Annotated in this window: 133 protein-coding genes, 3 tRNA genes and 1 pseudogene (1 of these 137 running past the window's edge); 59 read left to right on the forward strand and 78 right to left on the reverse strand. The window is 70.5% G+C overall.

Annotated features, from left to right (window positions below; translation table 11 throughout):
* Positions 1 to 73: 73 nt before the first annotated feature.
* A complete protein-coding gene (locus ABZW17_RS06180) occupies positions 74 to 667 on the reverse strand; it encodes a PaaI family thioesterase (protein WP_354810195.1) in 594 nt (197 codons plus the stop codon).
* Between the two features lie 225 nt (positions 668 to 892).
* Between ABZW17_RS06180 and ABZW17_RS06185 the strand changes: the two genes are divergently transcribed.
* Entirely contained in the window at positions 893 to 2,227 is a 1,335-nt protein-coding gene (locus ABZW17_RS06185) for an MFS transporter (protein ID WP_354810543.1), read from the forward strand.
* A gap of 107 nt (positions 2,228 to 2,334) precedes the next feature.
* Here ABZW17_RS06185 and ABZW17_RS06190 read toward each other — a convergent pair whose 3' ends face one another.
* From ABZW17_RS06190 to ABZW17_RS06205, 4 genes are all read right to left on the reverse strand, one after another.
* Positions 2,335 to 2,802, reverse strand: a complete 468-nt coding sequence (locus tag ABZW17_RS06190) for a hypothetical protein (protein WP_354810197.1) — start codon at positions 2,800 to 2,802, stop codon at positions 2,335 to 2,337.
* A gap of 5 nt (positions 2,803 to 2,807) precedes the next feature.
* Entirely contained in the window at positions 2,808 to 3,362 is a 555-nt protein-coding gene (locus ABZW17_RS06195; protein ID WP_354810199.1) for a SigE family RNA polymerase sigma factor, read from the reverse strand.
* A 4-nt stretch (positions 3,363 to 3,366) separates the two neighbouring features.
* Positions 3,367 to 3,678 carry a hypothetical protein gene (locus tag ABZW17_RS06200; protein ID WP_354810201.1) on the reverse strand — a complete coding sequence of 104 codons (312 nt, stop codon included), beginning with the start codon at positions 3,676 to 3,678 and terminating at the stop codon, positions 3,367 to 3,369.
* 168 nt (positions 3,679 to 3,846) lie between these two features.
* Positions 3,847 to 5,058, reverse strand: coding sequence for an Ig-like domain-containing protein (locus ABZW17_RS06205; protein WP_354810203.1), 1,212 nt, complete (start codon positions 5,056 to 5,058; stop codon positions 3,847 to 3,849).
* 456 nt (positions 5,059 to 5,514) lie between these two features.
* On the opposite strand from ABZW17_RS06205, the gene ABZW17_RS06210 reads away from it, so the two are divergent.
* On the forward strand, positions 5,515 to 5,718 hold the full coding sequence (locus ABZW17_RS06210) for a cold-shock protein (RefSeq protein ID WP_003097368.1): 204 nt from the start codon (positions 5,515 to 5,517) through the stop codon (positions 5,716 to 5,718).
* Between the two features lie 80 nt (positions 5,719 to 5,798).
* Here the strand turns inward: ABZW17_RS06210 and ABZW17_RS06215 are convergent, their stop codons facing one another.
* Positions 5,799 to 6,236, reverse strand: a complete 438-nt coding sequence (locus ABZW17_RS06215; RefSeq protein ID WP_354810205.1) for a hypothetical protein — start codon at positions 6,234 to 6,236, stop codon at positions 5,799 to 5,801.
* Positions 6,237 to 7,126: 890 nt separating this feature from the next.
* Between ABZW17_RS06215 and ABZW17_RS06220 the strand changes: the two genes are divergently transcribed.
* The 8 genes from ABZW17_RS06220 to ABZW17_RS06255 all read left to right on the forward strand — a co-directional run bounded on the left by ABZW17_RS06220 (position 7,127) and on the right by ABZW17_RS06255 (position 10,630).
* Positions 7,127 to 7,381, forward strand: coding sequence for a hypothetical protein (locus tag ABZW17_RS06220; protein WP_310968009.1), 255 nt, complete (start codon positions 7,127 to 7,129; stop codon positions 7,379 to 7,381).
* 149 nt (positions 7,382 to 7,530) lie between these two features.
* Entirely contained in the window at positions 7,531 to 8,325 is a 795-nt protein-coding gene (locus tag ABZW17_RS06225; RefSeq protein WP_354810207.1) for a hypothetical protein, read from the forward strand.
* A 99-nt stretch (positions 8,326 to 8,424) separates the two neighbouring features.
* Positions 8,425 to 8,497 (forward strand) — tRNA-Glu (locus ABZW17_RS06230).
* Between the two features lie 37 nt (positions 8,498 to 8,534).
* Positions 8,535 to 8,608 (forward strand) — tRNA-Asp (locus ABZW17_RS06235).
* Between the two features lie 31 nt (positions 8,609 to 8,639).
* A tRNA-Phe gene (locus tag ABZW17_RS06240) sits at positions 8,640 to 8,713 on the forward strand.
* Positions 8,714 to 8,804: 91 nt separating this feature from the next.
* Positions 8,805 to 9,722, forward strand: a complete 918-nt coding sequence (locus tag ABZW17_RS06245; RefSeq protein ID WP_354810209.1) for a tyrosine-type recombinase/integrase — start codon at positions 8,805 to 8,807, stop codon at positions 9,720 to 9,722.
* A gap of 29 nt (positions 9,723 to 9,751) precedes the next feature.
* Complete coding sequence (locus tag ABZW17_RS06250) at positions 9,752 to 10,027, forward strand: hypothetical protein (RefSeq protein WP_354810211.1); 276 nt, start codon at positions 9,752 to 9,754, stop codon at positions 10,025 to 10,027.
* A 45-nt stretch (positions 10,028 to 10,072) separates the two neighbouring features.
* The gene (locus ABZW17_RS06255; RefSeq protein WP_354810213.1) at positions 10,073 to 10,630 is read left to right on the forward strand and encodes an NUDIX hydrolase; all 558 of its coding nucleotides are present in this window, start codon (positions 10,073 to 10,075) and stop codon (positions 10,628 to 10,630) included.
* A 3-nt stretch (positions 10,631 to 10,633) separates the two neighbouring features.
* Here ABZW17_RS06255 and ABZW17_RS06260 read toward each other — a convergent pair whose 3' ends face one another.
* Positions 10,634 to 11,974, reverse strand: coding sequence for an XRE family transcriptional regulator (locus ABZW17_RS06260; RefSeq protein ID WP_354810215.1), 1,341 nt, complete (start codon positions 11,972 to 11,974; stop codon positions 10,634 to 10,636).
* A gap of 342 nt (positions 11,975 to 12,316) precedes the next feature.
* On the opposite strand from ABZW17_RS06260, the gene ABZW17_RS06265 reads away from it, so the two are divergent.
* From ABZW17_RS06265 to ABZW17_RS06295, 7 genes are all read left to right on the forward strand, one after another.
* Positions 12,317 to 12,931 (forward strand): hypothetical protein, encoded by a 615-nt coding sequence (locus tag ABZW17_RS06265; protein WP_354810217.1) that lies wholly within the window; start codon positions 12,317 to 12,319, stop codon positions 12,929 to 12,931.
* A complete protein-coding gene (locus ABZW17_RS06270) occupies positions 12,918 to 13,286 on the forward strand; it encodes a hypothetical protein (protein WP_354810219.1) in 369 nt (122 codons plus the stop codon). Before ABZW17_RS06265 ends, ABZW17_RS06270 begins: the two co-directional genes overlap by 14 nt.
* A 30-nt stretch (positions 13,287 to 13,316) precedes the next feature.
* Positions 13,317 to 13,712 (forward strand): hypothetical protein, encoded by a 396-nt coding sequence (locus ABZW17_RS06275; RefSeq protein WP_354810221.1) that lies wholly within the window; start codon positions 13,317 to 13,319, stop codon positions 13,710 to 13,712.
* Between the two features lie 83 nt (positions 13,713 to 13,795).
* A complete protein-coding gene (locus ABZW17_RS06280) occupies positions 13,796 to 14,599 on the forward strand; it encodes a hypothetical protein (RefSeq protein ID WP_354810545.1) in 804 nt (267 codons plus the stop codon).
* Complete coding sequence (locus ABZW17_RS06285; RefSeq protein ID WP_354810223.1) at positions 14,577 to 16,040, forward strand: radical SAM protein; 1,464 nt, start codon at positions 14,577 to 14,579, stop codon at positions 16,038 to 16,040. The genes ABZW17_RS06280 and ABZW17_RS06285 overlap by 23 nt, the downstream gene beginning before the upstream one ends.
* Positions 16,037 to 16,678, forward strand: a complete 642-nt coding sequence (gene tmk, locus ABZW17_RS06290) for a dTMP kinase (RefSeq protein WP_354810225.1) — start codon at positions 16,037 to 16,039, stop codon at positions 16,676 to 16,678. The genes ABZW17_RS06285 and tmk overlap by 4 nt, the downstream gene beginning before the upstream one ends.
* Before the next feature lie 101 nt (positions 16,679 to 16,779).
* The gene (locus tag ABZW17_RS06295; RefSeq protein ID WP_354810227.1) at positions 16,780 to 17,211 is read left to right on the forward strand and encodes an NUDIX domain-containing protein; all 432 of its coding nucleotides are present in this window, start codon (positions 16,780 to 16,782) and stop codon (positions 17,209 to 17,211) included.
* Here the strand turns inward: ABZW17_RS06295 and ABZW17_RS06300 are convergent, their stop codons facing one another.
* The 17 genes from ABZW17_RS06300 to ABZW17_RS06380 form a co-directional block, all read right to left on the reverse strand.
* Positions 17,212 to 17,829: a hypothetical protein gene (locus ABZW17_RS06300; protein WP_354810229.1), complete on the reverse strand. Its 618-nt coding sequence runs from the start codon at positions 17,827 to 17,829 to the stop codon at positions 17,212 to 17,214.
* Positions 17,829 to 18,872: a hypothetical protein gene (locus ABZW17_RS06305; RefSeq protein ID WP_354810231.1), complete on the reverse strand. Its 1,044-nt coding sequence runs from the start codon at positions 18,870 to 18,872 to the stop codon at positions 17,829 to 17,831. The genes ABZW17_RS06300 and ABZW17_RS06305 overlap by 1 nt, the downstream gene beginning before the upstream one ends.
* Before the next feature lie 12 nt (positions 18,873 to 18,884).
* A complete protein-coding gene (locus ABZW17_RS06310) occupies positions 18,885 to 19,187 on the reverse strand; it encodes a hypothetical protein (RefSeq protein WP_354810233.1) in 303 nt (100 codons plus the stop codon).
* A complete protein-coding gene (locus ABZW17_RS06315) occupies positions 19,174 to 19,524 on the reverse strand; it encodes a hypothetical protein (protein WP_354810235.1) in 351 nt (116 codons plus the stop codon). Before ABZW17_RS06315 ends, ABZW17_RS06310 begins: the two co-directional genes overlap by 14 nt.
* Before the next feature lie 3 nt (positions 19,525 to 19,527).
* The gene (locus ABZW17_RS06320) at positions 19,528 to 19,836 is read right to left on the reverse strand and encodes a hypothetical protein (protein WP_354810237.1); all 309 of its coding nucleotides are present in this window, start codon (positions 19,834 to 19,836) and stop codon (positions 19,528 to 19,530) included.
* A gap of 2 nt (positions 19,837 to 19,838) precedes the next feature.
* Entirely contained in the window at positions 19,839 to 20,678 is an 840-nt protein-coding gene (locus tag ABZW17_RS06325) for a M15 family metallopeptidase (protein ID WP_354810239.1), read from the reverse strand.
* Positions 20,679 to 20,681: 3 nt separating this feature from the next.
* Positions 20,682 to 21,077, reverse strand: coding sequence for a hypothetical protein (locus tag ABZW17_RS06330; protein ID WP_354810241.1), 396 nt, complete (start codon positions 21,075 to 21,077; stop codon positions 20,682 to 20,684).
* A 67-nt stretch (positions 21,078 to 21,144) separates the two neighbouring features.
* Positions 21,145 to 21,891 (reverse strand): hypothetical protein, encoded by a 747-nt coding sequence (locus ABZW17_RS06335; protein ID WP_354810243.1) that lies wholly within the window; start codon positions 21,889 to 21,891, stop codon positions 21,145 to 21,147.
* Entirely contained in the window at positions 21,891 to 23,021 is a 1,131-nt protein-coding gene (locus ABZW17_RS06340; protein ID WP_354810245.1) for a hypothetical protein, read from the reverse strand. Before ABZW17_RS06340 ends, ABZW17_RS06335 begins: the two co-directional genes overlap by 1 nt.
* On the reverse strand, positions 23,021 to 24,220 hold the full coding sequence (locus ABZW17_RS06345) for a hypothetical protein (protein WP_354810247.1): 1,200 nt from the start codon (positions 24,218 to 24,220) through the stop codon (positions 23,021 to 23,023). The genes ABZW17_RS06340 and ABZW17_RS06345 overlap by 1 nt, the downstream gene beginning before the upstream one ends.
* A gap of 15 nt (positions 24,221 to 24,235) precedes the next feature.
* Positions 24,236 to 25,003: a hypothetical protein gene (locus ABZW17_RS06350; protein ID WP_354810249.1), complete on the reverse strand. Its 768-nt coding sequence runs from the start codon at positions 25,001 to 25,003 to the stop codon at positions 24,236 to 24,238.
* 116 nt (positions 25,004 to 25,119) lie between these two features.
* Positions 25,120 to 27,516, reverse strand: a complete 2,397-nt coding sequence (locus ABZW17_RS06355; protein WP_354810251.1) for a hypothetical protein — start codon at positions 27,514 to 27,516, stop codon at positions 25,120 to 25,122.
* Between the two features lie 184 nt (positions 27,517 to 27,700).
* Entirely contained in the window at positions 27,701 to 28,246 is a 546-nt protein-coding gene (locus ABZW17_RS06360) for a hypothetical protein (protein ID WP_354810253.1), read from the reverse strand.
* Positions 28,246 to 28,755: a hypothetical protein gene (locus ABZW17_RS06365; RefSeq protein WP_354810255.1), complete on the reverse strand. Its 510-nt coding sequence runs from the start codon at positions 28,753 to 28,755 to the stop codon at positions 28,246 to 28,248. The genes ABZW17_RS06360 and ABZW17_RS06365 overlap by 1 nt, the downstream gene beginning before the upstream one ends.
* Positions 28,742 to 29,341 carry a hypothetical protein gene (locus tag ABZW17_RS06370; RefSeq protein WP_354810257.1) on the reverse strand — a complete coding sequence of 200 codons (600 nt, stop codon included), beginning with the start codon at positions 29,339 to 29,341 and terminating at the stop codon, positions 28,742 to 28,744. The genes ABZW17_RS06365 and ABZW17_RS06370 overlap by 14 nt, the downstream gene beginning before the upstream one ends.
* 28 nt (positions 29,342 to 29,369) lie before the next feature.
* Positions 29,370 to 29,798 (reverse strand): minor capsid protein, encoded by a 429-nt coding sequence (locus ABZW17_RS06375; protein ID WP_354810259.1) that lies wholly within the window; start codon positions 29,796 to 29,798, stop codon positions 29,370 to 29,372.
* The gene (locus ABZW17_RS06380) at positions 29,795 to 30,139 is read right to left on the reverse strand and encodes a hypothetical protein (RefSeq protein ID WP_354810261.1); all 345 of its coding nucleotides are present in this window, start codon (positions 30,137 to 30,139) and stop codon (positions 29,795 to 29,797) included. Before ABZW17_RS06380 ends, ABZW17_RS06375 begins: the two co-directional genes overlap by 4 nt.
* 56 nt (positions 30,140 to 30,195) lie before the next feature.
* Between ABZW17_RS06380 and ABZW17_RS06385 the strand changes: the two genes are divergently transcribed.
* Positions 30,196 to 30,501, forward strand: coding sequence for a hypothetical protein (locus tag ABZW17_RS06385; protein ID WP_354810263.1), 306 nt, complete (start codon positions 30,196 to 30,198; stop codon positions 30,499 to 30,501).
* On the opposite strand, the gene ABZW17_RS06390 is transcribed toward ABZW17_RS06385, so the two are convergent.
* From ABZW17_RS06390 to ABZW17_RS06410, 5 genes are all read right to left on the reverse strand, one after another.
* Complete coding sequence (locus ABZW17_RS06390; protein WP_354810265.1) at positions 30,494 to 30,823, reverse strand: hypothetical protein; 330 nt, start codon at positions 30,821 to 30,823, stop codon at positions 30,494 to 30,496. The genes ABZW17_RS06385 and ABZW17_RS06390 overlap by 8 nt on opposite strands.
* Positions 30,814 to 31,239, reverse strand: coding sequence for a hypothetical protein (locus ABZW17_RS06395; protein ID WP_354810267.1), 426 nt, complete (start codon positions 31,237 to 31,239; stop codon positions 30,814 to 30,816). The genes ABZW17_RS06390 and ABZW17_RS06395 overlap by 10 nt, the downstream gene beginning before the upstream one ends.
* Positions 31,240 to 31,310: 71 nt before the next feature.
* A complete protein-coding gene (locus ABZW17_RS06400) occupies positions 31,311 to 31,595 on the reverse strand; it encodes a hypothetical protein (protein WP_354810269.1) in 285 nt (94 codons plus the stop codon).
* The gene (locus tag ABZW17_RS06405) at positions 31,595 to 32,599 is read right to left on the reverse strand and encodes a major capsid protein (RefSeq protein ID WP_354810271.1); all 1,005 of its coding nucleotides are present in this window, start codon (positions 32,597 to 32,599) and stop codon (positions 31,595 to 31,597) included. Before ABZW17_RS06405 ends, ABZW17_RS06400 begins: the two co-directional genes overlap by 1 nt.
* Positions 32,600 to 32,617: 18 nt before the next feature.
* Complete coding sequence (locus tag ABZW17_RS06410; protein ID WP_354810273.1) at positions 32,618 to 33,289, reverse strand: hypothetical protein; 672 nt, start codon at positions 33,287 to 33,289, stop codon at positions 32,618 to 32,620.
* A gap of 132 nt (positions 33,290 to 33,421) precedes the next feature.
* Here ABZW17_RS06410 and ABZW17_RS06415 point away from each other — a divergent pair, with 132 nt between their 5' ends.
* Positions 33,422 to 33,643 carry a hypothetical protein gene (locus ABZW17_RS06415; RefSeq protein ID WP_354810275.1) on the forward strand — a complete coding sequence of 74 codons (222 nt, stop codon included), beginning with the start codon at positions 33,422 to 33,424 and terminating at the stop codon, positions 33,641 to 33,643.
* Positions 33,640 to 34,299: a hypothetical protein gene (locus ABZW17_RS06420; protein ID WP_354810277.1), complete on the forward strand. Its 660-nt coding sequence runs from the start codon at positions 33,640 to 33,642 to the stop codon at positions 34,297 to 34,299. Before ABZW17_RS06415 ends, ABZW17_RS06420 begins: the two co-directional genes overlap by 4 nt.
* A 465-nt stretch (positions 34,300 to 34,764) precedes the next feature.
* Here ABZW17_RS06420 and ABZW17_RS06425 read toward each other — a convergent pair whose 3' ends face one another.
* The 4 genes from ABZW17_RS06425 to ABZW17_RS06440 all read right to left on the reverse strand — a co-directional run bounded on the left by ABZW17_RS06425 (position 34,765) and on the right by ABZW17_RS06440 (position 39,828).
* On the reverse strand, positions 34,765 to 35,847 hold the full coding sequence (locus tag ABZW17_RS06425) for a hypothetical protein (protein ID WP_354810279.1): 1,083 nt from the start codon (positions 35,845 to 35,847) through the stop codon (positions 34,765 to 34,767).
* Between the two features lie 93 nt (positions 35,848 to 35,940).
* Entirely contained in the window at positions 35,941 to 36,201 is a 261-nt protein-coding gene (locus tag ABZW17_RS06430; protein WP_354810281.1) for a hypothetical protein, read from the reverse strand.
* On the reverse strand, positions 36,189 to 38,258 hold the full coding sequence (locus tag ABZW17_RS06435) for a phage minor capsid protein (RefSeq protein ID WP_354810283.1): 2,070 nt from the start codon (positions 38,256 to 38,258) through the stop codon (positions 36,189 to 36,191). Before ABZW17_RS06435 ends, ABZW17_RS06430 begins: the two co-directional genes overlap by 13 nt.
* A complete protein-coding gene (locus tag ABZW17_RS06440; RefSeq protein WP_354810285.1) occupies positions 38,230 to 39,828 on the reverse strand; it encodes a phage portal protein in 1,599 nt (532 codons plus the stop codon). Before ABZW17_RS06440 ends, ABZW17_RS06435 begins: the two co-directional genes overlap by 29 nt.
* Positions 39,829 to 39,861: 33 nt before the next feature.
* Here ABZW17_RS06440 and ABZW17_RS06445 point away from each other — a divergent pair, with 33 nt between their 5' ends.
* Positions 39,862 to 40,143 (forward strand): hypothetical protein, encoded by a 282-nt coding sequence (locus ABZW17_RS06445; RefSeq protein WP_354810287.1) that lies wholly within the window; start codon positions 39,862 to 39,864, stop codon positions 40,141 to 40,143.
* Here the strand turns inward: ABZW17_RS06445 and ABZW17_RS06450 are convergent.
* The 15 genes from ABZW17_RS06450 to ABZW17_RS06520 form a co-directional block, all read right to left on the reverse strand.
* Entirely contained in the window at positions 40,100 to 41,365 is a 1,266-nt protein-coding gene (locus ABZW17_RS06450; protein WP_354810288.1) for a PBSX family phage terminase large subunit, read from the reverse strand. The two genes, ABZW17_RS06445 and ABZW17_RS06450, sit on opposite strands and share 44 nt — an antisense overlap.
* Positions 41,358 to 41,852, reverse strand: a complete 495-nt coding sequence (locus tag ABZW17_RS06455) for a helix-turn-helix domain-containing protein (protein ID WP_354810289.1) — start codon at positions 41,850 to 41,852, stop codon at positions 41,358 to 41,360. The genes ABZW17_RS06450 and ABZW17_RS06455 overlap by 8 nt, the downstream gene beginning before the upstream one ends.
* Before the next feature lie 167 nt (positions 41,853 to 42,019).
* A complete protein-coding gene (locus ABZW17_RS06460; protein ID WP_354810290.1) occupies positions 42,020 to 42,550 on the reverse strand; it encodes a hypothetical protein in 531 nt (176 codons plus the stop codon).
* A gap of 39 nt (positions 42,551 to 42,589) precedes the next feature.
* Positions 42,590 to 43,444, reverse strand: a complete 855-nt coding sequence (locus ABZW17_RS06465) for a hypothetical protein (protein WP_354810291.1) — start codon at positions 43,442 to 43,444, stop codon at positions 42,590 to 42,592.
* Positions 43,445 to 43,489: 45 nt separating this feature from the next.
* Positions 43,490 to 43,765 carry a hypothetical protein gene (locus ABZW17_RS06470; RefSeq protein ID WP_354810292.1) on the reverse strand — a complete coding sequence of 92 codons (276 nt, stop codon included), beginning with the start codon at positions 43,763 to 43,765 and terminating at the stop codon, positions 43,490 to 43,492.
* A 47-nt stretch (positions 43,766 to 43,812) separates the two neighbouring features.
* Positions 43,813 to 44,322 (reverse strand): WhiB family transcriptional regulator, encoded by a 510-nt coding sequence (locus ABZW17_RS06475; protein WP_354810294.1) that lies wholly within the window; start codon positions 44,320 to 44,322, stop codon positions 43,813 to 43,815.
* Positions 44,319 to 44,648, reverse strand: a complete 330-nt coding sequence (locus tag ABZW17_RS06480) for a hypothetical protein (protein ID WP_354810296.1) — start codon at positions 44,646 to 44,648, stop codon at positions 44,319 to 44,321. Before ABZW17_RS06480 ends, ABZW17_RS06475 begins: the two co-directional genes overlap by 4 nt.
* A 16-nt stretch (positions 44,649 to 44,664) precedes the next feature.
* Positions 44,665 to 45,180, reverse strand: coding sequence for a hypothetical protein (locus ABZW17_RS06485; RefSeq protein WP_354810298.1), 516 nt, complete (start codon positions 45,178 to 45,180; stop codon positions 44,665 to 44,667).
* Positions 45,177 to 46,166: a hypothetical protein gene (locus tag ABZW17_RS06490; protein WP_354810300.1), complete on the reverse strand. Its 990-nt coding sequence runs from the start codon at positions 46,164 to 46,166 to the stop codon at positions 45,177 to 45,179. Before ABZW17_RS06490 ends, ABZW17_RS06485 begins: the two co-directional genes overlap by 4 nt.
* A complete protein-coding gene (locus ABZW17_RS06495; protein ID WP_354810302.1) occupies positions 46,163 to 46,405 on the reverse strand; it encodes a hypothetical protein in 243 nt (80 codons plus the stop codon). Before ABZW17_RS06495 ends, ABZW17_RS06490 begins: the two co-directional genes overlap by 4 nt.
* Positions 46,406 to 46,567: 162 nt before the next feature.
* On the reverse strand, positions 46,568 to 46,912 hold the full coding sequence (locus ABZW17_RS06500) for a hypothetical protein (protein WP_354810304.1): 345 nt from the start codon (positions 46,910 to 46,912) through the stop codon (positions 46,568 to 46,570).
* A gap of 241 nt (positions 46,913 to 47,153) precedes the next feature.
* The gene (locus tag ABZW17_RS06505) at positions 47,154 to 47,522 is read right to left on the reverse strand and encodes a hypothetical protein (protein WP_354810306.1); all 369 of its coding nucleotides are present in this window, start codon (positions 47,520 to 47,522) and stop codon (positions 47,154 to 47,156) included.
* Complete coding sequence (locus ABZW17_RS06510) at positions 47,519 to 48,328, reverse strand: recombinase RecT (RefSeq protein ID WP_354810308.1); 810 nt, start codon at positions 48,326 to 48,328, stop codon at positions 47,519 to 47,521. The genes ABZW17_RS06505 and ABZW17_RS06510 overlap by 4 nt, the downstream gene beginning before the upstream one ends.
* A gap of 10 nt (positions 48,329 to 48,338) precedes the next feature.
* The gene (locus ABZW17_RS06515) at positions 48,339 to 49,229 is read right to left on the reverse strand and encodes a lambda-exonuclease family protein (RefSeq protein ID WP_354810310.1); all 891 of its coding nucleotides are present in this window, start codon (positions 49,227 to 49,229) and stop codon (positions 48,339 to 48,341) included.
* Positions 49,226 to 49,366: a hypothetical protein gene (locus ABZW17_RS06520; protein ID WP_354810312.1), complete on the reverse strand. Its 141-nt coding sequence runs from the start codon at positions 49,364 to 49,366 to the stop codon at positions 49,226 to 49,228. Before ABZW17_RS06520 ends, ABZW17_RS06515 begins: the two co-directional genes overlap by 4 nt.
* Before the next feature lie 290 nt (positions 49,367 to 49,656).
* On the opposite strand from ABZW17_RS06520, the gene ABZW17_RS06525 reads away from it, so the two are divergent.
* From ABZW17_RS06525 to ABZW17_RS06550, 6 genes are all read left to right on the forward strand, one after another.
* Entirely contained in the window at positions 49,657 to 50,124 is a 468-nt protein-coding gene (locus ABZW17_RS06525) for a helix-turn-helix transcriptional regulator (RefSeq protein ID WP_354810314.1), read from the forward strand.
* A gap of 34 nt (positions 50,125 to 50,158) precedes the next feature.
* On the forward strand, positions 50,159 to 50,656 hold the full coding sequence (locus ABZW17_RS06530) for a hypothetical protein (RefSeq protein ID WP_354810316.1): 498 nt from the start codon (positions 50,159 to 50,161) through the stop codon (positions 50,654 to 50,656).
* 335 nt (positions 50,657 to 50,991) lie between these two features.
* Positions 50,992 to 51,570: a class I SAM-dependent methyltransferase gene (locus ABZW17_RS06535; protein WP_354810318.1), complete on the forward strand. Its 579-nt coding sequence runs from the start codon at positions 50,992 to 50,994 to the stop codon at positions 51,568 to 51,570.
* 14 nt (positions 51,571 to 51,584) lie between these two features.
* Positions 51,585 to 51,860: a hypothetical protein gene (locus ABZW17_RS06540; RefSeq protein ID WP_354810319.1), complete on the forward strand. Its 276-nt coding sequence runs from the start codon at positions 51,585 to 51,587 to the stop codon at positions 51,858 to 51,860.
* A gap of 94 nt (positions 51,861 to 51,954) precedes the next feature.
* Positions 51,955 to 52,305 carry a YciI family protein gene (locus tag ABZW17_RS06545; protein WP_354810321.1) on the forward strand — a complete coding sequence of 117 codons (351 nt, stop codon included), beginning with the start codon at positions 51,955 to 51,957 and terminating at the stop codon, positions 52,303 to 52,305.
* A gap of 34 nt (positions 52,306 to 52,339) precedes the next feature.
* A complete protein-coding gene (locus tag ABZW17_RS06550; RefSeq protein WP_354810323.1) occupies positions 52,340 to 53,131 on the forward strand; it encodes an arylamine N-acetyltransferase in 792 nt (263 codons plus the stop codon).
* Here the strand turns inward: ABZW17_RS06550 and ABZW17_RS06555 are convergent.
* A complete protein-coding gene (locus tag ABZW17_RS06555; protein ID WP_354810325.1) occupies positions 53,125 to 55,449 on the reverse strand; it encodes an EAL domain-containing protein in 2,325 nt (774 codons plus the stop codon). The genes ABZW17_RS06550 and ABZW17_RS06555 overlap by 7 nt on opposite strands.
* Before the next feature lie 40 nt (positions 55,450 to 55,489).
* Positions 55,490 to 56,236, reverse strand: a complete 747-nt coding sequence (locus ABZW17_RS06560) for a rhomboid-like protein (RefSeq protein ID WP_354810327.1) — start codon at positions 56,234 to 56,236, stop codon at positions 55,490 to 55,492.
* 170 nt (positions 56,237 to 56,406) lie between these two features.
* Between ABZW17_RS06560 and ABZW17_RS06565 the strand changes: the two genes are divergently transcribed.
* Positions 56,407 to 56,949, forward strand: a complete 543-nt coding sequence (locus ABZW17_RS06565) for a hypothetical protein (protein WP_354810329.1) — start codon at positions 56,407 to 56,409, stop codon at positions 56,947 to 56,949.
* On the opposite strand, the gene ABZW17_RS06570 is transcribed toward ABZW17_RS06565, so the two are convergent.
* A complete protein-coding gene (locus tag ABZW17_RS06570; protein WP_354810331.1) occupies positions 56,936 to 57,388 on the reverse strand; it encodes a pyridoxamine 5'-phosphate oxidase family protein in 453 nt (150 codons plus the stop codon). The genes ABZW17_RS06565 and ABZW17_RS06570 overlap by 14 nt on opposite strands.
* An 87-nt stretch (positions 57,389 to 57,475) precedes the next feature.
* On the opposite strand from ABZW17_RS06570, the gene ABZW17_RS06575 reads away from it, so the two are divergent.
* Positions 57,476 to 58,033, forward strand: a complete 558-nt coding sequence (locus ABZW17_RS06575) for a TetR/AcrR family transcriptional regulator C-terminal ligand-binding domain-containing protein (RefSeq protein WP_354810333.1) — start codon at positions 57,476 to 57,478, stop codon at positions 58,031 to 58,033.
* On the opposite strand, the gene ABZW17_RS06580 is transcribed toward ABZW17_RS06575, so the two are convergent.
* Complete coding sequence (locus ABZW17_RS06580) at positions 58,002 to 59,315, reverse strand: nucleobase:cation symporter-2 family protein (protein ID WP_354810335.1); 1,314 nt, start codon at positions 59,313 to 59,315, stop codon at positions 58,002 to 58,004. The genes ABZW17_RS06575 and ABZW17_RS06580 overlap by 32 nt on opposite strands.
* Positions 59,316 to 59,397: 82 nt before the next feature.
* Here ABZW17_RS06580 and ABZW17_RS06585 point away from each other — a divergent pair, with 82 nt between their 5' ends.
* From ABZW17_RS06585 to ABZW17_RS06605, 5 genes are read left to right on the forward strand one after another with little or no spacing between them, the layout of a single operon-like run.
* On the forward strand, positions 59,398 to 60,537 hold the full coding sequence (locus ABZW17_RS06585) for a 5-methyltetrahydropteroyltriglutamate--homocysteine S-methyltransferase (RefSeq protein ID WP_354810337.1): 1,140 nt from the start codon (positions 59,398 to 59,400) through the stop codon (positions 60,535 to 60,537).
* Complete coding sequence (locus ABZW17_RS06590; RefSeq protein WP_354810339.1) at positions 60,537 to 60,854, forward strand: NIPSNAP family protein; 318 nt, start codon at positions 60,537 to 60,539, stop codon at positions 60,852 to 60,854. The genes ABZW17_RS06585 and ABZW17_RS06590 overlap by 1 nt, the downstream gene beginning before the upstream one ends.
* Before the next feature lies 1 nt (position 60,855).
* Positions 60,856 to 61,638, forward strand: coding sequence for an IclR family transcriptional regulator (locus ABZW17_RS06595; protein ID WP_354810341.1), 783 nt, complete (start codon positions 60,856 to 60,858; stop codon positions 61,636 to 61,638).
* Between the two features lie 24 nt (positions 61,639 to 61,662).
* Positions 61,663 to 62,892, forward strand: a complete 1,230-nt coding sequence (locus ABZW17_RS06600) for an FAD-dependent oxidoreductase (RefSeq protein ID WP_354810343.1) — start codon at positions 61,663 to 61,665, stop codon at positions 62,890 to 62,892.
* A gap of 32 nt (positions 62,893 to 62,924) precedes the next feature.
* Positions 62,925 to 63,662, forward strand: coding sequence for a Clp protease N-terminal domain-containing protein (locus ABZW17_RS06605; protein WP_354810345.1), 738 nt, complete (start codon positions 62,925 to 62,927; stop codon positions 63,660 to 63,662).
* Between the two features lie 96 nt (positions 63,663 to 63,758).
* Here ABZW17_RS06605 and gndA read toward each other — a convergent pair whose 3' ends face one another.
* Both gndA and ABZW17_RS06615 read right to left on the reverse strand, forming a co-directional pair.
* Positions 63,759 to 65,198, reverse strand: a complete 1,440-nt coding sequence (gene gndA, locus ABZW17_RS06610) for an NADP-dependent phosphogluconate dehydrogenase (RefSeq protein ID WP_354810347.1) — start codon at positions 65,196 to 65,198, stop codon at positions 63,759 to 63,761.
* A gap of 86 nt (positions 65,199 to 65,284) precedes the next feature.
* Positions 65,285 to 66,205, reverse strand: a complete 921-nt coding sequence (locus ABZW17_RS06615; protein ID WP_354810349.1) for an MBL fold metallo-hydrolase — start codon at positions 66,203 to 66,205, stop codon at positions 65,285 to 65,287.
* A 235-nt stretch (positions 66,206 to 66,440) separates the two neighbouring features.
* Between ABZW17_RS06615 and ABZW17_RS06620 the strand changes: the two genes are divergently transcribed.
* From ABZW17_RS06620 to ABZW17_RS06635, 4 genes are all read left to right on the forward strand, one after another.
* Positions 66,441 to 67,304, forward strand: a complete 864-nt coding sequence (locus ABZW17_RS06620; protein ID WP_103354905.1) for a helix-turn-helix transcriptional regulator — start codon at positions 66,441 to 66,443, stop codon at positions 67,302 to 67,304.
* Between the two features lie 101 nt (positions 67,305 to 67,405).
* On the forward strand, positions 67,406 to 68,233 hold the full coding sequence (locus ABZW17_RS06625; RefSeq protein ID WP_354810351.1) for an SAM-dependent methyltransferase: 828 nt from the start codon (positions 67,406 to 67,408) through the stop codon (positions 68,231 to 68,233).
* Positions 68,230 to 69,078, forward strand: a complete 849-nt coding sequence (locus ABZW17_RS06630; protein ID WP_354810353.1) for an SAM-dependent methyltransferase — start codon at positions 68,230 to 68,232, stop codon at positions 69,076 to 69,078. The genes ABZW17_RS06625 and ABZW17_RS06630 overlap by 4 nt, the downstream gene beginning before the upstream one ends.
* On the forward strand, positions 69,075 to 69,683 hold the full coding sequence (locus ABZW17_RS06635) for a class I SAM-dependent methyltransferase (RefSeq protein ID WP_354810355.1): 609 nt from the start codon (positions 69,075 to 69,077) through the stop codon (positions 69,681 to 69,683). Before ABZW17_RS06630 ends, ABZW17_RS06635 begins: the two co-directional genes overlap by 4 nt.
* A gap of 97 nt (positions 69,684 to 69,780) precedes the next feature.
* On the opposite strand, the gene ABZW17_RS06640 is transcribed toward ABZW17_RS06635, so the two are convergent.
* A complete protein-coding gene (locus ABZW17_RS06640) occupies positions 69,781 to 70,035 on the reverse strand; it encodes a hypothetical protein (protein ID WP_354810357.1) in 255 nt (84 codons plus the stop codon).
* A 3-nt stretch (positions 70,036 to 70,038) separates the two neighbouring features.
* The gene (locus tag ABZW17_RS06645; RefSeq protein ID WP_354810359.1) at positions 70,039 to 70,161 is read right to left on the reverse strand and encodes a hypothetical protein; all 123 of its coding nucleotides are present in this window, start codon (positions 70,159 to 70,161) and stop codon (positions 70,039 to 70,041) included.
* A 295-nt stretch (positions 70,162 to 70,456) separates the two neighbouring features.
* On the opposite strand from ABZW17_RS06645, the gene ABZW17_RS06650 reads away from it, so the two are divergent.
* A complete protein-coding gene (locus tag ABZW17_RS06650; protein WP_354810361.1) occupies positions 70,457 to 70,711 on the forward strand; it encodes a DUF397 domain-containing protein in 255 nt (84 codons plus the stop codon).
* A gap of 111 nt (positions 70,712 to 70,822) precedes the next feature.
* Here the strand turns inward: ABZW17_RS06650 and ABZW17_RS06655 are convergent, their stop codons facing one another.
* The 5 genes from ABZW17_RS06655 to ABZW17_RS06675 form a co-directional block, all read right to left on the reverse strand.
* Positions 70,823 to 71,368 (reverse strand): hypothetical protein, encoded by a 546-nt coding sequence (locus ABZW17_RS06655; protein WP_354810363.1) that lies wholly within the window; start codon positions 71,366 to 71,368, stop codon positions 70,823 to 70,825.
* Positions 71,361 to 72,503 carry a hypothetical protein gene (locus tag ABZW17_RS06660; protein ID WP_354810365.1) on the reverse strand — a complete coding sequence of 381 codons (1,143 nt, stop codon included), beginning with the start codon at positions 72,501 to 72,503 and terminating at the stop codon, positions 71,361 to 71,363. Before ABZW17_RS06660 ends, ABZW17_RS06655 begins: the two co-directional genes overlap by 8 nt.
* A gap of 10 nt (positions 72,504 to 72,513) precedes the next feature.
* Positions 72,514 to 72,906: a FixH family protein gene (locus tag ABZW17_RS06665; protein ID WP_354810367.1), complete on the reverse strand. Its 393-nt coding sequence runs from the start codon at positions 72,904 to 72,906 to the stop codon at positions 72,514 to 72,516.
* Positions 72,903 to 74,300 (reverse strand): hypothetical protein, encoded by a 1,398-nt coding sequence (locus ABZW17_RS06670; protein ID WP_354810369.1) that lies wholly within the window; start codon positions 74,298 to 74,300, stop codon positions 72,903 to 72,905. The genes ABZW17_RS06665 and ABZW17_RS06670 overlap by 4 nt, the downstream gene beginning before the upstream one ends.
* A 95-nt stretch (positions 74,301 to 74,395) precedes the next feature.
* Complete coding sequence (locus ABZW17_RS06675; RefSeq protein WP_354810371.1) at positions 74,396 to 75,250, reverse strand: alpha/beta hydrolase; 855 nt, start codon at positions 75,248 to 75,250, stop codon at positions 74,396 to 74,398.
* Positions 75,251 to 75,304: 54 nt separating this feature from the next.
* On the opposite strand from ABZW17_RS06675, the gene ABZW17_RS06680 reads away from it, so the two are divergent.
* The gene (locus ABZW17_RS06680) at positions 75,305 to 75,856 is read left to right on the forward strand and encodes a CGNR zinc finger domain-containing protein (RefSeq protein WP_354810373.1); all 552 of its coding nucleotides are present in this window, start codon (positions 75,305 to 75,307) and stop codon (positions 75,854 to 75,856) included.
* 96 nt (positions 75,857 to 75,952) lie between these two features.
* On the opposite strand, the gene ABZW17_RS06685 is transcribed toward ABZW17_RS06680, so the two are convergent.
* Genes ABZW17_RS06685 through ABZW17_RS06695 form a run of 3 tightly spaced genes read right to left on the reverse strand, consistent with a single transcriptional unit; the run spans position 75,953 to position 78,737 of the window.
* Complete coding sequence (locus ABZW17_RS06685; protein WP_354810375.1) at positions 75,953 to 76,819, reverse strand: oxygenase MpaB family protein; 867 nt, start codon at positions 76,817 to 76,819, stop codon at positions 75,953 to 75,955.
* Complete coding sequence (locus ABZW17_RS06690) at positions 76,819 to 77,394, reverse strand: TetR family transcriptional regulator (protein WP_354810377.1); 576 nt, start codon at positions 77,392 to 77,394, stop codon at positions 76,819 to 76,821. The genes ABZW17_RS06685 and ABZW17_RS06690 overlap by 1 nt, the downstream gene beginning before the upstream one ends.
* Positions 77,361 to 78,737, reverse strand: coding sequence for an amidase (locus tag ABZW17_RS06695; RefSeq protein ID WP_354810379.1), 1,377 nt, complete (start codon positions 78,735 to 78,737; stop codon positions 77,361 to 77,363). Before ABZW17_RS06695 ends, ABZW17_RS06690 begins: the two co-directional genes overlap by 34 nt.
* 86 nt (positions 78,738 to 78,823) lie before the next feature.
* Between ABZW17_RS06695 and ABZW17_RS06700 the strand changes: the two genes are divergently transcribed.
* Entirely contained in the window at positions 78,824 to 79,852 is a 1,029-nt protein-coding gene (locus tag ABZW17_RS06700) for a D-cysteine desulfhydrase family protein (RefSeq protein WP_354810381.1), read from the forward strand.
* Positions 79,853 to 79,930: 78 nt separating this feature from the next.
* On the opposite strand, the pseudogene ABZW17_RS06705 reads toward ABZW17_RS06700, so the two are convergent.
* Positions 79,931 to 80,497 (reverse strand): annotated as a pseudogene (locus ABZW17_RS06705) (DUF998 domain-containing protein); the annotation flags it as partial.
* A 36-nt stretch (positions 80,498 to 80,533) separates the two neighbouring features.
* Entirely contained in the window at positions 80,534 to 81,319 is a 786-nt protein-coding gene (locus ABZW17_RS06710; protein WP_354810383.1) for a protein phosphatase 2C domain-containing protein, read from the reverse strand.
* A gap of 91 nt (positions 81,320 to 81,410) precedes the next feature.
* Here ABZW17_RS06710 and ABZW17_RS06715 point away from each other — a divergent pair, with 91 nt between their 5' ends.
* A complete protein-coding gene (locus ABZW17_RS06715) occupies positions 81,411 to 81,620 on the forward strand; it encodes a sigma factor-like helix-turn-helix DNA-binding protein (protein WP_004559389.1) in 210 nt (69 codons plus the stop codon).
* On the forward strand, positions 81,620 to 82,147 hold the full coding sequence (locus tag ABZW17_RS06720) for a Clp protease N-terminal domain-containing protein (RefSeq protein WP_354810385.1): 528 nt from the start codon (positions 81,620 to 81,622) through the stop codon (positions 82,145 to 82,147). The genes ABZW17_RS06715 and ABZW17_RS06720 overlap by 1 nt, the downstream gene beginning before the upstream one ends.
* On the opposite strand, the gene ABZW17_RS06725 is transcribed toward ABZW17_RS06720, so the two are convergent.
* Positions 82,126 to 82,764, reverse strand: a complete 639-nt coding sequence (locus tag ABZW17_RS06725; RefSeq protein WP_354810387.1) for a hypothetical protein — start codon at positions 82,762 to 82,764, stop codon at positions 82,126 to 82,128. The genes ABZW17_RS06720 and ABZW17_RS06725 overlap by 22 nt on opposite strands.
* A gap of 61 nt (positions 82,765 to 82,825) precedes the next feature.
* Between ABZW17_RS06725 and ABZW17_RS06730 the strand changes: the two genes are divergently transcribed.
* Positions 82,826 to 84,280, forward strand: a complete 1,455-nt coding sequence (locus ABZW17_RS06730; protein WP_354810389.1) for a PLP-dependent aminotransferase family protein — start codon at positions 82,826 to 82,828, stop codon at positions 84,278 to 84,280.
* Positions 84,281 to 84,775: 495 nt separating this feature from the next.
* Here the strand turns inward: ABZW17_RS06730 and ABZW17_RS06735 are convergent, their stop codons facing one another.
* Together ABZW17_RS06735 and ABZW17_RS06740 are read right to left on the reverse strand one after the other, a co-directional pair.
* On the reverse strand, positions 84,776 to 85,918 hold the full coding sequence (locus tag ABZW17_RS06735) for a hypothetical protein (protein WP_354810391.1): 1,143 nt from the start codon (positions 85,916 to 85,918) through the stop codon (positions 84,776 to 84,778).
* Between the two features lie 826 nt (positions 85,919 to 86,744).
* On the reverse strand, positions 86,745 to 87,911 hold the full coding sequence (locus ABZW17_RS06740; protein WP_354810393.1) for a pyridoxal phosphate-dependent aminotransferase: 1,167 nt from the start codon (positions 87,909 to 87,911) through the stop codon (positions 86,745 to 86,747).
* Positions 87,912 to 87,940: 29 nt separating this feature from the next.
* Here ABZW17_RS06740 and ABZW17_RS06745 point away from each other — a divergent pair, with 29 nt between their 5' ends.
* Positions 87,941 to 89,239: a DUF445 domain-containing protein gene (locus ABZW17_RS06745; RefSeq protein ID WP_354810395.1), complete on the forward strand. Its 1,299-nt coding sequence runs from the start codon at positions 87,941 to 87,943 to the stop codon at positions 89,237 to 89,239.
* 211 nt (positions 89,240 to 89,450) lie between these two features.
* Here ABZW17_RS06745 and ABZW17_RS06750 read toward each other — a convergent pair whose 3' ends face one another.
* A complete protein-coding gene (locus tag ABZW17_RS06750; protein ID WP_354810397.1) occupies positions 89,451 to 89,921 on the reverse strand; it encodes a CGNR zinc finger domain-containing protein in 471 nt (156 codons plus the stop codon).
* A gap of 92 nt (positions 89,922 to 90,013) precedes the next feature.
* On the opposite strand from ABZW17_RS06750, the gene ABZW17_RS06755 reads away from it, so the two are divergent.
* Genes ABZW17_RS06755 through ABZW17_RS06765 form a run of 3 tightly spaced genes read left to right on the forward strand, consistent with a single transcriptional unit; the run spans position 90,014 to position 91,362 of the window.
* Positions 90,014 to 90,382, forward strand: coding sequence for a VOC family protein (locus tag ABZW17_RS06755; protein ID WP_354810399.1), 369 nt, complete (start codon positions 90,014 to 90,016; stop codon positions 90,380 to 90,382).
* A gap of 7 nt (positions 90,383 to 90,389) precedes the next feature.
* Positions 90,390 to 90,746 carry a zf-TFIIB domain-containing protein gene (locus ABZW17_RS06760; RefSeq protein WP_354810401.1) on the forward strand — a complete coding sequence of 119 codons (357 nt, stop codon included), beginning with the start codon at positions 90,390 to 90,392 and terminating at the stop codon, positions 90,744 to 90,746.
* A gap of 1 nt (position 90,747) precedes the next feature.
* On the forward strand, positions 90,748 to 91,362 hold the full coding sequence (locus tag ABZW17_RS06765) for a nucleoside kinase (RefSeq protein WP_354810403.1): 615 nt from the start codon (positions 90,748 to 90,750) through the stop codon (positions 91,360 to 91,362).
* Here the strand turns inward: ABZW17_RS06765 and ABZW17_RS06770 are convergent.
* The gene (locus tag ABZW17_RS06770; protein ID WP_354810405.1) at positions 91,355 to 92,503 is read right to left on the reverse strand and encodes a methyltransferase domain-containing protein; all 1,149 of its coding nucleotides are present in this window, start codon (positions 92,501 to 92,503) and stop codon (positions 91,355 to 91,357) included. The two genes, ABZW17_RS06765 and ABZW17_RS06770, sit on opposite strands and share 8 nt — an antisense overlap.
* A 144-nt stretch (positions 92,504 to 92,647) precedes the next feature.
* Here ABZW17_RS06770 and ABZW17_RS06775 point away from each other — a divergent pair, with 144 nt between their 5' ends.
* From ABZW17_RS06775 to ABZW17_RS06805, 7 genes are all read left to right on the forward strand, one after another.
* Complete coding sequence (locus tag ABZW17_RS06775; protein ID WP_354810407.1) at positions 92,648 to 93,052, forward strand: helix-turn-helix transcriptional regulator; 405 nt, start codon at positions 92,648 to 92,650, stop codon at positions 93,050 to 93,052.
* A complete protein-coding gene (locus ABZW17_RS06780) occupies positions 93,049 to 93,738 on the forward strand; it encodes a hypothetical protein (protein ID WP_354810409.1) in 690 nt (229 codons plus the stop codon). The genes ABZW17_RS06775 and ABZW17_RS06780 overlap by 4 nt, the downstream gene beginning before the upstream one ends.
* A gap of 84 nt (positions 93,739 to 93,822) precedes the next feature.
* Positions 93,823 to 94,116, forward strand: a complete 294-nt coding sequence (locus ABZW17_RS06785) for a DUF2516 family protein (RefSeq protein WP_354810411.1) — start codon at positions 93,823 to 93,825, stop codon at positions 94,114 to 94,116.
* Between the two features lie 167 nt (positions 94,117 to 94,283).
* Positions 94,284 to 94,826: a YbaK/EbsC family protein gene (locus ABZW17_RS06790; protein WP_354810413.1), complete on the forward strand. Its 543-nt coding sequence runs from the start codon at positions 94,284 to 94,286 to the stop codon at positions 94,824 to 94,826.
* On the forward strand, positions 94,823 to 95,830 hold the full coding sequence (locus ABZW17_RS06795) for an ornithine cyclodeaminase family protein (protein ID WP_354810415.1): 1,008 nt from the start codon (positions 94,823 to 94,825) through the stop codon (positions 95,828 to 95,830). Before ABZW17_RS06790 ends, ABZW17_RS06795 begins: the two co-directional genes overlap by 4 nt.
* Positions 95,827 to 97,275 carry an aromatic amino acid lyase gene (locus tag ABZW17_RS06800; protein WP_354810417.1) on the forward strand — a complete coding sequence of 483 codons (1,449 nt, stop codon included), beginning with the start codon at positions 95,827 to 95,829 and terminating at the stop codon, positions 97,273 to 97,275. The genes ABZW17_RS06795 and ABZW17_RS06800 overlap by 4 nt, the downstream gene beginning before the upstream one ends.
* A 29-nt stretch (positions 97,276 to 97,304) precedes the next feature.
* Complete coding sequence (locus tag ABZW17_RS06805) at positions 97,305 to 97,868, forward strand: cadmium resistance transporter (RefSeq protein WP_354810419.1); 564 nt, start codon at positions 97,305 to 97,307, stop codon at positions 97,866 to 97,868.
* Here the strand turns inward: ABZW17_RS06805 and ABZW17_RS06810 are convergent.
* Positions 97,865 to 98,578 (reverse strand): ABC transporter permease, encoded by a 714-nt coding sequence (locus ABZW17_RS06810; RefSeq protein ID WP_354810421.1) that lies wholly within the window; start codon positions 98,576 to 98,578, stop codon positions 97,865 to 97,867. The genes ABZW17_RS06805 and ABZW17_RS06810 overlap by 4 nt on opposite strands.
* A complete protein-coding gene (locus ABZW17_RS06815) occupies positions 98,575 to 99,267 on the reverse strand; it encodes an ABC transporter permease (RefSeq protein WP_354810423.1) in 693 nt (230 codons plus the stop codon). Before ABZW17_RS06815 ends, ABZW17_RS06810 begins: the two co-directional genes overlap by 4 nt.
* Positions 99,268 to 99,405: 138 nt before the next feature.
* Here ABZW17_RS06815 and ABZW17_RS06820 point away from each other — a divergent pair, with 138 nt between their 5' ends.
* Complete coding sequence (locus tag ABZW17_RS06820; protein WP_354810425.1) at positions 99,406 to 100,326, forward strand: ABC transporter substrate-binding protein; 921 nt, start codon at positions 99,406 to 99,408, stop codon at positions 100,324 to 100,326.
* 1 nt (position 100,327) lies between these two features.
* Here the strand turns inward: ABZW17_RS06820 and ABZW17_RS06825 are convergent, their stop codons facing one another.
* Both ABZW17_RS06825 and ABZW17_RS06830 read right to left on the reverse strand, forming a co-directional pair.
* The gene (locus ABZW17_RS06825; RefSeq protein WP_354810427.1) at positions 100,328 to 101,104 is read right to left on the reverse strand and encodes a methyltransferase domain-containing protein; all 777 of its coding nucleotides are present in this window, start codon (positions 101,102 to 101,104) and stop codon (positions 100,328 to 100,330) included.
* Between the two features lie 29 nt (positions 101,105 to 101,133).
* Complete coding sequence (locus tag ABZW17_RS06830; RefSeq protein ID WP_354810429.1) at positions 101,134 to 101,604, reverse strand: MarR family transcriptional regulator; 471 nt, start codon at positions 101,602 to 101,604, stop codon at positions 101,134 to 101,136.
* 99 nt (positions 101,605 to 101,703) lie between these two features.
* On the opposite strand from ABZW17_RS06830, the gene ABZW17_RS06835 reads away from it, so the two are divergent.
* Positions 101,704 to 102,138, forward strand: a complete 435-nt coding sequence (locus tag ABZW17_RS06835) for an SRPBCC family protein (protein ID WP_354810431.1) — start codon at positions 101,704 to 101,706, stop codon at positions 102,136 to 102,138.
* A gap of 96 nt (positions 102,139 to 102,234) precedes the next feature.
* Positions 102,235 to 103,242 (forward strand): NADP-dependent oxidoreductase, encoded by a 1,008-nt coding sequence (locus ABZW17_RS06840; protein ID WP_354810433.1) that lies wholly within the window; start codon positions 102,235 to 102,237, stop codon positions 103,240 to 103,242.
* Here ABZW17_RS06840 and ABZW17_RS06845 read toward each other — a convergent pair.
* Both ABZW17_RS06845 and ABZW17_RS06850 read right to left on the reverse strand, forming a co-directional pair.
* The gene (locus tag ABZW17_RS06845) at positions 103,239 to 103,862 is read right to left on the reverse strand and encodes an HAD family hydrolase (RefSeq protein ID WP_354810435.1); all 624 of its coding nucleotides are present in this window, start codon (positions 103,860 to 103,862) and stop codon (positions 103,239 to 103,241) included. The genes ABZW17_RS06840 and ABZW17_RS06845 overlap by 4 nt on opposite strands.
* 19 nt (positions 103,863 to 103,881) lie before the next feature.
* Positions 103,882 to 104,475, reverse strand: a complete 594-nt coding sequence (locus ABZW17_RS06850) for a TetR/AcrR family transcriptional regulator (protein ID WP_354810437.1) — start codon at positions 104,473 to 104,475, stop codon at positions 103,882 to 103,884.
* A 97-nt stretch (positions 104,476 to 104,572) separates the two neighbouring features.
* Between ABZW17_RS06850 and ABZW17_RS06855 the strand changes: the two genes are divergently transcribed.
* Positions 104,573 to 105,622 carry an NAD(P)-dependent alcohol dehydrogenase gene (locus ABZW17_RS06855; RefSeq protein ID WP_354810439.1) on the forward strand — a complete coding sequence of 350 codons (1,050 nt, stop codon included), beginning with the start codon at positions 104,573 to 104,575 and terminating at the stop codon, positions 105,620 to 105,622.
* Between the two features lie 53 nt (positions 105,623 to 105,675).
* Here the strand turns inward: ABZW17_RS06855 and purU are convergent, their stop codons facing one another.
* Positions 105,676 to 106,112, reverse strand: the final stretch of a protein-coding gene (gene purU, locus ABZW17_RS06860) for a formyltetrahydrofolate deformylase (protein ID WP_354810441.1). 439 nt of this gene lie beyond the right edge of the window; the window shows 437 of its 876 coding nt (coding positions 440-876); the start codon falls outside the window, past its right edge; its stop codon occupies positions 105,676 to 105,678.

A 106,112-nucleotide genomic window follows, 5' to 3' on the forward strand; every position in this document is an offset into this window, starting at 1 on the left:
CTCCCCGCCCGCGCTTTTCCACATAGACGTACCCTACCCCAAAACCCCCCCCCCCCCCCGGCGGGGGAGCGGGTCAGGGGTTGATGTCCCAGTCGCGCTCGCCGCGCTCTCGCTGGTTCTTCTCGTGCTGTGCGGCGAGCTTGTTCAGCGCCTCCGGGTCGCCGTGGGTGCTGAAGTGCTCGAAGCCCACCACGACGAACAACGCCCGGGCGCTCACCGCGATCGGGCCGTCCTCGGCGTCGAGGCGGCCGTTTGCGCTCACGTAGATCTTGCGGCCCGCGATGCCGTCGAGGCGGGCCTCGATGAACAGCGTCGAACCGACCGGGACCGGCCGCCGGAAGTCCGTCTCCAGCTTGCCGGTCACCGCCGGGCGGCGCATCAGGTTGCCCACCGTCGAGCCGAGGGCCTCGTCGAACGCGCAGGCCAGCAGGCCGCCGTGGGCGAGGCCGGGCGCGCCCTGGTGGGCCGCGGTGACGGTGAACCGCGAGTGCACGACCTGGCCCTCGCCGACCGTCGAGCGCAGGTGCAGCCCGGCGTCGGCCTCGTCGCCGCAGCCGAAGCACTCGGCGAAGTGCACGCCGAGCTCCGTGCCCGGTGCCGGGGCCTTCGGGTGCGGGAGCGCCGGCTCCACGGCCACCGGCGGCCAGGGTTGAGAAACACGACTCATGCGCTGACGTTAACCGGCGGGTAGCCGGCCGCCACGCCCGGCCTGGGTGCCCTGATCTCTCAGTAGCCGGAAAGTTCCCCACCGTAGACAATTCCCGGTTCAGGCTGCCGACCTGCAGGAGCCGGTCAAGACTGGGCTGATGAGCTCGAACAGCCCCATGGGCACTGCACGGGAGGAGTCGTCGCCGGCATGAGCGAACCAGCAGCAACGACGGGCAAACCGTCAGTGGACGAGAGAACCGTCAAGCGCGCGGTGTGGGCGTCGGCCATGGGCAACGCCACCGAGTGGTACGACTACGGCGTCTTCACCTCGGGCGCCATCGCCACCAGCATCGGCACGCTGTTCTTCCCCGGCGAAGGCAACGCGGTCCTGAAGTCGCTGGCGCTGCTCGCGGTCGGGTTCATCGTGCGGCCGTTCGGCGGGGCGTTCTTCGGCCCGCTCGGCGACAAGATCGGCCGCAAGCGGGTGCTCGCGATCACCATCCTGCTGATGTCCGGCTGCACGTTCCTGGTCGGCGTCCTGCCGACGTACGCCGGCGGCTACAGCATGGGCATCGCGGCGCCGATCGCGATCCTGCTGCTCCGGATCATCCAGGGCTTCTCCACCGGCGGCGAATACGGCGGCGCGGCGACGTTCATCGCCGAGTACTCGCCGACGAAACGCCGTGGCTTCTTCGGCAGTTTCCTCGAGCTCGGCACGCTCGGCGGCTACGTCCTAGGCAACCTCGTCGTGCTGTCGGTGACGCTGTCCCTGTCGCCCGAGCAGGTCGACGCCTGGGGCTGGCGGATCCCGTTCTTCGTCGCGCTGCCGCTCGGCCTGATCGGCCTCTACCTGCGGAACAAGCTCGAGGACACCCCCGAGTTCCGCCGGATGGAAGCCGCGGGCGAGGCCCCGAAGAAGGCGCCGCTCAAGGAGATCTTCGTCCGCAACTGGCGGATGATCCTCAACCTGATCGGCATCGTCCTGCTGCTGAACGTCGCGGACTACCTGCTGCTCACGACGATGCCGACGTACTTCACCGACACGCTGAAGATCAACGACAACACGTCGACGCTGATCATCATCGCGGTCGAAGTCATCCAGATGGCGATCATCATCCCGCTCGGCGCGCTGTCCGACCGGATCGGCCGGAAACCGCTGCTGCTCACCGCGGCCATCGGGTTCCTGGTGCTGAGCTGGCCCTGCCTCAAGCTCATGCAGTCCGGCAGCATCCTGTGGCTGTTCGTCGGGTTCCTGATCGTGGCGATCCTGCTGGTGTTCATGCTGGCCGTGATCGGCTCGACGTTCCCGGCGATGTTCCCGACGCGGGTGCGCTACGGCTCGTTCGCGATCGGCTACAACATCTCGACGTCGCTGTTCGGCGGCACCTGCGGTGTCATCGTCACGGCGCTGATCAAGAGCACCGGCAACGAGGACTGGCCGGCGTACTACCTGATGGCAGCGGCGGTGATCGCGATCATCCCGATCATCAGGATCCCCGAGACGTCGCAGGTGCCGATGGAGCAGATCGACACCGAAGACAACAGCGGAAACCTGGCCTCCGCGGCCGCTCAACGCTGAGCGGTCCACGGAAAGCCGTGTGCCCCGTCCGGATCACCGGGCGGGGCACACGCGCGTCGAGGGTCGGAGCGAGAAGGCTGCTTCACGTCTCTGACCTGCGGAAACGGCTAGCGGGACGTCTCCGCGGTCGGCGGACCGGGCCGGGTCTCGACCGGCGTGGAGGAGGGCTGCGTAGTGGGGGTCGGGCGGGTCCGCGGGCCGGCGGACGGCACCTGCGGGACCGATGTCCGCTGGGTACGGCTGCGCTCCGGGGCGACGACCGGCGGCGCGATCGACGTCGCGGGAACGGGCAGCGCACTCGTCGGCGTGGTGGGCGCGGTGGTGCCGATCGTGGACAGCCCGGGGCCGGCCGGCTGCACCGGCTCGGGCGGCCCGACGCGGTGACCGGCCAGGAAACCGGCCACCGCGAGGACGACCGCCGTCGCGGCCGAGGTGCCCGCGACCGCCAGGCGCTTGCGCCGTCGCCGGACCCGGCCGCCGCGCTCGATCACGTCGGCGGCTTCGAGGCGCATCGGCGGCTGCGTGCCGCCGGCCGCGCCGGTCAGGATCGCGCGGACGTCGTCTTCGGGGTCCATGTTCGTCACCTCCCCTCCGTGGGTGCGCTGAACATCAGCGCACCGTAGTGCGGGCCGAGCCGGTTGCGCAGCGTCGCCAGGCCGCGGGAGGCCTGGGACTTCACCGTGCCGGTGCTGCAGCCGAGCGCCTTCGCCGTCTCCTCGACGCTCAGGTCCTCGAAGTACCGCAGCACCAGCACGGCGCGCTGCTTGGGTGCCAGTACGGCCAGCGCCTGCCGGACGAGTTCGTCCTGGCCGCTCGCGGCCGGCTCCACCGGGAGTTCCGGTGGAGCGTCGGTGAGCCGCTCCCGTTTCCACCTGCTGCGCCGGTGCTCGGCGAGGAACGTGCGCAGGACGACCTTGCGCGCGTAGGCGTCCAGCGCGTCGTGCCGCGACAGCCTCGGCCAGGCGAGGTAGAGCTTGAGCAGCGCGGCCTGCGTGAGGTCTTCGGCCTGGTGCCAATCCCCGCAGAGCAGGAAGGCGGTCGACCGCAGGCTGTGCGCGCGCTCGCCGAAGTACCGGGCGAACTCGCCGTCCCACGGCGAGCCCGGCCCGGTCGACGGACGGGAGCGGGAAATCACCAGGTTACCGGGTCTCCCACACGGCCGGGAGGTGCAGGTCACCGGTCGGCCCGGCGGGGACGGCCCGCGGGACGCGCGGAGCCGCGCCGGTGCGGGGCATCGTCGTCTCACGCGGGACGGGGGTCGCGATCGGCGGCTGCGGGCGGGTCCGGCTGGTCGCCGGGGCCGGGGCCACGGTCGGCTCGCCCGGCCGGGTCACCTGGGTCTGGGTCGGCTGGGCCGGCGCCTGCGCCTCCGAAGCCAGCGCGATGCCACCGGTCAGGGCGCCACCGGCGAGCACGAGCGCGCCGAGGGTCAGGGCGATGCGGATACGCAAGACAGCTCCTCATTCTCGCGGGCGCAGCAGGATCGCTGCGCCTCTGCCCTTACTCATGCGGCGGGTGATCACCGGGGTTGCACCGGGTTTTGCCGGGTTGCCCGCAAAGCACGAACGGCCGGGAAGCCCGCAGTGGACTTCCCGGCCGCCCGGTGTTCCTCAGTGGTCTCAGCCGGCGAGCGCCGACAGCTTCTGCCAGCTCGCCCAGTCGTAGGTCCAGTCGCTGTAGTCGCCGTCCTTGGCGGTCAGCGTCTGCGTGCTGCCGGTGATCTCGACCGGGTCGCCGGTGAGCACGCCGTCGTAGTACTCCTTGGCCCGCGCCGGCGAGAGGTTCAGGCAGCCGTGCGAGATGTTCTTCTTGCCCTGCGCCCAGACCGACGCGGCCAGGCCGTGGATGAACTCGCCGTTGTTGGAGATCCGGACCGCCCACGGCACCACGACGTTCTCGTAGTGGTACTTCGGGTTGCTCATCGCGTACGTGGCCTGCTTGCCCATCACGACGTGCGTGCCGCTGTGGGTGACGCGGCCCGGGTCGGAGTCGAGGCCGTAGCTCACCGGGTAGTCCGCGATCTGCTGGCCGTCGCGGATCACCTGCATGGTGTGCTGCGTGGTGTTGCCCTTGACGATCTGCGAGCGGCCGATGGCGAAGCTGGCCGAGACGTCCTGCTTGCCGTACACGCCGTCGCCGATCTTGACGCCGTAGATCTTGGCGTTGACCTTCACCTGCGTGTTGGGCTTGAAGTACTCCTTCGGCCGCCAGTGCACCGAGGTGTCGCCGTTCGTCCAGCCCCAGGAGCCTTCGGTCTTCGGCGTGGTCTCGACCGACAGCGCCTTCTCGACGGACGCCTTGTCGGCGACGCGGCTCGGGAAGGTCAGCGCGATCGGCATCGCGATGCCGTAGGTCTGGCCGTCGCCGACGTTCAGGCTGGCCGACAGCTGGCGCTTCGGCTTGACGGTGGTGAACGCGCCCCCGATGGCGACGTTCTTGCCGTCGGCGCCCTGCGCCTGGCCGGACCAGGTGTAGGTCTTCCCGTAGCCGAGCTGCTCGGTGGTGGTCCAGCTCTTCTTGTCCGCCGACGCCTGGCCCTGGACCTGCTTGCCGTCCGGGTTGGTCAGCGTCACCGAGACGATCGTGCCGTCGTTGACCTGGACGCCGACCGGTTCGCCGGGGGCGACGTCCTGGGCGCCGCCGGCCGGCGTCACCGTCAGCTTCGCGGGCTGCGCGCTGGGGGCGGGCGAGCTCGTCGGACCGCCTCCCGAAGTGCCGCTCGCGGAGACCGTCGGTTCGCTGCTGCACGCCCCCAGCGTGAGCACGGCGACCAAGCCCAGTGCCACGGCAGCGCCCCGGCGCCGCGTGGAAGTCCTCAACGTCACACCCATTCCCCTTTGCCCCTTTGGTGCTTCCCCTCTTCGAGACGCCTCACGGACCGTGCACGTTGAGCAACCATTACGTGATGCGGGTCACACTGGTCGGTGAAGGCTCTCACTGAGGGGGCACGACCGACTCCGAGCCGTATCCGGTGATCACGGTGTCGATGCGCTGCGCAAGACTAGCCCGTGGGTCCGCCGGAAGGGGGCGGGAGCCCTACGACGTTCCGGTGACCTTGGTGCGCACAGCCGGTTTTCGCCTCGATCACGGGGTTCAACTTTGGCCAGATCCCGGTAGTCTGCTCTCAGGCCGTCGTTTTGCGTGTTCGTGGCTTCACACTCGCGGAACTTCTGACGCGAGCCATGGAGCCGACCCGCTCTTGACTCGTCTCGTTGGAACCGCCCGGGACGGTCGGGGTGCCGCTTCGGTGGCATTCGAAGCGGATCTGTGTAACGAGGAGTACAGCGGTGGCGCAAGGCACTGTGAAGTGGTTCAACGCGGAGAAGGGCTTCGGCTTCATCGCGCAGGACGGCGGCGAAGGCGACGTGTTCGTTCACTACTCGGAGATCGAGGGCCGCGGCTTCCGCACCCTCGAGGAGAACCAGCGGGTGGAGTTCGAGGTCGGCCAGGGTCAGAAGGGTCCGCAGGCCCAGAAGGTCCGCGCGATCTGACGGTCAGGCCCTCTGCGTTCTTAAGGCCTGAGTGAAGGGCCCCCGGCGAACTCGCCGGGGGCCCTTTCTCGTGTGTCTGCTCAGCGGCGGCCGAGGGCCGGCGCGTCGAAGGCGTCGGCGGGGAAGTGGAACTCGTCGGTGAGGTCGCTGACCTCGCCGGCCTGCTGCCGCTGGTCCTGCAGCGACGAGGCCTGGCCTTCCCAGTTGAGCCGCTCGAGGATCCATTCCTGGGCGAGCGCCTGGGGCGAGATGTCCCGCTCGGCGGCGATGTCCTTGAGCTGCTGGCTGGCGATGAGGCTCATCCGCAGCTGGTAGACCTGGGCTTCGCCGAACCGCTTGCCGGATCCGGTGCTCTCGAGGTCGTTGTCGGGGGCGAGCGCCGCGAGGTACGAGGTCAGCTCGGTGTCTTCGACAACGCCATCGTCCGCAGGCTTCGCGGCACCACGATGACGACCGGAAGACGCGGCGGCTTTCAGGTTCGTGCGGCTGCTCAGGCGGCCAAGGGAGGGAAGAGGCACGAACGCCACGATAACGTTTGGATCTCGCCACACAAACCACTGTGAGCTACAACACGCCCCCAAGCTTCCCCATTCGGCCCAAACCCCACCCATTCAGCCCAAACCCCAACAACCCAAAGCAACCCCCACCTAACCCACCGAGTCGATCACCCCAGAGCCAAGCCAAGCCAAACAACCGCAACAACGAGCAAAGGGCGAGGCCGCAGACCGCCGCCAGGCGATCCACCGCCGCGCTGCTACGGGCACCGGCAGGAGAAAAGGGCGCAAGGCTGGCGCCGCGACGAAGCAGGGCGGCAGCCGCCGCGTCCGCAAGGACGCCCCCGAGAGCCTTGCTGCGGCACGCAAGAACGCCCAGGGTCGAGCGTCAACGGAGCAACAGGTCCGCCCCGACCAAAACCGCGGGGTCCAATCCAAACGCAACCAGACGCGCAAGGGCGCCCAGCGCCCGAAGCGAAAAGCCAACAACGCTGGAAGCCGAGCCAGAGGCACCGTGGGGGTCCGGGGGGGCTCGGCCCCCCGGGTCGGCACTCCGACATTGTTGGCCCGGCGAAGGGCGAAGCCCGAGCAGGACCAACAAATGGAGGACCCCCGCGCCAGGGGGAGGAACGCGGGGGTCGGAGGGGATCTCCACAGGCGCTGACCGGGGGTGTGTCAGCACCTCGATTGTTGCACGACTTGGGTGGTTGGGCGAGTGGAGAGCGGGAAATTTCCCCGTGTGGTGTCACTTTGGCGCCTGGGTGACGCTCGTTCGGTTGGGTTCTTCTCCGGTTGTGCCGATTGCGCTGCGTTGAGCGGAGCGTGGCCTCAGGTTCACTCTCCGGGGGGCTGTGTGTGGTGGCCGGTGCTGGTTAGCCTCGCGGCCAAGCTGTTGTGAGCCGTATGGAGGGGCTATGAGCGGGTCTGTTGAAGTGCGGCAGTTCCTCCTTCGGTACGAAGGTGCCGATGGGGGGAGTGCTCCGTTTGCGGGGGCGTTGCCGGCTCAGCGAAGCGGGGCGGCCGATGCGCAGCGGGTGTCGGATGATCAGGTCCGGCGGGCTCGGCTGGCGGTGGCGCATGGTGCGCTGGGGGTCGAGGACTGTGTCGAGTTGCTGGAGATGCTGGGTCTGAACCTGGATGAGGACGGGCAGGCGCCGGTTCAGCGTTGAGCGGGTGGGCCCGGCGGGTTGCGCTGGGCCTGTTCCGTGATATTTCCGCAGGTTCCGTTGCTTTTCCGGCAGTGGTTGGCGAGCCGCTGCAGGTAGCTTGACGCTCGTTTCGTAACAGTGTTACGTTCGCTGTGTCGAAAGGGGCGGACGTGACGGCGATCGAGGGTGTGGCGGAGCTGGCGAGCCGGATCAGGCCGGTCGTGCAGGTGCTGGGCGGGAAGTTCATGACGTCGCCGGAGCTGGCCGCGGTCGAGGCGGAGGCCGGGCTTCCGCCGCGTTCGCTGTACCTGCGGGGGCGGTCGGCGGTGCTCGGGGACGTGCCGCCGAAGGTGGCCGCCGAGCTGTTCGGCATCTTCCCGCACTGGCTGTTCGAGTTCGTCCTGCCGCCGGCCGTGGCGGTTCTCGACGCGCCCGCTGCCGTCCGTGCCTACGCGGAGTCATCGGCGCGGTGGTCCCGCGTCAGCCTTTCGGCCGTATCGGACCCCGGTCGCCTGGCCGATCTGCTGTTCCGCGTGGTGGACGCCGCGGACGCCAGTGCGCTGGCGCTCTTCGCGGGCTGGAAGAACGCCGAGCGCCCCTCGGGCGACGTCGAACGCCTCGGCTTCGCGCTGATGGTCGTCCGCGAGCTGCGCGGCGGCCTCCACTTCGCGGCGCTGCGGGCGCTGGGCCTGTCGGTGCCGGAGGCGGTGATCGCGGACCCGGAGGGCGGCCGCGAGCGGCTCCTGCGGACGGCGTGGCCCGAGGACGCGGCGAACGAGCTGACGGCGGCGGCGGGGCGCAAGCCGGACCTGCGCGACCGCTGGCGCCGGGCGGAGTCGATGACCGACGCCCGGATGGGCGAACTTCTCGCGTCGGCCCTGACCGGGCCGCAGCGCGCCGAGCTCGACCGCCGCCTGGCGGAACTGGCGGCGTTTGCCCAGCTCCCAGGCTCGCCGACGGCTTAAGGAACCCCCGCTGCAAAGCGGTGGCGGCGTGCCCTATGCTTGTAATCGCTCCCAGGGGAACCTGAGAGCGCGGTCGGTCGGTCACCCGAAACCGACCGGGCTCCCATCGTTCAGTGGCCTAGGACTCCGCCCTTTCAAGGCGGCAACGCGGGTTCGAATCCCGTTGGGAGTACGCAGTACCGTAGTCAGCAACATCGAAGTACACGCAAGGCCCTGTGGCGCAGTTGGTTAGCGCGTCGCCCTGTCACGGCGAAGGTCGCGGGTTCGAGTCCCGTCAGGGTCGCAAGATCGTTCGGCTCCTCGCCGGCGTTCCCGGCCAGGTAGCTCAGTTGGTACGAGCGTCCGCCTGAAAAGCGGAAGGTCGCCGGTTCGACCCCGGCCCTGGCCACTTTCAGCCCCTGACCTGCGGAAATAGACGCAGGTCGGGGGTTTTCTTCGTAGCACAGTGCTCAGTGACACTCCGCTTGGAGGATCTGAGTATGCAGTTACCTCACGACTGGGCGACCCTGGTTAAGGACTGGGAGAGGGCGCTCAAGGCCGAGAACAAGTCCGATCGGACCATCGGCATCTACACCACCGCGGCCCGCGACTTCGGCCTCTGGGTCAATCGCGAAGACGACATCGCGCCCGACGAGGCCGGCACTCACGAGGTCCGCGACTTCGTCGCCTCTCTCATCGAGAGGACGTCCCCCGGCAACGCGAACACCAACTATCGGGCTCTACAGCAGTGGTTCAAGTTCTTGATCATCGAGGACGAGATCGAGACGAGCCCGATGGTGAACATGAAGCCCCCGCACGTGCCCGAGAAGCCGGTGCCGATCGTGCCGGACGACTTGCTCAAGCGCGTGTTGGAGGCGTGCAAGGGCAAAGACTTCCAGTCACGCCGCGACGCCGCGCTCGTCCGGATCTTCTTCGACACAGGCGCCCGCCTGTCGGAGATCGCGAACCTGACGGTTGACGACATCGATTTCAACGTCGACGCCGTCCGGGTCGTGGGGAAGGGCAGCAAGGAGCGTGTGGTCCCGTTCAGCCCGAACACTGGCACGGCCCTCTCGCGGTACCTTCGGGCGCGGAAGGCGCACAAGCTGCATGAGCACGAACGCGTGTGGCTCGGGATCAAGAACCGCGGTCCAATGACGCCCAACGGCGTCGGACAGATGCTCCGCCGACGAGGCCGTGAGGTCGGTGTCGAGGCTGAGATGGGCCGTCACCTGCACGCGCACCTCGGCCGACACGCTGCCTCGCACCACTGGCAAGCCAACGGCGGTTCCGAGAGCGACCTCATGCTCGTGATGGGCTGGACCTCACCGCAGATGCCGAAGCGGTACGGCAAGAGCGCCGCCGTCGAGCGCGCTCACGCATCGGCGCGGAAGCTGCGGCTCGGCGACCGGTTCTAGGTGACACGGGGTGCGCTGTGCTGGGGATCATGACCGAACCCAAGATGACCCCGGCGCAGCGCACCCTACGAGCCAAGCTCGCGGCACACGCCTCGTGGGCGAACACGGCAAACCGGTCGGCGCGAACCCAGGCGGCGCGCAAGGCGTCGCATGACCGGTTCGAGCGGCAGGTCGACCCCGACGGAACGCTGCCGGCCGACGAGCGTCGCCAGCGCGCGGCCTCGGCGCGCAAGGCTTTTTACACGGCGATGGCATACCGCAGCGCGCAAGCACGCCGTCGGCCTTCGACCAAGAACAGTGAGTGAAGCGCCACGCTGCGACACGGCTCATTCGCCGTAGCATCTACGCACGTGGCCACGGAACCCAATGGGCAAGAGCTGACGCGCTGGAAGATCCACGATGAGCGACTCGTCGACGACACGCGCCGCGATCGCGTGAGCATCGCCTCGGTCGAGCTGCCCGACGGTGTGAAGTTCGAGCAGTGGGTGTTCCGCATCCGCCCGGCCGCGATGATGGCCGTTCTTGATGATCAAGACCGGGTGCTCATGCTGTGGCGGCACCGGTTCATCATCGATCGGTGGGTGTGGGAACTGCCCGGCGGCTATGTAAACTCGGACGAAGATCCTGCGGTGACCGCCGCGCGTGAGGTAGAGGAAGAGACCGGCTGGCGCCCGCTGGATGTCGAGCCGCTCGGCGCCCTGCAACCCATCGTCGGCAGCGCGGACGCCGAGAACCTGCTGTACGTGGCTCGACGGTCCGAGTACATCGGTGAGCCCGCGGATATCAACGAGGCCGAGCGGGTCGCTTGGATTCCTCTCGACACGGTCCGAGACCGGATCTTGAAGGGCGAGATCGTCGGCGCGGCATCGCAGGTCGCGCTACTGCACATCCTCGCCTTCTACCGCTGAGCCCTACGCAGGCGTAGGAACACCTACGGCCTTCATCTGCGCGTAGACGTCCCCGACTCGGCGGTCGGTCCGGTACGGAGCCAGGCGCAGACCGACGTCAGCGAGATAGGCGCCACCCCTGATCGACCGAACGCTCTCGCTCATCCGCACTGCCTTCGCCGCCTCGGCGCACGCTTCGTCAACGCGGCCTTGATCGGCCAGGATCGACGACAGAAGTGCGGTGTTGAACAACCGACCGCGGTCGTATCCGTCGCTCATGCTGAGCGACCGGCGGGCGAACTGCTCAGCTTCCACGAGGTGGCCGAGGTCGCGGAAGGTGTGAGCGAACTTGGCCGACAAGTAGGCGTTGTCGAAGTAGCTCAGCCAAGCTGGCCCGGAGCCAGGCACGAACCGCTCGAAAGCCCGCTCGGCCTCACCGAGCGCCGCGAAGCACGCCCCGGAGTTTCCCTTGAGCGCCTGGCCGTGGGCCTCCAACACGGCTGCCTCGGCTTGCAGCGCGCCCAGGCCGGAACGCTTCGCCGTCCGCCTGGACGCGAGCGCCATGTCGACCGCGACGTCGTGGGACCGGTTGAACGCCGCGTGGTGCGACATGGCGGCGAGCATCTCGGCCTCGAGCGCGTCGTCGCCGGCGTCCTGCGACAGCTTCAGCGCGTCGCGCAAGTGCCGTTGCCCGTCTGCCGCGTTGCCGACGTCGTAAGCGCTCCACCCCGCGACCTGGTGCAGCTCAGCGGCAGCGGCGAACAGTTCGTTTCGAGCGGCCGTCGTCCTGCTGGTGTCCTTGAGCATCGGCGTTACGCTCGAGGTCAAGTAGCTGGTGATCGTGGTCGTTCCGCGGCTGTGTCCGCCGCCGAACCGGTTGTCGAGCTGGCGGAACGTCTCCGTCATGTGGCGGACGATTTCGGCGTCGGTGCTTCTGGACTTGGCCGGCCCGGACGCGGCTGCGGGAGTCGAGCCGAGCAGGGATGCGCCAATCGCTGTGACGCCTACGCTTGCGGTCTTTAAGAACTGTCGCCGTTGCACGTCATCGAGGCTAACCGCGACTGGCGGCTCGGCCGATTCTTCGGGCGTATGGGAAACGCTGAACCAGAGCATTGACCGCGGCACGTGGAGAGCCCGTGCCCATCGCTCGAGTTTGTGCAGATCGCTCGGAGGTCGGGCGTCGGGAGCCTCGAGGCGGCTCACTTGCGCTTGCGTGAGGCCGAGCCAGAGGCCGAGCGCGGCCTGTGAGACGTGGGGCTTGTGTTCTTGGCGGTAGGCCGCGAAGAACCAGCCGAAGTGACGCGCCTTGAGCGCGGTACGGATGCTCTCCGCTTCCCAGAACGGTTCAGGCTGAGGCTGCGCCACGTGCGAGATTAGTCGACGAGTGCAGGAGCCGCAGTAGTCGCTTACGCGGTCGCGAGCCAACCGTGTGCCGCACGCTTCGCACGTTCGCGCTGCTGTCCGCACCGTGGTCACCCCTCGTTCACCATTCACCGCGCAGTGTATGTGACTCACCACGCTATGTCACAGATTTCATGCGGTGCATGTATGGAATCCGGCGTTAAGGCGCTGTACCTGTCAGATCTCATGCGCCGTTGTCGTTTTCCGCGGGAGGTCATCGGCGGACGCTCAATGCATGTACGAGGTAGCTCACCGTAACAACACCACGTCGCACTACGTGGCGGCTCCCGTCGGTGGGGGTGCCGCGTGAGTGCCGGCGAGGTCGCCGTGCGTGCGGTGATCGGTGCCGTTGCTGGCACCGCGGTAGCTGCTGCGGTGGTCCCGTACCTGCGCCAGGTGCGCCGAGGCCGTCCTCGTTTCCTCGACGGGTCGCGGTCGACGAAGCCTCGCAACGGGAGGAAGCCGGACGGGATGACCGATGATCCCCTCGAGTTCGTGGCGGGTGCGGGGAGTATGCCCCCCGGACCCTCGCATCCGCCACGTTCCAACGCTGCGGCCGCACGCCGGAAAGTTGCCGTCACTGGCGAGGTCTTCGCTCGAGCGGCAGCGTCTATTTCCGATCCTGATCGCGTGATCGTGTGGCGCGAACTCACTAAAGAGAGCCAACCACTCCGCGTTGCTTACCGCTGGGCGACAAGCTTCGGCAAGCTTTTCACGCTTGGCGTCTTGTTCTTCGTGGCCTCCGTGGTCGCACTTTTTGGCGATTATTCGCCGTTCTTCTTGGTTGCAATTTTGACGGTTAGTGCGATCCTCGTCGGCCTTCCGGCGGTGAAGCTGCACCGTATTGCGTGGCAGGCGCTCAACTTGTCGGCCGGCGTGTATGTCGTCGCGCTCAAGGGAGATGATCATGTGGACGAGTGAGGATGCCCTCAAAGAGCTTGCTTCTCGCGCATTTCGTCTAATGCCGGTGCCTGAGATTCCAGAGCGGGAAGGTTTGCTCCTTTTCACTCGTGCTTGGGACGAGCCGTTTTCGGATGAGGTGATCATCAGGGGTGAGGACGATGCAACGGCATGTCGACGGCGGCTCGTCGATGGCGTCGACTTCTCCGACCGCAATCACTTCGTTTGGTACACGGATGGGTCGGTCGTCGAGGTGGTCGACGAGCTGATTTTCCATCTTCCGCATCCGGCCAACCCCAGGGCTCCGAGTGCGAATTTGCCGTCGCCGGGAAACCTGTGGGTATCGCCGGGCTTGCGTGCCCAAATGTCGTCGTAGCGATCGCTAATTCTGACTGTGGGGTGCTTTATGTCTACTGTCACGATCGTTGGCGCGGTTTTTGTTCTCGCGCTCGTCGTGTGTGCGGTCTTCTTCCTGCGATGTTTTGCTTTTGCTTCTAGCTCGGGACGACATGCGCTCGGGGTAATGCCTGACGATCGGGCATGTCCGGTCGAAATCGTCGAGACGGGAGCCGTCATTTTGGCGCCGATCGATCCAAAGTTCGTCAATGATTACGGTGTCGGGCTGAGTGTCGATGATGACTACCCTCAGGATGCCATCGGCGCGAGGCCGTACCTTGACGAGTACTGGCGTACGTCTGGTCGGCACATGATCGACCAGACAATAGAATTTGCGGTCATCGAGCGACTCACCGAAGACGACGAATACGAAAGCGTAAGCGGGCAACTCGAGTTGGTCGCGTGACACGCACACGTCGTCAAGTCGGGCGGGGGCCGCCCGCGGGAGAATGCCGAGAACCAACGCGAGAAGGGCCGAACGTGCCGTACATGATGCTTGATCACCCCGGATGGCTCAGTGAAGACGACGGGCGCGCTCGGCGCGTGCTCCGGTCGGCCGGCTCGGTGTGGTCGGTGATCTGTACGCCGGAGGCCGCCGGCGGGCACCTGGTCGACCTCGTCCGGCTCGCCGGCGACACGGACGTCGCGCCGATTGTCGACACGATCGACCCGCTAACGCTGGTGGGCGACGTTGCGGTGTGTGAGCCGTTGCGGGCCGACGGCCCGGTCGCGCGCATACGGACCTCCGACGTGTGGGAAGCGCTCGGTACCGCGGTTACTCGCCAGGTGGTCAGGGCCGCGACCGCACGCCAGAAGTACCGCGCGTTCTGCGAAGCCTACGGCGAGCGGTACGACACCGCGGCCGGTCCGGCGTGGCTGTTCCCCTCACCTGAGGCCGTGCTTGCCTTGTCCGACGACGAGTTCGACGTGCTGCGGATGAAGTTCTTCCGTGGCGGCCTGCGCTCAGCCGCCGAGGCGAGCCTCAAGGCGGCCGACGACTGGGCGGGCGTGACGGGCGAGCAGCTCGTCGCCGCGGTGCAGAGCATTCGCCGGAGCGGCCCGTGGACGGCCGGCGTCACGGTCGCCGACGTCACCAATGACTACAGCCTCTATCCCTTTGCCGACCTCGCGGTGCGCACCTGGGCGGGCAAGCTCGCCCCTTCGGTCGACTGGCCGAAACCCGAACCTGAGTTCGGGCGGTTGTGGCAAGCGATGGCCGGCGCGCAGTTGTCCGAGTGGACGCTGCTCACCCTCGCTTGGGGAGTTCGACATGCAACCGGAGTTGCTCTCTGACCTGATCGCCGGCGCGGACCTCCGCCGAGAGATCGACATCCTGTTCGTCAACGCGCCGTTGCGCGACTATGACGAGCGTCCGCGGGTGAACGACTTTACGTTGCCGGTGCTCGGCATGGCTTACATCGCCACCTACGCGGCCGCGAAGGGCTTCAACGTCGGCGTGCTCGACGCCGAAGCGCACGGGCTCGGTATCGACCGCACGGCCCGTCTGATCAACGCGGCCGCGCCGAGGTGGGTGGGGTTCAACCTGTTGGCCCCGACGTACAAGATCAGTGCCCGGATCGCCGAGCGGCTCGACCGCGACATCAAGCTCATGGTCGGCGGCCACCAGGCGAAAGCGATGCCGGCCGAAATCCTGCGCGACCAGCGGATGAGCCAGTGCGAAGCGCTAGTCATCGGCGAAGGTGAAACACGGGTCGCTGCCCTGCTCGACGACCACCGACGACGGACCGAGCTGCCCGGGGTGATGTGGCTCGACCCGATCATGCACACCCCGGTCACGGGTGGGATGGGGACCAAGAACGGGCACTACCTCGCGCCGGACATCAACGGGTTGCCGTTCGTCGACCGCGGCTACCTGACACAGGACCCGCACCACGACGGCGGCCGGCTCGAGGCGAACATGGTCGGCGCCCGCGGCTGCCCCTACGACTGCTCGTTCTGCGGCGCCGCGGTGTCGGCGAACCCCGATATCACCATCCGCACGCGGGAGCCGCACAACATCCTCAACGAGATGGACCAGCTCCGCGGCACCGGCGTGAACGCCTTCCGGTTCGTCGACGACCTGTTCCTCGGCGTCCCCCGCGTCATCAAGACGATGATGACCGCGTTCACCGCCGACCACGTCGGCGACTGGGCGCAGTGGGACGCCACCGGGCGAATCAACGTGCTGCACCGGACGAGCGACGACATGCTCGACACCCTCGCCGCGAACGGGCTGCGCGAGGTCGCGCTCGGCGTCGAGTCCGGCAACGCGCGGATGCTCGAGCGGATCGACAAGCGCATCACTCCGGACATGGCGTGTTCGGTGGTGCGGCGGCTCGTCGAGCGCGGGATCAACGTCAAGGGCTATTTCATCCTGGGGTTTCCGACCGAGACCTGTGCCGAGATCGACGACACCGTGCGTCTTGTTCACGACCTGTGGGACATCGCCGACGAACAGCCGGGCCGGTTCCGTGCCTCGGCGTTCGAGTACCGCCCGTACCCGGGTACGCCTGACTGGGCCGAGCTGATGAAGACAGGCAAGTACACGGCCGCGGCGCTGCTCAACTACAGCGCCGTGGACCTCACGGCGGACGGCGTCGACGAGTCGATGCGCGAGCGCGACGAGTTCAATTTCTCCGTCAACATCCAGTTGAGCGAGGCGCCCATCGACTACATCCGGCGCAACCTCGTGACGATCTCTCGGGCGCAGTACGACCGGAAGGCGGCCGCGTGAGGCAATGGAACCGCGGGGCGTTCGTCACCATCGACGGCCCGGCCGGCGTCGGCAAGACCACGACAACCCGCCTGCTGCGCGAGTACCTCGGCCGGCGCGGGCATCAGGTGCACGCGACGACTCAGCCGTCGCACGGCGTGCTCGGCGACACCGCTCGGCACAACACCGACACCTACCGCGGGCACACGCTCGCCTGCCTGGTCGCCGCCGACCGGTATCACCACCTCGAGCAGGAGGTGCGGCCACACCTCGCCAAAGGATGCATCGTCGTCTGCGACCGGTATGTCGCCTCGTCTTACGTGCTGCAATGCATGGACGGCGTACCGCTGCCGTTCGTCGAAGCGATCAACTCGGCGGCCGACGTGCCGGACCTCGCCGTCATCTTGCAGGCACCGCCGGACGTGACGGCGGCGCGCGTCGCTGCCCGCGGCGCGCACGACCGGTTCCACACCGGCGAGGACAGCAGCCGGCGCGAGTGCGAGCTGTACGAGAAGGCCGCGGAACGGCTCGGGCGGTGGCGGTATCCCGTGCTCGCCGTGGACACCGCCGGCGCCTCACCGGCGACGGTCGCGAGCTACCTCACGGACCGAATCGCCGAGTTGGTGGAGGGTCCCGCCGCCGAGGTGGCGACGGCGTAGCCTGCCTGCGAGCCCGCCGGCGCGGGCGGGCTCGCAGGTTCAGCGCCCGCCACCCGTGAGGATCTCGCCGGATGCCCAACGGCCAGCACACCGTCATTGACGTGCACGTTCTGCTCGTTCGCGGCGACGAGCTGCTGCTCACGCAACGGCGCGGAACGTACGGCGGCGGCATGTGGCACCTTCCCTCCGGCAAGCTCGACGCCGACGAGTCCCTGCCGGCCGGCGCGGCGCGCGAAGCCGCGGAAGAGGTCGGCGTGCGCATCGATCCGGCCGACCTGCGGCACGCGCACACCGTGCACGTCGCCGGGTCCGGTCCGGTGCCGCGGCTCGGCGTGTTCTTCGAGGCTCGCCGCTGGTCCGGAGAGCCGTACAACCGCGAACCTGACAAGTGCTCGGCCGTCGAATGGTTCCCGCTCGACAACCTGCCCGACGACGTGATCCCGTACCCACTCGCCGGCATCCGCGCCTACCTCGACGGTGTGCCGTTCGGTCTGCTCGGCTGGGCGGACCAGCCGCGGCCCGTGCTCGCCTGATCAGCGCAGCGAGCCCCAGAACTTCTGATTCGCCCTGGTCCACGCGGCATCGTTGAGGTTCAGCGTCAAGGGCAACGGCGCGACCTGGCCGGACCGGTACACGCTGTACGGGGTTTCGTTGAGTAGCGCGGACGCGCCGGCGCCGGTGGCCGGCGTGGTCGAGGCGAGCCTCGGTGCGGTTCCGCTGCCGGTGGTGAGGCCGGCGAACGCGACGGCGTCGCCGCGGTTGACCGCGACCGTGCCGAGGTTGACCGACTTCATGCCGGCGGAGGCAATCCAGCTCAACCCGGACACGGTGGTCTTCCGGTCGAGGCTGGACACGTCCGGTCCGACGTAGACGCCGAAGTCAAAACCGGTGAGTCCGGTGTGTACGGCGTAGACGCAGAACTTCGCCACGCTCGCGGCGAGCGACCGCGGCGAGATGGTCGCCCACACCGTGAGGTAGCCGGGCGAGAGGGTCTCGCCCCAGATGGCATCGACACGCCGGAGCGTCGAGACCTGGTCGCCGTAGAGCGTGGTGTCGGTGGCCTGCGCTTCGGCGGTGGGTAGCTGCCCCATCGTGGCGATGTCGACCCCGTCGGCCGGGGCCGGTCCGCGGTACTCGAGCGCGCCGGCCACTACCCGACCACCACCACGCGGTAAGTCCCAGCGCCACCGAAGGACAACGCGACGTTGTCGGTGTCGGTGAGGTCCACGCCGGTGAGCACGAGCGCCGGCGTGGGGGTGCTGATGTCGTAGACCGAGACATCAACGAACTGATTTCCGAGGCCGTGTCGGATGGTGACCGGGCCGGCCGCGGTCGGCGTGACGTTCGCGATGACCTTGCGGGCGACGACGGCGGTGTCGACGGCGACGGCGTCCGCGGTGACCACGATGCCGGGGCCGGCGCCGACGGCGATCGTGTCCGCGCCGACGGCCAGGAGGCCGGCGCCGGCGAGGGTGAAGCCGTCCGACCCGGTGCCGTAGACGGCCCACGTCTGCCCGGTCGTGCCCGGGGTGATGCTGCCGTTCGTGGTGAGCAGGTAGAGCCGGTCGCCGTTGGTGGCGCCTTCCTCGACGGCGACGACGGCGCCGCCGCGCAGGTCGCCGGGGCTGTCGGCGTCCGCGGCGCGCGCCCACGCGCCCGCCTTGGCGAGGTAGATGCCGTTCTCGACCGGGTCGGCTTGCGCCTTGACGAGCACCCGGTCATCGGCGTTCGGCGTGATGCCGTCGACTGCGGCGAGTCCGGTGCGGGTGATGGGGCCGGTGGTGGCCAGGCGCACGGCGGCTTTGAACGAGACGCCGGCGGCCGCGGCGGCTACGGCGTCTTGGAGCTGCCCGTACGTGGCGAGGTCGCCGGCGGCCGAGCCCGGGGCGGCGTTGGTGATGCGCTGGGCGCCGGCGTTGACGGGCGCGGTGGGGGCGGCGAACTCGTCGAGCCGGTAACCGGTGACGGTCGCGCGCAGGTCGGACACGGTCGAGGCCGGCTGGTTGCCGGTGTGGTTGGCGCGGGCGGTCGGGTCGATCCAGTTGCCGGCGGCGTCGCGGATCTTCAACCGCCCGTTGTGGTAGATGACCTGCGCTTCGGCGCCGGCGGGCAGGCTTGCGACCTTGTGCGCGACCAGGTTGCGGGCTTCGTTGAGCCCGTGGTCGGTGTGGGTGCCGAACTTCAAGTCGGCCATGTTCGGGGGCTCCTAGCTCAGGTAAGCCACGCCGGAGCACGGCGCGGAGAACTCGATGCGGACGTGTCCGGCGGCCGGGTAGGTGACCACGCCGAGCAGTGGCTCGCCGGTGGACTCGATGACGTGCACGCCAGCGGGGGTGAACAAGAGCGGATGAAAGATGTTCCAGACCGCGGCCGCGATGGTCTGCTCGTGGCGGTGGCCGAACTCGAGGACGTCGCCCGGCTCGCCGGGCGGGGCAGTGTCGACGGGGGCACCGACGGCGAGCCAGTCGAGCGCGACCGGCGGGCCGGCTTCGGGCTCAAGGGCTGTCACGGGTCACCCCCCGAGACACGCGCACCGTGCCCTCGACGATCCGGGCGACACGGCCGGTGGGATCGATGAGCAGCACGTCGAAGACGCCGGCAAGCCACGGCCAGGCGCGCGAGGTCGCCGCGGTCACGGTGAGCGTGACGCGCGAGTCGGCGGTGCTGGCATTGCCGGTTGCGGTCGACCACTCGTACAGCACGTCGCCGGCGTCGATGCGTTCGCGGACCTGCGCGCGCACGGTCCACCCGGAAAGGTCGAGCGGCCGGCCACCAGCGGTGACCGGCCACGCTCGACCCCACTCGGCGCCCTTCTCGATCACGACGTCGTCGTGCAGGGCGGGCACGGGCTACTCCTGGTCGTAAGTCGGCGGGCGGCTCGAGCCGAGCAGGAACCGCGCGAGCCAGCTCGGCACCCGTGGCTCAAGCCAGCGCAACACGGCGTAGACGGCGCCGAGCACGACCGGCACGGCGGCTGTCTGGCCGAGTCCGTTCGCCGGTTCGGTGAGCCAGGCGGGCAGGCCGAGCGCCACCAGGTACGCGACGCCTGCCGACCAGAGGCCGGGAACGACGGTGCGCACCCACGACGTGACGCGGTCCGAGCGCAGCCACGCGGCGAGCCGCTCGCCGAGCTGACGCTGCGGGGTGGGTTCGCTCACGGTCACTTCTCCTTCTGCGGGAACGAGTAGCCAAGGCGTCCGTTCGTCACGTCGCCCTTCGCATTGCGCGCGCGGTAGCGCAGGCCGATTCCGTTGATGCCGTCCGGCACCTGCCAGGCAACGCGCTGCCGGTCGGCCAGCCGGCCCGCGGTCGGCGTCCCGCCGATCAGCCCCACCAGGTTCAGGCCGCCGCCGACGGTGGCGATCTCGTACTCGACTTCGCCCCACGCGGCGAAGATCGTGAACCAGCCGTCGGCGACGACGGCCGAATTCGACTTGCTCTCGAACGGCAACGCGACGTACTGCCAGTCCGCGGAGTACGGCAGGGACAGGGGAATTGCGCTCATCTCGACCTCTTTCGGTGGTGTCGGGTTGACGGGTGCGCCGGCCGCCAGATGGCCGGCGACAGCGGCGACGCGCGCGTATGGCGCGTTGATCTCGAAATGCATCTCGTCGACGCGGCCGGAGTAGTCGCCGCCCCAGCGCACGACGTTGTCGACCTCGGCGAGAATGCGGTGGATCTCGGCGCGCTGGGCTGCGGAGAAGGTGTTGCGGACGCCCATCGGGTGCCGGGTGGCGTTGAAGTCGACCGCGGTCGCCGACGCGTGGTTCGAGGTGCTCGTGCTGCCTCGGATCGGACGGTTGGCGTAGCCCCAGTCGTCGAACTCGCCGCGGCTTGAGCGAAGGTCGATGTCCTCGACGCGCTTGTCGAACTGGCCCGCGACGTACATCAGGACATCGCCGGCGGGTCCGTCGGCGACGGTGAGCCGAACCGAGCTGCCCGGGATCGTGCGTGCTCGGCGGGCCGGATCGACCGGCCAACCGTTCTGTGAAACGGCCATCATTCACCCCGTTTTCTTCTGTGAGTTGGGTTTTGTGGCGTCGGTGCCGTCGGCGACGGCGTTCTCGACGCGGTCAATCGCGTCACGCAGGCTCGCGCCGGAGTTGGGCCGCAGCTCGTGCTCGACCCGCTCGACGCGCTCGACCAGGCCGCGCACGTCGTCGCGGGTGGCCGCGCCGTCGGTTTCGATGGCGGCAATGCGTTCGATCACGCCGGGCCGGGCCGGTGCGCCGTTACGTTCCGGTTCGCCGAACCAGTCGTCGGCGAAGTGGCCGAGGCGACGTAGGCCGCGTGCGGCGTTGCGGAGAACCGTCCACACGCGACGGATGACGAGGTATCCGGCAACGGCGACGCCCGCCGTCCCGGCGATGTCGAGCACGCCGAGATCGGCGAGGTTCACGGGTTTCCTTGCTATTTCCGGGCACGACGAAACCGCCGTGCGTCGACGGCGGTCGTGCGGATGAGGGCTACATGCAGTAGCAGGCGAGGACTTGACAGGCGATGGCGCCGGAGCCGGACGCGGAGGCCGTGAGGGTGATGGGCACCCAGTCGCGACCGACGAATTCGGCCACGCTGAAACGGCCTTTCCTGCTTACCTCGAGGTTGCTCGCGTCCCACGAGCCGACCTCGGTCTTGTCGAGCCGGAGTCGGTAGGTGACGTTGGGATTGTTGACCGACGCGCCCCAGACACCCTCGATGGTGACCCACGGGTGCGAAACGGACGCACGGCCTTCCCACAGAGTCGTCTCGCCGCTGAGCTGCCGGGTGTCGATGTCCATATAGGCGAAGGTCTCGCCGAGCGCGGGATCATCGCTGTAGGTGTGCGTGGTGAATTTCGGATAGAGGACGAGCGGAAGCCACGGGCGTGCGAGGCCGACGCCTACCTCGGCGTTGTCGGACACGATGATGCGGCCGGTGGAGTCGGTCATCGCCCAGAAGTCGCGCCCGAACTGCGCCGAGCCGGCGGTGTACATGAGCGTTGCGCCGCCTTCGCGGCGAAGCACGAACCGCTGTTTGCCCTCGGCGTCCGGGCCGACATACAGGATTTCGACGCCGTCGGAGTCGGTCACCTTGATGTAGCTGTCGTCGACGAGGGTCAAGCCGCCGCGGGCGATGACGGCCGAGGACAGGCCGACTTTCTTGCGGACGGTGGCGAGTTCGCGCTCAAGGGCGATGACGCGGTCGATGATGTTGGAAGGCTGGTTGACCTGCATTACGCGGCATCCTCGATCAGGGGACTCATGGTGATGGTGACGGTTTCGATGGATTCGCCGGGCGCGTACTGCGCGTCGACGATCCGCATTGCGGTGTCCAGTCCGCGGCGCATGAATTCGTCTCGGATGACGACGCGGACGTCGTCGCCGGTGTCCCACTCCCCGACGTAGGGGGCGGTGTCGCCGCGGACGGTGAGCGTCGGAAGCACGACGGGCAGCCGGGCGACGAGCTGGTCGGCGTCGGCGTGGCCTTGCAGGGTTTCCGGGTCGCTCACGCTCGAGTAGCCCTGTTCGGACTCGAGCAACGGCCAGTGCGCCGGGTACTTCGCGGTGTCCTCGGCGACGGCGATCGGGGTTCCCTCGGCTACGCCGTCGCCGGCGGCGAACGTGCGCGTGGCCATCCGCGTAGCGTCGGAGGGCCACACGTAGGTGAGGATGTTGCCGCCGGTCTCCCACACGTGGACGGTGCCGGTCTGGCCGAGCCGCGGAGTGCCCACGCGCATGATCCGACGAACGCGGCCGCCGGCGCCCGGGGCGACGCCGAACATGATGTCGGGGCCGTCGATGACGCTCGAGAGCTGGCGCAGTGCCTCGCCGGTGTCGGCCAACGCGTGCCCGGGGTATTCGCGGTCGCGGTAGATGAACGATTGCGAAGTGTCGACCTCGACCCCGATGTCGCCGCCGGCGTGCGACTGCGCGAGCTGGACCAGGCGCCGCGCGATGTCGTTTTGCTCCGTGTCGTTGAACCGGGTGGTGAGGGTGGCGACCCGGTCGACGGCGACGGTGTCGGGCAGCAGCGGCAACACCTTGCGGTGGTCGAAGTAGCTCCACCAGTCCGCGCCTTGGATGTCGACGGCGCCGGTGCTGCTGTCGTACTTGCGGGTCCAGATGAGCCCGCCCCACATCGGCCGGTCGTTCCGCAGGACGTACAGCGCGCGCCGGGCCGGCATGGTCAACTCGTACGGATCACGCCGGCGGGTCGCTGGGTGCCGGGACAGGTTCCACGTGCCCGAGAACTTGCCGGCGTCGTTCAACGGCTTGTTGTACTTGACCCCGGACAGCGGCAGTTCGTCGAGCACGCGGCCGCTGCGCAGGTCGGCGACAAGGTAGGTGTACGTGGGCAGCGCCATCACGGCCCCCGCCACACCGCGGTAAACCCGCTGATCAGGTCGCCGGCCGATTCCTTGGTGACCGCGCTCGCCGCGCCCGAGTAGCCGTAGCACCGGAACGTGGCGCCCTTGTCGAGCCACCTCGAGGTAGAGGCCGAGACGTTGTTGCCGCCGCCGGCGGTGCTGTCCTTCGCCCACAGGTTCCCCGCGGACGAGCCGCCGATCATGGCGTACTTGTCGACGTTGCCGATCCCGTAACGCAGGTTCAGCGACAGGTCCCACCAGCCGGGCTCGCCGATGGTGAACACCCCGCCGGCGAGGCTGATGCCGACCGGGGGGCGGTTGACCTGGGGGAAGGTGAGCAGGGCTGGTGAGTTTGAGGTCGGCTGGTTGGTGGTGATCGTCCAGTCGCCGCCCGGGGTCGCCCCGCTGAGCAGGGCGGCGTACAGCCACTTCTCGCCGTTCCAGCGGTAGAGCCCGCCGGTACCGGCGAGCACGACGAGCTGACCCGGGTACGGATCGGTGATGTCGGCCAGGGCGAGCGCGGTCACCTGTCCACGCACGCGCCACGCGCCGCCGTCGTAGACCTCTGTCCATCCCTTGTCGATGCGGTAGACGGACTGTCCGGGGTAGGCGGCGAGCGCGTTGCGTTCGGCGACGCTGCCGACGGGCAGCAGCCCGCCGAGGGCGACCGTCCACCCGGGCGGTAGCTGGTCGATCATGGCATCGGTGATCTTGTTCGCGCCGGCTGTCACCCGGACGCGGCCGAGGGTGAACCAGTCGCGCGAGCCGTCGACAACGGGGTCGCTCGGCGTCGCCGACGCGGCACCGCGCACGAGCCGAACCTCGAATTTCGTCGCCGTATCGAGGTAGAACTCGTCGGACTGCTGGGCGATCACCAGGTCGTAGCGGTCGTTCGCCGGGTCGGCCGGCACGGCGAGCACGTCGAGGGCCTTCGGGCTGTCCAGCGACACCAGGTACGAGCCGATGCCGCGGGAAGCGCGGATGCTGCCCTGGAACGGCTCGACCACGACCGAGCCGCTTGCCGTGCCGGCGGCGTGTACCCGGCCCGGGGTCGCCGGCCCCGGTCGAATGCCGTCGCGAGCAGTAATGGCGCTCGGCCCGGGAACGAGCAGCGCGGACACCGCGACTCTGGCGTCTTCGGTGGTGACGAGCGGGTGAGCGTCGGACCCGACGGCCCACGAAGTGCGCTCGGGCATGAGGAAACCTCCATCTCACATGTCGGTGTTGTGCACGGTCACCGACAGGCGCGAGTCGGAACTCGGTGCGGCAGAAGCAAAAACGGCCTGTATTTCACGACCGGGCGGGAAGCTGAACCATCCGCGGGTGAACAGGCGATCGGACGCCGAGACGTTGCTGCCAAAGAACAACACGGTTCGGGCGAGCGTGTCGACCTCGACGACTTGGCCAGCCGGGATGATCCAGTCCGGATCGAATTCGAGCGCCTGCCCGGTGTCGCGCCGGGTGATCGAGGGTCCGCGGACCGGGCCGGCGATACGCCAGACCGGCCACGCTTCGGCCGTGCCGGTGTTCGCCCACGTGATGACCCCGCCGCGGGCCGAGGCGCCGAACGGCATCGGAAACCGCACCGGGAAGCCGAGCCCGCCGGCATCGACCGCGCCGAGCATCGTCGAGGCCGTGTAGCCGGGCAGCTCGAGCAGCCGCGGATCGGTCGCCACCCACTGGACAGCACCCGCGACGTAGCCGGTGTCGTACGCGAGCCCGGTCGGCACCGAGCGGCGTGTGCACCGGGCGAGGGCCTGCCAGGTTCGGCCGGCGAGCCGGATCACGAGCGGTTCCTCGTCGGGGTTCTCGGCCGGCGTCGTGACCGCGCGCAGCAGCTCGACAGCGGCCGCGTACTGCTCGCGCGTGGCGCGCCGCGCCGAGATCACGAACGAGTAGGTGATCGTGCGCGATTGGGCGAGCAACTGCCCGGGGAACGCGCCGTGTTGTCCGGGCTGGTCGATGTCGCCGCCGCGCATCTGCGGCAGGTCGAGCCATCCCTCGAGGGCGCGCCACCCGTACGCCGTGCCGGCGCCGAGCAGGGTGCCGCGCCACTCGAGTTGTCCATCGCGGGTGATCAGGTCTCCAGCAGCCACTACCCACCCCCGCGGCTCAACCAGTCCAGCTCGCCGGCGATGTCGGCCGGCGACTGCGCCGGCGTCGCGTGGAACTGGTCAATGTGCACGGTGGGCCGGCTCGCGGTTGCCGCGTAGGCGCCGGTCGCGCCACCGGTGCCGGCGTTCGACGCGCCGGCGAACGCGAGCGCGGGCGTGGTCAGGCCGGCCGCCATCGTGTCCGACACACGCGTCGCGAGATCGGACGCCGAGCGCAGCGCGACGCCGGCCGCCTTGTCGATACCGCCGGCCAGACCAGGCGGAATCCACCGGCCGATTCCGGCGAACACGGTCGACGGCGAGTTGATGCCGAGAATGTCCTTCGCCCAGCCGGGCAGGAGGCCGCCGAAGAAACCGAGCACCTTGTTTTTGAGCCAGCCTGCCGCATTCTGAATCCCGTTCCACAAACCGGTGAGCAAATCGCGTCCGGCGTTTAGTAGCAGCGAGCCGAAATTGCCGAGCCCGTCGAGCACACGGCCCGGCAAGCCACGTAGCCAGTTGACCAGCTCGGCCGCCTTGCCTATCGCGGCCCTCGCCAGATCACCGAACCAAGCGGTCACTTTCCCCGGCAGAGAGCCGAGCCATCCGACCGCGTCAAGGACCCAGTTCACCGCCGTGCGGACGCCGGCCACGATGGTGTCCCAGTGCTTGATGATCAGGCCGGGAAGTGACCAGTTCAGGAACAGATTGACGATGAAGTCGACCGCGCCGGAAATGAAATTTCCGATCCAGTCGAGCGCGGCGCCAATCGCGTTCTTGATCGTGTCCCAATTTGAAATGATCAGCACCGCGAGAAGGGCGACGGCAGTTGCGATCAGAATAAACGGGTTGGTCATCATCGCGACGCGCAAGGCGTTAAAAATCGTCGTCGCCGCGCGAAACGCGGTCGAGAGACCGCCGACAAGCGTTGTAAGCGGACCGGCCGCGGCGGCGACGGTGGCAAACCCAATTGCCAGGGGGCCGAGCCACGTCATGTTGTCGGACAGGAAACCGGCGAGCATCGCCAGAAGCGGGCCGGCGACCTGGAGCGCCACCGCGAGAACGGTGCCGATCTGGCTCGCGAGCGTGGCCAGACCGGGAGCCAGGGCAACGACGGCGGGCTCGAGCGACGTCACGGCCGAGGCCAGTCCGCCGGCCAAGCTCTGCGCGACCGCGGCGACCACCGGGGCCAGGGCGGCGAGCACGCTGCCCAACGGGGCGACGGCAGGTGCCAGGGAGGCGAGCGCGGCGCCGAGCTGCGGGCCGAGAGTGGCTATCGCCGGTCCGACGTCGGAGACCAGAACGCGGCCGATCTCGGCGAACACCGGGGCCAGGCCGCGGCCGGCGGCGGCGATGCCACCGAAGATCTGCTGTAGCAAGGTGGCGCCCTGCGCGGAGTTGAGGAAGTCGCGCACCGCGCCGGTGGCCTGCAACAACACGTCGAGCGTCGACGTGCCGTTTGCCGACATCGCCGAGAAGACGGCCGAGATGATGCCGCCGACGTTGCCGGCGAGCTGTCCGAGCTGTTGTAGTGCGTTGAGCCCGTTGCGCATCCACGCCTCGAGCTGCCCGGACTCGCGGGCCGTGGCGACGAACGCGGCGAAACGCTCGGCGGCTGAGCCGGCCCCGGTGGTGAGGTCGGCGAACACAGTCGAGCCGACGGCCGCGACGTCGCGGAAGACCTGTGCGAGTGGCTGCGTGACCTCGGCCAGGTTCGACACCGCGGTCGAGCTGTTGTCGAAGATCGTCGCGACGTCGCGCCCGGTCTGCGCTTCGCGCAGGAACGCGGCCAGGCCGGCTGCGCCGACGCCGAAGCTCGAGGCGACGTCGGTCATTCCGCGCTTGAGGATCGGCAGGTACTGCGCGCCGAGTTGGCGCACCACCGAGCCCATCTCGGAGAAAAACTCTTGCTGTACCGAGCGTTTGACCGCGTCCCACGCCGGTGCCAGTGCGCGCACGGCGTTCGCCGTGTCGCGTGCCGCGGGGGCGAGTTTCGCGGTGGCCTCGGCGAACTTCTCGGGGTCGTCGATGTTCTTCAAGGCGTCGCCGAACCCGGACAACCCGACCTTGAGCGAGGCCAGTGCGGCGCCGCCGGCGACTGCGGCACCGGGCAGGATCAGCAGCGCGCCGGAGGCTGTGACGATGCCGCCGCCGAGCGCGCCGAGCGCGCCGCCGGCGAGGTTGGCGGCACCGGCGAGTGCGCCGACCTTGAGCGCGCTCGCACCGGCCGACATGGCCATGTCGCGCGCGGACTTGCCCGCGCGCATGAGCGCGTTGTCGTAGACGTCGGTGTCTTTCGCCGCGGCGGCGAACCGGGCTCGGGCCTGCGCGAGCTTGCCGGCGACGCCCTTGTCGTCGATCCGGAGGTAACCGACAAGCTCGCCGATGGTGAGCGCCACGGGGACCACCCCCGCCCGCTGCTCGATCAGGGGCGGGGGCGGTCAGCCTCCGGGTACAGCGCGCGACGGAGTCGGCTCGCGTCGGTGGAGAACAGGCCGGCGATGCGGATGCGCAGCCAGCGCCACGAGCGGGCGCGCAGCAGGCCGGGGGCCTCGAGGTCGAGGCCGTAGACCTCGTGCAGGTCTAGCTCGACGAGCGACCAGCGCGCGAAGATGTCCGACCAGCGCGGGCCGTCGCCGGTGCCGCCTTCCGCGTCCGGGTCGTACCACTCCCGGATGCCTGTTGCGGGGTCGATCGGGCCGCCGCGCGACGGCTCGCCCGATTCCCCGCCGAGGCTTCCGGGCGGCCGCCGGCATTCCAGTACGCCTCGGCGGCCTCGGCGCTCTGCGTGTGGTGCAGGAACGCCGTCATGCCGGCGACCTTGAACCGCGGCCAGGCGACGCCGTCGGCGAGCATCTCGTCGTAGGCCGTGCCGAGCGACTTGCGGTACATGTCGATCTCCTGCGCATCGGACAGCAGCTCGCCGCCCGGCTCCGGCACCGACAGTTCGCCGGCGTCGGGGTTGTCCTCGTGCGCCTTGACGGCGGCCGCTACGCCGAACATCCAGTCGTGAAGCCGCTGCAAGCGCAGACCGGTCTCGGCGTCGACCGGCGGCACTGCGTAGACCTTGCCGCCGATGGGCAGCTCGAGCCCGCCGTCGAGCAGCTCGTCGAGATCCCGATACGCCATCACTTACCCCCGCTCGTCGTCGCGGCCGCCGCGGCGCCCCCGGCCGGCGGCGCGGTCACCGGGTTGGCGATCTCGAGCGGCTCGCCCTGGCCCAGCAACGTGAAGTTGAACGGCTCGAGGTCGGTCGTTTCGCCGCCCTTGGTGAACTCGGATACCTGCGCGTAGCCCTCCGATGCGTCCGGCGAGCCGTCGCGGCGGAACCACCGCACATGCACGTCGGCCGAGAACCCGACCTTGCGCGCGGCCTTGCGGATGAACTCCTGGCCGGGATCGGGGGTGTAGTTGCTCGCACTGGTGTCCCGCTTGCGCTTGCCCTCGGCCTCGACCTTCCATTTCCGTTGCGTGATGACGTCGGCGCCCCATCCGGGCGCGTCGTTGGTCGAGTCGTCCTCGGTGTTGTCGTCGGTGCTCTCCGAGAAGTTCGACAGTCCGCGCACCGGCGTCCACTGCGGGGCGGTGGCGCCGCTCGCGGCGGTGTCGACCTCGAGTGCCCAGTCACTCGCGAGCATGGAACGTAAAGCCATATCGCTTCCTTTTCCTAGGCTTGGTGGCCAATTCGGCGGTATCGGTTCCGAGTTCGGTGCGGATTGACTCTTCTACATTGGTGCGACAGCTGATGAGCTTGCCGATAGCTTCGTCGCTGTAGTGGACCTGTACCTTTTCTCCGTTGATGAACCGTGTCCGTTTTGCGGCTACACCTTCGGCGGCGGCGTAGTAGTGATCAACGGCCATTCGGACAGGGCTCGACGCTAGAATCTGCGCTCTTTGGCGAAGCAAGCGGAAGCCGTCGCGACTTGAGGCCATCTTGCCCCATCCCTCGATCGCGCCAGCTTGGTTGCCTTCCTCGAATGCTTGAGTAATTTTGCGAACGTATTCAGCGTGCTTCTCGACAGCGTCGACGATTTCCAAATACAAGGTAAGTCGCTTCTCGGACCAGTGGAGCGTTCTTTCGTGGTCCAAGTGGCGCAAATCGCGTTCGCGCTCACTTTTCCGATTGAGCCAAGTGCCTAGGAAAGCGATAACTGCGCCGACTAATGCGCCGCCTGCGCCGACCGCGCCGACGATCACGGGGTACCACGGACTTGTCGTTTGCATGACCGCACGGTAGACGCCGAGTGCGGAGTCACGAGCGGAATCGCGTGGGGTAGTGCGCCCGAATCTGGTAGGTGTCGGTGTGCACGTAGCGGCCGTTCTGGTCTGTGCCGCTGGGGTTCGAGGTCTCGCGGGTGACCAGGTGGACGCCGAGTCCGAGCTGCTGCTCGCCGGCGCCGGCGAGCGCGTCGAACGCGGCGTCGACCAGGTCGAAGAGGTCGCGGGGGTCTTGGCCGGCCGAGCGGAACCGGATGCGCAGGCCGTACTCGGCGTCGGCGTCGGTGTCGTGGGTGAGCGGGTAGAGCAGCAAGGCGACCACCCGCGGCGGGTCGGCCGGCAAGCCGCCGAACACGATGCCGGTCTCGGTGGCCGTGTAGCCGGCGTCGGCCCGGTAGATCCCGACGCCGGTCGCGGCCAGGTGGCGGGCGATGAGGTCGCCCAGCTCGACGACGAACCTCATGAGCGGGTCGCCTTCCGGATCTGTGCGGCGATGATCTGCCGGGCGACGTCGACTTCGTCGTCGAGTGCGGTCTCGAGGTACTTCGCCTGGCCGTCTTCGTGGTGCCAGGTCTCCTCTTCGTGCTGAGGTACGGCGTACTCGGTGTCGAACGAGACGGCGCCGGTGAGCCCGTCGGTGGTCGCCGTACCGGTGTTCCGGAGTGCGCCGGTGTCTTTCGGGGCGCGGTTCACGGCGACGCCGCGGACGTGCTCGGCGGCGAGCTTGACGCCCTTCTCGGCGCCGCGGGTGAAGTCCTCGAGGACGTGATCGCCCTTCCAGTGAAACTCGGTCTTGAGCCGCACGGGTGAACCTCCTCGCCATTGTCGCCGGTCAAGTGCCGGTGTAATAATCCGAACTTATGTTCGATGATGGTCGGGGCACGGCGCCGGGTTCGCGGTACTTCCGCGGGCTGCGCCCGCATCGGCCCGTGTGGGTGGACTTGGGCAAGGTCTATCGACTCGGGCCGCCTCGAGCGGTCATCCCGGACGGTCTCGATCTACAGGCGATCGTGCCCGGCGAGCTGGCGATGTGGCACGCGACGACCACCGGTCATTGGGTGGGCTGGGTGCGGTTCAAGATCCATGACGGCCACGGCGGCGCGCCGGCCGGGCAGTGGGTTCCGGGCGATGCCATCGAGCCGCGGCGCGAAGGCACCACTAGGTGAGGGTGACCTCGAGGTGGGCGGGCGCGCTGGGGTGGTCGAACGTGCTCGAGGTGATCACGGTGGCCGTGCGCTCGGCCGGCGTGCCGGGCCACACGGTGACCTCAGAGCCGGCCGGTATCGCCGTGCCGGGTTGGGTGATCACCGTCGTTTCGCTGATGGTCTCGGCACCGTCGGTCGCGCGAACCCTGCGCCGGCGGTCCTCGACGTACGCACGGCGGACGGTGAACGGCCGGCCGAAGACCGGCCCGTACGCGCCACTGCCGGTGTAGGGCTTAACGGTCACGGTGTGCGGGAGCAGGAACGCAGGCATGGTCAGCGCCACCAGGCGACCTCCTGCTCGACCGGGCCATCGCCGAGCAGGCCGGCCACGGTGAGTATCTGCATGGCCTCGGGCGAAAGCCGGGCAGCCTGCGCGCCGCCGGGCGTGCCGGCGGCCGCCGTGGTCGCCCGGGTGAGGTTCACGGACCCGATGCCGGCGGAGGTGAACCGGGCGGACGCGCCGGAGTCGTCGCCGGTGTCTCCCCACCACGCGACGGTGGCGCACGTGGCGTCGCGTACCGCGGCCCGCATGTCCGGGTCGGCCGGGTAGCCGGCCGGGTCGGTGAGGTAGACCGCGGTGACGAGCAGCCAGTCGACGAGCTGTGACGCGCGGGCAAGCTGCCGGGTGATGCCATCGGGTGGGGTGGTGATATCGAGCCAGTTCGCGTAGTCCTCGGCGGTCGCGTACGCGCGTGCCACGGCGACCCCCTCTCGTTGATGGAAGCCGCGGCCGGCGCCCGGTCGGGGGGCGCGTGCGCCGGCCACGGCGGCTACTTCGTCGGCGTGCGGCGGCTGGTGCGCTTCGTCTCTTCCGGCTCGGCCGGCGCGTTCTCGAGCGGCGTCTCGTTGGCGGGCGCGGTGCCGCCCGGCGGGTCGTCGACGACCGACTCAACGGGCTCGACGTCGTCCTCGACCGGGGTCACGGTGTAGCCGTGCCGCTGGAAGTAGGCGACCGCGTTCTCGTCGTCGGTCTCGCCGCGGCCGGCGGTGAACCGGACGCCGGCGACAGTGCCCGCGTAGTCGGCGACGGGGGTTTCGATGATGTGTCGTGGCATCACTGCACCTTGATGTTGCGGAAGACGGCGGCGGACTTCGTTGCCTTGAGCGCGACGGCGACCGGGCCGAGCTCCACCTCGCCCTTCTTGACGGCGCCGGCGACGGTGAAGTCGGGCAGCCAGCTCTCGACGAGCTGCGTGCCGACGGTCGCGACGCCGTGGAAGCCGTCGAGCCCCACGCGGTAGGCGTACAAGTCGGTGAGCCCGGTCGCCGCGGTACCGCCGACGGTCCGGCCGAGAATCGGCACGATCGGGTTGTTCGTGCCGGCCTTCGCGCCGGCGTCGACGAGCAGCACGCCGCCGTAGGTCTCGCGGACCACTGGCCGGCCGTTGTCGCCGATCAGCCCGTCGACCGGGTCGCGGGTGTACATGCTCGCGCGGCGCGCTGCCGCCCGGACCCGGGCAAGCGACTTCGCGTTGCCGATGACCACCGACGGGGCGCCGTCGAGCAGCGAGAGGAACTCGTCGATGGCGTCGAGCGCCTTGTGCTCGGCGCGCGCGTTGGTGTCGAAGTCGGTCCAGTCGGTGACCTGGCCGGCGCGGAACTCCGTGGTGGAGCTGACGAGTGCCTTGTCGAGTCCGTCGAACCCGTTGGTGTCGACGGCGGTGTCGCCGTTGATCACCGCGTCCTGAAACCGGGTTTTCGCGGCCTTGATCTTCTGGGCCATGTTCAACGACACCGCGGCGGAGGCGGCCGGGCCGACCTTGGCGATCACCCGGTCGACCTCGTACGCACCGCCGAGCACGGCCAGGTTGACCGAGAATGGCGCGGTGGTGACGTTCTGCGGCGCGTACTCGGAGTTGAGCGCGCGGAAATCGGCGGTCGGCTGCGTGATCAACCGGCGGTACCCGTAGGTGAGGGTCGCGCCCCCGCCGGAGGGGTTGACGACGTCGTCGAAGATCAGCGAGTCGAGGATCGCCGATTCCTTGCGGAACTCGTCGATCACGGCCGGGTCGTAGTCGGTCTGTGCGTTGTTCTTGGCCTCGGCCAAGGTCACGGGCATGGAACTCTCCTATGGGGCTTAGCTGCCGTAGTGGCGGGAAATGGCGTCCGTGAGCGACTTCGCTGCGGGCTTCTCGCCGGACCCGCCGGCGTGCTGCCCGCTGCTGCGCGGCGGCACCTGGCCGGCGGCGCGCAACTTCGGGTTGTCAGTCACGGCCTTGGTGATCGCTGCGCCGACCTTGTCGGCGAAGTCGGCCGCGGTGGGGTCGAGCTGCTCGACCGCGGAGAGGAATGCGCGCGAGTCGACCAGCGCGGCCGGGTCCGCGCCGAGGGGGCCGGCGGACTTGAATACGGCCAGCTCGACCGCGGCGGCGCGGGAACGCTGCTGCTCAGCGGTAACCTGCTCGGCGAGCTTGGCCGGGTCCGCCTTGTCGTCGTCGCCGGCGACCAGGCCGAGGGCCTTGCCGATGTCCTGCGCGAGCTGCTGCCGCGCCTCGTCGGCCGCCTTCGTTTTCGCGTTCGTGCGGTCTGCGGCGTTCTCGGTGCGCAGGTCGCGCACCATCTTTGCCAGCGTTGCCGGGTCCAGCGCGGCGAGATCGTCCGGGGTCGGACCCTGCTCGGCCGGCGCCGGTGCGCTCGGCTGACCGGTGGCCGGCGGCTGTTCTCCGGTCGCGGGGGTGCCGGTGGCGCCCGGTTCGCCGGGAGTGCCGGCCGGTTCGCCGGTTCCGGCCGGGGTGATGGGTGCGGACACGGTTGCCTCCTGGGCGTCGTGGGGGTTGGACAACCTCGGCGCCTGGCCGAGAGACGAGTGTGTCCGCGTTGTTGACACTCGGGTCGTCAGGTCCCTAGAGTGTCAACAACGCGGACACGAGAGGGGAAAGCAATGGACGCACTTTTCGAGGTCGGGCCACTGCTCGAGGCCGAAGCGCTGCGCAAGCACATCGCCGACCAAATCCCTGGACAGGTCGACATCTGGGAAGCGTGCGCCGAGGTCGCCGCCGAGCGGGCGGCCGTCGAGCCAGCACCGTTCGCGTGGCCGGAACCCGTCGGCCCGCTTTCGTTCTACGCGCGCGACGAGCTGTTCGGCGGGGCGGTGCTCGCATGACGGACGAGCAGCAGCCAGCACCGGCCGTCGAGAAGTACCTCGGCGCGGCCTCACTGGCTAAGCGGCTCGGAGTGAGCCGCTCAGCCGTGAACAAGTGGCGCGAGCGGTATCCGCAGGGCTCGGCGCACCCGTTCCCGGCGCCGGACATCGACACTGACGGTGCGCCCGGATGGCATCCGCTACGCCTGCCGGAAATCGAAGCATGGCGCACAGGGATGCCAGGGAGTGGCAACCGACTTGACTCGGTCGAAGAGTTCGCTGCGAGGATCACCGAAGTGACCGACGATTTCGAGGCGGCGAAGACAGCCGAGCGGCTGGTGTTCATCGCCGAGCACCGGCGCCCCGGTGATCACTTTGCGTTCGGCTACCTCAAGACCAACCCGCGTTCATCGCGAGGGGTGCACGACGGATACGTCGCACAGCTCGTAGCCGCCGGTTGTGAAGTCGTCCGCGGCGAGCGCGTCGCCGGAGATGAGCTAACCGACGGATTTCTTGACCTCATAGACAACTTGAAGCCGGGCGATGTGTTCATGGTGCCCAGGGCGTATCAGCTCAGCCGCTCGCGCGATCTCGCGCTCAAGGCCGTGGCCTTGGTCGAGTCACGCGGTGCGCGAGTCGAATATCTGTATGGTGTTGGGCCGATCGGAACGGCCTAGGGGCGTAGGACGTAAGCCAGCTCATAGAAGCGAAGCAATGCGCCGCCCACAAGTAGAACTTGGTAGATAACCAAGAATGCAGCTACCGCAGAAAGCCACACAGAGGGAGTGGTCGCCGTGAAAATAACCCCGAGTGCCAAGAAGGCAGTTCCGGCGACTCCGACAAGTACGGTCCAGACAAGGTGAGCGCGCATCTTATCGAGAACCTGAAGACGCGGCCCGTCGGCGAGAGTGTCCGCGTTTGTTCTGGCGTCGATGCTTCGTTCCCAAAACCGGAGAGCCATGGTGAAGGTGAGGCCGGTTAGGATGGAAGTAGCCGTGAGCAGGCCGGACAGCACGGGAATCTTCACTTTGAAGACGAACACGAGCGCCGCGGGAATTGCAGCCGTTGCAACGAGGGCCAGCTCTGACCACGCAGGGTCAGAGTAAGTTCCGAACGGACTCTTGGCGATCTGAGTGAATTGGTCACGTACGAGAAGTCGCTGACCCATTCGGCTCATCCCAGACCACCTCCCATGGTTCGGCTGAAGCGTCGTTCCACTCGTGTGTGTCCCACTTACATTGTCCCGCAGATCGGTCCGTCAAGCCATACTGGCCGCTCAGCAGTTCGAGAATCTCGACACAGCCTGCCTTGAACTCATCGTCACTTGGACGGCTTGCCGTCGCTCCATCGTCCGTCTCGGACACGATCGGGAACGACATGCTCACTGCGCGTGATGAGTGAACGTTCACCAGTCGCTGAGTTCCGCCGGGCATCTTGACCGCCAAGGATGACTCCCAGCCTTCATCGAGCAGAGCCTTCACGGCGTCATCCTCCTGTACGCCAGGCTTGAGGACGGGCACGAGCACCCCGAGGAGGCTCTCGCGGGTCGGGCGATCCTCGGTTCCTTGTGGCAGGCTCTTTGAGGTCCAAAACTTGCGACGGCGTGGAGTGAGGCGCACTTCGACTTCGACGGATTCGTTCGACACCATGATCAGTTTGTCGCTGCCCTCGCCGGCGCGCGGCCGCTTGAATACAAGGGCCTTCACTGGTTGCTCTTCGACCGACTTGCGCAGCAGGTCTTCGGTCATCGCGGGCAAGTTGTTCAGCTTCAATCCGTCGAAGTACTTCTCGAAAGTTTTGCTGAGCAGGGTGTACGACATGGTCGTTGCACCGGCCAGGCCGACCCGCTCGGCGATCACGATAACGTGGTGACCGCCCGGCGGGCAGTAGTAGCAGTGGCGTACGGGAGTGAACTCGGTATCGACTTCGTCACGACTCATGCGGGTGCCGTCGGCCTTGCGGATCTCGCTCTTGATGCCGGATCGCCCGGGTTGGATCTCGACGAAGATCGCTTCCTTGCCCCGGTGCAGCTTCGAGATGATCAAGTGACGGTTCTGGTCGTCGGGGTCGCGAAACAGGATGCCTCGGGAAGCGGCGAAGATCTTCGCGAGCGCATCGAGAACGTGAAACCCGTTCCCATCGATATCCTTCGTCGGTCGGATATCGGTGGGGCTACCGTGCACGGCAACTGACATCAAGTAGGGCACCAGCTGGTAAGTAGTCATGACCCCTCGATCTAGAGCAATGGCCTAGTTCGAGGGTAGATCGCTCGAAACAAGCCTCGCTGTTACACACCGTGATGACATTGTGTCACGGGTTCACGAGGCCGATGTCGAGTCCCGCCCGCGCGCGTAGGCGGCTTGGCCGTCCTGGTAGCCCAGCCGCCACACGCGCGCGAGCACGAGCGGACTGCGCTCGGCGGTCTCTCGGCGAGCACGCTCGGCTGGCGTCCGTGGGCCGCGCCACTCTGGCTCGTGCGCCGGCGTGTACGGGTTCGGCGTCGGTGGCGCGAGCCCGTAGCCGGCCGCGTAGCCCTGATCACGGGCGGCGCGCACCTGCTCGGCGGTTATTGCAGCCACGACTCACCCCCGGTGCGGAACCGTTCGCCGTTGCCGCCGCCGAGCTGCTCGGCGACGAATTGGTCGAACGTGACCCTACCGTTTTCGTCCCACCACTGTTTCAGTTCGTCGGACGCCCACCGACGGGCGTAGTTCTCGTTCTGACGCCACAGGTTCCGCGGGTCCAGTCCGGAGCGCTGGCCTTCCGCAGTGAGGAGGACGCCGTTGGTGGCGGCCTCGGCGGCGAAGTAGTCGCGTTCGAGACGGTCGGCGAAGGCGGCGCGGGCGAGTTCGTCGAACCCGCGGCCGCGGTAGCCCTCGCGCCGAAGTCGGGCGATGGCGTCCTCGCGCCGCATCTTCTCGACGTCCTTATCGAACACCTCGGCGTACGCCTGTTCGTAGTCGAGGCCGGTCTCGACGAGCCGGTCGACCTCGACCCACTTCTCGGCGTCCGGATCGTCGGCGACCGCGTCGGCGTACTGCTGCTCGGCTTCGCGTCGATCCAGCTCGGCGAGCACCGCGGCGACCGCGTCCTCGTCGTCGCCGACGTCGGCGAGCCGGTCGCCGAGCTGCTCGTCGGACAGCTCCCGCAGATCCACCGGCGCGGCCGGCGGCGCGGCGCGCCGTTCGATCTCGTCGCGTACGGCCTGGTGCGTCCGGCTGACCTGACCGGGCTTGCCGAGCAGTTCGGCGCGCTCGGCGAACACCCGGTCAGCGACGGCGAGTTCGTCGTCGCTCAGCTCGGCCGGCGTTCGCTGCTGCGCGGCGAGCGCGTCGGCGATGGCGTTGTCGGCCGTGGTCTTCTCCGCGGCGAGCCGCTCGGCCTCACGTCGGCGGGCCTGTTCGGCGGCGATGGCGTCGAGCTGGTTCTGCTCGGCGCTGCCCTCGGCGACCTGGTCGGCGAGTTGGTTCCGCCGGCGCTCGGCGGCCCGGAGGTCGCCATGTCCAAGGTTGACTTGCTCGCGGTAGCGCTTCCGGTTGAGCCCGGTCCGCTTCACGTGCTCGCGGATCTCGGCTTGCGTCTCGCGCACCCGACGCTCGGCGGCCTGGCGCTCGTCGTCGGTGAGCGCGGCCGCGGCCTTGCGTTTGTTCCGGCGCACCTTGCGCTCGAGCGCGCGCAGGTCTTCGCGGTCCTGCTCCGCCTTGGCGTCGTGCTCGCGGATCTCGTCGAGCTTGGTCACCCCGGGCAGGTACGGCACGAACTGATGCCGACAGTTCGGGTGCATGAGCCCCTCGAGCCGCGCCTGCTCGACGGTGGCGGCGACGTCGACGGCGACCGTCTCGTCGGTGAGGGTCTGCTCGACCTGGCGCTCGCCGGCCGGGCCGGACAGCGCCAACACCCGCCCTTCCCAGCGGGTACAGAGCCGGCAGGCGTGCGCCGAGTGGGTGATCGTGACCAACTCGACGCCGGCGGAGGCCATCCGGGCGAGGTGCCCGTCGTTCCACGCGCGGCCGGTCGCGGTGCGCACGGCCATCTCGACGTAGCTCGCGAGGTTCCAATCGCGGCCGGCGCGGTCAACGAACCCGGTCACGCCTTGGGCTGCAAGCCGGTCCCACGCGGCGCGCTGCGCCGAGTGGATCGTGCCGGTACCGAGCAACTGGTCGGGGGCCGCGGCGGCGACCGCCGTTTGATAGGAGTCCTGCTGCCAGCGCAAGACGCGCAGCGGCAGCGCCTCGAGTCGGCTGGTGAGGTCTGCGGCGAGGATGGCGGCCGCCTGCATTCCGGGCACTACGCCGGCGAGCTGCTCGAGCTGCTCGGACGAGAGCGCGCCGAGTTCGGCGAGCTGCGCGAGCCCTTGCTCGGCGCCGGCCTGCCACGCGGCGAACACGGAATCGGCGGCCGCCTGGCCTGCCTGCCCGGTGACCTGCGTAGCGATCCGCTCGGCGGCGAGCCGAAGCTCGCGCGCCGCGGCGGCCTTCTGCGCGGCCCACTCGGGCACGTCCTGATCGGCGCGGACCCGGCGGGCGATGTCGCCGAGCAACCGCGCCTCGGCCTGCGTGTACAGGGCGAGGATGTCCGCGGCGAGCTGCTCGACGACGTCGGCCGGGTCAACTCCGGGCGGGGGTTCCCACGGCATCGGCGGCCCCCTCGACCTGGTTGTCGCCAGTGGCGGGCGCGTCGGGGAACTGGTCGAGCCCGCGGAACTTCGCCGGATCGGGCACGGTCCGGCCGGATTCGGCGAGGATGGCGACGACCTCGTCGTCGACCTGGTCGTCTTCCCAATCGGGGTGAACCATCCGCACCCGCACGTCGGTCGAGGCGGCCTCGGCCGCGGCGAGCGCCTGCACCGTGCGCGCGAGCGCTTCGGGGTCCGGTTGCGTCCGGTCGGGAAACTCGACCTTCGGCAGCTCGGACACGGTGGCGGTGCCGCCGAAGACCGCCCGGTCAACCTCGACCAGCGCGGCGGAGACGTGTGCGAGCCCCGACGCCCAGTACCGCGCCTTCTTGTCGCGGGTCCGGTTCGACAGCTTCTCGCGGGCGGTGACCTCGGTCGCGGTGATCGAGGCGTCGCCGTCGTCATCGCCGAGCGTCGCCAACGAGTAGCCGGCGGCGCGGAGCGCGGTCCGGGTGATGTCCTCGGCGGTCTCGCGGTGCTCGGCTACCCGGATCGCGAATTGGTGCGCGGAGACGGTGAGGGTGTCCGAGCCGCCGCGCGAGAGCGCGTTCAACTCGGTGTAGACCTCTCGGTCTTCGTCAAAGCTCGCGCCGCGGCCGGCGCCGTTGTCCTGCAAGTACCCGGTAGGCACGAGTAGCCGGGCCTTGGCGATCCGGACGTCGCGCATCCAACTCGTGTACGTCTCGTCGAGCGCGTCGAAGAGCCCTTCGACCCCGTCGAAGTCCGAGCGGCCCAGCGGAGCGAGTTGTGGGGTGCCGCGCCACACCCGGTTAGGGCGGACGTTGGGCACGTACGCGGCGGCAAGCCGGTCGGTGCCGGTGGCGATGCTGCCTTCGGCGTCGACCAGCGGCGCCGCCCACGCGGTCGCCGGGTCCTCGGTGAGCGGCACCGATCGCCCGAGTTCGGTGTCGGTCCCGACGTGCAACGCGTGCACGATCCGGCCTGATTCGTAGCGCTCGAGATGGCGCCACACGGCAGGCCCGTCGACGCGCACCCGCGTGTAGAAGGTGACCGCGGCCAGCTCACCCCAACGCCATTCGGGCACCGCGGCGTCGGCGTGGACGGCGTCGAGCATGGCGTGCTCGGCCACGTCGGCATCCCAGACCACGCGCAGGTAGGCGCCGCCGAGCGCCGAGGCAATCTCGGCCGCCTCGAGCAACCGCGAGTGCATCGCCGGCGAGTTGAGTACGAGGTCGAGCCGAGCCTGCGCCGCGGCGTCATCGACGACGATGCGGGGCGGTTCGGAGAACAGGAGGTCGGCCGACGCGGTCGCGACGTCCGCGGCGAGCGGCACATGCAACCGCTGTCGGGTCTGGCCCACCGGGACCGGGCGGCCCCAGAAGAACCGGGCGAGCCCGCCCACCAGGCCGCCGCGGTACGTCGACGGCCGAAGCCGAGGTGTAACAGCGTGCCGGCGTTCACCGGTGTAGATCTCGACGAGTCGCTCGGGGTCGCCGGTGTACCAGGCATCCCACTCGCGCATCCGCGCGTGCGCGTCGTCGAACGGTGGGGGAGGCCACGAAGACGGCATGACGCACCCCCTTTCACCAGCACAGGGAGAAACGTGGGATTCATCAAGAACGCCAAGGCGAACATGGTCGCCGAGGAAGCGGGCCGAGCGATCGCCGAAGGCCGGACCGTGTTCACGCCGCGGCTGAACACGCCGGCGACGCACCACACGATGTCCGGCTCAATTGCCGGGTGGGCCGAGATGATCGAGTCGATCGAGGCGCAGGGTTGGCAGATGGTCGACTGGTCCGTCGCGCAGGACAAGAACGGCAAGCCGGAGGCGTACCCGCTGTTCAGGCGGCGGCAGCCAGCGCCGGCCGCCAGAGCGACTCGGTAGTCGTCACGGCGTAGCGGCCGCCGTCGAGCGAGTGATCAGCGATCTTGATCGGCTTGTCCTCGCCGGCGGCGGTCGCTTTGTCGTCCCACGAGTAGCCGGGTACCTCGGCGATGAAGCCGCGGCACCGGTCGGCTACGCGCAACCGGTCCTCGGCGAGCAGGCTCGACACGGTCCGGATGCCGTAGGCGACGTCGTTGTCGGCGGCTTGGGTGAGCACGCCGTCGGACTGGAGTTGCACCCGGAACGAAGCGGCGGCCGGATCGACGACCACGAACTCGGGCCGGCCCTGCTGGCGCGGGTGGTGGTCGAGGTCGAGCCAGTCGCGCAGACCGGCGGCGAGCTGGGAGTCGGTGAGCCGGGTCCGCGCGTGCGCCGGGTCGTGGCGCCACTCGTCGACCAGGTAGAGCCGGTCGTCGGCGCCGAGGCCGAGCAGCAGCGCCGCGGTTGCGTTCGTGGTGCCGTAGTCGACGCCGGCGGCGAGCAGGCGCCGCAGGTCGGGCAGCTCGGCCCACGGCACGACGTGCCGGTCGGGGTCCCACATGTCGAACACGGCGCCCTCGGCGGCGACCCATTCGCCGAGGATGAACCGGCGGAACCACAAGCCGGTGTACTCGCGGCGGATGCTCGCGCGGTACTCGGCGGACAACGAGGGGTTGTCGTCGAGGGTGAACGCGAACGAACGCCAGTCGGGCAGCTCGGCGAGCCGGTCGAGGTAGTCGTGTTTCAGCCAGTGCGCGGGGTTGTCGGGGTTGGTGGTGCCGAACAACTGCGCGCCCGGAACCGACATCCGGCCTAGTAGCTGCTTGAAGAACTCCCGGGCCACGACGGTGACCTCGTCGACGTACGCGCCAGCGCAGGTGAGCCCGCGCAGGACCTTCTCGGCCTTGCTGTCGGAAGCGCCGAGCACGAACACTTGCCGACCGAGAATCCAGCCGGACGGCGCGCCCGCGGTGTAGCGGACGTGGTCGGCGACCGAGCCGAACAGGGTCGGGTCTTGCAGCGGCGCGAACACGTTGCGCGCGACCGAGTCGCGGGTGCGCCCGACGACGACGAGTTGCCCGCCGCGGGGCGCGTGTGCGACGTAGATCAACCAGCGCAACAAGCTCGCGATGGTCTTGCCCGATCGGATGGCGCCCGACCAGATGTTCACCCGCGCGCGAGACTCGCGCATCGACTCGACTTGGGCCGGCGAGAGCGGCAGGTCGAGCGTCGGCTCACCCATTCGCCGGCCCGGTCGCGATGCCGAGTGCGACGGCGAGCCCGCCGAGCATCGACCGAGCGCCCTCGGCGCCGGTGTCCGCGTCGACCTGCTCGAGCTTGGCCGCGACGCCGAGATGCGTCGACATCGCCGAGGCGAGCGCCTTCTCGTCCGGCGCCGGCACGTGGTCGAGCACCTTGGACTCAATGCCGTTGATCGTGGTCGCGGTGAACGTGTACCGGTCGGCCTCGAGGCGGCCGAGGATGCGCTCGGCACGGCCGTAGAGCCGGCCGACGATGTCGGTGCGGCGGGCGCGGTTGTCGACTTGGCGTGCGTGCGTCGCGGCGGCAGTGGCCGAGCGGTCGAAGGACAGGCCGAGCGCGCGGGCGATGCCGGTCACCGTGGACGGCGAGCGGTTGATCTCCCGGGCGATGTCGTTGCGGGTCTTGCCCTCGGCGTGCAGCTCGCGGACGCGTTCCCGGTCGGCGTCGGTGATCAGATTGCGCGGCAAGGTGGTCACCTCGCCCCCGGGCAGCAGACAGCCCCGGACCGAGGGGGGAGGTAGCCCGGGGCTGTCGGATCGTGGTGCGGGTACAGCTCACCCGCTGCTAATCGCCAGTTTAAGCACAACCGGCCGATTCGCGGTTACACCCGCTCGAGCTGGGGAATCGCGACGGCCTAGTCGAGTTGCACGTACGTGTCGATGAGGGCTGAGCCCTGCCACGTCGGCACGGCCTCGTACGCGATGCGCTCGACCAGCCGACCGCAGAACACAGGAACGCTGATCAGGACCCGGTCCGAGCGCCGCGTGTCGACGGCGTACGCCCCGACCGCGGGCGTGACGAACAAGTTGCGATTGCCGACGGTCCCCGGGTTGGGTATGCCGTAGGCGTGGTGCAGCGCGCACCGAAACTTGTAGATGAAGTCGGCATCGTCCTCGCCGACGCCGTGCTCGGTCAGCAGGCGTCGGAATCGAATCCCGACCTTTTCGTCGCGGTTGGTGGTGGACAGGATGTCCAGCACGATCATGCCCAGCGCGAGACCGATCCACGAGTTGTTGCCTTCCCCGGCTCCCGTGGTTTCGTTGCGACCATTGGCGGTCCGCATATCCCGCAGTGCCAGGAACCACGTGGTGTACGTGTGGGTCTCGTCGAGGTCGCATACCAGCATCGGCCCGGCCCCGGGACCCTTGTCCAGCTCGGTCGTCATCGCGTCACGGTATGCCTCGCGCCGCGAGGGTAAAACTCGTTAACCCTGCGCAGGCGTGCGCACGCGCACGGGGGTCACGAGTGCAAGGTCGATGACGTCGCCGACGCGGTACCGCGGCCGCCCGTGTTCGTCAGGCTTGCGCTTGGCGAGCTTGCCGGCGCGTGCCCACGTGCGCAGCGTGTTCGCCGACAGTTCGCGGCCGAGCAGTTTCGGCAACGCGCGGGCGATCTCCGCCGCGGTCGCCTCGACGTTGCGCGCGGCGTCGAGCAGCTTCTCGCGCCGAGCCTCGACGTCGTGCCGCGCCCCGCATTCACGGCAGGCGACGACGGCCCGTTCGGGCCGGGCGTAGAGGTCGGCCGAGCAGTCCGGGCACGGCCCGCAGTACACGCGCGCGGGTGGGAGGTCGACGGCCCGGCGGACCTGCTCGACGGCGTCGCCGATCTCGTCGACCAGCTCGCCGCCTGCTGGGTGGTGCTCGACCCACGACGGGTGTCGACGTAGCCACGCGGCCATCTCGGGCACGGTGTCGTCGAGGTCGAGCGGTTCCAGCTCGGCGACGGTGAGCGGCGTACCGTCCGGCGCGGTCTCGCCGGTGGGCACCACCCGGTGTAGGCCGTGCGTCTCCCACAGGTCCCGGACCCACGTCGAGAGCACGTTGTGCACGACGTCGCGGACCTCGGCGGCGCCGACGTTGAACGGTAGCCCGGTCTCGGCCGGCCTCGAGCCGACCCGCGGCGGCCCGGTGTTCGCGAGCCGGGCGACGGTGTCCTCGAGGTAGTCGACCAGCTCGGCGACGTCAACCAGGTCGGACCGGAGCCGGCCGAGGCATGACGGGCACACCGTGCCGCCGGTGGTGGCATTGGCGCAGAACGGGACGGCGCACGTATCGATCATGCCGTCGAGCCTCGAGCCGGCTGTGTCACCGACCGGGCGCGACGACTATGCGGCGCCGGCCGCCCGCTCGACCAGCACCCACCCACCGGCGGCGCATGGTGCGCACTCGACACCGTCGACCGAGCCGGCGCCGTGGCATTCGCGGCACACGGCGTCGAACCATTCGTCGCCTTCGACCGAGCGATGCGGTGCGGCGGCGCCGAGTCCGCCGTGCGCCTTGGCCAGCAGACACACGCGGCCGGGCTTGTGCGGGTGTTCGTGTCGACAGTTCACCGGGTCACCGGCGATGAGCGTGCTTCGGGCGAATGCGCGTGCGCTCAACGAACCTTCCTTCGTGTCGAGTCGGGACAGCCTACGACCGGTGCCGTTCATGCGGCCGCGCCGAGCGGCTCGTCGAGTTCGGCCTCGGCCGGGATCGGGAGACCGGGCAGCGCTAGCACGTACTGACCGGTGCCGGCCCACGTGCGGCCGCACCGGACCGGCTCGGTGAGCACGTACGCGCGTGGCACCGTGCCGCGACGGCGAGCTCGGAGCCGGGCGCGGCGCTCGCGTTCGTACTCGGCGTGCGCCGCGGTGCACGCCGAGCAGCGGCACCGGTGTTTCGCGTACCGGGCGTTCGTGCCGTGCGCCGGCCGAACCATCGGCGCGGGGTGTCCGTCCTGCTCGGCGACCGCGGCCCGCTCGTCGGCGTCGAGCCCTCCCCAGATCCCCCACGCTTCCCCGGACACGAGCGCGTCGGCGAGACACAGCTCGCGCACCGGGCACTCGGCGCAGACGGCGCGGCACTGGTCGACCTGCTCGTCGGCCGGGTCGATGAAATCGAGGTCGAGGCGCCCGCGGCACGCTGCGCGCTCGCGCCACGACGTCCGGCGTGTCACTGCGGAGCCTTGTCGATCAGCGGCGCGGCGAGCACGGCCTCGGCGAGCCGACGAAGCCGGTAGGGCAGTAACCCCGCACCTGGTTGCCGCGCGAGCCCCTCGAGCGCGATGCCGAGCCGGCGGCCGAGGTCGCCCTCGACGACGGCCGGCGAGCGCGCGCCGGCCTGGCGCAGCAACGCGGCGAACTGGTCGAGCGCCGACGAGTCGACCGGCGCGGGTCCGCGGTGACCCGCATCGGAGACGTCGGCCGAGCCGGCGTCGACGCGCGCGTGCGCGCGGAGGCGCCGGCGACCGGTCGCCGCGGTGGTCTCGTCGTGGTTGTTCATCGGTTCCCCCTGGTGGTCAACGTGTGGACGCGAGCGCGTCGGCGAGCCGAGCGTCGTGCGCGGGCTGCTTGGTGAGCGGCTTGCCACCGGGACCGGTGCACGGTGCGCCCGGTCGGGCCTTGCACCAGGTGCACGCCACGGCGAGGTAGGCGCGGCGGGCCTCGGCTTCGGCCTCGGCGTACTCGGGATCGACTCCGCGGGTGATGGCGAGTGCCGCGGTGACCCGGGCGACGCCGTCGCGGATGGCGCGCAGGTTCGGCGGGCGCTCGATGGCGCGGGCTCGCAACTGCGCGTTGTGTTCGCGCTCGGCGGCGTCGCGACGGATCGTTCGCCAGTACTCGACGATGTCGGCCGGCATGACGGTCTCGGCGTTGTGCCGGTAGTGCGCTCGGACCGCCGTGCCGGCGACGTCGGCCGGGACGTCGTCGAGGATGCCGGCCCACATCGTGAGCACGTCCGGATCGGGTTGCGGCACCTTCGGATCGACTGCGGAGGCGGCGCCGAGCAAGGTCGCGACTTCGGCCCGGTTCATGCGCGCACCCCTTTAACGAGCTGCTCGGCGTCGACGGGCACGGGCTCGGCGGCGAGCGCGAGCCATCCGCGGACCTTCTCGCCTCGAGCACTGCGCACCGGCGGACGCGCGGCCGGATGCTCGGCGAGCCGGGCGGCCTTGACCGCGTCGTCGTACAGGTGCGGCAACAGACCAGGCCGAGCACCTGCTCGGCGGTTCCACTCGTCGAGCGCGGCACGCAGCGGGACCAGCGCGCCACCATCGCGCAAAATGCCGTCGGCCTGCTTGGCGAGAGCCCGAATCGTCGCCGGTCGGTAGGGGGCTCCGGTCTGGTCCCGCCATGCTGTGACCAGGCGATACGCGTCGGGGTGGGACGCGGTGGCGGCGAGTTCGGCCGCGGTGGTCGTGCCTCGCGTACGCGCGCCCCTACGCGCACGGCTACTACCCCCGTTAGGGGGTAGTAGTTCTCCCTCTCCCTCTACCTCTGGCATCGGGTTGCTACCCGATTGCTCTGGCTCGTGTGTGGCTTCGGCTTTGGCACTTGCTATCGGTTCGGCTACCGGTTTGCCGTCCGGTTCGGTCTGGTCGACCTGGTCCTCGGCGGCGTCGCGCTGCTTGGCCCATCGCTTGGCCGCGCCCTTGCTGCCGGCTTCGCGGCGAGCGTCGCGCAGGGCCTTCGCTTCACCGGCGGAACGCTGGTGCTCGAGGTAGTCGTGCACGATGACGTGCCCGCGGCGCGGCTGTTGGCAGTCTGGGCAGTCGTGCCCGGGGCGGTGCCAGAGCCCGACCTCGACGAGCCGATCAGCGAGCCGCTTCTGCACGCCGGCGAGCCGGACGACGGCGGCCGGCGGGATCTCCCCGTCGGTGAGGTGTTGGCCGGCGTAACAGAGCCCGGTCACGTACAACCAGCCCGCGCCCGGGTCGTCGATCTCGACGAGCTTCGGGTGCAACGGCAGGTCGACGGAGAGCCGGATGTACTCGCGCCGGTCTTGTGCACGAGCGTTCATCGCGCCCCCGCTGCGGCTTCGTACTCCTCGGCGATCATGAAGAAATCGACGTCGAGCAGTGCGGCGACCTGGTCGAGGGTGTCGCCGCGGCGGCGAGCGATCCGGACGACCTCGAACACCTCGCGGTGGTGCAGTTCGTCGTGTGTGCGCCGACCGTTGAGCGCGGCCTCGACGGCGAGCGCGTCGAGCTTGCGCACGGGTGCGGCCGCGGTCTTGGTACCGGGAAATTCGATGATCACGGGTCCCCCTGGGATGGTGCAGTGGCGGACGCGGGCGCGCTTCACCGCGCCCGCCACTGGTCGGTGACGTGCGATTTGCGTTGTAGGGCTTAGAAATTGACAGCCGGGACGCTAAGGCCGATTCGGCGCGGTTTGTGTCCTACCGGACACAACGGGCTGCTTTCACTCGATCGGCGTAGCAAGTCCTCGCCGGGCAATCCACACCCGATTTCGGCTCGCGCGGCGGCTTCGCCTGCGGCTGCGGTATTCACCGCACGGCACGATCAGCCGGCGGGCGGCCCACGTGCCGAGCACGGACGGAAGCACGTTCGGCGAATGCGGCTCGACGTCTTTCGGCACCGCCTTGCGGATGTCCTCGGCGGTGAACGGCCGGCCTGCGCGGACCAGCTCGGCGAGCGCGGCCTCGGCCGCGGCCCGGTAGTCGCGGTTCACGGCGACCGCGGCGGCGAGATTGACCTCTTGCCCGGCGTGCCGGTCGGCGAACCCTAGGGCGAGCTGGTCGGCCATGGCTTGGACCCCTCCCACGGTCGTGACCGAATTTCGCGAGCCCACTCGGCCAGGTCGGCGAGTAGCTCGCGGTGCCCGGACATGTCGTAGACCCGCTCCCCCGGCGTTCGTTCGGCGACTACCGGGCATGTCGGGCACTCCGGGCAGCACGGCGAGCAGTCGGTCGGGTCGCAGCAACCGGCGCCGAGGTGTTCGGCGCAGCAGACGACAACACGGCCCGTCGGCACGAGCGCGGACGCGGTCACGCGGTCACCTCCCGCAGAGCCGAGCGCAGCATCGACAGGTGTTGCTCGGCCCGAACGGCGCGCGCCTTCCACTCGTCGGCCGCGGCGAGCTGCTGTCGGATCTCGCCGAGGGTGAGCCCGTCGAGCGGGTCGACCTCGACCTCGGCGGCCGGCGTGGTCCGGTGTTTGTTCAGGTGCGGCCGGATCGAGTGCATGTTGTCCGAGGTGTAGTTGCAGTGGACGCACCCGTACGTCGTCGAGCCGTCGGCGAGCAGCAACGTTCGCGTCTGTCGCCAGAGCACCGGCGCGCCGCCCTTGGCACGCATCGGCGCCTCGGTCGGCTCGTCGGCGATCACCTCGAGCCCCTTCGCGCTGGTCGCGGTCATCGCTCACCGTCCGCGGTGTCCGCCGGCGCGGCCGGCCAGTCGTTGACGACTTCGGCGTCGACGACGTCCTCGGCGGTGGGCAGGGTGACCGGCGCGGCCGGCGGCGCTTCGGGTGGCGGCCCGTCGGGCTGCCAGACGCGCTCAGCGCTGGTCGGCACCCACTTCGCGAGCTGGTGTGCCGCGCTCTTGAGCCACATCGCTTTGGGGTTCCACTGCCACGGCGAGAACGGCGAGTCGGCGCCCTCGGCCTTGGACAGAATCACGGCGATGTCCTCGGCGGAGAGCACCGAGACGTTGCTCGTCGCTCCGTCGCGCATCTTCGCGTAGGCGTAGGCGAGCACCAGTTCGCCGCGGTTGGCGCGCCAGTTGATCTCATGCACCGGCCGGTCGTGTTCGCCCGGGTTGTACGCGAAGGTGTCGTGTTCGCGCACCACCTCGACCTTGACCGACGACACCGCGCCGGCCCGGTACATGAGTTCCACCTCGCCCTGATATCCGGTGATGCCGAGCACCTCGGGACCGCGCTTGGTCTTGCGCGGCACGAGGTAGTACTGCTCCGTGCCCGGCTCGAGCCCCTTGCGCGCGGCGTCGAGCAGCGCGACGAGCAACGACGTCGGGTTCTTCTCCGCGGCGTTCGCGAGCTGGGGACTCCGGCGCAGTGCGCCGGTAGCGATGCGCAGCCAGGTCTCGGGCTTGATGTGGCTGGGAAGCACGGTCGCGAAGTCCGTGCGGTACTTGAGCACGAGCGCGGCCGGCGAGCTGTCGCGCTGCTGCGCGACAGCCGACGTGACGGTCTGAGTGGTCATGCTGCGGCGCTCACCTTCTGCGGTGTCGAACGGACGGGGACGGGCGCAGCGACGGCGGCGAGTCGCCGGTGCCCGGTACGCGGATGGCGATCGACTCGCCGGCGACCACGGCGCGCCGGCCGGAGCCGAGCGCGTCGAGCACCTCGGCTGCCGCTCGCCGCTTGGTGTTCTCGGCGGCCTTGTGCTCGGCGACCGCGGTCCGGTAGCGCTCGGCGAGCGTCGGGGCGATCTCGATCTCGACGTCGTCAATGAGCGGGTGCAGCGCTCGCACGGTGCGGTAGGTCGCGGTGTGCTCGTCGATGTCCGGGCGTTCGTCGCGATCGAGGGTGTCGAGGAACTCGCGGGCGGCGTCGCGGAGCACGGACACCTCGGCGATGTTCCAGTCGACGACGTACTCGCGGTAGTCCGAACCCGAGATCAAGACGGCGATGTGCGCGCGGGACAGGCCGAGCGTGTCGAGCTGCCACAGGGCTTGCGTCCGGTAGTAGATCGGCACCTCGTCGGTACCCGGCTCGCCCCACTCGTCGGCGTTGTGCGCGGTCTTCACCTCGAGCAGCGCGCGCTCGGTGAGCGTGGACAGCAGCCGATCGGGCGTCGCTACCTGCCACCGACGCGCCCGACTGGCCCACGTGCCGGATCGGCGCACCCGGTACTCGGGATGCGCCGCGGCGAACGCACGGGCGATCGGGTCCTCGAGCCAGCGCCCCCACCGCATGACGTCGTTGTCATCGGCCGGACCGGTGTTGCCCTTTTTCTTGTGCCAGAGCGAAAACCGGCTCTCCCACGGTGAAAGTCCGAGGACGGCGGCCACCTCAGAGCCACCGAGCGCGGACGCGCGTGCGGTGAGCCATTCGGCCGAGCCCGGCTCGAACGTGCCCACCCGGACAGCAGCGGCGCTCATCCGGCCACCCCGGCGCATTCGGGCGTCGAGGCGACGTCGCTGCCGGTTACCTCGAACACCACGTCGAACGGGATGCCAAGTCCCGTGATCGTCGCGGCGATGAATTCGTTTCCGGGCCACTGCTCGCCGTCGAGCACGCGCCCGACGGTGGACTGACTGACGCCGAGACACTTCGCGAGCGCGTACCGCGACCGCAAACCTTTCGCAGTGGCAATCTTGCTCAACGCATCCGGTCGGATGCGGACGTGCGATGTCACTAAACGTTCCCCTCCAGCTTCCGCGTGTAGAAGACGCGAGCCCCCTCGCGAAAGATCGACCATACGGGCAGGTGGGAGGTGCTTTCAACGCTTCCGTGCACGCAAGTATGCGAATGACCAACTTGCGATGGGTGTCGCTACTTCCGCGTGCGGAAGTAGGATGGTGGACCATGAGTGACGGTCAATGGTGGACGTACCTGCAAGCGCAGCTTGAGCAACGCGGATGGAAGCCCGCGCACCTCGCGCGTGCCGCCGGCGTCTCGGAGAGTCGTATTTCCGACTGGCGAAACCGCGGCTCACCACCGACGATCTCGAACGCGCGGGCCGTTGCCGCGGCGCTCGGCGAACCGCTGGTGCCTCTCCTCGTGGGCGCTGGCCTTCTAATGCCGGCCGAGGCGCGACAGAGCCTCGCGGCGTACTCCGTGCACGAGCTGCTCGACGAGATCGGTGCCCGATATGAGGACATCACGAGGCTTGTTCCCGATTCTGGCGTGAAACATCCCACGTTTGACGGAGGTAACCCTCTACAGCTCGTGGCCGACAGCCCCAGTGGGGAACCGATGAGAGTTCAACAAGAACGCGAGTGGCTCAGCGAGGCCGAACGGCCCGACGAACCCGGCCCGGACACCGGCGCCTGACTTCCCACCGCCCGCGTGTTGGGGAGGAACACGCATGGAATGGGGCCGTGCCTACGACCCGTACCGACACGCCGAGTCGCTCGGCGCCGAGGTCGTCGTGTCGTCTGCCGTCACCGGGTGGGGCGACTACCGCGGCGGCCGGATTCGGGTGCACCCGATCTTGAACCAGGCGGAAGCGCGGTGCACCGTCGCGCACGAGGTCGTCCATCACGAGCGGCGCGACGATGTCCTCGGCTACTGCGGCGTGCACTGGCTCGACACTCGGCTCGAGCGACGTGTACACGCCGCGGCGGCGCGGCGGCTGATCGTGGTCACCGAACTGGCCGATGCTCTGAGGTGGTCCGATGAGCCCGATGAGGTGGCCGAGTCGCTCGTCGTCGACATCCGTACCTTTTGCCTCCGGGTGGTCGACCTGTCGCGACGCGAATTCGACGAGCTGCACAAGCGACTCGGCACGTGGGAGCGTCGAGCCCTCGACGACGTCCGCCGCTCTGCGGCGCGACGGTTACGATCGTCCCGGCGAGCCGGCTAGCAAGATCATTTAGCGAGCGTACAACTTTGGGGGTTGCGCTTGCTGATAACCTGCAATCCCGCAGGTGAGCACAGCGCTCGGAGAGCTACACCTGAAAAGCGGAAGGTCGCCGGTTCGACCCCGGCCCTGGCCACGTTCGAAGAAGCCGTCTTGACCCAGGTCAAGGCGGCTTTCTTGTGTCTTGGGGCCGATCTTGGCCGTGGCCGCTGTGACCGCCGTTGGCCGTCGCTTGTTGCACGTGGGTTGCACGGCGGGTCTGGTGCTCCGTGAGCTCGTCCGGGACGCTGCTCGCCACGCCGGGAACCCCGTGCGCTGGAGGTGCTTACCCTGAGCGGATGACCAGCGAACTGTGGGACGCCGAGGCCACGTCCTTCGACGACCAGCCCGACCACGGGCTGCGGGAGCCCGCCGTCCGGGCGGCCTGGTCGGACCTCCTGCTGCCGCTGCTGCAACCGGCCCCCGCGGCCGTCGTCGATCTGGGGTGCGGGACGGGAAGTCTCGCCGTCCTGCTCGCTCGGGCCGGCCACGTTGTGCAGGGTGTCGACTTCTCGCCCGGGATGCTTGCCGTCGCCGAGGAAAAGGCCGTGGGGGTCGAGGTGGACTTCCGTGTCGGTGACGTGGCCGAGCCGCCGTGCCCGCCGGGTGCGTACGACGTCGTGCTCGCGCGGCACGTGCTTTGGGCCATGGCCGATCCGGCCGCCGCGCTCAGCGCCTGGGTGCGGTTGCTGAAGCCGGACGGACGGCTGGTTCTCATCGAAGGCCGGTGGTTCACCGGGGCCGGGATCGCGGCAGAGGAGTGCCGGCGGTTGGTGCTCGCGCACCGGAAGGAAGCCACCGTCACCCGGCTCGACGACCCGGCCCTGTGGGGCGGCCCGATCGAGGACGAAAGGTACGTGCTCGTCAGCCGCGGCTGAGCCAGGATGAGGCCATGTACTGCCTGGAAACCGTCATCGCCGGTGACGAGGTACTGCGGCGCCTGGCCGGGGACGTCGTGGACGCGCGGATCGTTGCGCTCCACGGCTCCCTGTCCCTGCTGCCGATGACCGACGAGTACTTCGACGCGGTCGCCGTCCGAGGGAGTCCGATTTCGCAGGCCCTGCGCGCCCTCGGTGTCCGCCGGGGGTCGCACCTCGACGAGTTCGACGCTGCGGGGCTCGGGCGGCACCGCCGGACCGAAGACTGGCTCGTTACGCCGAACGAGTGAACCGCCGGATCTCGTGTCCGGACCGGCGACCCCGCCCCGACCACCCGGTGAAGGCAGCCACCAAGGGCCGCCACTCACGACACGGGAGCCGGACATGCGTTACCTCCTCACCCTCCACATGAACCCCACCCTCTGGGGCACCCTCACCGACGACCAGAAGAACGCCGTCTACGAAGGACACGGGGACTTCATCAAGCTCGTCACCGAGTCCGGGGAGATGGTCGAGACCAAGGCGCTCGCCGAACCCGCCGACACCAGGACCGTCCGGGTCAAGGGCGGCGAAGCGCAGACCACGGCCGGGCCTTTCGTCGAGTCCGAAGCCTTCCTGTGCGGCTACTACGTCGTCGACGTCGAAAGCGAAGGGCGGGCGGTCGAGCTGGCCGCGAAGATCCCGGACGCCGCCTACACCGCCGTCGAGGTGCGGCAGGTCGTGCACGAAGGTTGACCTCCAGTTAGGTCGAGGGTCCATCATGGATTCCATGACCACCCAAGGGGAATGGGGTATCGGCGCCGTCGATCTCGACGCCTACCTCGAGCGCACCGGGCAGCCGCGCCGGGCGCCGTCCGCCGCCGCGCTGACCGAACTCATGCGGGCGCACGTCCAGGCCATCCCGTTCGAGAACGTCGACGTCGTTCTCGGGCAGCACCAAGGGATTTCGCTCGACGTCGTGAGCGCGAAGCTCGTCGGGCGGCGGCGGGGCGGCTACTGCTACGAACAGAGTGGCCTCTTCGCCGCCGTCCTCGAACAGCTCGGCTACACCGTGCACCGGCTCTCCGCGCGCGTGCAGCCGCGGCGGCCCGGGCCCTACACCCACATGACGCTCGTCGTCGACGTCGACGACCAGCGCTTCCTCGCCGACGTCGGGTTCGGCGCCGGGATCCTCGCCCCCATGCCGCTGGTCGACGGCCACGAGGTCGACCAGGCCGGCTGGCCCCACCGCCTCAAGCAGAACGACGGCTGGTGGACGCTGCAGAAGGGCGACGAGGACATCCTCGAGTTCCGGCTCAACGGCATGCACCCCATCGACTACGAGGTCTACCACCACTACACGTCGACGCACCCGAAGTCACCGTTCACCGGGCGCCTGGTGATCATGACGCTCGAACCCGGCGTCGGCCGAAAGCTGCTCGGCCGGGAGCTCACCGTCGAAAAACCCGATGGCAGCAGCGAAACCACCACCATCGACCCGGGCGAACTCGACGCCACCCTCAAGGATCTCGGCATCGAGCTGACACCGGACGAGCTGGAGCGCCTGAAAACCGTCTACTGACCGAACAACTCGGCCGCCGCCACCGGGCGGCCGAGGTGGTAGCCCTGCGCCTGGTCGCAGCCGAGCGCGCGGAGCAGGTCCACCTGCTCCGCCGACTCGACGCCTTCCGCGATCACCGTCAGGTCCACCGCGTGCGCCATCGCGATGATGCTCGTGACGATCGCCTCCGCGTCCCGCGACTCGGCGATCCCGGTGATGAACGAGCGGTCGATCTTCAGCGTGTCCAGCGTCAGCCGGCGCAGCTGCGCGAGCGATGAATAGCCGGTGCCGAAGTCGTCGATCGCCAGCAGCACCCCCAGGGCCCGCAGGGACGCCAGCACTTCCCCGGCCGCTTCCTGGTCGCGCATCAACGCGCTTTCGGTCACCTCCAGGCACAGCGCGCCCGCGGGCAGCCCGGTGCTCGCCAGCGCGTCCTGGACCGCCGGGACCAGGTGCGGGTCGTCGAGCTGGCGGGTCGACAAGTTGACCTTCAGCGTCAGGCCCAGACCCTGGCGCTTCCGCCGCTCGGCGAGTTCGCGGGTCGTCGCGCGCAGCATCTCCTTGCCGATCACGTTGATCAGGTCGCTCTCCTCGGCCAGCGGGATGAACTCCGCGGGCGAGATCGCGCCGTGCCGCGGGTGCGTCCACCGCAGCAGCGCCTCCACCGCGACCATCTCGCCGGTCCGCAGGTCGACGACCGGCTGGTAGGCGGGCCAGAGCTGGCCATCGTGCACCGCGTCGCGCAGGTCCTGCTCCATCCGCAGCCGCCGCTGCATCCGTTCGCGCAGCCCGACGTCGAAGAAGTGGTGGCGGCCCCGCCCGAGTGTCTTCGCCTGGTACATCGCGACATCCGCGTCGCGCAGCAGGTCCTCGGCACTGCGGCGGTCGTCGCGGCCGACGAGCACCACGCCGGTGCTGGCGTCCAGGTGCAGCTGCCGGCCCAGCACGCCGATCGGCTCGGCCAGCGCCGCCCGCAGGTGCTCGGCCAGCGCGCGGACCTCGCCCGGGTCGGTGACCTCGGCGGTGACGACGACGAACTCGTCGCCGCCCAGCCGGCCGACCAGGTCGTCGCGGCCGGAGCTGCGGCGCAGGCGCTCGCCGACGATCCGCAGCACCTGGTCGCCGACCGAGTGCCCGAGCGAGTCGTTGATCACCTTGAACTTGTCGAGGTCGAGGAACAGCACGGTGACCGCGCCCCGCTCGCGGACGTCGAGCCGGTCCAGCACCAGGGTCCGGTTCGCCAGCCGGGTCAGCGGGTCGTGGGTGGCGTCGTGCGCGAGCCGCGCGCTGATCGCGCGGGTCTCGGTGATGTCGGTGAACGACGTGACCACGGCCAGCGCCGCCGGGTCGTCCGGGTTGAGCAGCCGCGAGGTCAGCGACACCCAGACGTCGCGGCCGTCCGGCCGGCGCAGGCGCACGACCAGGCCGTTGTGCGTCACCCCGGTCCGCCGGGTCTGCACCGACGGCAGCTCGTCCGGCGGGATCCACCGCCCGGACTCGGTGAACAGCACCAGCGTGTGGCAGGGAACGCCGACCAGGTCGGCTTCGGCGACGCCGAGGATCCGGCAGGCCGCCGGGTTCGCGGCTTCGATGAGCCCGGCCGGGCCCATCACCAGGACGCCTTCGTCGAGGGACGCGACCACCGTCCGGTAGTTCTGCTCGGCCCGCCGCCGCGCGGTTTCGTCGGCGCAGACCAGCACGTAGCCGTCGTTCATCTCGGCGGCCGAGACGCGGACCGCCAGCGGCGCGCCGTCCCGCCGCCGGTGCACGGCCTCCGCGACCCCGCCGCCGCGCCGGACGGCGGCCAGGTCGAGGGGCGCGCCCACGAGCTCGCTCGCGCGCCGCCCGACGGCCTCGGCCGCGGTCCAGCCGTACACCGCTTCAGCGGCCGGGTTCCAGCTGGTCACGACGCCTTCGCCGGTGGTCGCGATCAGCGCGTCGCTGACGTGCGACACCAGCGCGGCCTGGTAGCGGAGGGCGTCGGCGGCCGCCTTCTTCGCCGTGATGTCCCGCATCACGACCTGGTAGGCGCCGCGGGCCTGGAGCCGCACCGACACCGTCTCCACGGCGAACTTGCTGCCGTCGAGCCGGGTCATCAGCGCTTCGGCCGGCTCGCTCGCCTGCCCCGGCCCGGTCAGGTCCGCCAGCTTCGCCACCAAGGTCGTCCGGGACTCCTCGGCGACGAAGTCGGTGAACCGCCGTCCGACGACCTCGTCCGCGCAGCGGGCGGCGAACGTCTCCAGGGCGGCGCGGTTGGCGTAGGTGAGGACGCCGTTCTCGTGGACGCAGATCGCGTCCGGACTCAGCTCGACCAGTGCGGCGAGCGAGTCTGCCTCCATGAGCGTTCGTCCCCCATGCGGTCGGCGTGTGGCTCGTCGATTACACCACCGACTCCGGTTCGTGCCTACCCGCCGGAATCCGGTCCCGGCCTGCGGATGCGCGCCGCAGCCGCGGCCCCCAGAACAGCAGCCCGAAGTGCGCGGCGAACGCGTGGCCGAGCAGGGTGACGATCGAGTCGAGGCTCGCCGGGTCGTCGCTCAGCCAGATCACCGCGATGAACGCCTCGGTCGCGGCGAGCGCCAGCAGCCGCGCACGGCCGCCGAGCAGGAACACCAGGGCGCCGGCCGTGGTGAAGAAGCCGTAGCTGACGCCGATGTCGAGCCAGTGGCCGGCCGAGTTCGGCAGCACGTGCGCGCTGATCAGGGCCATCACCGGCAACTCGGTGACGAGCGTGGCCAGCACGTGGCCGGAGAAGAACACGATCGCCACCCGGCGGGCGCGGAACCGGCGTTCCAGCGGTGCGACGGCGATCGCGAAGATCACGACGTAGGCGAGCCAGCCTTCGTCGGACAGCCACAGCGCGCTGGTCAGCAGCGAGGTCAGCGGCCGTCGCCAGAGATTGTGGGCGTCGGTGCTCGACAGCCGCAGGAGCCGTTCGGTCAGGCCCGGGTCGGCGAACTTGAGCAGCAGCGTGGTGCCGAGCAGGACGACCAGGTAGCCGAACGTGAACGGCGTCGCCTTCGGGTTCGGGACGAAGGTCAGGACCGACCACCGGCTGCGCGCGCCGGCGACCGCGGGCATCGGCCGTCCGGCTTTGAGCAGCATGGACCGAGTCTCGGTGGTCATGCTGGGAGTATCACGAGCGCCAGCTTAGAAAACGCTGTGGAGAGTCACTGACTGTCCACAAGAGCATTACGTGACGATTTTTTGCCGGTGCTTCACCCGTTCGGGGGGCTTTTACGGTAAGAATACGGCCACGATGTCGGCCGAAAGGCCTCTCGGGAAGGTCTGTCGGGGTGAACGACGAGGTATCGGTCGCCGAGCTGCTCGTGCGCGAGGGCTGGGGCGATCGTCCGGGACCGGGCCAGTCGCGCTGGCGCGTGGTCGCGGTGATGCTCGCCGTCATCGTCGGTTGCGGGGCCGCCGCGGCGCTGGTCGCCTTCGGCGGCAACGAGCGCCAGGACGCCGCCCCGGTCGACCAGATCCAGGTCATCCCGTTCCCGCAGCGCACCGCCGGGCTGGGCGGTGCCGACCAGGCCACCGACTCGCCGCCCGACGGCGGGATCGGCGGCGGCACCGGCGGGGACGTCGTCACGGCGTCGAACGAGCACCGCGGCACCGTCACCGAGGTGCCCGGCCGTGACCCGGCCACCACCGAATCCGGCGCCACCGGAACCCCGACGCCGCCCACCACGACGGCCGGCTCCGCCCCCGCGACCACGGGCGGCCCGGCGACGAAGCCGACCGGGAACCCGCCACCGTCCGGTGGTCACCCCTCGGCCCCGGCCACCACGCCGCGGACCGAGCCGTCGTGCGTGCTGCTGATCATCTGCTGGTGAGCTCCTCCGAGACGTCGCTGAAGTCCGAGGTGTTCCAGCGCTCCGGGCGCATCACGATCGCGATGTTGTTCCCGTGCGTGCCGTCGGTCGCGTCGGTGTACGCCTCGCTGGCCCACGGCGGCAGGTAGCGCGCGGCCATCTCGTGCCGCTCGGCCTTCGTCATCGGCCACGAATCCACCACCGGGCCCTCGACCGAGACGTACTTGTAGACGCCTTCCTGCTGCTGGACGCAGAGCGCGAACCGGCCGGCGGCCTCGATCAGCCGGGCCTTGCGCAGCCCGGGTGTGGTCATCACGACGAGGTCGCCGCCCGGCTCGTAGCGGTACCAGATCGGCGTGGTCAGCGGCGCCCGTCCGGGCTCGGCCGCGACGCTGAGCACGCCGACCTGCGGCTGAGCCAGGAATCTCTCGCGTTCGTCCTTGGTCATCTTGCGGGCCATCTCGGCCTCCTTAAAGCCATCCGATTTGCCTTAACGATAGCCCGGGCTGGACGGCAAAAGCAAGCGGGTTTGCTTTAGGATGGAGTCATGACCCGACCGGGTGGCCGCAGTGCCCGCGTGCGAGATGCGGTCCACGACGCCGTCGTGGACCTGCTTGTCATCGGCGAGATCAACGCGGCGATCCCGAAGATCGCCGAGAAGGCGGGTGTGAACCCGACGAGCGTCTACCGGCGCTGGGGCAGCCGCGAGCAGCTGCTGCTCGACGCCGCCGTGACGCGCCTGCGCGCGACGTCGCCGATACCGGACACCGGCTCGCTGCGCGAGGACCTGCTCGGCTGGGCCGAAGGCGTCGAACGCTCGATGTGCGACCCGCGCGGCCAGATCCTGCTGCGCGCGCTCGTCGCCACCCTGGGGCCGGAGAAGGAGCCGCTCGAACACCTCCGTGCCCGCGGCGAAGACCTGCAGGCCGCACTCGACCGGGCCACGGCGCGCGGCGAACCCGCGCCGTCGGTCGAGGACGTGCTCGACTTCGTCCTGGCCCCGCTCTACCTGCGGGTGTTGTTCCGGCGGCCGGTCGAGCCCGGCACCGGCGCCCTCCTCGTCGACCGGTTGCTCAGCTCGCTGCCCGCCGGCCGAGGTGGTTGAACACCAGGTTCAGGACGAACGCCAGCACCGCCGCCACCGTGATCGAACTGCCGCAGATCGTCTGCAGCCAGGCCGGGAAGTGCTTGAAGAAGTCCGGCACGAACGCCGGCAGCAGCCCCACGCCCAGGGCCACCGCCACGACGAAAGTGTTGTGGTTGCCGGAAAACTCGACCGTCCGGAGGTTCTGCGCGCCGACCGCGGCGACCATCGCGAACATCACCACCGCGACCCCGCCGACCACCGGTTCCGGGATCGCCGCGATGAACGCGCCGACCTTCGGGACCAGGCCCATCACGACCAGGATCCCGCCGGTCACCGCGACCACCCAGCGGCTGCGGACGCCGGTCATCCGGACCAGGCCGACGTTCTGCGCGAACGCCGTGTCGGGGAAGGAGTTCATCACCCCGCCCAGCACCGCCGAGACGCCGTCGGTGGCCAGGCCGCGGGCGAGGTCGGTGTCGGTCGGCGGGCGGCCGGTGATCTCGCCGACCGCGATCATGTCGGCCGTCGATTCGGTGAACGTCACCAGCATGACTACGCACATCGACAGGATCGCCGCCACCGGGAACGTCGGGGCGCCGAAGTGGAACGGCGACGCCAGCCCGAACCAGCCGGCCGCGCGCAGGCCGTCCCAGTGCACCAGCCCCATCGGGATCGCCACGACCAGCCCGATCGCCAGCGCCAGCAGCGGGCCGACCTGGTTGGCGAACCCGCGCAGCACGCGGGTGAACAGCACGAGCAGCGCCAGCACGCCGAACGCCAGCCCGATGTGCGACGGCGACGCGTAGTCCGCTGACGTGCTGTCGTGGCCGGCGATCATCGCCGCGCCCGGGCCGAGCAGCGAGACGCCGATGACCAGCAACAGCGTCCCGGTGACCAGGGGCGGGAAGAACCGGATCAGCTTCGCGAACGGCCGCGCGATGAGGAGCCCGAAGACACCGGACGCGATCATCGCGCCGTAGACCGCGGGCAGGCCGTACTGGGACGCGATCAGGATCATCGGGTTGACGACGGTGAACGTCGCCCCCGCCACCACCGGCAGCCGGATGCCCAGCAGCTTCCCGATGCCGATCGCCTGAATCAGCGTCGCGATGCCCGCGACCAGCAGATCGGCGTTGACCAGCAGCCCGATCGTCGCCGGGTCGAGCTTGAGCGCGCTGCCGACGATCAGCGGCACCGCGACCGAACCGGCGTACATGATCGCCATGTGCTGGAGACCGAGCAGGGCGAGCCGCCCGGCGGGCAGGCCCCGGTCGACCGGGTGGACCGCGGATTCCGTCATGAGCGGACGGTAGCAAGCCCCGGGCGCGATGATCATGGTTCGGGGGGCGGCGCAACGGCCGGGAATGTGTGACCATCGGTGCATGACTTCGGGTGGCATTTCCCAGGTGGGCCCGCCGTTTCGCGCCGATCACGTGGGGAGCCTGCTGCGGCCCCCGGTGCTGCGCGACGCGCGACGGCGGCAGGAAAGCGGTGAGATCGGCGCGGAGCAGCTCCGCGCGGTCGAGGACGACGCGATCCGCGACGTGATCAAGATGCAGAAGGCGGCCGGGCTGAGCTCGGCGACCGACGGCGAATTCCGGCGCGCGTCCTGGCACATGGACTTCATCTACGCGCTCGGCGGCGTCTCGAAGAGCGACCGGCGGCTGCACGTCAAGTTCCACAACCTGGCCGGTGACCTCGAGTTCAGCCCGCCGGGCCTGCAGGTCGACGGCAAGGTGCGGCTCGACGAGCCGATCTTCGCCGACCACTTCCGGTTCCTGCAGTCCCATGTGGACCCCGGCGTGACGCCGAAGCTGACCATCCCGTCGCCGAGCATGGTCTACTACCGCGGCGGCCGGGCGGCGGTCAGCGAGAGCGTTTACCCGGACCTCGAGGAGTTCTTCGCCGACCTGAGTGCGGCCTACAAGGAGCAGGTCAGCGCGGTGCACGGCCTCGGCGGCCGGTACCTGCAGCTGGACGACACGAGCCTCGCCTACCTCAACGACCCGGCGCAGCGCGAGCTCGTCGCGCGGATGGGCGGCGACCCGGACACCCAGCACCTGCGCAACATCGCGACGATGAACGCGGCGCTGGAAGGGCGTCCCGAGGACCTCACCGTGACGACCCACCTGTGCCGCGGCAACTTCCGCTCGTCGTGGGCCGCCGAGGGCAGCTACGAGTTCGTCGCCGAGGCGCTGTTCGGCGAGCTCGCCGTCGACGGGTTCTTCCTGGAGTACGACGACGAACGCTCCGGCGGGTTCGAGCCGCTGCGGTTCGTGCCGAAGGACAAGAAGGTCGTCCTCGGCCTGGTCACGACCAAGCGGCCGGAGCTGGAGGACCCGGACGTCCTGGTGCGGCGGATCGAGGAAGCTTCGAGGTACGTCGACATCGACCGGCTCTGCCTGTCGCCGCAGTGCGGCTTTTCGTCGACGGAGGAGGGCAACGACCTGACCACGGACGACCAGCTGCGGAAGCTGGAGCTGATCGTCTCCACGGCCGACCGCGTCTGGGGCGGCCACTGATGATCACCTGCGTCGTCGACTACGTCATCGACCCCGCGAAACTGCCCGACTTCGAACGCTTCGCCGCCGCGTGGATGCGGCTGGTGCAGCGCGAAGGCGGCATCCACCACGGCTACTTCCTGCCGGCGGAGGGGGCGAGCGACGAAGCGCGGGCGCTGTTCAGCTTCGAGAGCCTCGCCGCGTACGAGCGCTACCGGACGCTGTTCGGCGTCGACCCGGACTTCGTCGAGGCCGACAAGATCCGCGACGAGAGCGGGTGCGTGGTGCGGTACCGGCGGACGTTCATGCGGCCGCTGCTGCCGGACGACGACCTCTGACGTGCGGCACAGCGCGCAGCGGCCGCCGTCGGTCGTGGACCGCGTCCTCGACCTGCTGGGCGCGTTCACGGCCGAGCGGCCGCGGCTGACGCTGTCCGAGCTGAGCCGCCGGGCCGGGCTGCCGCTGTCGACCACGCACCGGCTGGCCGGCGAGCTCACCCGGCGCGGCGCGCTCGTGCGCGACGAAACGGGCGGGTACCGCGTCGGGCTGTGGCTGTGGGAAGTCGCGTCGCGGGCGCCGCACGGCGCCGAGCTGCGCGAGAGCGCGATGCCGTTCCTGGAGGACCTTTACGAGGCCACGCACCAGAACGTGCAGCTCGCCGTGCTCGACGGGCCGGAGGTCGTGTTCGTCGAACGCATCTCCGGCCGCGGCGCGGTCAACGTGCTGACCCGGGTCGGCGGCCGGCTGCCCGCGCACGCCACCGGCGTCGGCCAGGTGCTGCTCGCGCACGCCCCGGCCGAGGCCCAGGAGGAAGTGCTGGCCGGTCCGCTCAAGGCGTTCACGCCGAAGACGATCAGCGCGCCCGCGCAGCTGCGGCGGGTGCTCGCGGACGTGCGCCGGGACGGCTACGCGATCAGCGACGGCCAGGTCGAGCTGATCGCGCTCTCGGTGGCCGCGCCGGTCCGCGACGCCACCGACGAGGTCGTGGCGGCGATCTCCGTCGTCGTCCCGGCGGCGGGAACGGACCCGAGGACGCTGGTACCGGCGGTCCGCGCGGCGGCGCGGGGCATTTCGCGCGTGCTGGGCGCACCCCGGCCCGTCGGCGGCTCCTCGACGGCTTGAGGTCGTTGTGATCGGATGGCAGGCATGGGTGAACAACACACGGTGCTCGTCGTCGGGGCGGGGCAGAGCGGGTTCCAGGCCGTGGCTTCGCTGCGGGACCGGGGCTTCGCCGGCCGGGTCGTGCTGGTCGGGGACGAGCCGGGCGTGCCGTACCAGCGGCCGCCGCTGTCGAAGGCGTACCTGGCCGGGACGGCCGGGCTCGAGCAACTCCACCTGCGCGGCGAGGACTTCTTCGCCGAGAAGGACATCGAGCTGGTTTCCGGACGGGCCGCGAAGATCGACCGCGCGGCGGCGAAGGTGCAGCTCGAAGACGGCCGCGAGCTCGGCTACGACTACCTGGTCCTGGCCACCGGCGCCCGCAACCGGACGCTGCCGGTGCCGGGCGCGGACCTGCCGGGCGTGCTGACCCTGCGCACCCGCGACGACGCCGACCGGCTGCGGGAGTCCCTTTCGCGAGCGGAGAACGTCATCGTGGCCGGCGGCGGGTTCATCGGCCTGGAGTTCGCCTCGCACGCCGGTCGCCCGGTGACGATCGTCGAAGCGCAGGACCGGCTGCTCAACCGCGTTGCGACGCCGGAGATCTCCGCGTACTTCGCCGACCTGCACCGCAACGCCGGGCACACGGTGCTGCTGGGCCAAGGTGTCGCGGCGATGCACGGCGACTCGCGGGTGCGTGAGGTCGAGCTGGCCGACGGCACCCGGCTGCCCGCCGACCTGGTCGTCGTCGCGGTCGGGGTGGTGCCGGAGACCTCGCTCGCCGAGGCCGCCGGGCTGCCGGTGCGCAACGGCGTCGTCGTCGACGCGCACCTGCGGACGGCGGACGAGAAGATCTTCGCCATCGGCGACTGCGCCAACTTCCCGTGCGTGCAGGCCGGCGCCGAGACCCGGCTGGAGTCCGTGCAGAACGCCGTCGACCAGGCCCGCAGCGTGGCCGCGGCGATCACCGGCACCGCGGAGCCGTACGCCAGCCTGCCGTGGTTCTGGACCGACCAGGCGGGCGCGAAACTGCAGATCGCCGGCCTCCTGGCGGGCGCCGACCGGACGGTCGTCGCGGGCGACCCGGCGGCCGGCAAGTTCTCCGTGCTGTCCTTCCGCGACGACGTCCTCATCGCCGTCGAGTCGGTGAACCGCCCGGCCGACCACATCGCCGCGCGCCGCCTGTTCACTGCCGAGCCGAAGCCCGCGTACGACGACCTCGAAGCGAGCGCCTTCGACCTGAAGGCTCACTTGAAGGCGGCGTCAACTCGCGGTTGACGCAGGAGGATCGTCAACCTAAAGTTGACGGCATGACCCTACCGACCAATATCAAGCTCGACGACCTCATCAACGCCATCAAGAGCAACAACGACCACGACGCCCTGGCCCAGCTGACCGACGCGGTCTACGTGGGCCAGCACCTCGGCGAAGTGGCCGACCACCTGATCGGCCACTTCGTCGACCAGGCCCGGCGGTCCGGCGCGTCCTGGACCGACATCGGCGCCAGCATGGGCGTGACGAAACAGGCCGCCCAGAAGCGGTTCGTGCCGAAGGTGGACCCCGGCGGCGACCCGTCCGGGGCGATCGAGCGCGTCTACGGCCGCTACACCGACCGGGCGCGGCACGTCGTCGTCGAGGCCCAGAAGGCCGCCGTCGACCACGGCAGCCCGTACATCGACACCGTGCACATCGTGCTGGGCCTGCTGACCGAGCCCGCCGCGCTGGCGGCCGGGGCGATCCTGGCCCAGGGCGTGCAGCTCGACGCCGTCCGCGAAGCCGCCGAAGCGCGGCTGCCCGAGCCGGTCGACCCGGTGCCGAACGTGGTCCCGTTCTCCGCCGCCGCCAAGAAGACCCTCGAGCTCACCATGCGCGAAGGCCTGCGGCTCGGACACAACTACATCGGCACCGAGCACCTGCTCCTGGCGCTGCTCGAACAAGGCGAAGGGGCCGGCTTCGAAGTGCTCGACGGCCTCGGCGTCAAGAAGGACAAGGCCGAGGCGAAGATCTTGGAGGTGCTGGCGGAAATCCTCGCCGCCCGGGGGCAGTGAGACTCCTGGTGGCAGCCGCGGTCCTCGCGCTGCTGCTGGTGACGCTGCTCTGACCGGGCGGGACCAGGGGGTCTTCCCGGTCAGAGCAGCGGCTCGTCAGGCGTCGGACTCCGGGCGGCCGTCGGCGGCCCAGGCCGTGTGGAACGAGCCTTCGCGGTCCACCCGGCGGTAGGTGTGGGCGCCGAAGAAGTCCCGCTGGCCCTGCACGAGCGCGGCCGGCAGCCGGTCCGCGCGGAGGCCGTCGTAGTAGGCCAGGGCCGTCGAGAAGCCCGGCGTCGGGATGCCGAGCTTGACCGCCGTCGAGATCACCGAACGCCACGAGTCCTGCGCGTCCTCGACCGCCTTGCGGAAGCCGCCCGACGTCAGCAGCGTCGGCAGCGCGGGCTCGTCGGCGTAGGCCGCGGTGATGTCGTTGAGGAACTTCGCGCGGATGATGCAGCCGCCACGCCAGATCGAGGCGACCTTGCCGAGGTCGATGTCCCAGCCGTACTCGGTCGCACCGGCCTGGATCTGGTTGAAGCCCTGCGCGTACGCGACCACCTTCGACGCGTACAGCGCCTGCTCGACGTCGTCGGCGAAGCGCTCCAGCGAGGAACCCGACAGGGGAGCCGCCGACGGGCCGCCCAGCCCACGGGCCGCCGCGCGCAGCGACTTGGACCCCGACAGCGAACGCGCGAAGACGGCTTCGGCGATGCCCGAGATCGGAACACCCAGGTCGAGGCCGATCTGCACGGTCCAGCGGCCGGTGCCCTTCTGCTCGGCCGCGTCCTCGACGATGTCGACGAACGGCTGGCCGGACGCCTTGTCGACGTGCGCGAGCACGTCGGCGGTGATTTCGATCAGGTAGGAGTCGAGCCGCCCGGTGTTCCACGTGCGGAACACCTCGGCGATCTCGGCCGGCGCGTAGCCGCCCGCGTGCCGGAGCAGGTCGAACGACTCCGCGATCAGCTGCATGTCGGCGTACTCGATGCCGTTGTGCACCATCTTGACGAAGTGGCCGGCGCCGTCCGCGCCGATGTGCGTGCAGCACGGCTCGCCGTCGACCTTGGCCGAGATGTCCTCGAACAGCGGGCCGAGCGACTCGTACGACTCCTTCGAGCCGCCGGGCATGATGCTCGGCCCGTGCAGCGCGCCTTCCTCGCCGCCGGAGACACCGCTGCCGACGAAGTGCAGCCCACGCTCGCGCAGCGCCTTCTCGCGGCGGCGCGTGTCGGCGAAGTGCGCGTTGCCGGCGTCGATGATGACGTCGCCCTCTTCGAGCAGCGGCGCGAACTCCTCGATGACGGCGTCGGTCGGGCCGCCCGCCTTGACCATGATCACGACCTGCCGGGGCCGCTCCAGCGCGTCGACGAACTCCTGCGCGGAGTACGCCGGGATGAAGTCGCCCTCGTCGCCGAACTGCTCCACCAGCGCGCGGGTCCGCTCCTCGGACCGGTTGTGCAGGGCCACCGTGTGCCCGTGCCGGGCCAGGTTGCGGGCCAGGTTGCGGCCCATGACCGCCAGGCCGGTGACCCCGATGCTCGCCTTCTTGCTCATCCGAATCCTTCCGAAGAACTCTCTCGATTCAGACCCTAGTCCGATCGACGCCTCAAGGAAGGCCACGGAGGAGCAGCTCACCTAGTTCAGGAGAAGCAGCGGATCGGGCCCTTGTTGTAGGCGAGCATGTCGGTGATCGCCGCCACCAGGTCGATGTCCGCGCCCCACTCGGCGCCGTCGAGCTCGGCGTACGCCCGGTGCAGGTTGCCCGGCAGCCGCTCCTGCTCGCCCCAGGACCCGAACTCGCCCAGGTCGGTCTCCTTCGCCAGCTCCAGCGGCGACAGCCCGGCGGCCTTCCCGCGCTCGGCCGTCCGCTGGACGAAGGCGAGGTATTCGTCCACTTTGTCCACCACGTCGAGCCCGCAGGGGCCGCCGTGACCAGGCAAGATCACTTCGGGCGACAGCTCCCGGATCACGTCGAGGCCCTTGCGCCAGCCGGCCACCGAGCCCATCAGCGCGAACGGGCTGCCGCCGTGGAACACCAGGTCACCGGCGTAGAGCACGCGCTCCCGCGGCAGCCAGACCAGGACGTCGTTGGTCGTGTGGGCCGCGTGGCCAGGGTGGATCAGCTGGATCTCGACGTCGCCGGCGTGCACGGTCAGCCGGTCGTCGAAGACGATCTCGGGCGGCCGCGACCGCAGCTCGCCCCAGTCGCTGCCGACGAAGATGCCGTCGAACTTCTGGATGCCCTCGGCGACCATCACCTCGCGCGTCTTGCGGTGGCCGAGCACCGCCGCGCCGGCGACCAGGTAGTTGCCGTTGGTGTGGTCACCGTGGTGGTGGGTGTTGACCAGCGTCGTCACCGGGCTGCCGGTGGTCGCCTCGACCGCGGCGAGCAGCGCCCGCGTGCGGCGCTCGGTCGAGCACGTGTCGATGAGCACGGTGTGGTCGCCGGCGTCGACGAACCCGCAGTTGTTGATGTACCAGGAGCCGTCCGGCTGGACGTAGCCGTGGACCCGGTCGGCCAGCCGGGTGACGGCGGCGGCGGAGGGGGAGCGATCGGTCACCGGGTCACTATGCCGCAGAGACGGCTCCTCCGGTTGGCCGAATAATTCGGAATTTCACTGGTCCAGGCGAGTGATAGCGCAGGTGACTGGCATTCCGCGGCGTTTCCTGGAACGCTGCGCGGTGTCATCATCGAGATCCGCAAGGTGAAGCACTAACCTGGGTGGGTTCGATAGTTCGCGTGCGACGGCGGCCGGTGGCCGCCGTTGCTTGGTAGTGGTCCGGGAGAGCAGGGCGATGGCCAGCACCGTCACCTCGCGCCGGAAGCAGCTCGGGAACGAGCTCCGGCATGCCCGCACCGCGGCGCGGATGACACAGCAGCAGGTCGCCGAGGTCCTCGGCTGCACCCAGGGCAAGGTCAACAAGATCGAGTCCGGTGCCGTCGGGGTGAAGCTCGGGGATGTGCGATCCATGCTGAACGCGTTCGGGATCAACGGCGAAGAGGCCGACACGCTGATGAACCTGGCGCGGGCCGCCGCCGGGCAGCGCGGCCACTGGTCCGGCTACCGCTCGGTGGTGCCGCACTGGTTCCGCACCTTCACCGACCTGGAGCCCGCGGCCGCGGAGATCCTCACCTGGCACGGTGAGCGCATCCCGGGCCCGCTGCAGTCCGAGCACTACATGCTCAAGCAGTTCACCGAGTTCGGCGCCACCGACGTGACGTCGCTGGTCCGCAACCGGCTCGACCGCAAGGCGGTGTTCGAGCAGCAGCAGCCGCCGTACTACCGGTTCATCATCAGCGAAGGCGCGCTGCGCCGGGCCCCGGGCGGGTACGCGCCCGCGGTGATGCTGGACCAGGTCGAGCACCTGCTGTCGCTGGAGAAGCACCCGCGCGTCTACGTGCACGTACTGCCGTTCGGCGCGCGGCTGGCCGCGGTGCCCAACGACTTCACGATCATGCGGTTCCCGGACCGCACGCGGGACTTCGTCTACATCGAGCACTCCGCCGGCGGGCTGTACCTCGACGACGTGAAGGACTTCAACATCTTCGTCGACTCCTGGGACAGGCTGCGCGGCGCCGCGCTGGAGCGTCAGGAGACCCGGCAGTTCCTCAAGGAGCTTGCGGAGGGTTACCGCGCGCAGATGCAGCAGCTCCAATAGGGCGAATGGCGGGGTCAGCTGTCCCGACCTGTGAACAACTTTCGGTAGAGTCACTCTGTTGCGCTTGAATCCACCGGAAGTTGCCGCCCGAAGGGGACATCGTGGACCCCGCCTTCCTCCCCGAGGCCATCGATCTCGACCGCCCGAACGTGGCGAGGATCTACGACTGGGCGCTCGGCGGCACCGCGAACTGGGCGATCGACCGGCAGTACGGCGAGCAGGCGGTGCAGGCGTTCCCGCTGGCCAAGGTCCTCGCCCGCAGCAACCGCGCCTTCCTCGGCCGGGCCGTGCGCTACTGCCTGGCCGAAGGCATCACGCAGTTCCTCGACCTCGGCTCCGGCATCCCGACGGCCGGCAACGTGCACGAGGTGGCCGACGACTACGCCGACGACAGCCGCTGCGTCTACGTCGACCACGAGCCGGTGGCCGTCGCGCACGGGCGGATGCTGCTCGAAGAAGCCGGCGACCTCGACCGGCACGCCGTGCTGCACGCCGACCTGCGGGACGCCGAAGAGGTCTGGGAAGCCGCGCTGGCGACCGGCGTGCTCGACCCGGACCGGCCGATCTGCCTGCTCACCGTGGCGGTGCTGCACTTCCTGCCGGACGTCACCGGCGTGCGCGAAGCCATCCGCGACTACCGGACGCTCCTGGCGCCCGGATCGGCGTACGTGCTTTCGCACGCCACCGAATCGGGCGTCGACGGCGAAGAGCGGGAGCAGATCCGGCGGCTGGTCAAGCTGTCCGAGCGGTCGAGTTCGCCCGCGGTTTCCCGGTCCCTCGGCGAGATCGCCGCGTTCTTCGGTAACTTCGACGTCGTCGAGCCCGGGATCGTGCCTGTGGGAGAGTGGCGCCCGGAGCCCGGCGCCGCCACGGTCCCCCTCGCGAGCGTGGTCGGCGGTGTCGGCCGCAAAGCCTGGAGGACGCAATGACTACGCAGGACCCCGAAGCCCCGGAAGGCGTGGACCTGGACCGGCCGAACGCGGCCCGCATCTACGACTGGTTCCTCGGCGGCGACGCCAACTGGGCCATCGACCGCCAGTTCGGCGAACAGGCGGTCAAGACCTTCCCGATGATCAAGACCGTCGCGCGGGCCGGCCGCGACTTCCTCGGCCGCGGCGTCCGGTACCTGGCGCGCAACGGTATAGACCAGTTCCTCGACCTCGGCTCCGGCGTCCCGACGGTCGGCAACGTGCACGAGGTCGCGACCGAGGTGAACCCGGACGCGCGGTGCGTGTACGTCGACAACGAGCCGGTCGCCGTCGCCCACTCGCAGATCCTCCTGGAGAAGGAGGGGGTTGCGGACCGGCACGCGGTGCTGCAGGGCGACTTGCGCGACCCGGCCGACATCTGGAAGCGCGCGCTCGACACCGGCGTCCTCGACCCGAACCGCCCGATCGGCCTGATCATCGTCGGCGTCCTGTACTTCCTCGGCGAGAACGAGCCGGTGGCCCAGACCATCCAGAAGTACCTGTCGCTGCTGCCGGCCGGCTCGTACTTCCTGTCCTCGCACCTCACCAGCGACGGCCTGCAGGAGATGGCCGACGCGGACAGCCGCGAGACGATCATGAAGCAGTACAACCAGTCGAGCACCCCGCTGCACCTGCGCACCCGCGCGGAGTTCACGTCGTTCTTCGAGGGGCTGGAGCTCGTCGAGCCGGGCATCGTCTACCTGCCGGAGTGGCACCCCGAGGAGATCGAGTCCAAGGCCACGAAGAAGCTCGCGAACGACCCGTCGTTCGTCGGCCACCTCTGCGGCCTCGGCCGCAAACCGTGACGGCAGCCGCCTACGACGCGGTCGCGGTCCGGTACGCCGAGTTCGTCCGCGAGGTCTGGGACGAGCACGCGCTGGAACGGGCGGTCTGGACCGCGTTCGCGGATTCCGTCCGCGGCCGCGGCCCGGTCGCCGACCTCGGCTGCGGGCCCGGCCACCTGACCGCGCACCTGCGTTCGCTCGGGCTCGACAGCTTCGGCGTCGACCTGTCCCCGGCGATGGTCGAGCTCGCCCGGGCCGCGCACCCGGACCTGCGGTTCGAAGTGGGTTCGATGGCGGCGCTGGACCGGCCCGACGCCTCCCTCGCCGGGATCCTGTCGTGGTATTCGCTGATCCACACCCCGCCGGCGGAGGTGCCGGGGCACTTCGCCGAATTCGCCCGAATGTTGGCACCCGGCGGTCACTTTCTGTTGGGGTGCTTCGAATCCCGCGGCGGCCCGCGGACGTCGTTCGACCACAAGGTCACGACGGCCTACTGCTGGCCGCTGGACGAACTGGCCGGTTTCGGGGCTGCGGCGGGGTTCACCGAGGTGGGGCGGGTGTACCGCGAACCGGTCGCGGGGGAGCGGCCCCTGCGGCACGGAAGCCTGCTGCTCCGGAAACCGTAGCCCGGCACGGCAAGAGCCCCGGTTCCGCAGGAAACCGGGGCTCTTTCGGTGGTGGTACGGCAGTTCTGTGTCAACCGGACCTCGGGAAAGCGAACTCCTAGACGCGGGAGCCGAGCCGGCCGCGCAGCAGCGGCGTCAGGTCGATCGACGCTTCCAGCGGGCGGGTGGTCCGGACCCCGTCGGAATGGCGGCGCAGCGGCAGGTCCTGGTCCGTCGCCCACGTCGTCGTCTTGCGCAGCGGTGCCTGGATCAGGCTGAACCCGAAGCGGTTCCGCAGCTCGTTGCCGATCCCCCGGCGGCCACGGAGTTCTTCGTCCTCCCGGCGGAACAGCGAGTTCACCCGGACGGCCATCGTCTACACCCCCAGCTCTCGTCGCGGCGACCGGACGGGTTCGCCGCCGGTCAGGTGCGCGCGGACCAGCCCGGTCGTGGTGGCGGCGGCACGTCCGGAGACGTGGGGCCTGTCCTCGACGATCACGCTGGTCCTCCCCCATGAGGTCGTGCGGCGGTTTGGTTCGTCCGGCCGTGGTCACTCCGACACTTCGACCCGTGTCGGCGACCGCCCGCCGCGAGCAGGCAGTCGTTCACCGACGCCGGCGCCCCGGCCGATGCGATTAATCCTACTCCTGGAATAATCTTCATGTCGAGGCCGAAGCTAGTTGATCACCCGCTTGGCCCTGTGGCTTGCGCCATTGAGACACTGAGTAGCCGGGAGCGGGTGCATTCCGACCAGTTCGCGGCCGCGACCCCATCGATCCTCGGAGGTACGACCCATGGCGGATTATCCGTCGTTCGCGGATTACGATCCGAACACGGCCGTGTCCATGTTCGAAGAGGCCGCCTGGGAGAAGTCCTTCGCCAGCGAGCCCAACGGTGGCAGCTGCGTCGAGGTCAACCTCGGCCGGGAAGGCCTGATCGGCGTCCGCGACACCAAGCTCGCGACCAGCCCCGTCTTCGTCTTCGACAGCGCCGAGTGGGAAGCGTTCCTGATCGCGGTCAAGGCCGGGCAGTTCGACCTGCCCGCCTGAGCCCGTCCGTCCGGCTGGAGAAAAGATGGTGAAGGCCCCCTTCCCGTCCTGCGGTGAAGAGGGCCTCCACGACGCCCCGAATACGTCCGGGTGCCGAATGTGAGCGGAATCTCACCCGATCGCCGGAAGTTCCCCGCCTCGCAACCGGCTGCGGGTCCGGCGCCACGCCAGCACGACGAGCACCACGAGCCCGATCAGCGGCAGCGTGCTGATCGCCCAGCTCACGCCCATCGGCGGCCCCGGTTGCTCCTGCACCGGCAGTGAACGCAGTTCCCCGGTACCGGACCCGGCGGGGCCGTTGACGGTGAAGCGCAACGTCCAGTCGCCCGGCTGCGGCAGCGACCGGACGTCCAGCCCCCAGACCTCCCGCTTGCGCGGGTGCCGCACGAGCGGCTGGGCGCGCCGCTGCGCACCACCGGGGCCGAGCATGGCGAGCGTGCCGGACTTGTCCTCGATCCCGCCGTCCGGGATGAAGGTGAAGTCCAGTGACTGCATGGCTTTCAGCGGCCAGGTGCTGAACCCGACGGTCAGCCCGTACGGCCCGGCCTGCACCCGCTCGGTGTGCACGATGTTGACCGGCTCGTAGGCGTTCGCCGGTGCCGCGGTGGCGAACAGCAACCCCGCCGCGGCAGCCAGAGCCAAGAGTGCCTTACGCATCAGCGTTTTCCCCCTTCTTCGCGGGCGCCAGCAGGCAGAGCATCCCGCCGAACCGCCACCCGGCGAACCCGCCGAGCAGCCCCAGCGCCGCGCTGAGCACGGCGGTCGTCGTCAGGTACCAGGCCGGCGGCAGGTGCGCGCCGGTGTAGAGCAGCATCCGCTGCACCGGCAGGCTCAGCCCGAGCAGCAGCCCGGCGATCCCACCGGCGACCACGGACACCCGGCCCGCGCGCCACCCCCGGCGCCGGCCGGTGAGGTACACCAGTTCCATCAGCGCGGCCACCGGCAGCAGGGCCATCGGCGCCAGCGACGGCATCGCCGGCACCCCGGAAACCGCGTCCCGCAGCGGCAGGCCGACCAGGTCGGCGTAGGCCTTCGCCGCCCACGGCGAGAACCACCAGAACACCGCCTGCACCACCGCGACCAGCGCCGCGGTGCCGGCCGCCCCGCCCGGGCGGCGCACGAACCCGGCCCCGACGGAGACCAGCAGCACCGCCATCATCGACGTCCCGATCGCGACGGCGTCGGCGTAGTCGTCGGGCACCTGCTGCAACCCGAGCGCCAGCACCGGCCCGAAGGTGAGCAGGACGGTCAGCGACGCCAGCGTGCCGAGCCGGCCCCAGCGGTGCTCGCGCGCCGCGGCGAACACCGCGGTCGTGCCGATCAGCGACACCGTGATCGCCAGCAGCAGCCCGATGTGCGGCGGCGAGTCGATGACCGCGTCGAAGCCGTAGAGCCCGTGCCACCACTGGTCCCACAGGCCGTACAGCAGGAACGTCGCCGCGCCGACGCCGGAGACCAGGTAGCCCAGCGGGGCCGCGAACGTCCGGCCGAAGACGTTGACCACGCGGCCGCCGACCCGCGGGTCGACCGGCCGTCCCGCGCGCCGCGCCGCCGTCGTCAGCAGCACGACGGCGAGGCTCGCGAGGCCGACGACCGCGCTGCCCGCGTACAGGAACAGGTGCGGCAGCGTGAAGAACGTGTCCGGCCCGACGTCGTCGTGCCACTGGATGTCCCAGGTCAGCCCGACCAGCGACAGCAGCGACCCGCCGAGCACGACGTTCGCCGGCAGCAGCCCCGTGCGCGCCGGTTTCGCCGCCGACGTGGTGCGCGCGCCGGATGCGGTGAAATCCATGCCCCCTCCTTTACTTGACCAACAACGGAAAGACGACCTGCGCGGGCCCGCCCGGGCCGCGCAGCGAAACGGTGATCTCCCACTGCCCGGCCATCGGCAGCCCGACGTTCGCGGCGCGGAAGCGGCCGGGCCCGTCCGGCCCGGCGGGCACCGGCGGGAACGCGTGCCCCATCTGCGCCATGACCGGTGCGACGGTGACGGCGTCGGGCGCCGGCCCGGTCACCGCCACCGCGAACGTGTTGCCGCCGACGCGCGGCTGGTCCGCGGAGAACTGCACGGTGTAGGGACCGGAAACGGCCTGCTGCGTGGTGGGTTTGGCGCCGCTGCCGCCCCAGAACAGCCAGGCGGCCCCGGCCGCGACGACCAGCGCGACCACGGCGACCAGCAAGGTCGGGCGCTTCACCGGCCGGCCCCGGTCGCCGGGACGTCCACCACGGCGGGGACGGTGAGCACCTGGTAGCCGCGTTCGGCCTGCAGCCAGATCCGGTACCGGCCGGGCGCGGCGAAGGTGTAGGTGAAGCTGACGTCCGGCCCGTACGCGGCGACCGTCTCATCAGGACGGCCGAGCTGGCCGGCGACCGGCGGGATCATGGCGTGGACGTGCGCCCACGTGGGTGCCTTGGCGGCGCCTTCGCCGGCGGGGCCGGTGAACGGCCCGGTGACGATCAGGTGGCCCAGCATGCCCAGCCACGGCTGGAGGTCGCGGGCGGGGAAGTGCGCGGTGATGGTGGTCGGCGTGCCGGGGGTGACGGTGAGGTCGACCGGGGTGCCGTCGACCGTCCGCGGCCCGGCGGCGGGCGGTTCCGGTGCCGGTGCGGCCGTGCCCTTGAGGTCCACTGTGGACCGGACCAGCTGGACGCCGCCGCCGCGGCGGGCGAGTTCCGCGGCGACGGCGTACGTGCCCGGCTCCGGATCGGCGAGGCGGACGCGGTAGTCGCCGGGCCCGACGCGCACCGGGTGCAGGTGGCCGAGGCGTCCCGACGGCGAGACCAGGACGAGGTGCACCAGGGCGTTGTCGTGGACGAGCAGGTCGTCGACCGGCCGTCCGGTGGCGCCGTCGGTGAGGGTGAGCCGCAGGTTTCCCTGCCGGGCTTCGACGGCGAGGTTCACCGGCGGCCGCGAATAGTCCACTGTGGACAGCTGGGCGTTGGCGTACGGGTCGGTGACGTTGTCGAACGTCGGGTCGAGCTGGCTGCCGGGCGCCGGCGGCGGGGGAGTGCTCGCCGACAGCAGCGCGCCGGTGACGGCGACGGCGATCGCGGCCACCGCGCCACCCGCCGGGATCAGCGCGAACGCCGTTCTCCTCGCTCGCACACCCACGCCCAAGGCCAGCAACAGGAAAACGCCCGCGGCGACGAACCCGCCGTAGGTCGCCTTCTCCCACGGTGGCACCACCCGCGCGGGCACCAGGAACGGGATGGTCGCCGCCGGCCCGGTGCCGTCGCTCAGCGAGAGCTCCCACGGTCCCGGCTTGTCGACACGCAGGTTTCCCGCGTACATCCCGGGTTCGGCGCCGAGGACGACGTCGGCGCGCGACGCCGTGACACCGTCGGCGGCCACGGTCAGGTGCAGCGTGCCGGGCGCGGTGCCGCGGTGCGTCACGACGTCGACCCGCAGCGGCGACGGTGTGGTGTCGACGCGGCGGATGATCACGGTCAGTTCGCGCGCGCCGAGCGTCTGCGCCACCTGGACGTCGGCGCCGGACGGTGCGCCGTCGGCGTGCGCGGTGCCGCTGCCGGCCGCGATCCCCAGGATGGCCAGCAGCATCAGCAGCGCCAGTTTCGGTTTGCTCCCCATTGTGGTTCGAACCTAACCGGCGCAACCGGTGGCGGGCGTCACGGCGGCGAGGGAACGCCGGTCCCCAGTCCGGGGGACCGGTGCCCCCGGGAATCTCAGGGCCGCAGGAATCGCCGCAGGTGGGCGACGGTTTCTTCGGGCTGTTCTTCCGGCAGGAAGTGGCCGCACTCGGCGAGGGCTTCGCCGGTGACGTCGTCCGCGTACTCGCGCCAGATGTCGAGCGTGGGAAGGGTGCCGAGCAGGCCGTTCGCGCCCCAGAGCGCGAGGAGCGGCTGGGTGACGCGGTTTCCGGCGGCGAAGTCGGCGTCGTCGAGTTCGGCGTCGTCGGGGAAGGAGGCGCGGTAGTCGTCGAAGCCGGCCCGGAGCGCGCCGGGCCGGGAGAACGCGCGGACGTACTCGGCCTGCGCGTCGGCGTCGAGGGCGTGGCGCTGGAAGGTCCAGCGTTCGAAGAAGTAGCCGAGGTAGCCGGCGATGTTCTGGCCGGCCAGGAGCTCCGGCAGGTCGGGCTGGAGGTGGAAGAGCCAGTGCCAGTACGCCTTCGCGACGCCGGTGTCGAGGCGCTGCCACATGGCGCGCGTGGGCGCGATGTCGAGCACGGCGAGGCGTTCGACCTGGTCCGGGCGGTCGAGGGCCCACCGGTGCGCGACGCGGCCGCCGCGGTCGTGCCCGGCGACGGCGGTTTTCGGGAAGCCCAGGTGCTCGGCGAGCGCGGCGACGTCGGCGGCCATCGTGCGCTTGTCGTAGCCGGTCTTCGGCTTGTCGGTGCGGCCGTAACCGCGCAGGTCGGGGGCGATCACGGTGTGGGTCTCGGCGAGCGGCGCGAGGACCTTGTGCCAGCAGTGCGACGTCTGCGGCCAGCCGTGCAGGAGGAACAGCGGCGGGCCGTCGCCGGCGCGCAGGTAGTGCATGCGGATGCCGTTCACGGTGGCGACGTTATCTAACCGGTTCATAGGGTTAGACGGTAGCGCTGCTTCTAACTGTCTTCAAGGGTTAGAATGACCGGCATGGAGTGGGTCTTCGACGGCGGACGGCCGTGCCTCGATCTCGTCAACACGATGCGCAGCCGGCACGAGGACGGCGTGGAGCTGCTGACGGGTCCGGATGCGCTCGCGGAATGGTTCTCGCTGGCGGGTCTCACGACGGGCCCGATCCCGGTGACGGCGGGCAACGTGCTGGCGGCGAAGGCGCTGCGGGAGGCGATCGACCGGGTGCTGCTGCCGCCGGAGGAGCCGTCGAAGATGGACGTCGAGCTGGTCAACAACGCGGCGGCCTCGGCCCCGGCACCACCCCCGCGGCTCATCCCGACCAGCGACGGCTTGCGCCGAGAGGTCCCGGCCCCGAAGAACCCGGTGGCGGCGGCGTTCGCAGCCCTGGCGGCGGATGCGATCGACCTGGCCACGAGCGACGCAGAGGTCAGGGTGTGCGCGGCCGACGACTGCGGCTTGCGGTTCTGCGACGCCTCACCGCGCCGGAACCGCCAGTGGTGTTCGATGTCCCGCTGCGGAAACCGAGCCAAGGCCCGCGCCCACTACGCCCGCACCCTCACCCGCGACTGACCGACCCTCCAGGCACGCGAGATGCCCCTCCAGACACGCGAGATGCCTTTCCAGATACGCGTGATGCCCGCCCAATCACGCCAGTTCGACCTCCAGTCACGACCCTTGCGTCGAGCCGGGGCCGTGGCCGCCGATCAGGCGCTCGTAAACCCCGGGGTGCGCCCGGAACCACACGTTGAGCTTCCCCACCCACCGCATCGGCGCCGTCCGCAGCCACGCCGGGATCGGGCGGCACGCCACCCGCACGCCGCCGGCGAACCGCGTGAACCGTCGCTCGTCCGCCTCTGTCCACTCCAGACCCAGCGACTCCCGCAACGAGGCCGGCAACGTTCCCCGGATCAAGCACAACTGCCCCCGCCGCACTGCCCGCCACCACGGGTCCGGCAGCCATCCGACCGGCTTCTCCACCGTCCGGAGCGTCTCCAGGAGGGCCTCGATCGTCGGATTGGGGCCGAAACCCGCCACCGTCGCGTCGTAATACCGCTCGAACGCCGCCCAGTCCGGTGGTAGGTCCCGCTCCCGGACGCCGAGCAACCGCCCGATGCCGCACATCTGCGCGTAGTACTCCTCAAGCTCCACATCGGACATTCGGACGCCGAAAAACCGTTGCGCGTCAACCGGAGCCTTCACCAGCGTTGCGTGCACCCACGCGTACGCCGCCGGGTCCAGGGCGCTGTAGCGCCGTCCGTCCGCCACCCCGGTGAACGACCGGTGCAACGACCGCAACCGCGCCGCCTCCACCTGGGCGCCTGCTGTTCCGCCGTACACGTAGATCGACAGCGAGGCCACCGTTCGCATCAACCGCGTCCACGGATCCGACGTGTAGTCCGAATGGTCCCGCACCCCCGCCGCGACGACCGGGTGCGCCACCTGCAGCACCAGCACCTGACCGGCCAGCAGCCCGTCGCGGAAGTCGCCGAAGTACTTCCACGCCGCCGTGCCGCGGACGATCGGGCGGGTCATCAAGCCCCGCGGAGCAGCATCATCAGCGGCTCGGCCACCGGTGTGTCCGTCTCGCCCGTCGCCAGTCGCCGCAGCTGCAGGCCCGCGATCAGCGCGACCACCGGGCCGGCCAAACGCTGCGGCTCCGGGACTCCCAAAGCCGCCAGGATCGTCACCGCCAGCTCGTCGTACGCCGCGAAGCAGCGCGACGAAGCTTCGTGCAGCTCCGGATCCCGCGCCGACTGCAGGTACAGCTCGTGCGCGCCGAGCTCGTCCGCGCCGAACGGCAGCTGCGCGATCACGTTCTCGACCACCGACGCCGCCTGCTCGACGCTCAGGCCCTCCGACCGGTAGCCGTCGACGATCGCGCCCAGCTTCGCCGTCTCCTCCTCGACGAACAGCAGCATCGCCTCGCGCAGCAACGCCGTCTGGCTCGGGAAGTGGTAGGTCAGCGTGCCGAGGGAGACGCCGGCGGCCGCGACGATCCGGCGGTTCGTCAGCCCGCCGACGCCGTGTTCGCCGACGACGGTCAGCGCGCCGCGCAGGATGGCGTCCCGGGTGCTTACCAGCTTGTCTCGGGATGCCGCTCCGGCCACCGTTCGACCTCTTCCAGTTGCGCGGCAAGCGAAATCAGCCGCTCCTCGGCGTGCGACGGGCCGAGCAGCTGGGCCCCGAGCGGGAGCCCGCCGTCGGTGAGCCCGGCCGGGACGTTGACCCCCGGCCAGCCCAGCACGTTCCACGGCCAAGCGTACGGGCAGGCGGCGATCATGGCCTGGTCGGTCTCCCAGCCGGACAGCCCGTCGAACGTCCCGATCGGCGGCGGCGGGGTCGCGGTCGTCGGCGTCAGCAGGACGTCGACGCGGCCGAACACCGAGCCGATCCGCCGGTGCAGGCCCGGCTCGAGGGCCCGCGCCAGCCGCAGTGCGGGACCGGCCAGCAGTCGGCCGTGCCCGGCGTTGCTGCGCGTGCGCGGGTCGAGCCCGGTCCGGTCGGGCACCCGCATCGCCCAGTCGCGGACGCCGGTCAGCGACCGCGGCAGGAACGTCAGCCCGATCAGCCCGTAGTCCGGTTCGACCTCGACGATCTCGTGGCCCAGTCCGGCCAGCGACTCCGCGAGCCGGCGCACGGAAGCTTCGACGACCGGGTCGAGCCGGGTCTTGGTGGCGGTGAACGGGATCCGCGTCGACAGCCCGATCCGCAGCTTCCCGGGCTCGCGCGCGGCGGCGGTGCGGAACGCGCTGCCGGTGCCGGCCGCGACGTCGAGCAGCAGGGCGGCGTCGCCGACCGTGCGGGCCAGCGGGCCGAGCACGGTCAGGCCGTGGAACAGCTCGCCATCGGTCGGGATCCGCCCGCGCTGGGTCTTGACGCCCACCAGCCCGGTCCACGCGGCCGGGATGCGCACCGAACCGGCGCCGTCGGACCCGAGCGCGGCCGCGATGACCCCCGACGCCACCGCGGCCGCGCTCCCGCCCGAAGAACCCCCGGGGGTATGGCCGGGGTGCCACGGGTTGCGCGTCACGCCGAAGGCCGGGCCCTCGGTGAACGGCCACTGGCCCAGCTCGGGGGTGTTCGTCTTGCCGATGATCACCGCTCCGGCCTCGCGCAGCAGCGCGACGGCGGGCGCATCGGAGGTGGCGCACGGGAATTCGCCGACGCAGCCGAAGGACGTCGGCAGGCCGGTGAGGTCGACGTCGTCCTTGATCGCGACCGGGACGCCGAGCAGCGGCGCGCGGTCCCCGGCCCGCAGCCGCTCGTCCGCTTCCGCCGCTTCGGCGAGCGCTGCGTCGTCGCGCAGGTGCCGGAAGGCGTTGAGCGTGGGCTGGCTCGCGTGCGCGCGCCCCAGCGCGGCCGCGGTGAGCTCGGCGGAGGTGACCTCACCCGCGGCAAGCTGCGCGGCCTGGGCGGCGAGGCCCGTGAAGTCGAGGCTCGTAGCGGTCATGGCGGCCCCCGAAGGTTCTCGTTCGTTCGAACGAACGTTACCGGATACCGCCGGTCTTCGGCCACCTTTGCGGCAGACTGGGCGCCATGACCTTCGACTTCGCCGGCTTCCCGGACGCCGCACTGGCCGCGATCCCCCGCGTCGACCTGGGCGGCTGGCCGACGCCGCTGCAGGCGGCACCCCGGCTCGGCGAAGCACTGGGCCTGCGGAACCTCTGGCTGAAGCGCGACGACGTCCACCCGCTCGGCGCCGGCGGCAACAAGCTCCGCAAGCTCGAATACCACCTGGGTGCGGCCGAAAAAGCCGGCGCGGACACCGTGATCACCTTCGGCGCGCTCCAGACCAACCACGGGCGGCAGACCGCCGCCGCGTGCGCGAAGCTCGGCCTGCGCTGCGAACTCGTGCTCACCGCCAAGGTCCCGCGCGACGGCGAGGCGTACGAACGCGGCGGCAACCTGCCCCTCGACCGGCTCTTCGGCGCCACCGTCCACATCTGCGCCGACGGCGAGGAGACCGGCCGCACCTACGACCGGCTCGTCGCCGAAGCGCGGAAAGACGGCCGGAAGGTCTTTACCGTCCCGGTCGGCGGCTCCAACGACCTCGGCGCGCTCGGCTACGTCCGCGCGACGCACGAACTCGCGAAACAGCTGGAAGAACGCGGTATCGAGCGCGCCCACCTCGTCGTCCCGCACGCCAGCGGCGGCACCGCGGCCGGGGTGGTCCTGGCCACCGCCCTGCTGAAGAACCTCGGCGTCGGCATCGCCTGCGTCAGCCACCCGCTCGACGAGGCCACGGAGAACCTCCACGACCTCGTCGGCGGCGCGGCCAAGCTCCTCGGCGTCGAACCGCCGCCCTTCACGCACGCGCGGCTGGGCGACTCCACGCTCGGCCCCGGCTACGGCATCCCGACCGACGCCGTCTGGAACGCCCTACGGCTCTTCGGGCGCACCGAAGGCGTGGTGCTCGATCCGGTCTACACCGGCAAGGTGGCCGCCGCGCTGGTCGAGTGGGCCGGCCACTTCGCCCCGGACGACCACGTGGTGTTCCTGCACACCGGCGGCATGCCCGGCCTGTACGGCTACGCGCCCGAATTCGCGGCGGCCGTCGAAGGCTGACTCCAGCCGGGTCGCCAGCCACAGCAGCGTGCCCAGCAGCACGACGTCGGCGAGCAGCAGCAGCCGCTGCATGACGCCGATCGGGAAGGCGTCCGAAATCACGCGGAACGGCTCGATCCCGGCCTCGCTCAGCCGCACGAACACGAAACTCAGTGCGAACAGCGCGAACGCCCCCGCGGACAGCCGGATCGACTTGACCAGCGCGGCGCGTTCCGGCCGGCCGCGCAACGGTTCCAGCAGCGAAATCGCCGCGCCCGGCAGGCTGCAGAAGGCCACGAGGCACGCGTAGAGGTGGATTTCGCCGCTCACCGGGTCCGGCGCCTCGGGGTAGCTCGCCGGGAAGACCGCGGCCGCGGCCAGCCCGAGCGCCCACAACACGAGCAGCAGCCGGGTCGTCCGCGACAGCGGCACCCCGGCGACCTGCAGCGCGCCGAGCACCGCGAGCGACCCGATGGCCAGCGAAAGCACGCTGGCCGCGAGCATCCCCTCGCCGCGGTCGGTCACCGTGTAGCTCGAAAGCGTGTCGTACACCGGGTTGCGCGAGCTGACGATGTGCAGCACCACGGCCGTGAAGAGGCCCCACCCGATCGCACCCAGCGCGACCAGCCGCCACGGTCTGGTGCGCTTCCCCTGTTCCGTCCCCATGCCGTCCAGGTTCCCGCCCCGGCGGCACCCCCGTGATCAGGGAAGACCCTGAATTCCCCCGGAGGTGAAGTCGACCAGGACGAGCGCCTGGTCGTCGTGCCGCTTCGGCCGGGGCCAGCGTTCGCCGTCCGGATCCTGCTTCTCCGCGGTGCGGACGGCGTCCAGCACGGCGTCGGGCCCGTCGGCGCGGGCGGTGGCCAGGACCTCCGGCCAGTCGAAGAGCGCGTACTGGTCGACGCCGATGGAGACCCCGTCGCTGGCGAGCAGGACGGCGTCGACGTCGGCCCGCGGCCAGCTGCGCCGGACCGCGTGCGCGGCGGCGCCCGGCACGGCTTCGGCGACCCAGAACCCGTCGTGGGCGTTGCGCCGGCGCCGGACGTCGGCGCCGGTCTGCAGCATCCCGCGCCGCCGCAGCCGGGCGAGCCGGTCGTCCGAGACGACGTCGACGCCGAAGCCGCCGAAGGCGACCACCGGGCTGTCGGCCAGCACGAGCGCGTCGACGCGGTCACCGAGCCAGCGCACCGCCGCGACCGTGCTCGACGGCGACCGCTGCGGGCGCAGGTCGTTTTCCGCCGTGACCACGGCGATCGCGCGGGTCAGGGCGTCGGTCAGGTCGGCCTCGGGGGCCGCGCCGAGGTCTTCGGCGAGGCGTCTGGCCAGCCGTTCGGCGTACCAGCCGCCCGGGGGTTGCGAAGGGTCCGAAGAGGTGGCGCCGTCGAGGACCAGCACGGCGTTGTCCAGCACGACGACGTGGTCCTCGGAAGGGCGTGGGTGGCCGTCCGCGCCCACCCCGGCCCGTCCGGCGATCGCGATTTCGGGCATCACCCGACTGTACGTCGCCCGTCCGGCGGATTCGCGCTGAGCGTGTCAACCGGAGTTGACAGGCCCTGAATGTCAACGTAGGTTGACGGACATGACCGAAGCAACGGACCTGGCCGCCCGGGCCGGCGACCGCGATCCCCGGGTGGGACTGCGTGCGGTCGCCGCGCTCCGGCGGCTGCTGGAACAACTGGAGGCCGTGCAGGTGCGCAGTGCGCGGGTGCACGGCTGGTCGTGGCAGGAGATCGCCGCCGAGCTGGGGGTCAGCCGGCAGGCCGTGCACAAGAAGTACGGGAGGCACTGATGTTCGAGAGGTTCACGGCGGACGCGCGGACGGCCGTCGTCGAGGCGCAGATCGTGGCGCGGCAGTCCGGCTCGGTCGAGATCGGCCCGGTGCACCTGCTGGCCGGGCTGGTCAAGGCGGACGTCCCGCTGCTCACCGAGCTGGGCGTCTCCACCGGCGAAATCGCCGCGGAGCTGGCCCGCACCCGGCGCCGCGGCGGGGTCAGCGACGCCGACGCCGAGGCGCTGACCGAGTTCGGCATCGACGTCGAGCAGATCGTCGAACGCATCGAGCAGACCCACGGCGAAGGCGCCCTCGCCGGGCGGCTGGGCCCGGCCAAGCGCGGGCACCTGCCGTTCACCGCGCAGTCGAAGAAGACCCTGGAACTGAGCCTCAAGGAGGCGGTCCGGATGGGGGACAAGCACCTCGGCCAGGAGCACATCCTCTTGGCGCTGGCGCAGCAGCGCGGCACCGAAGAGGTGCTGGCCCGGCGCGGCGCCGACTACGCGACGCTGCGCCGGGTCGTTCAGGAGCGCAAGGCCGGCTGACGTTCGCGCCACACCACCAGCGGCAGCAGGGCCTGGGTGAGCGGGCCGATCGCGAGGGCGTAGAGCACGGTGCCCACCCCGAGCGTCCCGCCGAGGAAGAAGCCGCCGACGACCACGGTGACCTCGATCCCGGTGCGCACCAGCCGGACCGACCGGCCGGTGCGCGCCGCGAGCCCGGTCATCAGGCCGTCGCGGGCGCCCGGGCCCAGCCGGGCGCCGACGTAGGTGGCGGTCGCGAAGCCGTTCAACGCGACGCCGCCGGCCAGCAGCGCGATCTGCCACACGAGGTCGTGGGCGTCCGGCAGCACCGCCCGGACCAGGTCGACGGTCACCGAGATGACCACGACGTTCGCCACGGTGCCGATCCCGGGCCGCTGGCGCAGCGGGATCCACAGCAGCAGCACGGCCACCGAGATCACGCCGGTCACCGTGCCGAACGTCAGGCCGGTGTGCTTCATGACGCCCTCGGCCAGCACGCCCCACGGCTCGAGGCCCAGGTGGGCGCGGGTGAGCATGGCGACGCTGGTGCCGTAGAGGGCGAGCCCGGCGAGCAACTGGACGCTGCGCCGGGCGGGGTCGCGGGTGATCCGGACGGGCCGGAGATCGATCTGAGCCACGTGCCCACTATTGACGGCAAGTGGTCTGGTAAACCATAGCCAATTCTGGAATATTGGCCTGATGGAACCGCTGATCCCGCTGGGTGGACGCATCTCCGGACCGCGATTGGCCGTCATGCTGGGCTCGTGGCGTCAGGGTGGCTCCCGGCAGGGCGCCGCCGATCTGGCCGCGGCCATCGAACTGCAGGTGCTGGACGGCCAGCTCCCGCTCGGCACGCGCCTGCCCGCCGAGCGCGAGCTCGCCGACGCGCTCGGGGCGAGCCGGACGCTGATCGGCGCGGCCCTGGACCGGCTGCGCGAGAACGGGTTCGCCGCCAGCCGCCGGGGCGCCGGCTCGTGGATCACCGCTCCCGGGCGGCGTCGCCGGGACGCCGTCGTGCCGGACGGCGACGACCTGATCGACTTCGCCCACGCCTCACCGGCGGCCCCGCCCGGGATGGTCGCGGCGGTCGACGCGGCCCGCTGCGCGCTCGTCGACCACCTCGGGCAGCACGGCTACCAGGAGCGGGGCCTGCTCGGCCTGCGCGAGAAGATCGCCCGGCGCTACACCGAGCGCGGGCTGCCGACGACGGCCGCGCAGATCATGGTCACCAACGGCGCCCACCACGCGTTCGTGCTGGTCCTGCGGATGCTGACCGGGCCGGGCGACCGGGTCCTGGTGGAGCAGCCGACGTACCCGAACGCCCTCGAAGCGATCCGGGCCGCGCACGCCATCCCGGTGCCGGTCGCGCTCGACCCGACCGGCGCCCGCGGCTGGGACATCGCCGGTCTCGACGCGGCGCTGCGCCAGGCGTCACCGCGGATGGCGTACCTCGTGGTCGACTTCCAGAACCCGACCGGCCTGCGCCTGGACGCCGGGGGCCGCGAACGGCTCGGCGCGGTCCTCGCCCGGGCCCGGACGCCGGTGGTCGTGGACGAGACCCTGGTCGAACTGGACCTCGAAGGCGACCCGCTCGACGGGCCGCCGCCGCTGGCCGCGTTCGCCGGCGACCTGGTGATCTGCGTCGGCTCGGCGTCGAAGTCGCACTGGGGCGGCCTGCGGCTGGGCTGGATCCGCGCGTCGGAGGACCTGCTCGGCCGGCTGGTTTCGGCGCGCTACGCCGTGGACCTCGGCTCGCCGGTCTTCGAGCAGGTCGTGTTCTCGGAACTGCTGGAGGCCGACGGCTGGGCGGCGCTGGCCCGCCGTCGCGAGGAGCTGCGCGTCCACCGCGACGCGCTGACGGCCGCCGTGGAGCAGCACCTGCCGGACTGGACGTTCACGCCGCCGAAGGGCGGGCTTTCGCTGTGGTGCCGGATGCCGGAACCGGTGAGCTCCCGGCTGGCGGTGGCGGCGGCGAGCCACGGGATCCAGGTGGCGCCGGGCTCCCGCTTCGGCGTCCACGGCGGCATGGAGCGGTGGATCCGCCTGCCGTTCGCGTTGCCACCGGAGAAGATCCACGAGGCGATCCGCCGGCTGGGCGCGGCCGAAGCATCGGTCCGGGGGACGCCGGCCTCGCTGGACGCACCCATCGCGTGAAACGAACCGGTGCGCTGGATGCGAGCCTGCTCCCAGGGATGGGCGGCGTTCGGGTGCATCCAGCGCACCGGTTCGTTGTTTCACACACCCGCTCACGGACGTGACCCCGTTCGCGGGTGCCGCGGCTTCCCGGCACCGCCCCTCGACGTGCCGGGAAGCCGGCGGCTCAGGTGCGCTCGCGGTACTGCGAGTCCTCGCTCGGCGCGGTGAGCAAGGGCTCCCGGAGCGCGCCCGGTGTGGGTCCCGGCGTCGCGGGGGCAGCGCGACGCCGGGACCGGGATCCGACCCGGCCGGGCGCGGTCGGCCGGTCGGAAAGACTGTGGTTTCGCATGGGTTTCGCCCCTGGGGTACGTCGGACGCACTTCGGCGTCACGAGACGTGAAAGAACCACGGATCACGTACTGGAGCAGGGGATTCGTCACGCCTCAACGGCGTGCGGGCGCACCGAGTCGATCTTGGTTTGGGCGCACTTGTCCCCGGCTGCGGAGTCCGGGGTCAGTCGGGGGAGGTGGTGGGCAGGGCGGCGTCCCGCCCCGCGCCGTCGACCTCGTGGTCGCGGCTGGTGCCGATCAGCTTGAGCTGCGTCGTGGTGACGTCGTCGGTGTGGACGGCGAATGCGTGGCGGGCGCCGCCGGAGCCGTCGTGGCCCGGGGTGGCGGTGAGGGCCGGCGCGCTCGGGTAGGTGGTGCCGCCGGGCAGGCCGGGCGTGGAGCCGCCGCCACCGCTGGTGGCGTGGGTGCCGGAGTCGCGCGGCTGGTCCTGGACCGCCGGCAGCGACTGCGCGTGCCGGACGACCGGGTGCGCGCCCGCGAACCGGGTGGTCTGCTGGTCGGCCGCCGTCGTGGTGTCCGTGGCCGGAGCCGTCTCGACGACCGCGGCCGGCGTCTGCGTGACGACGGTGGTCACGACCGGCGCGGTCGCGGTGGCGCCGCCGGAGTTCGAGCTGCCGAGCACCGGGCCCAGCACGTCGTCGAGGGGCAGCAGCACGGGTGCGTTCGGGTTGCCCGGAGACGGCTGGGTCAGCGGCGCGAGGACGGTGTGGGACAGCGTGTCCGTGACGGTGCCGAGGATGCCCGTGACGGTGGAAACCGTCCCGCCGACCACGTCGAGGACGCCGCCGACGAGCCCGCCGACCAGGTCACCGCCCGCCGGTGCCGCCGTCGTGGTGTCCTTTGTGGTCCCGACCACGCCGCCGAGCGCGTTGAGCGTGCCGCCGACCAGGCCGTTGACCAGGCCGCCGGAGGACGTGGCCTTCGCGGTGGCCGGCGCTCTGGTGTCCTTTGTGGTCTCGGTGGCCGGTGCGCTCGTGGCCTGCGGTGCCTCGGTGTCCTTTGTGGCCTCAGCCGCGGGCGCGGTCGGTGTCGGCTCGGCGGTGTCGGCCTTCGGCTGCGCCGGGCACGCGGCGGCGTCGGTCTCGTGGTGGCTCTTGCGGTGCCGGCCGAGCAACAGGGGCTTGGCGGCGTGGTCCACAGTGGAGGCGACGGGGGCTTCGGGGCAGGTCGGGGCCTCGGCGGCCGACGCGGTGCTGCCGGTCAGGGCGGCGCCGAGCAGCCAGCCGGCCAGCGTCAGGCCGCCGGCGAACAGGATCTTGGTGGCGGGCCGCTGCAGCGAGGCCGCCCACGGGCGCGGCGCGCGCACGCGCGCGTGTGAAACGGTTTCACCCGGGGTGGGCGCAGGCCGAGCGGGGGCGCCGCGGCGCACGTACGCCGTGCTGCTCACCGCCACCACCACCGTCCGCGCCTGAGGCTCTCGCGTCGAGCCTGTCGTTGCTGGGTCGTTCTCCGGTCAGGTCGCAGTTCCCCCGAGGCTGCACTCGTTCCAGCACCGCACGGGAGTCTTTCATCTCTCCCGCGTTCGATCCAGCCCGCGAGGCGGAACAGCCCGGCCGGGCAAGGCATCTGCGGCCGACAAGTTGATCACTCTCAGTGCCGTTCGGGTGCTTCCCTACGGCCATTCGGAGGAGTGGTGCAACTTGCAGGCGCCGGGGTTGACCTGATGTTTCCCGGGCCCCGACAGCGATGCGTGCCGACGTGGTTCCGTTCCGTGCGTGCGCCGGGGTTTCGGCCGAGTGACCGGAAATACGCCCGGGATGTGGGACGGCGACTGGGCCGAACGGGTTCCGCGGGCGGCTTCGGTTGTACCGCGCCGAAAACGCTTCGCCCGAACCGGCTCGTGATCCGGCTGCGGTCCGTGATCGCGAAGCGGTCGCCCCGGTGGGGCCGGAGGGCGTCAAGCGCGGCGGAGCGTCGGCAGGCGGAGCCGCGCGCCCGCGACGTCCGGCGGCCGCCGCAGCCGTCGCGGGAAGTGCTCGCGTCGATCGCGGAGCGTGACGGCGAGGCGCGGCATGTGGTGGACGGCCGCCCGGCCGGTCCCGGCGGCTCCGGGCACCCGTCGCGGGCGCGCCCGCCCCCGGTGCCGCTGCGGAACGGCCGGGGGACAGGGCTACTCAACCCGGGCGCGGTCGTCAGACCAGTTTGCGCAACCGGGTGATGGCCTCGTCGATCACTTCGTTGCGCTTGCAGAACGCGAAACGCAGCAGGTGTTTCCACTCGTCCGGGTGATCGGTGAAGACCTTCACCGGCACCGCCGCGACCCCGACCCGGCCCGGCAGCTCCCACGCCAGGTCGGCGGCGTCGGCGAACCCGAGCGGCCGCACGTCGACGCAGACGAAGTAGGTGCCCGCCGTCGGCCGCACGGCGAACCCCGCGTCCGCGAGCCCGGCCGAAAGCCGGTCCCGCTTCTCCTGCAGCGACGCGCGGAGGCCGTCGACCCAGGGCAGCTCGTGGTCGAGCGCGTGCGCGACGGCCGGCTGCAGCGGCCCGCCCGACACGAAGGTGATGAACTGCTTCGCCGCCTTCACCGCGGCGACGAGCTCCGGCGTCGAGCAGACCCAGCCGATCTTCCAGCCCGTGCAGTTGAACGTCTTGCCCGCGCTCGAGATGCTGACCGTCCGCGGCCGCATGCCGGGCAGCGTGACCAGCGGGATGTGCTCGGCGTCATCGAAGACCAGGTGCTCGTAGACCTCGTCGCAGATGGCGATGAGGTCGTGCTCGACGCACAGCGCGGCCAGCGCCTCCAGCTCGGCGCGGGTGAACACGGTCCCGGTCGGGTTGTGCGGCGAGTTCACCAGGATCGCCCTGGTCCGCGGCGTGACGGCGGCGCGGAGACCGTCGACGTCGAGGCCGAGCCGGCCGTCCGGGCCCTCGACCAGGCCGACGACCCGCCGCTCGGCACCGGCCATGGCGACCGCGGCGGCGTAGGAGTCGTAGTACGGCTCGATGACGATCACCTCGTCACCGGGCTCGGTCAGCGCCAGCAGCGTCGCCGCGATGGCCTCGGTCGCGCCCGCGGTGACCAGGATCTCCGTGTCCGGGTCGTACTCGGTGCCGTACCGCTGCCGGTGCCGCGCGATCGCGGCCCGCAGCTCCGGCCGCCCGGGGCCGGGCGGGTACTGGTTGGCGCCCCCGAACAGCGCGTTCTTCGCCGCTTCGAGCATGCCGTCCGGGCCGTCGGTGTCCGGGAAGCCCTGGCCGAGGTTGACGGCGTCGTGCTGGACGGCCAGCGCCGTCATCTCGGCGAAGATGGTCGAGGTGAACGGCCGGAGGCGGGGGACGAGAGCAGGTTCGCGCACGATCAGCCATCCTCACGGACAATGGTGATGTGGAGCAACTGACCCCCGCCAAGGTGACGCCCGCCGACCCGCCGGGCGGCCTCGCCGGTGAAGCGGAAAAGCGGCGCGCGCTGCGCAAGATGAAGCTGGTCGCGCTGTCGTTCCTGCTCGGCGCCACCGTCGTGTTCCTGCTGACCAGCTGGGCGCAGTCGGCCGGCTGGCCGGGCTGGGTCGGCTACGTGCGGGCCGCCGCCGAAGCGGGGATGGTCGGCGCGCTGGCCGACTGGTTCGCCGTCACGGCGCTGTTCCGGCACCCGCTCGGGCTGAAGATCCCGCACACGGCGATCATCCCGAACAAGAAGGACGCGCTGGGCAACAGCCTCGGCGACTTCGTCGGCTCGAACTTCCTTTCCGAGGAGGTCGTGCGCGACAAGCTCAAGCGCGTCGAGATCGCCCGCCGCCTCGGCGCGTGGCTGGCGCAGGAGGAGAACGCCGAGCGCGTGACGTCCGAGCTGGCCACGGTGGTCCGGGCGGCCGTGCGCGTCCTCCGGGACGAGGACGTCCAGGCGATCATGGAGCAGGCCGTCGCGCGGCGGATCATCGACAAGCCATGGGGCCCGCCGCTGGGCAAGATCCTGCAGGGCGTGTTCGCCGACGGCGCCCACCACAAGCTCGTGGACCTGATGTGCGACCGCGCCTACGAGTGGGTCCGCGACAACCACACGACGATGCTGCGGGTGGTTTCGGACCGGGCGCCGAGCTGGTCGCCGAAGTTCGTCGACGAGATGCTCGCGGACAAGGTCTACGGCGAGGTCCTGTCCTTCGCGTGGGCGGTCAAGACCGACGTCAACCACCCGATGCGGCTGGCGCTGGACAAGTTCCTCGGCGAGTTCGCCCAGGACCTGCAGACCAACCCCGACGTGATGGCCCGCGCCGAGCAGGTCAAGGGCCAGATCGTGCACCACGAGGAGGTGCAGCGGCTGATCGGTTCGGCGTGGAGCACGGCGAAGGAGATGCTGCTGACCGCGGCCGAGGACCCGTCGAGCGAGCTGCGCCGGCGCGTCCGGGCCGGGCTGACGTCGCTCGGGCAGCGGCTGATCACCGACGACCAGCTGCGGGCGAAGGCCGACGGCTGGGTCGAGGGGGCCGCCGCTTACCTCGTGAAGAACTACTCACGGGAGATCACCACGATCATCACCGACACGGTCGAACGGTGGGACGCCGAGGAGACGTCCCGCAAGATCGAGCTCCAGGTGGGCCGCGACCTGCAGTTCATCCGGATCAACGGCACGGTGGTCGGTGCCCTCGCCGGGCTCGTCATCTACGCCGTGGCGGAGCTGCTGTTCTAAGGCCGAGTTCTATACCACACCTGGGGGAGTTTCAAACCAGTTGTCCACAGGAAGCTGAGTTATCCCCGGGGTTATCCACAGCTTTTCACGGTGATGGCCTAACGGCTGTCCACAATGTGTGGGGTCGCGGCCGCCCAGGGCGTGGATATGTGGTGCTTCGTCCCCAAGTTGTCCACAGCCGATCGAGGGTCCGCCGCTCGGATGAGGGCGTTCAGCCCGCCGCGGCGCGGGCGCGCCAGCCCCGCGCCTTCTCGCGGTTGCCGCAGACGCGCATCGAGCACCACGTGCGCGAGCGGTTGCGCGACTCGTCGTAGAACGCCCAGAGGCAGGTGTCGGCGGGGCAGATCTTCAGCCGGATCCAGTCGCCGCGCACGACCAGCCGCGCGCAGGCCGCGAACACCGCGCCGACGACGTCGTCCGCGACGAGCGCCGGCCCGTCGGCGGTGAGGGAGATCCGGGTGCTGACGTCGACAGCGGCGTCGGTGCCGGGCGGCAGCCGCGGGTCGCCGATCGCCGCGCGCAGGGCGTCCCGCGCCGCGCGCGCCTCGGCGGCCGGATTGGCCGCCAGCCCGTGCGCGGCCGCCCACCCGTGCCACTGCCCGGGATCTTCGAGCAGGTCGGTGCCCTCTTCGACGTTGACCGTGTTGAGGAACTCCACCACGAGGGAGGCGTCGGTGTGCACTTACCGAGTGTACGGCGGTTGCCTCCGAAGGTGCTAACCCACATAATCGCTTCGCTGGTTACTCAGGTTACCCAAGATCGAAGGGAGCGACGATGAGTGCGGTACCGACCCTGGGCGTGGTGGCCCTCGACTGCCCCGACCCGGTGGCGCTGGCGGAGTTCTACCGCTCGGTGCTGGAGTGGGAAGCGCCCGAGGTGGCCGAGGACGGGCATTGGGTGACGCTGGCCAACCCCGCGGGCGGCGCGGGCATCGCGTTCCAGCGGGTCCCCGACCACCGGCCGCCGGTGTGGCCGTCCGCGGACCGCCCGCAGCAGCTGCACCTGGACCTCAACGTCACGGACCTGGAAGCGGCGCACGAGCGCGTGCTCGGCCTGGGGGCGAAGCTGCTCGACGACAAGCCCGAGACGTTCCGCGTCTACGCCGATCCGGCCGGGCACCCGTTCTGCCTCTGCGCCTGCTGAGGAGTTTTTGCGTAGGCTCTGCGGTGTGATTTGTCCGAAGTGTCAGAACCGGATGCGGACCGTCGACAAGAACGGCATCCACATCGACCAGTGCGAAGGCTGCCGCGGGATCTTCCTGGACCGCGGGGAGCTCGAGGCGATCGTCGGCGCGGAGAGCTCGTTCTACGGCCAGCAGCAGCCGCCGCCGTACCGAGGTCATGCCGACTCCCCGCGGCCCTACCGCGGCGGCTACCCGGACTCCCCGCGGCCGCACCGCGGGCAGCCGGACTCGCCACGGCCGTACCGCGGGGGCTACGCGGACTCGCCGCGCCCGTACGGGCACGGGCACCGCAAGCGCAGCTTCCTCGAGAACCTGTTCGACTGAAATGGGTCTCGACCTGCGGATCTGCCCGGCGTGCGGCGAGCTGGCCGAACGCCCGGCCGTCGCGGGCGCCGTCCTGACGTGCCCGAAGTGCGGGCACGAGCGGCCGTTCCGGAAGCTGCCGCTGTTCGCGCTGACCGGCCCGAGCGGCGCCGGGAAGTCGACGATGGGGCCGCTGCTGGCCGAGCGGTTCGCCGGCGAGGTCGTGCTGCTGGAGCAGGACATCCTGTGGATCGACGCGCTGCGCGACGACGTCTCGGCGTTCCGCTCGGTCTGGCTGCGGATGGCGGCGATGCTGCACCAGAACGGCCGCCCGGTCGTGCTGTGCGGGACGGTGGCGCCGCCGGAGTTCGAGCCGTTGCCGGAGCGCGCGTTCTTCAGCGACGTCCACTACCTGGCGCTGGTCGGGTCGCCCGCGTCGCTGCGCGCCCGGCTCCGGGCGCGGCCGGCCTGGCGGGAGTGGGACGAGCCGCGGATCGAGGAGATGCTGGAGTTCAACGACTGGCTGCGGAAGTCGGCGCCGGACCTCGGCGTCGGCCTCTTCGACACCACGGACGTCTCCCCGGCGGCGACGGCCGACCACGTGGAGCGCTGGATCCGGGCGCGGCTGCCTAGGTGAGCGGCCAGGCGCGGCCGTCCGGGGCGTCGAGCCAGACCTCCTGGCGGTCCGGGGTCACGGTCAGCCCGAACCGGTCGCGGTCCGGCTTGCCGAGCTCGCACCAGTCGACGTAGGCCGCCTCGGCGACCTCCCACAGCGCGCGCGGGCCGCCCTGCGCCACCTCGTCGGCGCCGCCGCGCTTGCGGTGGCGGACCCACGAGCCGTCCGGGTGCACCAGGGCGACACCCGGGGCCTCGTCGTCGCCGCTTTCGCGCACCGGCCGGACGCCGGGCAGCGCCAGCCCCGCGAAGAACTCGAACTGCCGGCGGGGCTGGAGCACCGCCGACATCGGCAGCCGCGTCTGCTCCCAGTCGCCGCGCGACGGCATCGGCAGCGGGGCGGCGTCGGGCAGCCGGTGCGCGCGAAGCGGCATGAAGCGGCCGTCGCGCGCGAGGACGCAGCCCTGGGCGTCGCCGTCCTCGCCGACGACCAGCCGGACCAGCCCGGCGCCGATCGGGCGGTTCAGCGTCGTCACGACCAGCCCGCCCGGTTTCGTCTGCGCCAGCCAGGGGAGCGGGATTTCCGACACCGACGCCGTGCACAGCACCCGGTCGAAGACGGTGCCGGCCGGGTAGCCGAGTGCGCCGTCGCCGACCGCGCACGCGGGGCGGTACCCCGCCGTGGCCAGCCGTTCGCGCGCCGTCGCGACGATGCCCGGGTCGATGTCCACTGTGGACACCTGACCGGCCCCGCAGCGGTGGCTCAGCAGGGCGGCGTTGTAGCCGGTGCCGGTGCCGACCTCGAGCACGCGGTGGCCGTCGCGCACCCGCAGCTCCTCGAGCATGATCGCCATGATCGACGGCATGCTGGACGAGCTCGTCGGCGTGCCCGCCACCGGCCCGGTGCGGCGGGCGAGCTCCCAGCGGTCCGGGTCGTCGTCCAGCTGCGTCACCAGGACGTCGCGGGAGTAGACGGTCTCCAGCCAGCCCGGGTCGCCGCGCTCGACGGCCGCCCACAGCCCGCCCGCCGGCGCGAAGAACCGCGGCAGGAAGACGTGCCGGGGGACGGCGCGGAAGGCGGCGACCCACTCCGGGGCGTGCAGGACGTCCTCGTCGAGCAGCTGCTCGACGAGCCGCCGCCGCAGCCGGGCCGAGCGCGTCATGGCACCACGGTAGCGGTGCGCATCACACCCGATGGTTGCAAGCAGGGTGCTTGCAATAGCTAGCACGGGCGCGTACCGTCGAAGGTGTCGCGAGGAGGTGACCGGATGACAGAAACCGGTGGGACGCCAGGATCCGGCAGTCCCATGGAAAAGGTCGCGGACATCGCTTCCGACATCGGCGAGTACATCCGCCAGCAGCGCAACACCGCGAAGATCTCGTTGCGCCAGCTGTCGAAGCTCGCCGGCGTGTCCAACCCGTACCTGAGCCAGATCGAGCGCGGGGTCCGCAAGCCCAGCGCGGAGATCCTGCAGCAGATCGCCAAGGGCCTGCGCATTTCGGCGGAAGCGCTGTACGTGCAGGCCGGGATCCTCGACCTGCCGACGGGCGGGCCGGTGGGCGACGCGATCCGCGCCGACGCCGAGCTGACCGAACGGCAGAAGCAGGTCCTGCTCGACGTGTACGAGTCCTTCCGCCGGGAGAACGCCGCGGCCCGGCCGGCCGCCGCTCCCAGCACCACACCAGCCGCGAAAACCGAGGAGTCAGCATGACCACCCCCAAGACCGAAGACGTCAAGAAGGCCGTCACCACCGCCCTCGACCAGGTCCGCACCCCGCTGCTCGCCGCGCTCGGCGCCGGCAACCTGGCCACCCACGCCGTCACCGACGCCGTGGCGAAGGCCAAGGAGAACGTGACCAAGAGCGGCGAGGTGGCCCGCAAGAACCTGCAGGAGCTGCCGACCGACGTCGAGAGCCTGCGCGAGAAGCTGGACCCGGCCGAGCTGCGCAAGGTCATCGACGAGTACACCGAGGCCGCGCTGAAGCTGTACAACAAGCTGGCCGAGTCGGGCGAGCAGGCGTGGGACAAGTTCGCCGCGCAGCCGCAGGTCAAGAAGGCCATCGAGCAGCTCGAGGAGGCCGTGGCCACCGCGCAGGGTCAGGTCGAGGGCGTCACCACCGAGGTCCGCGAGCGCGTCGACGGCGTGCTGGGCACCTTCACCAAGCGCACCCGCTCGGCGGGCGAGAAGACCGCCCGCAAGGTGACCGAGGTCGCCGGCGAAGCGGCCGACGCCATCGAGGAGCTGGGTGACGACGTCGCCCACGAGACCCGTTCGGCCAGCCGCCGCGTCGCGAACAAGACGGCCCCGAAGACGGCCGCCCCGGCCCGCCGCACCACGACCTCGACCACGACGAGCGCCGCCGCGAAGAAGCCGGCCACGCCGAAGACCGAGAAGTGACAACGCTGTGAACTCCTGGCCCCGTCCCCGGACCCCCGGTGGCGGGGCCGGGGTCGTTCGGGTGGTTTGCCGTAAGCTGTCGCTGTGCTAGTCGCCATCTGGATCCTCAATGTCATCCACTGGGGCAGCGCGCTGGTCGGGCTTTTCGCCTTCGTGCACGCGCTGCTCCAGCGCGCCGACGCGTACTCGGCGGCCGACCGCAAGACCAAGCCGGTCTGGATGCTGATCACCGGCGGCGCAACGCTGGCGATGGCGCTGTTCAACGTGATGGGCCCGGGGATGATCTTCTGGGTCCCGGCGATGGCGGCGGTGCTGGTCTACCTCGTGGACGTCCGCCCGAAGCTGATCGAGGTCCAACGCGGCGGCTCGAGCTGGTGATCGCGGCCGGGCACGCCGGGTAGCTTTCCCCCGCCCCGCCCCGCCCCGCCCCGCCCCGCCCGCCCCGCCCCGCCCCGCCCCGCGCCTCTCGCTCGCCGAGCCGTCCCACCAGGCGGGCCGTCCTTCCCTCCCCTGCCCACCCGGCGGACCGCTGTTTTAATGGCAGCGTGACCTGGACGATCGCCGGGAGCCTCACCGTCGTTCCCGCCCCCACGCGTACTGACCTGCTCGCCGAGCCCGTCGCCAAGGCCCTGGCCGCGCTCGCCGACCCGGATGCCGTCGGCGTCGCCGAGATCGACCCGGCCCTCGCCGACACGGCCGCCTTCTGCGAGACCTATGGCTCGCCGCTCGAAGCGTCGGCGAACTGCGTCGTCGTCGCCGGCAAGCGCGCGGGCGAAGTCCGCTTCGCGGCCGCGCTCGTGCTCGCGACCACTCGCGCCGACGTCAACGGCGTCATCAAACGCCGGCTCGACGTCCGCAAGGCGTCCTTCGCGCCGATGGACGAAGCCGTCTCGGCCACCGGGATGGAGTACGGCGGCATCACGCCGGTCGGCCTGCCCGCCGAGTGGCCGATCCTGATCGACCGGCGCGTCGCCGACGCACCCGAGCTCGTCATCGGCAGCGGGATCCGCGGCAGCAAGCTGCTGATCTCCGGCGCCGCGCTGGCCGCCCTGCCCGGCGCCGAGGTCATCGAGGACCTCGCCCGGTGACGTCCGTCTGGCTCCGGTACCTGACCGGCGCCGACATCGAGTCGCTCGGCGTCACCGACGCCGACATCGTCGGCGCGGTCGAGGACGTCCTCGCCGACCACGGCCGCGGTCAGGTCGTCTTCGAGCCGCGTACGCACCTCGTGCCCGACAACGGCGGCAAGGGCCACTTCAACATCCTTCGCGGCCACCTGTCCGCGAAGCAGGTCAGTGGCGTGAAGGTCGTCGGCGACTTCGTGGGGAATTTCGAACGGGGCCTCCCTTCGGAAATGGCGTTGATCCTGCTGCTGGACCCGGACACCGGCATGCCGCGGGCGATCGTCGACGGCACGATGATCACCGAGGCCCGCACCGGCGCGATGACCGCCGTCGGCGCGAAGTACCTGGCCCGCCCGGACTCCCGGGTGCTCGGGCACATCGGTGCCCGCGGCACCGCGTGGTGGAACGTCGTACTGCTGGACTCGTTGTTCGACTTCGCCGAGATCCGCGTGACCAGCAAGCGCCCGGAGTCCCGCGAAGACTTCGGCCGCCGGCTGTCCGAACGGCTCGGCAAGGACGTCCGCGTCTGCGCCACGGCCGAGGAGACCCTGGACGGCGCGGACATCCAGGTCGAGGCCTCCCGGCTGGTCGAACCCGAACCGCTGGTGCGGCGCGAATTCCTCCGGCCGGGCACCTTCCTGGTGCCCTACGGCACGATCAGCGCGCTCGAGCTCACGCTGCTCGACGACATCGACAAGGTCGTGGTCGACGACTGGCGCGAATCGCGGTCCGGCAACCCGCGGTTCGGCGCCCTGCGCCCGCAGCTCAACGCCGGCCTCCTCACCGAGGACAAGGTCCACGCCGAGATCGGCGACATCGTGGCCGGGAAGAAGCCGGGCCGCGAGCACGACGCCGAACGGATCCTGTTCTGGCACCGCGGACTGTCCACAACGGACGTTGCCGTGGCGAACATGATCCTCGCCCGTGCCGAGACTTCCGGCGTCGGCACCATGCTGCCCTACCGATGATCCTCTCCGACAGCGAGTTCGCTGACAGTGAACGGTTGGTTCTGGACAAACCGCTGGTAGAAGCGCTGAGGCGGCGTCGGGACGAGCTCTTGACGGCCCTTGCGGACCGCGCGGAACCGGTCTACGGCGTCAACACCGGAATGGGCCGGCTCGCGGGCGTCGCCCTCGACGCGCGGCAGCAGGCGGAGCACCAGCGCAACCTCTTGATCGGCCGCGCGGTCGGCGGCCCGCCGTGGCTGCCCCCCGAGGACGTCCGCGCGCTGCTCGTCGTGCGGCTGCGCGACTTCCTGCGGCCGTGGTCGGGGGTGAGCGCGGAGCTGGTGCAGTTCCTGGTGGACCGCCTGAACGACGGGTTCACGCCCGCTGTCCCGCGCTTCGGCCTCGGCAGTTCGGGCGAGATCATCGCGCTGTCGCACGCGTTCCAGACGTTCCTCGGCATCGGCACGGTCCTGGAGGACGGCGTCGAGGTGCCGGCCGCGGCGGCGCTCGCTCGCCGGGGCGCCACGCCGTATGTCCTCGGGCCGAAAGAGGGCGCGTCGCTGCTTCAGGGGTCGCCGCTCGCGGTGGTGCACGCGCAGCGCGGCTGGACGGAAACCCAGCAGCTCATCGACCTGCAGACGCTCACCGAGGCGATGGCGATCGACGTGCTCGGCGCGCCGCGGGCGGTCTTCGCCCCGATCATGGCGGGCGGCGACGAGCACCTGCAGACGGTGCTGCACGAGCTGAACGCGCTGGTCGGAGCCGGCCCGGTGCGGCCCGGCGTCGTGCAGGCCCCGCTGTCGGTGCGCGTGGCGCCGCGGGCGCTCGCCCACGCCTCCCGCGTCAACGCGGACCTGCACGAAACCCGGCGCCGCTGGGCGACGATGCCGGGCGATTCGCCGTCCTTCGTCGACGGCTCGTTCGTGCCCGGAACGGGTTACCACGCGGTGGACCTGGGCCTGCGGATGGACGCGGTGACGGCGGCGCTGGTGCACGTCGGCGAGGTTTCGGTGCAGCGGACGCACCGCCTGCTGGACGAGCGCTTCAGCGGGCTGCCGGCGCAGCTCACGAGGGATCCGGGGCCGCAGGCGGGGCTGGTCCCGCTGCACAAGCGGGCGGCGGGCGAGCTGCAGGCGTTGCGGCGGTTGGCGACCCCGGCCACGCTCGGTTCGATCGACACATCGGCAGGCCAGGAGGACGTCCAGGCGTTCGCGGCCGCGGCCGGCGAGCAACTGCGCGCCGCGGCCGGGCGGGTTTTCGCGATCACGGCGTGCGAGCTGATCACCGCGTCGCAGGCGCGGTATCTGGCCGGCGGTGAGGGTGTTCCGGGGCTGCGGGCGGGATATCGGTGGGTGCGGTCGGTGGTGCCGCCGGTGGCGGAGGACCGCCCGCTCGGGCCGGAAATCGAGCGGCTGGTTTCTGCCTGCCGGGCGGCCTGCTTCAACGACTTGGCCACGCTTACCTGACCCGCAAGCGGTTCACCGGAAGGACAGCTGTGGACGCCGGACTGCTCGGACGCGCGGCCGCGATGTTCGCGGCGACGAACGTCGACGACCTCGTCCTGCTCGCGGTGTTCTTCGGCCAGGCGGCCGGACGCCGCGGCGAGCTCAAGGTCGTGGGCGGCCAGTTCCTCGGCTTCGCGGCGATCCTGGCGGTCTCGATCGCGGGGGCGCTCGGCGCCGGGCTGCTCCCGGACGGCGCCGTCCGCTGGCTGGGCATCCTGCCGGTGCTGCTCGGAATCCGCGCGGCCTGGCAGGCCCGGCACCAGGACGACGACGAGCCGCCCCCGGCAACCGGGCTGCTCGGCATCGCGCTGGTGTGCTTCGCCAACGGCGGCGACAACGTCGGCGTGTACGTCCCCGCGTTCGCGGCAACCGGGCCGGCGGGCTTGGCGGGCTACGCGACGGTGTTCCTGACGGGCGTGGCGGTCTGGTGCGTCATCGGCCGGTTCCTGGCCACCCGCCCGGGCGTGGCGCGCGTGCTTTCCCGCTGGGGCCACGTGGTGCTGCCGGCGGTCCTGATCGCGCTCGGCGTGCTGATCCTGCTCGGCGCGTTCTAGGCCCGGCTACGCGCGTTCTGCAGTGCCAGCCCGCGCGGCGTCGCCACCCGCGTCAGCAAGGCGAACGCGCCATCGCACGCCAGCGCCAGGACCACCGCCGCCAACCCTCCGGCGAAGATCTCCCCGTACCCCTGGGCCCCCACCGCGAAGCCGTCGACGATGTAGCGGCCCAAGCCGCCTCCGTCGTTGACGATCGCTCCGATGGCCACCGTTGCGATCAACTGGAGGAACGACACGCGCGCGCCCGCCAGGATCACCGGGGATGCCAACGGGAACTCGAGGCGCAGCATGATCTGCCACTCGCGGTAGCCCGTCCCGCGGGCCGCGTCCACCGTCTCCTGCTCCAGGGACACCACGCCCGCGTACGTGTTCGTGAACAGCGGTGGCATCGCCAGCGCGACCAAGGCCAGCAGCAACGGCCAGAACGTCGTGTCCCACTCCCAGCGGCTCGCCAGGAACCAGAACAGGATGATCAACCCGAAACTCGGGATCGCGCGGCCGATGTTCACCGCGCTGCTCGCCAGGAACGCGCCGCGGCGGTAGTGGGCCAGCCACAGCGCCGCCGGGATCGTCAGCACCGCCGCGATCACCAGCGCCAGCAGGGAAAACCTGAGGTGCTCCAACGTCCGGTACGGCACGCCCTCGCGGTCCGTCCAGCTCCACCGGTTGGGATCGGCGAGCCACGCGTTCAGCTGGTCGAAGAAGCTCATCGCGCCTTCCGGGTCCAGGGGGTCAGCAGGCGCTCGCCCAGCCAGAGCAGCAGGTCGACGACCACCGCCAGCACCACCGACAGGCCCATGCCGACGATGATCTCCGTCGGGTTCGGCGTCGTGTTCTGGATGCCGGCGCGGATGAAGTAACCGAGGCCGCCCAGGCCGAGCATGGACGTCACCGTGACCAGGCCGATCGTCGTCACCGCGGCCACGCGCAGGCCGGCGATCACCACCGGCAGGGCCAGCGGCAGCTCGATCTGCCACAGCATCCGCGTGCGCGTGTAGCCCATGCCGATCGCGGCTTCGCGGACCTCCTGGGGCACCTGGTCGACGCCGGTCACGATGTTGCGGACCAGGATGAGCAGCGTGTACGTCGCGAGCGGGATCATCGCGGTCACGAACGTCAGCCCGAAGAACGGCGCCAGCACGGCGAACGCGCCCAGGCTCGGGATCACGTACAGCGCGCCCGCGGTGCCCAGGATGATCCCGTACGACCAGCGGTAACGCAGCGCCAGCACCGCCAGCCCGATCGAAACCACCAGGCCGATGCCGAGCGCGGCACCGGTCAGGGAGATGTGCTCGACGAGCCGGTGGACGATGGCGTCGGCGTTGCGGTCGACCCACCTCCACTGGAAGATCGGCGGTCCGCTGTCGGCGGCCAAGGGCGTCACGGCGGTCACGTGCACCTGCCGACCCTACCCCGATCGGGCGGGAAAATTCCGCAGACTGGGAATTCTGAGCCGTTCGTCCCACGATGTGGTTTCTTGTCGGGGGACGGGGCTAGGGTCCTTTCGTCTGTTCGAGTGACGAGGGAGTGGGGATTCGTGCGCTGGTTCCGGAACGCGTCCGTGATGGCGGTGGCCGTCGCGGCGACGCTCGGTTTGGCCGCCTGCGGCGGCAGCGACAGCGGTGACAAGCCCGCCGCGCAGGGCAAGGGCGGGGCGCCGATCGTCGTCGCGTCCTTCAACTTCACCGACAGCCAGATTCTCGCCGAGGTCTACGCGCAAGCGCTGGAGGCCAAGGGCTACCCGGTGACGCGCAAGCTGAACCTGGGCTCGCGCGAGCTGATCTACCCGTCGCTGAAGTCCGGTGAACTCCAGTTCATCCCGGAGTACCAGGGCGCGGCGATCACCACCGGCTTCGGCAAGGAGGCCGGGAAGACCGCGCAGGAGGAGCACGACCAGCTGGCCAAGCTGTTCGAGCCCAGCGGCGTCGGCCTGCTGAACTTCGCGCCGGCCGAGGACAAGAACACCTACATCGTCAAGTCCGACCTGGCCAAGGACAAGGGCATCGCGTCGATCAGCGACCTGAAGAAGCTCGACAAGGTCGTCATGGCGGGGCCGCCGGAGTGCGAGAAGCGCCTTCCGTGCTACCTCGGTTTCAAGGACGTCTACAAGCTGACCAACATCAGCTTCCAGACGATCCAGGAGGCCGGGCCGCGCGTCGAGCAGCTCAAGTCCGGGGCCGTCACGGTCATCCCGGTCGACTCGGTCAGCCCGCTGACCGGTGACTCGAAGTACACGGTGCTGAAGGACGACCTCAACATCGTGCCGACGGAGAACGTGGTGCCGGCGGTGAACAAGAAGGTCCTCGACGAGCGCGGCGCCGACTTCGCCAACGCGGTGAACGCGGTCAGCGCGAAGCTGACGACCGACGTGATGCGCGACCTGAACAAGCGCGTCGACTCCGACGGCGAGCAGGCCGCGGACGTCGCGAAGGACTGGCTCGCCCAGGCCGGTCTCTGAGTTACGCGGTCCCGCTGACGACCCACGCTCGGGCCGTCAGCGGGATCGTTCCGTCCGGGTTCGCCGGCAGCCGTCCGCGCAACAGCTCGCGCAACCGAGCCTGGTCCTCCTCGGCCAGCGTCGCCAGGTACGCCGGGCCCGGACCCTGCCGGCCGAGGAACGGCTGCCAGTAGTCGCCGAAATCGGCGAACGGCGTCGGGATCGTGAGGTCGTCGACCGTCACGTCGGTCAGGCCCGCTTCCGTCCACAGGCGACCGAACGGCTCCGGGCGGCACAGCGGGTACCGGCGGCCCTCGTGCAGCTCCACCGCCGCCGGGTTCAGCTCGGCCACCGCGTCCCAGAAGTACCGGAGCATCTCCATGCCCTGGGCCAGGTCCCACAGGTAGGCCACCGCCCGGCCGCCGGGGGCCGTCACCCGCCTGATCTCGGACGCCGCTGCCGCCGGGTCCGGCACGAAGTTCAAGACCAGGCCCGAGACGACCACGTCGAAGCGGTCGTCCGGGAAGGGCAGCTCACGAGCGTCCGCCACCGTGAACGTCACCCGCGGATCCGGCACGCGTGCGCGGGCCATGGCCAGGAACCCTTCCGACGGGTCGACGCCCGCGACCTCCACCGGGTCGGCCGCGGCCAGCACCGCCGCCGTCAGGGCACCCGTGCCGCAGCCGACGTCGAGCCAGCGGCGGCTCGGGGGGAGGTCGACGCGGCGGACGAACGTCTCCGCCAGGCGGCGGCTCCAGCGGCCCATGAATGCCTCGTACGCGTCACCCGACTGCCACATGGGACGCAGTACAGCACAAAACCCGCTGGTCAGTCGTTCGCCAGGTCGCCGGTGGCCGTGTCGCCCGCCGACGTTGCGCGGCGGAGGAACCCGGCGATCAGGTCGAGCTCCTCCTCGCTGTACCCCGCGCACAGCTCGTCCATCGCCGTGTTCATCCCCGCGTAGAGCCGGAACAGCTCGCCGGTGCGGCCGCGGACCGCGCGGACCGCCACCGATCGGCGGTCGGCCGCCTCCGGGTCGCGCTCGCGGACGATCCAGCCGCCCTTCTGCAGGCGGTCGAGGATGCCCGTCATCGTCGCCGGGTGCAGGCCCGCGCGGCGGGCCAGCGCGCTCGGGCTCAGCGGGCCGTGCCTGCCGATCAGCTCGAGGCAGTCCAGGTCGACGTCCTTGAGCGCCAGGTGCGCGCTGACCTGGTGGTTCAGCAGCGACAGCTGGGTACGCAGCTCCCGCAGCGACTCCTTCACCGCCACCGTCGACCGGCGGTGCGCTCCCGAACCCATGCCGGGCAGCCTAACCGCCGAGGGCGCCCGCCGGTGGTGCGCCGCACAGTGGAATCGTGGACCCTGATTCGTACGCCGGAGTACCGGAGAAGGAGTGAAATGGGAAAGGTCACGGCCACCGCGGAGCGCACCATCGACGCCCCGGCCGACAAGGTCCGCGCGCTCGTCGCCGACTACGCCGAGACGCGGCCGAAGCTGCTCACCGAGCACTACCGCGACTACCAGGTCACCGAGGGCGGCGTCGGTGCCGGGACCAAGGCCGGCTGGAAGCTGCAGGCGACGTCCAAGCGGGTGCGTGACGTCAAGGCGACGGTCACCGAGCCGAAGCCGGGGACGCTGGTCGAGACCGACGCGAACTCCAGCATGGTCACCACCTGGACGGTCACCGAAGCGGGTGAACGCAGTGTGGTGAAGATCGAGACCACGTGGGACGGTGCCGGTGGCATCGGCGGCTTCTTCGAGAAGACCTTCGCGCCGGGCGGGCTGAAGAAGATCTACGACGGTGTCTTGGGCAAGCTCGCCGAGATCGTGTGACCGGTCACATCCGGAATCTGCGCCCCGGTTAGCTGGTTGCATCGGGTGGAATCCGGGGCGCCTGCCCCGCTTCGAGAACTTGAAGGAGATCCGACGATGAGCACGGCGACCGAGATCCGGCTGGCTTCGCGGCCGGAAGGCGTTCCGACGCACGACAACTTCGAGATCGTCGACGTCGAGGTGCCGACGCCGGGCGACGGCCAGATCCTGGTCCGCAACCTGGTCATGAGCGTCGACCCGGCCATGCGTGGCCGCATGAAGGACGTCAAGTCCTACGCGCCGCCGTTCCAGGTCGGCGAGGTCATGTCCGGTGGCGCGGTCGGCGAGGTCGTCGAGTCCACCGTGGACGACGTCAAGCCGGGTGACCACGTGCTGCACCAGGCCGGCTGGCGCACCCACGCCGTGCTCGACGCCGGCCGGTACGTCAAGGTGGACGCCACCGCCGCGCCGCTGTCGACCTACCTCGGCGTGCTCGGCATGCCCGGCCTGACCGCGTACGCGGGCCTGCTGGAGTCGGCCGAGTTCAAGCCGGGCGACACCGTGTTCGTCTCCGGCGCGGCCGGGGCGGTCGGCTCGCTGGTCGGGCAGCTCGCGAAGCTGAAGGGCGCCAAGCGCGTCATCGGCTCGGCGGGTTCGGCGGAGAAGGTGCGCCACCTGATCGACGACCTCGGCTTCGACGCGGCCTTCAACTACAAGGACGGCCCGGTCGCCGAGCAGCTGCACCAGGCCGCGCCCGAGGGCATCGACGTCTACTTCGACAACGTCGGCGGCGAGCACCTCGAAGCCGCGATCGACGCGATCACCCTGCACGGCCGGATCGCCATCTGCGGGATGATCTCCACCTACAACGCCACCGAGCCGACGCCGGCGCCGCGCAACCTCGCGCAGGTCATCGCCAAGCGGCTCACCATCCGCGGCCTGCTGGTGCTCGACCACTGGGGCCTGCAGCAGCAGTTCGTCAGCGAGGTCGCACCGCTGGTCAACTCCGGCGAGATCAAGTACTCGGAGACCTTCGTCGACGGCATCCGCAACGCCCCCGAGGCGTTCCTGGGCCTGCTGTCGGGGGCCAACACCGGCAAGATGCTGGTCCGGATCGCCGACTAGAGCAGTCCGGCGAGCCCGGTCAGGGCCGGGATCGTGTACGTCGGCTCGGGTGAGCCGGGCAGCGGGCGGACGCCGGGGCGGGCGAGCAACGCCGTCCGCAGCCCGGCCGCCTGCGCGCCCGCGATGTCCCAGTCGTGCGCGGCGATCATCACCGCCGTCGCACCGGGGTAGGCGACCACGACCTGGTGGTACGGCTCCGGCGCGGGCTTGAGCCGGCCGACCTGCTCGGCCGAGAAGATCCGGTCGAGCAGCGGAGCCAGGCCGGCGTTCTGCAGCTGCGCCTCGGCCGTCGCGAGCGGCGAATTCGTCAGCGCGACGACGGTGTGGCCCGCTTCGCGCAGCTTCGCCAGGCCGGGTTCGACGTCCGGGTGGGCGGGCAGCGAGCGCAGGCCCGCGGCGATCGCGCCCAGGTCCGCCTCCCGCCCGTGCCGCGCGGCGACCTCGATGGCCGCGTCGCCGGCGATGCCCGCGAAGTCGCGGTAGCCGCCGGTCGCCGTCACGGTCAACACGGTGTGGATGGCCAGCCCGAACCACTCGCGCCGCAGCTCGGGTCCGCCGATCAGGGGATCCATCGCGGTCAGGTCGAGCAGGGTCTCGTTGACGTCGAAGACGCACAGCATGGGTTCAGTATCCGCTTGCTCACGCCGCCGCGGTCCGGCCCGTGATGACGATCCGCGCCGCTTCCGTGGACTTCTTCACCACCAGGTCCACCGAGTAGCCGTGCTTCACGAAGACGCCGTCGAGCTGGAACGTGCCGTAGCCGTGCGCCTGGGTGAACAGCTGCTCCATCAGCTCCAGCCCGGTCGCCGGGTCGGGCGCGACCGCCAGGCAGCGCAGCAGGAACTCGTCGGTCAGCCGACGGGTCTGTTCGTGCAGGCCGACGTGCTCCGGGCCGTGCAGGCCGTCGGCGTAGAGGACGTTCATCCCGGCCCGGCGCTCGATCACGTACCGCGTGTACGCGCCCGCGGCCGCCGCCAGCGCTTCGGCCGGGTCCTCGTGCTCGCCGGCCGCGGCCGTGACGCGGTCCGCCAGCTGGCACGCGATGTGGCACGCGACCTCGGCCAGCAGCGTCTCGCGGTCGGCGAAGTGCCGGTACGGCGCACCCGGGCTGACCTTCGCCCGGCGGGCGACCTCGGCGACCGAGAAGCCGGCCAGGCCCTGCTCCGCGATCAGGTCGAGGGAGACGCGCACGAGCTCGCCGCGGAGGTCGCCGTGGTGGTACTTGCCGCCCATGACCCGGATCACATCTCTCGTTCGAAATATGTAAGAGGGCTCTTACGTAGGACATGTATGAGACCTCTTACGACGGTACTTGAACCTGGAGGGTTCCATGAGCACCACCACGCACGCCATCGCCGCTCCGGCGCCGGGCGCGCCGCTGGCGCCGACCACGATCGAGCGCCGTGACCTGCGTCCCGACGACGTGCTGATCGACATCGCCTACGCCGGCATCTGCCACAGCGACATCCACCAGGCCAAGGAGGACTGGGGCCAGGCGATCTTCCCGATGGTCCCGGGCCACGAGATCGCCGGTGTGGTCGCCGCGGTCGGCTCGGACGTGACGAAGTACCAGGTGGGCGACCGCGTCGGCGTCGGCTGCATGGTCGACTCCTGCGGCGAGTGCGAGTACTGCCTGGCCGGCACCGAGCAGTTCTGCGTCAAGGGCAACATCCAGACGTACAACGGCGTCGGCTTCGACGGCGAGAACACCTACGGCGGCTACAGCAACCAGATCGTCGTCAAGGACGCCTTCGTCTGCCGCATCCCCGAAGGCATCGACCTCGACGTCGCCGCGCCGCTGCTGTGCGCGGGCATCACCACCTACTCGCCGCTGCACCACTGGGGCGCCGGCCCCGGCAAGAAGGTCGCCGTGATCGGCCTCGGCGGGCTCGGGCACATGGGCGTCAAGATCGCCGCCGCGATGGGCGCCGAGGTGACCGTGCTGAGCCAGAGCCTCAAGAAGCAGGAGGACGGCCTCAAGCTCGGCGCGACCGACTACTACGCGACCAGCGACGAGTCGACGTTCGACACGCTCAAGGGCAGGTTCGACGTCATCCTCAACACCGTGTCGGCCAAGCTGCCGATCGACGCCTACCTGAGCCTGCTCAAGGTCGGCGGCGCGATGGTGAACGTCGGCGCGCCGGGCGAGCCGCTGGCCTACAACGCCTTCTCGCTGCTGGGCGGCAACAAGGTGCTGGCCGGCTCGATGATCGGCGGCATCGCCGAGACCCAGGAGATGCTGGACTTCTGCGCGAAGCACGGCATCGGCGCGGAGATCGAGACCATCTCGGCCGACAAGGTCAACGAGGCCTACGAGCGCGTCGAGAACTCCGACGTCCGCTACCGCTTCGTCATCGACGCCAAGACCATCGGCGCCTGACCCTCGTGAGTGTTTAGGCGGGTTCTAACCCGCCTAAACACTCACGACCGGGGTCAGAAGACCACGGTGCGGTTGCCGTGCACCAGGACGCGGTTCTCCAGGTGCCACCGGAGGCCGCGCGCGAGGGTGACTTTTTCGATGTCACGGCCCTTGCGGACCATGTCCTCCACCGAGTCGCCGTGGCCGACGCGGATGACGTCCTGCTCGATGATCGGGCCCGCGTCGAGGTCCGCCGTCACGTAGTGGCAGGTCGCGCCGACCAGCTTCACCCCGCGCGTGTGCGCCTGGTGGTACGGCTTCGCGCCGATGAACGACGGCAGGAAGCTGTGGTGGATGTTGATCGCCCGGCCGGCCCACTCGCGGCACAGGTCCGCGGGCAGGATCTGCATGAACCGGGCCAGCACCACCGCGTGCGGGTCGTGCTCGTCGACCAGCTTGCGGACCTGCTCGAACGCCGCCGCCCTGTCCCCGGCCGGGAACGGCACGTGGT

This window comes from Amycolatopsis sp. NPDC004625 (genome assembly GCF_040609695.1).
Taxonomy (GTDB): domain Bacteria; phylum Actinomycetota; class Actinomycetes; order Mycobacteriales; family Pseudonocardiaceae; genus Amycolatopsis.

Bases quoted from the DNA above. Each gene is read 5' to 3' on its own strand.
- ABZW17_RS06180 (WP_354810195.1), bottom strand. From the start codon at position 667: ATGAGTCGTGTTTCTCAACCCTGGCCGCCGGTGGCCGTGGAGCCGGCG.
- ABZW17_RS06190 (WP_354810197.1), bottom strand. From the start codon at position 2,802: ATGGACCCCGAAGACGACGTCCGCGCGATCCTGACCGGCGCGGCCGGC.
- ABZW17_RS06205 (WP_354810203.1), bottom strand. From the start codon at position 5,058: ATGGGTGTGACGTTGAGGACTTCCACGCGGCGCCGGGGCGCTGCCGTG.
- ABZW17_RS06220 (WP_310968009.1), top strand. From the start codon at position 7,127: ATGAGCGGGTCTGTTGAAGTGCGGCAGTTCCTCCTTCGGTACGAAGGT.
- ABZW17_RS06245 (WP_354810209.1), top strand. From the start codon at position 8,805: ATGCAGTTACCTCACGACTGGGCGACCCTGGTTAAGGACTGGGAGAGG.
- ABZW17_RS06250 (WP_354810211.1), top strand. From the start codon at position 9,752: ATGACCGAACCCAAGATGACCCCGGCGCAGCGCACCCTACGAGCCAAG.
- ABZW17_RS06270 (WP_354810219.1), top strand. From the start codon at position 12,918: ATGTGGACGAGTGAGGATGCCCTCAAAGAGCTTGCTTCTCGCGCATTT.
- ABZW17_RS06275 (WP_354810221.1), top strand. From the start codon at position 13,317: ATGTCTACTGTCACGATCGTTGGCGCGGTTTTTGTTCTCGCGCTCGTC.
- ABZW17_RS06280 (WP_354810545.1), top strand. From the start codon at position 13,796: ATGATGCTTGATCACCCCGGATGGCTCAGTGAAGACGACGGGCGCGCT.
- ABZW17_RS06285 (WP_354810223.1), top strand. From the start codon at position 14,577: ATGCAACCGGAGTTGCTCTCTGACCTGATCGCCGGCGCGGACCTCCGC.
- ABZW17_RS06305 (WP_354810231.1), bottom strand. From the start codon at position 18,872: ATGGCCGACTTGAAGTTCGGCACCCACACCGACCACGGGCTCAACGAA.
- ABZW17_RS06325 (WP_354810239.1), bottom strand. From the start codon at position 20,678: ATGGCCGTTTCACAGAACGGTTGGCCGGTCGATCCGGCCCGCCGAGCA.
- ABZW17_RS06335 (WP_354810243.1), bottom strand. From the start codon at position 21,891: ATGCAGGTCAACCAGCCTTCCAACATCATCGACCGCGTCATCGCCCTT.
- ABZW17_RS06340 (WP_354810245.1), bottom strand. From the start codon at position 23,021: ATGGCGCTGCCCACGTACACCTACCTTGTCGCCGACCTGCGCAGCGGC.
- ABZW17_RS06345 (WP_354810247.1), bottom strand. From the start codon at position 24,220: ATGCCCGAGCGCACTTCGTGGGCCGTCGGGTCCGACGCTCACCCGCTC.
- ABZW17_RS06350 (WP_354810249.1), bottom strand. From the start codon at position 25,003: ATGCGCGGCGGCGACATCGACCAGCCCGGACAACACGGCGCGTTCCCC.
- ABZW17_RS06360 (WP_354810253.1), bottom strand. From the start codon at position 28,246: ATGGCGTATCGGGATCTCGACGAGCTGCTCGACGGCGGGCTCGAGCTG.
- ABZW17_RS06365 (WP_354810255.1), bottom strand. From the start codon at position 28,755: ATGCTCGCGAGTGACTGGGCACTCGAGGTCGACACCGCCGCGAGCGGC.
- ABZW17_RS06370 (WP_354810257.1), bottom strand. From the start codon at position 29,341: ATGCAAACGACAAGTCCGTGGTACCCCGTGATCGTCGGCGCGGTCGGC.
- ABZW17_RS06375 (WP_354810259.1), bottom strand. From the start codon at position 29,798: ATGAGGTTCGTCGTCGAGCTGGGCGACCTCATCGCCCGCCACCTGGCC.
- ABZW17_RS06385 (WP_354810263.1), top strand. From the start codon at position 30,196: ATGTTCGATGATGGTCGGGGCACGGCGCCGGGTTCGCGGTACTTCCGC.
- ABZW17_RS06400 (WP_354810269.1), bottom strand. From the start codon at position 31,595: ATGCCACGACACATCATCGAAACCCCCGTCGCCGACTACGCGGGCACT.
- ABZW17_RS06405 (WP_354810271.1), bottom strand. From the start codon at position 32,599: ATGCCCGTGACCTTGGCCGAGGCCAAGAACAACGCACAGACCGACTAC.
- ABZW17_RS06415 (WP_354810275.1), top strand. From the start codon at position 33,422: ATGGACGCACTTTTCGAGGTCGGGCCACTGCTCGAGGCCGAAGCGCTG.
- ABZW17_RS06420 (WP_354810277.1), top strand. From the start codon at position 33,640: ATGACGGACGAGCAGCAGCCAGCACCGGCCGTCGAGAAGTACCTCGGC.
- ABZW17_RS06425 (WP_354810279.1), bottom strand. From the start codon at position 35,847: ATGACTACTTACCAGCTGGTGCCCTACTTGATGTCAGTTGCCGTGCAC.
- ABZW17_RS06435 (WP_354810283.1), bottom strand. From the start codon at position 38,258: ATGCCGTGGGAACCCCCGCCCGGAGTTGACCCGGCCGACGTCGTCGAG.
- ABZW17_RS06440 (WP_354810285.1), bottom strand. From the start codon at position 39,828: ATGCCGTCTTCGTGGCCTCCCCCACCGTTCGACGACGCGCACGCGCGG.
- ABZW17_RS06450 (WP_354810288.1), bottom strand. From the start codon at position 41,365: ATGGGTGAGCCGACGCTCGACCTGCCGCTCTCGCCGGCCCAAGTCGAG.
- ABZW17_RS06460 (WP_354810290.1), bottom strand. From the start codon at position 42,550: ATGACGACCGAGCTGGACAAGGGTCCCGGGGCCGGGCCGATGCTGGTA.
- ABZW17_RS06465 (WP_354810291.1), bottom strand. From the start codon at position 43,444: ATGATCGATACGTGCGCCGTCCCGTTCTGCGCCAATGCCACCACCGGC.
- ABZW17_RS06480 (WP_354810296.1), bottom strand. From the start codon at position 44,648: ATGAACAACCACGACGAGACCACCGCGGCGACCGGTCGCCGGCGCCTC.
- ABZW17_RS06485 (WP_354810298.1), bottom strand. From the start codon at position 45,180: ATGAACCGGGCCGAAGTCGCGACCTTGCTCGGCGCCGCCTCCGCAGTC.
- ABZW17_RS06490 (WP_354810300.1), bottom strand. From the start codon at position 46,166: ATGAACGCTCGTGCACAAGACCGGCGCGAGTACATCCGGCTCTCCGTC.
- ABZW17_RS06500 (WP_354810304.1), bottom strand. From the start codon at position 46,912: ATGGCCGACCAGCTCGCCCTAGGGTTCGCCGACCGGCACGCCGGGCAA.
- ABZW17_RS06505 (WP_354810306.1), bottom strand. From the start codon at position 47,522: ATGACCGCGACCAGCGCGAAGGGGCTCGAGGTGATCGCCGACGAGCCG.
- ABZW17_RS06510 (WP_354810308.1), bottom strand. From the start codon at position 48,328: ATGACCACTCAGACCGTCACGTCGGCTGTCGCGCAGCAGCGCGACAGC.
- ABZW17_RS06515 (WP_354810310.1), bottom strand. From the start codon at position 49,229: ATGAGCGCCGCTGCTGTCCGGGTGGGCACGTTCGAGCCGGGCTCGGCC.
- ABZW17_RS06525 (WP_354810314.1), top strand. From the start codon at position 49,657: ATGAGTGACGGTCAATGGTGGACGTACCTGCAAGCGCAGCTTGAGCAA.
- ABZW17_RS06530 (WP_354810316.1), top strand. From the start codon at position 50,159: ATGGAATGGGGCCGTGCCTACGACCCGTACCGACACGCCGAGTCGCTC.
- ABZW17_RS06535 (WP_354810318.1), top strand. From the start codon at position 50,992: ATGACCAGCGAACTGTGGGACGCCGAGGCCACGTCCTTCGACGACCAG.
- ABZW17_RS06540 (WP_354810319.1), top strand. From the start codon at position 51,585: ATGTACTGCCTGGAAACCGTCATCGCCGGTGACGAGGTACTGCGGCGC.
- ABZW17_RS06545 (WP_354810321.1), top strand. From the start codon at position 51,955: ATGCGTTACCTCCTCACCCTCCACATGAACCCCACCCTCTGGGGCACC.
- ABZW17_RS06550 (WP_354810323.1), top strand. From the start codon at position 52,340: ATGACCACCCAAGGGGAATGGGGTATCGGCGCCGTCGATCTCGACGCC.
- ABZW17_RS06555 (WP_354810325.1), bottom strand. From the start codon at position 55,449: ATGGAGGCAGACTCGCTCGCCGCACTGGTCGAGCTGAGTCCGGACGCG.
- ABZW17_RS06560 (WP_354810327.1), bottom strand. From the start codon at position 56,236: ATGACCACCGAGACTCGGTCCATGCTGCTCAAAGCCGGACGGCCGATG.
- ABZW17_RS06570 (WP_354810331.1), bottom strand. From the start codon at position 57,388: ATGGCCCGCAAGATGACCAAGGACGAACGCGAGAGATTCCTGGCTCAG.
- ABZW17_RS06575 (WP_354810333.1), top strand. From the start codon at position 57,476: ATGACCCGACCGGGTGGCCGCAGTGCCCGCGTGCGAGATGCGGTCCAC.
- ABZW17_RS06580 (WP_354810335.1), bottom strand. From the start codon at position 59,315: ATGACGGAATCCGCGGTCCACCCGGTCGACCGGGGCCTGCCCGCCGGG.
- ABZW17_RS06585 (WP_354810337.1), top strand. From the start codon at position 59,398: ATGACTTCGGGTGGCATTTCCCAGGTGGGCCCGCCGTTTCGCGCCGAT.
- ABZW17_RS06590 (WP_354810339.1), top strand. From the start codon at position 60,537: ATGATCACCTGCGTCGTCGACTACGTCATCGACCCCGCGAAACTGCCC.
- ABZW17_RS06600 (WP_354810343.1), top strand. From the start codon at position 61,663: ATGGGTGAACAACACACGGTGCTCGTCGTCGGGGCGGGGCAGAGCGGG.
- ABZW17_RS06605 (WP_354810345.1), top strand. From the start codon at position 62,925: ATGACCCTACCGACCAATATCAAGCTCGACGACCTCATCAACGCCATC.
- gndA (WP_354810347.1), bottom strand. From the start codon at position 65,198: ATGAGCAAGAAGGCGAGCATCGGGGTCACCGGCCTGGCGGTCATGGGC.
- ABZW17_RS06620 (WP_103354905.1), top strand. From the start codon at position 66,441: ATGGCCAGCACCGTCACCTCGCGCCGGAAGCAGCTCGGGAACGAGCTC.
- ABZW17_RS06630 (WP_354810353.1), top strand. From the start codon at position 68,230: ATGACTACGCAGGACCCCGAAGCCCCGGAAGGCGTGGACCTGGACCGG.
- ABZW17_RS06640 (WP_354810357.1), bottom strand. From the start codon at position 70,035: ATGGCCGTCCGGGTGAACTCGCTGTTCCGCCGGGAGGACGAAGAACTC.
- ABZW17_RS06650 (WP_354810361.1), top strand. From the start codon at position 70,457: ATGGCGGATTATCCGTCGTTCGCGGATTACGATCCGAACACGGCCGTG.
- ABZW17_RS06655 (WP_354810363.1), bottom strand. From the start codon at position 71,368: ATGCGTAAGGCACTCTTGGCTCTGGCTGCCGCGGCGGGGTTGCTGTTC.
- ABZW17_RS06660 (WP_354810365.1), bottom strand. From the start codon at position 72,503: ATGGATTTCACCGCATCCGGCGCGCGCACCACGTCGGCGGCGAAACCG.
- ABZW17_RS06670 (WP_354810369.1), bottom strand. From the start codon at position 74,300: ATGGGGAGCAAACCGAAACTGGCGCTGCTGATGCTGCTGGCCATCCTG.
- ABZW17_RS06675 (WP_354810371.1), bottom strand. From the start codon at position 75,250: ATGAACCGGTTAGATAACGTCGCCACCGTGAACGGCATCCGCATGCAC.
- ABZW17_RS06680 (WP_354810373.1), top strand. From the start codon at position 75,305: ATGGAGTGGGTCTTCGACGGCGGACGGCCGTGCCTCGATCTCGTCAAC.
- ABZW17_RS06685 (WP_354810375.1), bottom strand. From the start codon at position 76,819: ATGACCCGCCCGATCGTCCGCGGCACGGCGGCGTGGAAGTACTTCGGC.
- ABZW17_RS06695 (WP_354810379.1), bottom strand. From the start codon at position 78,737: ATGACCGCTACGAGCCTCGACTTCACGGGCCTCGCCGCCCAGGCCGCG.
- ABZW17_RS06700 (WP_354810381.1), top strand. From the start codon at position 78,824: ATGACCTTCGACTTCGCCGGCTTCCCGGACGCCGCACTGGCCGCGATC.
- ABZW17_RS06710 (WP_354810383.1), bottom strand. From the start codon at position 81,319: ATGCCCGAAATCGCGATCGCCGGACGGGCCGGGGTGGGCGCGGACGGC.
- ABZW17_RS06715 (WP_004559389.1), top strand. From the start codon at position 81,411: ATGACCGAAGCAACGGACCTGGCCGCCCGGGCCGGCGACCGCGATCCC.
- ABZW17_RS06720 (WP_354810385.1), top strand. From the start codon at position 81,620: ATGTTCGAGAGGTTCACGGCGGACGCGCGGACGGCCGTCGTCGAGGCG.
- ABZW17_RS06730 (WP_354810389.1), top strand. From the start codon at position 82,826: ATGGAACCGCTGATCCCGCTGGGTGGACGCATCTCCGGACCGCGATTG.
- ABZW17_RS06755 (WP_354810399.1), top strand. From the start codon at position 90,014: ATGAGTGCGGTACCGACCCTGGGCGTGGTGGCCCTCGACTGCCCCGAC.
- ABZW17_RS06765 (WP_354810403.1), top strand. From the start codon at position 90,748: ATGGGTCTCGACCTGCGGATCTGCCCGGCGTGCGGCGAGCTGGCCGAA.
- ABZW17_RS06770 (WP_354810405.1), bottom strand. From the start codon at position 92,503: ATGACGCGCTCGGCCCGGCTGCGGCGGCGGCTCGTCGAGCAGCTGCTC.
- ABZW17_RS06775 (WP_354810407.1), top strand. From the start codon at position 92,648: ATGGAAAAGGTCGCGGACATCGCTTCCGACATCGGCGAGTACATCCGC.
- ABZW17_RS06780 (WP_354810409.1), top strand. From the start codon at position 93,049: ATGACCACCCCCAAGACCGAAGACGTCAAGAAGGCCGTCACCACCGCC.
- ABZW17_RS06800 (WP_354810417.1), top strand. From the start codon at position 95,827: ATGATCCTCTCCGACAGCGAGTTCGCTGACAGTGAACGGTTGGTTCTG.
- ABZW17_RS06810 (WP_354810421.1), bottom strand. From the start codon at position 98,578: ATGAGCTTCTTCGACCAGCTGAACGCGTGGCTCGCCGATCCCAACCGG.
- ABZW17_RS06825 (WP_354810427.1), bottom strand. From the start codon at position 101,104: ATGTGGCAGTCGGGTGACGCGTACGAGGCATTCATGGGCCGCTGGAGC.
- ABZW17_RS06830 (WP_354810429.1), bottom strand. From the start codon at position 101,604: ATGGGTTCGGGAGCGCACCGCCGGTCGACGGTGGCGGTGAAGGAGTCG.
- ABZW17_RS06835 (WP_354810431.1), top strand. From the start codon at position 101,704: ATGGGAAAGGTCACGGCCACCGCGGAGCGCACCATCGACGCCCCGGCC.
- ABZW17_RS06840 (WP_354810433.1), top strand. From the start codon at position 102,235: ATGAGCACGGCGACCGAGATCCGGCTGGCTTCGCGGCCGGAAGGCGTT.
- ABZW17_RS06845 (WP_354810435.1), bottom strand. From the start codon at position 103,862: ATGCTGTGCGTCTTCGACGTCAACGAGACCCTGCTCGACCTGACCGCG.
- ABZW17_RS06850 (WP_354810437.1), bottom strand. From the start codon at position 104,475: ATGGGCGGCAAGTACCACCACGGCGACCTCCGCGGCGAGCTCGTGCGC.
- ABZW17_RS06855 (WP_354810439.1), top strand. From the start codon at position 104,573: ATGAGCACCACCACGCACGCCATCGCCGCTCCGGCGCCGGGCGCGCCG.